Source organism: Pseudomonas sp. LAIL14HWK12:I1, assembly GCF_003202095.1.
GTDB classification, from domain to species: domain Bacteria; phylum Pseudomonadota; class Gammaproteobacteria; order Pseudomonadales; family Pseudomonadaceae; genus Aquipseudomonas; species Aquipseudomonas monteilii.
Map to the genome: position 1 here is coordinate 338,501 of NZ_QJKG01000004.1, position 98,769 is coordinate 437,269.

Sequence of the window (98,769 nt, forward strand, 5' to 3'; positions counted from 1 at the left end):
AGCCGCGTGCCGAGTTTGCCCAGTCAGCGCCAATCGCCAGTACGCTGGCGATGTCGAAGGCGCTGACAATCTTGCCGCTGGCCCCGAGCTTGATCTTGTCGCGCAAGTTAAGGCCCACCAGGGTGTTGTGCACGAACAGCAACCCTTCGCGTAGTGGCACGCCGATATGGTCGGTGAATTCCACCGGCGCCGCGCCGGTGCCGCCTTCCTTGCCATCGATAACAATGAAGTCGGGCAGGATGCCGGTTTCCAGCATGGCTTTGGCAATGCCCATGAACTCCCAAGGGTGGCCAAGGCAGAATTTGAAACCGACGGGTTTGCCACCGGACAATTCACGCAGCTGTGCGATGAACTGCATCATCTCGATTGGCGTAGAGAAAGCGCTGTGGCGCGACGGCGAGATGCAGTCCTCACCCATCAGCACGCCACGGGTCTCGGCGATTTCCTGGGTGACCTTGTGTTTGGGCAGAATGCCGCCATGGCCGGGTTTGGCGCCCTGGCTCATCTTGATCTCGATCATGCGCACCTGCGGGCTGCGCGCCTGGGCGGCGAAGCGTTCGGGGTCGAAGCGCCCGTCTGGCGTGCGGCAACCGAAGTAGCCACTGCCCAGTTCCCAGACCAGGTCGCCACCGTGCTCGCGGTGGTAAGGACTGATGCTGCCCTCCCCGGTGTCATGGTGGAAATTACCCAGCTTGGCACCCTGGTTGAGGGCGCGGATGGCGTTGGCGCTGAGCGAGCCGAAGCTCATTGCCGAAATGTTGAAAATCGACGCCGAGTACGGCTGGCTGCACTGCGGCCCGCCGACAATGACGCGGAAGCTGGACGGGTCGGCCAGCGGCGCCGGGCGCATGGAGTGGCCGATGAACTCGAAGCCGGACTCGTACACATCGATCAGGGTGCCGAATGGCTTGTCCGAGGCTTCGTTCTTCGCCCGGGCATACACCAGCGAACGCTGGGCACGGGAGAACGGCAAGGCGTCGCTGTCCGATTCCAGCAGGTACTGGCGGATTTCCGGGCGAATGGCTTCGACCAGGTAGCGGATGTTGCCCAGGATCGGGTAGTTGCGGCGCACCGCATGGCGTTGCTGCAGCAGGTCGAATATGCCGATCAGGCTGAGGATGCCAGTGGTCAGGGTGAACGGCCACAGCCATTCGTGGTGGGTGAAAGGCAGGCTCGCCAGGGTGAACAGCACACAGGCGGCGAAGAAGGCGTAGCGACTGAGAAGTGACAGGCTCATACGGGTCCTTGCGATGGCGCGGTCAGGCTCAGGGCCTGGGGGCAAACCCCGACCATAGCCAAGTTGCGGGGCGCTGCAAATTAAAATCGGGGTAGCGAAAACCATTCTCGAATCGAGGGTATGACCACAGCCGGAACACATGCCCTGTGGCAGCAGCTGTCTTCTTGTGTGCGCTGGCCTTGTCAGGCCAATGATCCCCATGGGATCCTCCCCGGCCATTATTTCCAGCGAGCCCTCCCATGGCCAACATCATCCGCATCGCCGCTGCCTTGCTGATCGACCCCCAGGGCCGTACCTTGCTGGTGCGCAAGCGTGGCACCGAGGCCTTCATGCAGCCAGGTGGCAAGATCGATGCCGGTGAATCACCGGTGCAGGCGCTGGTGCGTGAACTGCATGAAGAGCTGGGGCTGAACATCAACGCGGACCAGGCCGTGCACCTGGGCCGGTTCAGTGCCCCGGCCGCGAACGAACCAGGCTTCGAGGTGCAAGCCGAACTGTTCCGTGTCGACAGCGCCGCGCCGGTAACGCCGGCTGCGGAGATCGAAGAGGTGGTGTGGCTGGCTGCCGATCAGGCACCAGCCCTGCCGCTGGCGCCTTTGACCCGCGACCTGATACTGCCGCTGTACCGCCAGGCAGTCAGCGCACCGCGCTGACGCCGTCGAGCGTGGCGAACGAGGTATCTTTGGCGGTCAACAGGAAGTCGCGCATGTACGGCGCATCGAGCATGTCGGTGCGCACGGCAGCATATAGGGTGGCGAACAGGCCTTTTTCACCCAGGCGCTTGCCCTTTACATAGCCGCGCGAGCTGTATTCGTGCAGTGCCCAGTGCGGCATGCCGCAGACCCCACGGCCGCTGGCCACCAGTTGCATCATCATCACCGTCAGCTCCGACGTGCGCACGGCAGCCGGCTCGATGTCGGCCGGCTCCAGGAAGCGGGTGAAGATGTCCAGGCGGTCGCGCTCCACCGGGTAGGTGATCAGCGTCTGGTCGAGCAAGTCTTGCGGCACGATGTAGGGCTTGCTGGCCAGCGCGTGCTGGTTGGCCACGGCCAGCATCGCTTCGTACGTGAACAGCGGCACATACGTGATACCTGCCAGGTCCACCGGGTCGGAAGTCACCACCAGGTCCAGGTCGCCGCGTGCCAGTGCCGGCAGCGGGGCGAAGGCAAAGCCGGAGGCCAGGTCCAGCTCCACTTCCGGCCAAGCATCGCGGAACTGGTCGATGGTCGGCATCAGCCACTGGAAGCAGCTGTGGCATTCGATGGCCATGTGCAGGCGCCCGGCGGTGCCACCGGCCAGGCGCGCAATGTCGCGCTCGGCGCCGCGCAGCAGTGGCAGGGTGGCATCGGCCAGTTGCAGCAGGCGCAGCCCGGCACTGGTGAAGCGGATCGGCTTGGTCTTGCGCACGAACAGGGGCAGGCCCAGGCGCTCTTCCAGCTCCTTGAACTGATGCGACAGCGCCGACTGGGTCAGGTGCAGGCGCTCGGCGGCTTCCACCAAGCTGTCGGCTTCGCGCAGGGCATGAAGGGTTTTCAGGTGACGGATCTCCAGCACAGCTGACTCCGGTGTGTGGGATTGAAGAAGCAGGGAATGAGTTGAGTTTCTCTCATGTTGCCGTGCCTGTCGACTGGGCGTTCAGCCGCACCGCCTGGCGGGAGTCATGAAAATGTCACCGAACTGTGGCAGCGCGCCCGAACAGAATTCATCAGACTCGCGCTTTACTGGGGATCTGCATTCTGGTGTTTCTTTCATGCGGGCTTTTTGGCTTTTTCTTATCTTCCTTTTCAGCGTACCTGCCAGCTTCGCCGAACAGCGTTGTGACGCTCACGTACCGGTGCAGCGCGCCGAGCTGGGTGCGGTCAGCCTGGTGTACCAGAGCGTGGGCGCGCCGCGTGATCCGGCCTTGCTACTGGTCATGGGGCTGGGCGGGCAACTGATCCACTGGCCGGACGATGTGGTCGAGGCATTGTGTCGCCAAGGTTTCAGGGTTATCCGCTACGACAACCGCGATGTCGGGCTGTCACGCTGGAACCAGGTGCCGCCGTCGGCAAACCTGACGGTGGAGCTGCTGCGTTACAAGCTGGGCTTGCCAGTGGCGGCGCCTTATACGCTGACCGACATGGCAGACGATGGCTTACGCCTGATGGACGCCTTGGGGGTGCGCCAGTTTCATGTACTGGGCGTGAGCATGGGCGGCATGATCGCCCAGCACCTGGCAGCCATGGCTCCCGAGCGCGTGCGCAGCCTGACGTTGGTCATGTCCAGTTCCGGGGCGGCGGGGTTGCCGGCGCCGGCCCCGGCGCTGGTACAGTTGCTGGCCCGGCGTAGTGCGCCAAACCGCGAGGTGGCCATCGAGCAGCAGGCCGACCTGCTGGCGGCGTTGGGCAGCCCAGAGGTGCGGGACGACCGCGCCGTGTTGCTGCACCAGGCAGCGGTGGCTTACGACCGGGCGTTCAACCCGGACGGGGCCAAGCGCCAGATCATGGCGATCCTGGCCGAGCCAAGCCGCGTCGAGCTATTGAACCAGTTGAGGGTGCCGACCCTGGTGGTGCACGGCACGGCTGACCCGTTGCTGCCGGTGATGCATGGTGTGCACCTGGCGGCGCATATTCAAGGCAGCCAGCTGCGCTTGATACCAGGGCTGGCACACCGCTTCCAGGAGCCGTTCAAAGCGCCGCTGCTGGGGGCTGTGTTGCCTTATCTGCAAGCGCATCGGCAGGATGTCACGCATATCGCAGGGCTCTGAAACCCGCGCCGATATCAATCAGTGCATCCGCACCCACAAGGTCACCAGCACGGTCGCGGCCATCAGCCAGGCCACCGTGGCCAGTGCCAGCGATGCCTCCAGGCGCAGGCGGTCAACCAATACATACAGGGTCGCCAGGTACACGAAATACGGAATGATCGACCACATGCCGAACAGGATGGTGGTCTTCAGGTCGGCAATGCTGCGCCCCTTGCCAACAATGTAATGGGCAATCAGGGCAAAAGTGGGGAACAGCGGCACCAGCCCGGCGATGTAATAGTTACGCGTCTTTGACAGCACCGCCAGCAGCAGTACCACACCAGCGCCCAAGGCCGCTTTGAATACCAGATCCACGTTGTTATTCCAGTTTGGGTTGAGGTCAGCCGAGGCCGTATTTCTTCACTTTGTCGAACAACGTGGTCTTGGCCATGCCCAGCTCCTGGCTGGCTTGGCTCAGGTTGCCCCCGGTGCGTTGCAGGGCGTCGCTGAGCAGGTTGCGTTCAAACGCTTCCACCGCCTCGGCAAAGCCCAAACCTTGGCTGGCGCCACCGCTGGGGCCTTTCTTGAACGCCGGCAGGCCAAGCGCATAGCGTTCGGCCACGTTGCGCAACTCGCGCACATTGCCCGGCCAATCGTGGGCCATCAGGCGCGACAAGGTCTGACTGTCCAGCGTCGGGGTTTCCCGGTCGAAGCGCAAGGCCGACTGCTGGAGGAAGTGTTCGAACAGTTGCAGGATGTCTTCGCGGCGCTCGCGCAGTGGCGGCAGTTCCAGGGTGACCACGTTCAGCCGGTAATACAGGTCGCTGCGGAACTGGCCGCTCTGGCCCATGCTGTCGAGGTCGGCCTTGGTCGCGGCAATTACCCGGCAATCCACCGGGATGCTCTGGTTAGAGCCCAATCGTTCCAGGGTACGTTCCTGCAGCACGCGCAGCAGCTTGATCTGCAGGTTGATCGGCATGCTCTCGACTTCATCGAGGAACAGCGTGCCGCCGTTGGCGTGCTCGATCTTGCCGATGCGGCGTTTGCCGGCGCCGGTGAAGGCGTTGGCCTCATGGCCAAAAATCTCGCTTTCGAACAGGTTTTCCGGCAGGCCGCCACAGTTCAGCGCCACGAACGGTTGGCTCTGGCGGCGGCTGAAGTCGTGCAGGCAGCGTGCGACCAGCTCTTTCCCGGTACCGGTTTCGCCTTCGATCAGCACGTTGGCTGAGGTATCGGCGACGTTGGCGATCAGTTCGCGCAAGTGCTCCATGGCGGGGGAACGGCCAATGATGCGGCCCTCAAGGCTGCTCTGTCCGGCCAGTTGGCGCCGTAGGGCCACCACTTCTCGCGACAGCCCGCGTTGCTCCAGTGCGCGGCGCACCACATCGACCAGGCGCTCGGGGGAGAACGGTTTTTCCATGAAGTCGTAGGCGCCGTTACGCATGGCGCCGACGGCCATGTCGATATCGCCATGGCCGGTGATCAGCACCACCGGCAGGCTGCGATCACGGGCCTTCAGGCGGTTGAGCAGTTCCAGGCCGTCAATGCCCGGTAGGCGGATGTCACTGACGACAATGCCGGCGAAATCGTCGCCGATGCGTTCCAGCGCCTGTTCGGCGCTGCCCACGCCTTCGCAGGCGATATCTTCCAGCGCCAGCGCCTGCTGGCAGCCGAGCAGCACATGCGGGTCGTCTTCGACGATCAGTACGGTAAGAGGCGCTTGGTTCATGGGTGCTCTGCCGATTCGCTAGGGGGAGAAACCAGGGGCAAGGCCAGGACGAAGGCCGTGCCGCCAGTGGCGGGGTGCTCGACGTTGAGGCTGCCCTTGGCGGCGGCGGCAAGGCTCGCCGACAAGGTCAGGCCCAGGCCCAGGCCATGTTCGCCCGGTTTGGTGGTGAAGAAAGGTTCGAACAGGTGCTTGCGCGCCTCGGCATCGATGCCGTGGCCATTGTCGCGCACCTGCAAGCGGTACTTGTCGCCCTGCAGTTCGCCTTCCAGCCATAGCTCGGGCAGCGGTTGCGCGGCCATGGCATCAAGCGCGTTGCCGATCAGGTTGACCAGAATCTGTTCGAGGCGCGTCTGGTCGATAGCCAGCTGCTGGTCGTCGAACTGGTGGTGCAACTGCAAATGGCAGGCGCTGATGCGGTTGGCCAATACTTGCAAGGTCGCCTCCACCGCCTTGGCCAGCGAGGCCTGGCCGCTGTCATCGCCGCGCCGGGCGAAGGAGCGCAGGCTGGCGGTGATGCGGCCCATGCGGTCAATCAGGTCGTTCATGGTGCGCAGGTTGGTGCTGGCGGTTTCCAGTGCCCCACGTTCGAGGAAACGCACCGTGTTGCCAGACAAGGTGCGCAACGCGGCCAGCGGCTGGTTCAGCTCATGGGCGATACTGGTGGACATTTGCCCGATGGCCGCCAGCTTACCGGCCTGCACCAACTCATCCTGGGCGTGGCGCAAGGTTTGCTCGGCATGCCGGCGCTCGCGAATTTGCCCCTTCAGGCGTTCGTTGCTGGCACGCAGGTCGGCGGTGCGCTCGGCAATCCGCCGCTCCAGCTGGCTATTCGCTTCCTCAAGGGCTTCACGGGCTGCCAGGCGGGTGGCGATGACCTTGCGTCGCTCGTTCCAGGCGATGCCGAGGATCGCCAGCAAGGCGAACGCCACGCCCACCAGGATGCCCTGCACCATGGACTCGCGGCGCAGGTCCTGCAGCGGGGTCAGCAGGGTGAAATGCCAGGGTGTATCCACCAGGCGACGGGTCTGCGCCAGGTAGGCAACCTCGTGGGGTTTGCCTTTTGCGGTTTCGCTGTTGGCCGGGAAGGTCAGTTTTTCCACGCCATCGGCCAGGGTTTCCCGGGCCAGTGGCTGCAACTCGTTCAGCGGCCACCAGTAGTATTGCAGGCTGCGCGCCAGGCGCTCCTTGATTTGCGGGGTCAGCGGGCGCACCGATTTCAGGCGTCGGGCCGGGTCGCTGGAAAGGATGATGATGCCGTTCTCGTCACTGACGAACGCCTCCAGACGGGCACGTTGCCAGCGCTCCTCGAGCGTGTCCAGGCGCACCTTGATCACGGCCACGCCGATGATCTTGCCGTGCTCCTCCAGGCCATGAGCCAGGTAGTAGCCAGCCTCGCCGGTGGTGCTGCCGATGCCATAGAAACGCCCAGGCTCACCGCGCACGGCTGTCTGGAAGTAGGCGCGGAACGACAGGTCTTCACCCAGGAACGAGTCGGCGTCGCGCCAGTTGCTGGTGGCCTGTACCCGGCCATTGGTATCGAGAACGAAGATGGCCCGGCTGCGGCTGCGCCGGTTCAGGCCCTCAAGGTATTCGTTTACCGTTTGCCGTGAGCCGCCGTCCGGGTCGGTGAGCAGGTGCGAGACGCTGTCTTCCAGCTCCAGCAGGCTCGGCAGATAGGTGTACTTGCTGATTTCGCTTTCGACCGTGCGCGCGTGCAGCTCCAGCTGGCGCTCACCGTTTTCGCTGAGGGTGCGAATGCCGTTGCTTTCGCTGATCAGGTAGCCAGCCATTCCCAGGCCGACCATCAGCAGGATGATCAGGGGCGGCAACAGCAATTGGCGGAGCAGGCGGGAATTCACGGCAGGCTTGGCAGGGAGAAGAAGCGAAGGGTCGCATTTCATCACAGTGGCCTTGTCACGACCAGCGCCAACTGCCCGAAAGGGCAGCGGCGCCGACCGGTTCTGTGAAGCAAAATCAGTGTTGCAGGATCTTGCTGAGGAAGTGCTGGGTACGCTCGTGGCGGGCCGACGGGTTGCCGAAGAAGTCTTCCTTCTGGCAGTCCTCGATGATGTTGCCCTTGTCCATGAAGATGACGCGGTTGGCCACTTTGCGGGCGAAGCCCATTTCGTGGGTCACGCACATCATGGTCATGCCTTCGTGGGCCAGCTCCACCATGACGTCCAGTACTTCATTGACCATTTCCGGGTCCAGCGCCGAGGTCGGTTCGTCGAACAGCATGACGATCGGGTCCATCGACAGGGCGCGGGCGATGGCCACACGCTGCTGCTGGCCACCGGAAAGCTGGCCGGGGTGTTTCTTGGCGTGGGCACCGAGGCCGACGCGGTCGAGCAGGGCCAGGCCCTTCTTGGTCGCTTCCGCTTCGCTGCGACCGAGCACCTTGCGCTGGGCAATGGTCAGGTTCTCGGTGATGGACAGGTGCGGGAACAGCTCGAAGTGCTGGAACACCATGCCAACCCGGGAGCGCAGCTTGGGCAGGTTGGTCTTCGGGTCGGCAATCGAGGTGCCATCGACCACGATGTCACCTTTCTGGAAGGGTTCCAGGGCGTTTACGCACTTGATCAGGGTGGACTTGCCCGAACCCGACGGGCCACACACCACCACTACTTCACCCTTCTTGACCTCGGTGCTGCAGTCGGTCAGTACCTGGAAGTCCCCGTACCACTTGTTGACGTTCTTGATGGAAATCATACGGTGATCCTTTTTTGCAGGCGCTTGACCAGCCACGAAGCGGAGAAGCTGATGAGGAAGTACACGACACCGGCGAAGATCAGGAACTCATGGGAGCGCCCTATGATGTCGCCGTTGGAACGTGCCGAGTTGAGGAAGTCCACCAGGCCCACGGTGTACACCAGCGAGGTGTCCTGGAACAGAATGATGCTCTGCTGCAGCAGCAGCGGGGTCATCTTGCGGAAGGCCTGGGGCAGGATGATCAGGCGCATGGTCTGGCCGTAGGTCATGCCCAGGGCCTGGGCTGCGCCCATCTGGCCCTTGGAAATCGACTGCACGCCGGCGCGGACGATTTCGCAGAAGTACGCGGCCTCGAACATCATGAACGCCACCACGCACGAGGTGAAGGCACCCACCGGGGTGTCCTCGCCGGTGATCCAGCGCAGCACGAACGGCACCGCCAGATAGAACCAGGTGATCACCAGCAGCAGCGGGATGGAACGGAAGTAGTTGACGTAGGCGCCGGCCACGTTCGACAGCAGCTTGTTCGACGACAGGCGCATCAGCGCCAGCAGGGTGCCCAGCACGATGCCGCCGACCACGCCCATGACCATCAGTTGCAGGGTCATGACCATGCCTTCCCACAGGGCAGGCAGGGCCGGGATGATTTCGCTGAAATCCATGTCCATTTATTTGCCCCCTACGGAAATCAGGCCTGGCACCGAGACTTTCTTCTCGACCATGCGCATCAGCAGCATGAGGCCCATGTTCAGGGTGAAGTAGATCAGCGTGGCCAGGGTAAAGGCCTCGAACAGGTTGGCCGAGAACTCGGCGGTTTGCTTGGTTTGTGCCAGCAGCTCCATCAGGCCGATCAGTGACGCCACCGAGGAGTTCTTGAACACGTTCAAGAATTCTGACGTGAGCGGCGGAATGATGATCCGGTAGGCTTGCGGCAGCAGCACGTTGGTGTAGATCTGCGGCAGGCTGAAGCCCATGGCACGGGCAGCGGCTTCCTGGCCGCGGGGCAGCGCCTGGATACCGGTACGTACCTGTTCACACACGCGGGCGGCGGTGAACAGGCCCAGGCAGATCACCACGCTGATCAGTGCCGAGGTCGTCGGGTTGAGGTCTTGCTTGAACCATTCCTGCAGGCCTTCGGGCAGCAGGTCCGGTACCAGGAAGTACCAGATGAACAGCTGCACCAGCAGCGGCACGTTGCGGAACAGCTCCACATAGGCGGTCGCGATACCGGATACCACGCGGTTCGGCACGGTACGCATCACACCGAGCACCGAGCCCAGCAGCAAGGCGATGATCCAGGCGGAAATGGCGATGGCGATGGTCCAGCCCAGACCGGTGACGTACCAGTCCAGATAAGTCTCGCTGCCCACGCCGGTGGACTTGAAGAACACGCCCCAGTCCCAGTTGTAATTCATCGGGATTTCCCCTCAGACGGTTGTTTCACGGGCACCTTCGAGCATCCGGGGGCGCTGGGCGCCCTCGGATGAAAGGGTAGACACTAATGTTGCGGCCTGTGGGTTCAATCGTGCGCGGAAGCGCATCAGGCCACTAAACGCTGAGGATCAGGACTTCTTCTCGTCCGCTGCCTTGTCGGTCGGCTCGGCGATCAGTTTCTTCAGCTCTTCGCTCATCGGGAACTGCAGATTCAGGCCCTTTGGCGGGATCGGCTGCTGGAACCACTTGTCGTAGCTCTTGTTGACTTCGCCCGACTTGAAGTAACCGACGATGGCGTCATCGACCGCTTTCTTGAAGGCTGCGTCATCCTTGCGCACCATGCAGCCGTAGATTTCGTACGACTGCGGGGTACCGGTGATGACCCAGTCCGACGGTTTGCGGGCCTTGGCCATTTCGCCGGCGAGCAGGGCGTCGTCCATCATGAAAGCCACGGCGCGGCCGCTTTCGAGCATGTTGAAGGCTTCACCGTGGTCCTTGGCGGAAATCACGTTCATCTTCATCTGCTTGTCGGCGTTCATCGCCTTGAGGATGCGTTCGGACGTGGTGCCCGCGGTGGTTACCACGTTCTTGCCGGCCAGGTCCGGGAAGTCTTTGTATGCCGGCTGACCGTCCTTGACCTTGGTCAGCAGGCGGGTACCGACTTCGAAGATGCCGACCGAGAAGCCGACTTGCTGCTGGCGCTCGACGTTGTTGGTGGTGGAACCGCACTCCAGGTCGACGGTGCCGTTCTGCACCAGCGGGATGCGGGTCTGGGAGGTGACCAGGTTGTAACGGACCTTGATGTCCGTACCCAGTTGCTTCTTCAGGGCGTCGACGACAGCCAACTGGATGTCATGCGAGTAGCCCACGGGCTCGGGCTTGCCGGCCAGGTAGGAAAACGGGATGGAGGAGTCGCGGTGGCCCAGGGTGATGGTGCCCGATTCCTTGATCTTCTTCAGGGTGCCGGTCAGTTCTTCGGCCATGGCCGGCGAAGCGATCACAGCGGCCGCGATGGCGGCGCCCAGCAATTGACGAACGATGCGCATCAAATTTTCCTCGACGTGTTTGTTTTTTTTATGGAGCCGTTGGCGGACTCTTTCGTTCAACGAATACCGCAAGAAGCGAGAGCATTCGGCTACCAAGTGTAGAGCATGAGTCGTGCCAAGCTCTGACATCGATCATAACGCCCCGGAAAAAGGCGCAATCGAGTTTTTTCTTACCGATTGTGAGGCGTTTTTCGATCGGCTTTCCGAATGAGTGATCGGTAGTGTGTTCGGTTATCCGAACGGGTGATTTTTTATGGGGCTTGAGAACTAATTACCACTTTGTCGGCTGTCGCTGAGGGACTCTCGCTTTCTTTTTCGAGGCGAGCCAATGAGCGCAGCAAATAGCAAATTGTTTCCACCCGCGTCCGTAGACGCCTTGATCGTCCGGCAGCTGCCGGATTGGGTCAAGACTACAGCCAGCGAGTCCCTCCAGCAGTTTCACCAGGCCTTGAAGCAGGAGCAGAAAGCAGCCGAGCAACTCCGGCAAGTGTTCGCCGGCATTCCGGGGCTTGATGAATTTGCACAACCCTTGCTTGAGGCGCAATTGCGCAAGGAGTTCAACATCAGGGTGGATACCCGCACGGCTTTGCTGTGTACGGTGGTGAAGAGGGAATTCCCAAGCATTTTTCCTCTTCCGCCCATTGTGGCTACGGTTCGCACATCGTCCATTCCGTTGTTATCGGCGGCACTGCACAATTTTGCCTTGGAGGAGCTGGAAGCTCGGCCGAGGGTGCGTCGAAAGCTCGAGCGCGCGTCGGGTACGCCTTTGCAGGTTTCATTTGTTCAGTTCGCCAAGCTTTGTCGGGCGCTGGATATCGGTGCGCGCTACCAGGCGCTGTTGCATCAACATTTGTTCCCTGTTGACGCTAAAGGGGAGGTTGCAGGTCAGCGTCGAAAGCATGTCGAAGCGTTGTTTGAAGAATCGATGCGCGCCGCAATGGAGGCAGCGGTGCGTTATGCAGCCATCAAGGGGCACATCGATGAAAGCAGCTATCTGCGGATGTTGAGGGTTTTCACCCCCAAGCCAATCGTGCCGGCAGATACATCAGTGCTCAAGCATCGGCAACTGTATGTGCTGGGCAAGGCCGCGCAAGGGGTGGTGGCCATTGAAGCCTGGGATGAGAAGCGCTTCACGTTACTCGAAATTGTCGTCTGGATACCCGGTGACCCTGTCCAGGCGGTAAGGCGATTTGCATCATGGGCGTCTTTGTACAAGGCGCTCGGGCTGAACTTACGAAGCCCGGGCTACCGCCAGTTCTTCAGCAGGTTTATCGCGGAGCAGGAACGCGTTGCGTTCATGATGACCCTCGACCGCTTGCAGGCGGCCACCAAAGCAGGCCGGGCGTTGGAGCTTGATGGCCGTCACGTCCAGATCAGCGAGCCCCTGTTTATCTACCTGCGTGCCCGGTGCATCCAGAAAATCATCGATGACGCACAAGCGTTGGCCGTACCGACCGGGGTCGAGGACGCAGCGGCTCGCACAGAACGTTTAAGCAGCTACGAAAATGTCGGGCTGACCTTGTTAGGGCTGGCAGGGCTGTTCGTACCCGTGTTGGGGGAGGTGATGCTTGGAATCACAGCGTTGCAGATTGCTGACGAGGTCTATGAAGGTTATGAAGATTGGCAGATAGGTGATCGTGAAGCGGCGCTGGGGCACCTGTTTTCAGTGGCAGAAACATTGGCAGTAGGTGCAGTTGTGGGCGGCGTTTCCGCTGCCGGGAGCAAGGTGCTTGAACGTATAGCCTTTGTCGATGATCTGACACCCATTGTGGCCAGTGGTCGGGTCAAGCTGTGCTCCAACGATCTGTCGTCTTACAAAACGGTGCATCAGGGCCAATCTTTCGTGGGGAAAATTCACCCGGATGAATCTGGCTGGCATTTGCATAAGCAGGAAGGCACGTACCCGCTGGCCCGTTCAGATGACGGAACGCAATTGTTGATACGTCACCCCTCTCGTGAAAACCGTTATCGCCCTAGGCTTGAGCCCACGGAGGGAGGAACCTGGCGGCACGGGCTAGAGCGTCCAGAGACCTGGGCAGAAGACCTGCTGCTGCTGCGACGGCTGGCTGATGAGTACGCCGGTGTCACTCAGCAACAGGCTACCGCGGTGCTCGATAGCACAGGGTTCGATGAAGCGCGATTGAGGCAACTGAACCTGGAGAATGCACCTGTGCCCGCACGCTTGGCGGATGCCATGGAGCGCTATCGACTTCACGAATTACATCCCGACATGACACCGAGCAACGTTGAGCTGATGGTTGCCAAGGGCCAGGAAGCCGACGACGCACCAGAAACGCTGCTACGGCGGGATTTTCCGGGGCTCACGGCGCGGGGGGCGCAGGAGATATGCAGCCAGGTCAGCAGCCAGGTACTTGAGCAACTCGAGAGTTCGGGCAAAGTACCTTTGGTTATGGCAGAGCGAGTCCGCTGGTTTTTGCGCGACAGCCGCCTGGACCGCGCCTGTGCCGGTCTGCGCCAGTGGCAGGCTGTCTGCGAGGATACGGAGAAGCTGGCGCTCGGCCTGGTGCATGAATTGGCGCCTTGGCCGGCGTCTCATCGTGTAGAGCTGCGCTCAGGATCCATTCAAGGCCCGCTCGTTGGCCGGGCGGGTGCCGAATCTGCGCAGAAGGTGATCTACCTTGTTCGGGACGAAGGTGCTTACACCGTTCATATGCCGGATGCCCCTCAACCCGATACCCCCACCGACCTCACGCTTATGCGCGCATTGTTACTCAGCATGAGCGACGATCAGAAGCTTCGTGTGGGCGGTTCAGCATCAAGTGAGTCGCAATTGAGCGACACATTGGCGACCCATGCGCGAGAGCATCGGGCATTGGCGTCACGGTTGATTGGGCAGGTTGAAATGGTGAGCGGCGTGAGGCCGCCGATCCGCTTCGGTGATGGGCGCATAGGCTACCCACTTAGCGGTCGTGGAGAGAGCTCAGGGCAAGCAGCGAGGCGTGGAATCAGGCAGATATTTCCAACACTTGATGACAATGAGGTACAGCAGTACCTGCTTGATTGCATTGCAGCGGGTAGAGACCCATGGTCGGATTATGAGTTGTTGCATCGCCAATGGTTGGAATTGCGGCGGGCATTACAGTTTTGGCGCGCCGAAGCCTCGGTCAGGGATTACTTGCGTCGGACCCGGGTGATGAACGCGGTGCGCCGTTGCTGGCGGCGCAAGATCGGACGCACAGCGAATGGCACGTACACGTTGGAAATCCGCGGCGAGCGGGTGACAGACTTGCCTGAACTACCGGGTGAGGTCAGCTTTGATCACGTGACCCGGTTGGTGCTGCGGGACATGAATCTGGCTACTGTCGACAGCGATTTTCTGAGGCGTTTCCCAAATCTTGAATACCTGGACCTGCGAGAAAACCGTCTTCCATCCATTCCTGCTGGCGTCTCTGCGCTGCCCCGGTTACGCGAATTGCGGCTGGACCATAATCAGATCGTAATGACAGTGGGGGACGCTTCCAGGCTGAACTTGCTAGTCAATCTGGAGCGACTCGAGCTCAATCATAATCCGCTGGGGCAGGCACCACAGGTAAGGGCTTTGCCCCATTTGCAGCAGCTAGGACTTCGTTCTACAGGGCTAACTACATTCCCGGCCGACATTCAACAATTGCCGTGGCGGGGTAGGGCGGACTTCCGAAATAACCAGCTCCGCCGAATCAACGAAGACCTTGAAGGCCTGCGGGTACGCTTGCAGCAAGTAGCCGTTCACGATAACCCGCTGGACGAAGCGAGCGAACGCCTGTTGCAGCCACAGCCTGAACCTTCGAACAGTGCAGACCACGTTAGCCAGCCTGGCCCGAGCTATCGCCAACATGTACTCGCTCAGGCAGAACTTTCCAGCTGGCTTGCCGGCTCGACCGGTGTGCAGCGACTCACACGTGAAACGTCATGGGACAACTTGCGTGCCGAGCCCGGCTCGGCCGACTTTTTTCGTTTCCTGACCGACTTTTCCCATTCTCCGGATTACCTGAAATATCCGGCATTTTATCGTGCACGTGTATGGGCGATCATCGAGGCATGTGAGCAGAACACGGAACTGCGCGAGTTGCTCTTCGAGCAGGCAGGTGGCATTGCAACGTGTGAGGATCGTCTGCTGTGGGTGTTCAGCCAGATGGAAGTCAGGGCCTTGATCCACTCCCAGACCGCAGGTTCAGCAGAAATGATGAGCGAGCGCTCATTGTTGAGATTGGGCCGTTCGATATACAGGCTGCAGGAAGTCGACCGGGTAGCAGCGCGAAAACTGCAACGGCTAAGGGACCTGTTCAAGGGGCAGCCGGCCCGTCTCGATAGAATCGACGATGTTGAAACCTACCTTGCTTACCGGATCCGGTTGGCATCGCCACTGCAATTGGTGGGTCAACCCGTGCGCATGCATTATGAAGCCGAGTCCTTGGTGACGGCGGCAGACATCAACGCGGCCCGGCTCGAGATACTGGAAGGCGAGACTCAAGCACGCCTGGTCGACTCACTCGTGGTCCAGGACTATTGGCAAGAATACTTACGTGCCACTTACAGCCGTCGTTTCAAAGAGCTGGTCGATGCAAAACAGTCCGACTTGGCGCTTGCTGACGAGCGGCTTGCGCGCGAAGAAATGACTGAGGGGGACTATTTGGTTGTCTGTAAGGAGCTCAAGTCGAATCTGGAAGACGCAGAGCGTGAGCTGATCAGGCGTTTAACCGAAGAGGCTTTCGAGCGCTGGCCACTCTGAACTGCCCCGGCCACGATCGCCCCACTGCTCAGGCGCTGGCGTGTGCAGTGGGGCATTGTCTCATGCGGCCCGTTCGTTTTCGTTACCAGGCGCAGCCTGCTTCAGGAACTCCTGCAACGCTAGTTGCTCGGCGCTGGAGGTGAACAGCCCCAGCTTGGTTCGCCGCCACAGAATGTCGTCGGCAGTCACTGCCCATTCCTCGGCACGCAGGTAATCGACTTCACAGGCGAACAGACCGCCGCCCAATGATTGCCCCAGGCCTTCAGGCCCCGAGAGGCCTTCCAACAAGCGCCAGACACGACTGCCGTACGTGGTAGCCCAGCGTTGCGCGATAGCCACTGACAGCCAAGGGTGGCGTGTTAACACTTCTTCTACTAGCGATTGCACCGATGTCATGTGCTCACCGCCTGGCAAGGGAGCAGTTGCGGTCCAACTGCCGCGCATCTGCGCGAAGAAGGGTTTGAGTTCGCCCATGGCCGACTCTGCCAATTTGCGGTAGGTGGTGAGCTTGCCGCCAAAGACCGACAGCAAGGGTGCCTGCCCTTCGCCGGCAGACAACGCCAGGGTGTAGTCGCGGGTCACGGCCGAAGGGTTGTCCGATTCGTCATTGCACAGCGGGCGAACACCCGAGTAGGTGTGCAGGATGTCGGTACGGCTGAGCTGATGATTGAAGTGCTGGTTGACTACCTTGAGCAGGTAGTCGGTTTCGCCTTCGGTGATTTTCACCTGCGCCGGGTCGCCGCTGTATTCGCGGTCGGTGGTGCCGATCAGGGTGAAACGCTCCAGGTACGGGATGCAGAAGACGATGCGCTGGTCTTCGTTCTGCAGGATGTAAGCATGTTCGCCTTCGTACAGGCGCGGTACGATGAGGTGGCTGCCCTGGATCAGGCGGATACCGTAGGGGGCGTCAAGCTTGAGGTCGTCCTTGATGAAGCTGGCGACCCATGGGCCGGCGGCGTTCACCAGGGCGCGGGCGCGAATGGTCTGCAGGTGGCCGTCGGCATGCTGCAGCTCGACCTGCCACACGCCATCGACACGCTCGGCACGCAGGCAGCGGGTGCGGGTGACGATATCCGCACCGTTTTCTTTAGCCGCCATGGCATTGAGCACCACCAGGCGTGCGTCGTCCACCGCGCAGTCCGCGTATTCGAACCCACGGGTGATTGCCGGCTTGAGCGGGTACCCCGGGCCGAAGCGCAGGCTGCGCGAGGCACCCAGACGCTTGCGCTTGCCCAGGTGGTCATACAGGAACAGGCCTGCACGAATCATCCACGCCGGGCGCAGGTGCGGACGGTGTGGCAACACAAAACGCATCGGTTTGACGATGTGCGGTGCCTTGGCCAGCAGCACTTCGCGTTCAGCCAGCGCTTCACGCACCAGGCGAAACTCGTAGTGCTCCAGGTAGCGCAGGCCGCCGTGGATCAATTTGCTGCTGGCTGACGAGGTGTGTTGGGCCAGGTCGTCCTTCTCGCAAAGAAATACCTTCAGGCCACGCCCAGCGGCGTCGGCAGCGATGCCCACGCCATTAATGCCGCCGCCGATCACGGCGAGGTCATAGCAGTCGGCGAGTGGGGGCTGGGACGAAACGGGCTGGGACACGGGCAAGGCCTCCTGAGGCTGTTCACATCGAATATGAACATTGATGTTCGTTTTCGAAAATACTAGCGCAAGAGAAAGCCGGTCGCCAGTCAGTCTTTATAGAAAAAACTGATCAGATGACAATAAAGTGAACATTTACGAAAATGGCGGGCCGCTTGGCAGCCCGCAGGCGGCTCAAACCACCTCGAGGCGGATCTTGTACTGGTTGAGCAACTGGGTGAGGGTGGTCGTTGGCGCCTGGTCGGTTACCAGGCAATCGACCAGGCTGATCGAACCCAGACGCACCATGGCGTTGCGCCCGAACTTGCTGGAGTCGGCGGCAAGGATCACTTGCCTGGCATTGGCGATGATGGCCTGGGATACCCGCACTTCCTGATAGTCGAAGTCGAGCAGGCTGCCGTCTTCATCGATGCCGCTGATGCCGACCAGGGCGAAGTCGACCTTGAACTGGTTGATGAAGTCGACACTGGCCTGGCCGACCACCCCGCCATCGCGGCGTACCGTGCCACCGGCCACCAGCACTTCGAAGTCATCCTTGGCGGCGAGGATTGCAGCCACATGCAGGTTGTTGGTAATGACCTTCAGGTGGTTGTGATTGAGCAGTGCCCGGGCGATGGATTCGGTGGTGGTGCCAATGTTGATGAACACCGAAGCATGGTCGGGAATCTGCCGGGCTACGGCTTCGGCGATGCGTTGCTTTTCGTCGCGCATCTGGTCGGCACGCATGGCGTAAGCGGTGTTTTCCACGCTCGAGTCGTAGGCCGCGCCACCGTGGTAGCGACGTAGCAAATTGAGTTCGGCCAGCTGGTTGATATCACGGCGGATGGTTTGCGGTGTCACGACGAACAGCTGCGCCATTTCTTCGATACTGACGTAACCGCGCTCACGCACCAGTTCGAGGATTTGTTGTTGGCGGGGGGGCAGATTCATGGGGCGGTCCTTTGGGGCTGCCGGACAAATTCTGCAATGATGCCGTAGGACGCGGATGACGGCCAGTAGACGATTGGGGCCGCGTGGCGGCCCCGATAGGCATTACGCCTCGTGATCTTCCCAGTCACGGGTGCGCTCGACCGCCTTTTTCCAGCCGGCATACAGCTTCTCTTTCTGCGCTTCATCCAGTTGTGGGCTGAATTCGCGCTCGATGATGGCTTTATCGCGCAGCTCGTCCAGGCCACTCCAGAAGCCACAGGCCAGGCCAGCCAGATAGGCGGCGCCCAGCGCTGTGGTTTCGCGCATCTTCGGCCGCTCTACGCAGGTGCCGAGTATGTCGGCCTGGAACTGCATGAGGAAGTTGTTGGCCACCGCACCGCCGTCCACGCGCAGCTCGGACAGGCGCTGGCCGCAATCTTGTTGCATGGCGTCGAGTACATCGCGGGTCTGGTAAGCGATCGACTCCAGTGCGGCGCGGATAATGTGGTCCACCTTCACGCCACGGGTCAGGCCGAACAGCGCGCCACGGGCATACGGGTCCCAGTACGGGGCACCCAGGCCGGTGAAGGCGGGCACCAGATAGACGCCGTTGCTGTCCTTGACCTTGCTGGCGAAGTACTCGGTATCCAAAGCATCGTTGACGATTTTCAGTTCGTCACGCAGCCATTGCACGGTGGAGCCACCGTTGAACACCGCACCCTCCAGCGCATAGGCCACCTCGCCACGCGGGCCGCAGGCGATGGTGGTGAGCAGGCCATGCGACGACGTTACCGCCTTGTCGCCGGTGTTCATCAGCAGGAAGCAGCCGGTGCCGTAGGTGTTCTTGGCCTGGCCTGGCTCCACGCACATCTGGCCAAAGAGTGCCGACTGCTGGTCGCCGGCGATACCGGCGATGGCGATGCCACTCTTGGTGTGGCCGTACACTTCCGAGGACGGGCGCACCTCTGGCAGCATCTGGCGCGGGATGCCGAGGATCTCCAGCAGCTTGTCATCCCACTGCAGGCTGTGGATGTTGAACATCAGTGTGCGCGAGGCATTGGTGTAGTCGGTGACGTGTACCTTGCCGCCGGAGAACTTCCAGATCAGCCAGGTATCGATGGTGCCGAACAGCAGCTCGCCACGCTCGGCGCGTTCGCGGGCGCCCTCGACGTTGTCGAGGATCCACTTCAGCTTGGTGCCAGAGAAGTAGGGGTCGGTGACCAGGCCGGTTGTTTCGCGAATGTAGGCTTCATGCCCGTCACGCTTGAGCTGGGCACAAATTTCGGTACTGCGGCGGCACTGCCAGACGATGGCATTGTACACCGGGCGACCGGTTTCCTTGTCCCATACCACGGTGGTTTCGCGCTGGTTGGTAATGCCCAGTGCGGCGACCTGAGCGTGGCTGATACCGGCCTGGGCCAAGGCTTCGACCATGGTCGCGCTTTGCGTGGCGAAGATCTCCATCGGGTCGTGCTCGACCCAGCCCGCCTGCGGGTAGTGCTGGGCGAACTCGCGCTGGGAGGTACCCACCACATTGGCGTCGCGGTCGAAAATGATCGCCCGCGAACTGGTGGTGCCCTGGTCCAGGGCGATGATGTAGTTCTTATCCTGGGTGTCTGTCATGGTCGTAGGCCTTGCAAAAATAGGGGGTCAGGGCTGGGCGTGATGCCGGCATCAACTGGCTTGAGTATCGCCCTGGCGGATGTCATTTGTCTCAGGGTTCGCGGCAGGTGCCGTTGGCAAGTTGCGGGCGATAAGGCCGCGATAGGTCGCGGCACCCACGCAGGCGCCAAGGATCGGTGCGAACACCGGAACCAGGAAATAAGGAATATCCCGCCCGCCAGTGAAGGCGATTTCGCCCCAGCCGGCCAGGAAAGTCATGAGTTTTGGCCCGAAGTCGCGGGCCGGGTTCATCGCGAAGCCGGTCAAGGGGCCCATGGCACTGCCGATCACGGCAATCAGCAGGCCGATCAGCAGCGGTGCCATGGCTCCGCGTGGCAGGCCGTTGTTGTCGTCGGTCAGGGCCATGATCACGGCCATCAGGATGGCGGTGATCACCACTTCCACCAGAAATGCCTGGCCGGTGGACAGCGACGGGTGTGGGTAGGTGGAGAATACCGAGGCCAGCTCCAGGCTGGCTTCGCTACCGCGCAACATGGTGTGGGCCTGTTCGAAATCGAAGAACAGGTTGCTGTACAGGGTATACACCAGCGCTGCCCCACAGAACGCGCCGCACACCTGGGCCAGCATGTAGAAGGGCAGCTTGCGTTTGTCGAAACCGGCAAACAGGGTGAGGGCGATGCTCACGGCCGGGTTCAGGTGCGCGCCGGAAATGCCGGCGGTGAGGTAGATCGCCATGCTCACGCCGACGCCCCAGATGATACTGATTTCCCATAGGCCGAAGCTGGCGCCGGCGACCTTGAGGGCGGCAACGCAGCCGGTACCGAAAAAGATCAACAGGGCGGTGCCGAGGAACTCGGCCAGGCATTGGCTGGACAGCGTGGGTTGGCGTAGAGCAGTCGTCATGTATGACCTCGTTTTTTTTGTTGTGAGGCGCGTGGCGCTCGACAGCAAAGCCCGGTGTCTATCCCCATTGACCCCGGGCAGATGTAGGAAGTGCACCTTATAAGTGCACCATTTATTCAGAAACGAAAAAATATAGACAAGAAACGCTGATGTCAAAGGTCGAAAGTGAACGACCAGTCACGATATGGCCGCTAAAATCGGCCTCGGATCCCCGTGCTAGAGGTGCCCAATTGCGGTGCGCTGGCTGGGATGTGGGAATTGTCCTAAAGTAGCCGCCGAGCCGTCCAAGACCGGAGCCCCTGCATGACCCCCGCCCTAGACCTGTTGAAGAAGCACCGTGCCGAGCACCGCGTGCACAGTTACGAGCATGACCCCAAGTCGGCATCCTACGGCCTGGAGGCAGCAGAAAAGCTGGGGCTCGACCCGCAGCAGGTGTTCAAGACGTTGCTGGCGAGCAGCGAGAAGGGGGAGTTGCTGGTGGCGGTGGTGCCCGTGGTGGGTACTTTGGACCTGAAGGCCCTGGCCCATGCTGCCGGGGTGAAGAAGTGCGAAATGGCCGACCCTGCGGCGGCGCAACGTGCCACGGGTTATCTGGTCGGCGGGATCAGCCCGTTGGGGCAGAAGAAACGTCTGCGGACGTTCATTGATGATTCAGCGCAAAACTTTGCAACCATCCATGTCAGTGCTGGCCGGCGTGGGCTGGAAGTGGAGTTGGCCGCAGCGGTGCTGGCCGAGCATACCCAGGGCAAGTTTGCCGGGATCGGCAGAGGCTGAGTATCTGGGGCCGCAAAGCGGCCCCAAGGGTCTAAAGTCAGGTCGCCGAACTGTATCGACGCACGCCATTCTCCTGCCGAAGCAATTGCGCCGCCACACTGCCCGGCACCGGGAACAGCACCAGGTGATCGGCCTTCACCGCGATCCCCACATCCCCACCCACCTGATGGTCGGCATGGCTGGGGAAAATCGCCTCCAGCTGGCTGCCAGTCGGCAGTTGCAGGCGATACAAGGTCGATGCCCCCAGGAAACTTTTGCCCACGATAGCCGCCCTCAACGGGCTGTCCGGCGCATACACGATATCGTCCGGGCGCAGCAGCACATCCACCGAGCTGCCTGGCGCCATGATGTAGGCACGGTTGCCGCGCAGTTCACCCAGCTCGGTATTGACGGCCTCGTGGCTGCTCATCTGCCCCCGGATGAAGTACCCCTGGCCGATGAAGCTGGCCACGAACGGTGTTTGTGGCTCGTGGTAAAGGTTGTAGGGCGTGTCCCACTGCTCCAGGCGGCCTTCTTTGAACACGCCCACCTGATCGCTGACGGCAAACGCTTCTTCCTGGTCATGGGTCACCAGGATGGCGCTGGTGCCGCGGCTTTTGAGAATGTCGCGAACCTCGTGGCTCAGGCGCCGACGCAGCTCCACGTCAAGGTTGGAGAACGGTTCGTCGAGCAGCAGCAACTGCGGCTCTGGCGCCAGTGCACGGGCCAAAGCGACCCGTTGCTGCTGGCCACCAGACAGCTCATGCGGGTAACGCCCGCCCAGGCCGCCCAGCTTGACCAGTTCGAGCATCTCTTCGATGACGGCGGCCTGGCGCGGGTGCTTGGCGATGCCAAACGCAATGTTCTGCGCCACGGTCAGGTGCGGGAACAGCGCGTAGTCCTGGAACACCATGCCGATCCGGCGCTTTTCCGGGGCCAGGGTGAAGCCAGCGCGGGAGATGACTTCGCCGGCCAGCTGGATTTCACCGTCATGCACCGGCTCGAAGCCGGCAATGGCGCGCAGGGTGGTGGTTTTGCCACAACCGGATGAACCCAGCAGGCAACCGATGTCGCCTGCATTCAGGTGCAGGTTGAGGTTCTGGACGATGCGCTGGTCGCCATAGCCGCAGGCGAGGTTGCGCAGGTTGAGCAATAGGGGTTGACTCATGCGTGGTGGTAAGCCGGTTCTACAAGGAATTCGAGAAGCGCCTTCTGTGCATGCAGGCGGTTTTCAGCTTCGTCCCAGGCGACCGAACGAGGGTCGTCGAGCAGGTCCTGGCTGATTTCCTCGCCACGGTGGGCGGGCAGGCAGTGCATGAAGAGGACATCGGGTGCCGCCAGGTCGAGCAGTTCGCAGGTGACCTGGTAAGGCGCGAAGTGCGCCAGGCGCCGTGCAGTTTCCTCCTCCTGGCCCATGGAAGTCCAGACATCGGTGACCACAAGGTGTGCGCCACGTACGGCTTCCTTGGCGTCACGGATGATCTGCACGCGGTCACCGCCCAGTGCCATGAAGCGTTCATCCGGCTCGTAGCCTTCGGGGCAGGCGATGCGCAGCTGGAAATCGAACTGCCGGGCGGCCTCGATATAGGAGTTGCACATGTTGAAGCCGTCGCCGATCCAGGTCACGGTCTTGCCCTGGATCGAACCGCGGTGTTCCAGGAACGTTTGCATATCGGCCAGCAGCTGGCACGGGTGCGACTCGTCGGACAGGCCGTTGATAACCGGTACGCGCGATTTGGCGGCGAATTCGGTCAGGGTGCTGTGGGCGTGGGTACGGATCATCACCACGTCGACCATGCTCGACAGCACGATGGCGCTGTCGCCGATCGGCTCGCCACGGCCCAGCTGGGTATCGCGCGGCGACAGGAAGATGGCCTGGCCACCGAGCTGGATCATGCCGGCTTCGAACGACACCCGGGTGCGGGTCGAGGACTTCTCGAAGATCATGCCCAATACGCGGTTCTTCAGGGGCTCGAACAGCACGCCTCGCTTGCGCAGGTCCTTCAGCTCGATGCCGCGGCGGATCACCCCGAGCAATTCGTCGGTGGTGAAGTCCAGCAGGGAGAGAAAGTGCCTAGCGCTCATGATTGACTACCTTATCTGCAACGGTATGCAGGTCGACCGTATGGTTTTTTTTGACAACGGGAGTGACCTGCGGCGTAAGCCGCACGGGGCGGACGAAATAGGGAAAGGCGCAATACTATAAGTAAATGTCGCCTCAAGCCAAGGGGGGAAACAGCGGCCTATTCGAAAGGATGTTGCAAAGGGTGTCTTTACCCGCTGGCCGGTGCTGTTTTTTATTTACTACACAGGGTTGTACACGGCTTGCTGGCGATTTGGCAAATGGCTGTCGCGAATCGTGCGCCTGATGTCGGTGGATTCACACGGCGAAGGGCGCTGGCCCGGGGGCGGGGCCGGGTGCATAGTCACTGTTCGACAACAACAAGGCAGAGGCGGCCATGACCAAGACCCTGCACCACCGTGCCTGTCACCTGTGCGAAGCGATCTGCGGGCTGAACATCGAAGTCAGCCACGAAGACGATGGGCGGGCGCTGATCAGCTCGATCAAAGGCGACCCAGAGGACCCGTTCAGCCGTGGCCATGTCTGCCCCAAGGCCGTGGCCCTGCAAGACATCCAGAACGACCCCGACCGCCTGCGCCAGCCGCACAAGCGGGTGGGGGAGCGCTGGGAGGCCATTGGCTGGGACGAGGCCTTTACCCTGGCCGCCGACAAGCTGTGGGCGATCCAGCAGGCGCACGGGCGCAATGCCGTGGCGGTGTACCAGGGTAACCCGAGCGTGCACAACTATGGCCTGATGACCCACAGCAACTACTTCCTTGGCCTGCTCAAGACGCGCAACCGTTTCTCGGCCACTTCGGTGGACCAGTTGCCACAACATCTGGTCAGCCACCTCATGTATGGCCATGGACTGCTGCTGCCGATCCCGGATATCGACCAGACCGACTTCATGCTGATTCTCGGCGGCAATCCGCTGGCCTCCAACGGCAGCATCATGACCGTGCCAGATGTGGAAAAGCGCCTGAAAGCCTTGCGCGGGCGGGGAGGGCGTCTGGTGGTGGTAGACCCGCGGCGCAGCGAGACGGCGGCCATGGCCGATACCCATCTGTTCATTCGCCCGGGTGGCGATGCGGCCTTTTTGTGTGGCTTGCTCAACACCCTGTTCGAGGAGGGCCTGGCGCAGGGTTCGCACTTGCCGGTCAACGGCCTGCAACAAGTGCGCGAAGCGCTTGCGCCGCTCAGCGCCGAGGCCATGAGCGTGCATTGTGGTATTGCCGCAGCGGATATCCGCCAGCTAGCACGGGATTTCGCCGCTGCAGGCAAGGCCGTGTGTTATGGGCGCATGGGTGTCTCTACCCAAGCCTTCGGTACCCTTTGCCATTGGCTGGTGCAACTGATCAACCTGGTGACCGGCAACCTCGATCGTGAAGGTGGCGCGTTGTGCACGGAGCCTGCCGTCGATCTGGTGGCGACCACCTCGGGTGGCCATTTCAACGCCTGGCAAAGCCGGGTATCGGGTTTGCCCGAGTACGGTGGCGAGCTGCCCGTGGCGGCCCTGGCCGAAGAGATGTTGGCACCAGGCGAAGGGCAGGTTCGCGCGCTGGTGACAGTGGCCGGCAACCCTGTGCTATCCACACCTAACGGTCGCCAGCTGGATGCAGCGCTTGAGGGGCTGGAGTTCATGCTCAGCATCGACCTCTACATCAACGAAACCACCCGGCATGCCGACCTGATCTTGCCGTCCACCAGCGCGCTGGAAAACGACCACTACGACAGCACCTTCAACCTGCTGGCCGTGCGCAACGTCACCCGTTTCAATCGGGCGATCCTGGCCAAGCCGGAAGGCGCGCTGCACGACTGGGAAATCTTCGTCGGCCTGGCGCAGGCGTTTGCCACGCGTGCCGAGCAGGCGTTGAAACCGACCTGGGCCCCGGCGCAGATGATCGACATGGCCCTGCGCAAAGGGCGTTATGGTGAGGCGACGCCATGGAAGCTCTCGCTGGCAACACTGGCCAATCACCCGCACGGGCTCGATCTCGGGCCTTTGCGCAGCAACCTCGCCGGGCGCCTGGCAACTGCCAGCAAGGCTGTCGAAGCAGCCCCCCAAGTGTTGCTGGACGACGTGCAGCGCCTGGCGCAACAGGCGCCTCCGATAGCCGGCGAACTGTTGCTGATTGGCCGCCGACATATACGTAGCAACAACTCCTGGATGCACAATTTCCATCGCCTGGTGAAAGGCAAGCCGCGTCATCAGTTACTGATGCATCCGCAAGACTTGCAGCAGCGGCACCTGCAGGACGGCCAGCGGGTACGTATCCGCTCGCGCACGGGGGCCCTTGAAGTCGAGGTGCAGGCCTGCGATGACATGATGCCGGGTGTGGTCAGCCTGCCCCATGGCTTCGGCCATGGCCGCCAGGGCGTGCACATGCAGATCGCCCAGGCACAACCCGGCGTGAGTGCCAATGACCTGACCGACGAGCGCTTTCGGGACGCGGTTTCCGGTAACGCTGCACTCAATGGCGTGCCCGTGCAGGTAGAGGCTGCATGAGCAATGGTAAGGCCGAGCACGCCGCTCGGCTTTCCGTTACAATGCGTCACCGTGCCGACGACCGCGTCGGAAAGTTCAGCTGAGGTGCTAGATGGATATCATCGATACGATCAAAGAGCAGATTGCCAACAACACCATTCTGCTTTACATGAAAGGCTCGCCGAATGCCCCGCAGTGCGGGTTCTCGGCCAAGGCATCGCAGGCTGTGATGGGTTGTGGCGAGAAGTTCGCCTACGTCGACATCCTGCAGAACCCGGAAATCCGCGCCAACCTGCCAAAGTACGCCAACTGGCCCACCTTCCCACAGCTGTGGGTAGCCGGTGAGCTGGTCGGCGGCAGCGACATCATGCTGGAAATGTTCGAAAAGGGTGAGCTGCAAACCCTGATCAAGGAAGCGGCTGCCAAGGCCAAGGCTTCCGAAGCCTGATTTTCAGGCAAGCATAAAAAAACCCGCTGATCGCGGGTTTTTTATGCGGTGAAGAATTACTCTTCGCCCATCTGCGACTGCAGGTAATTCTCGATAGTGATCTTGTCGATCAGCCCCAGTTGGGTTTCCAGCCAATCGATGTGCTCTTCCTCGGATTCGAGGATGTCTTCGAGCATGTCACGCGAGCCGAAGTCGCCAGCGGTTTCGCAATGGGCGATGGCTGCCTTGAGGTCGACCAGGCCTTTCTTTTCGAGCTTCAGGTCGCACTCGAGCATTTCCTTGGTGTGCTCGCCGATCATCAGCTTGCCCAGGTCCTGAACGTTCGGGATGCCTTCGAGGAACAGAATACGCTTGATCAGTTTGTCAGCGTGCTTCATCTCGTCGATGGATTCCTTGTACTCGTGCTTGCCGAGTTTGTTCAGGCCCCAATCTTCGTACATGCGTGCGTGCAGGAAGTACTGGTTGATCGCGACCAGCTCGTTTCCGAGGATCTTGTTGAGATGCTGGATGACGCTTACGTCGCCTTTCATTTCGGGTTCCTGCCCTGTAGAAGTGTGCCAATACAGCGAAGTTTGATCCCGATACCGAGGAGTGTCAAACCTAAGTTATTGAATAATAAGTGAAAATTAATAGGAATAAGAATGTTTGTGAACCGCGTTGCGGCGCTAACTTATTGAATTACAGGCATAAAAAAACCGGACATAAGGTCCGGTTCTTTGAAATCTGGGCATTCAGGCTGCGGTAAATTCCACAGGGTAGGGCAGGGCTGCCTGGCTGACCTGAAGCTCGGTCAGGGTCTCGCGGACCACCTGTTTGGCCAGGCAGGCACATTTGCCACACTGGCTCGCGACATTGGTCGCGGCTCGCACTTCCTTGTAACTGCAGCATCCTTCATAGATCGCATCGCGGATCTGTCCGTCGGTAACGCCGAGACAAAGACACACATACATAAGGGCTGACCATCGCGAGTTGAGTCGATGGGGTGGAGCTTAATGTTAATGAGAATGCTTGTCAAAGGACTTTCTGAAAGGGCCGTGCTTGAGCGACCGGCGGTTGCCCGCCTGATGGATTCGGCCTGTCACCAGAAGCCGTGTATGATGGTTGGCCTTTGTTGGATGTCGGGCAAGCCCGTCTGGCCCGGCAAACGGTTTTTCACCCTCATCAGGAGATTACAATGAGCGTACTCGTTGGTAAGAAAGCCCCCGATTTCACCGTTCCGGCCGTGCTGGGCAATGGCGAGATCGTCGACAGCTTCAACCTGGCTTCGGCCATCAAGGGCAAGTACGGCCTGGTGTTCTTCTACCCGCTGGACTTCACCTTCGTCTGCCCGTCCGAGCTGATCGCTCTGGACAACCGCATCCCGGACTTCCAGGCCCGCAACGTTGAAGTGATCGGCGTGTCGATCGACTCGCACTTCACCCACAACGCCTGGCGTAACACCCCGGTCAACAACGGCGGCATCGGCCAGGTGAAGTACACCCTGGCTGCCGACATGACCCACGAAATCTGCAAAGCCTACGACGTCGAGTCCGAAGGCGGCGTGGCTTTCCGTGGCGCCTTCCTGATCGACACCAACGGTGTTGTCCGTTCGCAGATCATCAACGACCTGCCACTGGGCCGTAACATGGACGAGCTGCTGCGCCTGGTTGACGCCCTGCAGTTCCACGAAGAGCACGGCGAAGTTTGCCCTGCCAACTGGAAAAAAGGCGACAAAGGCATGAACGCTTCGCCAGAAGGCGTTGCTGCCTACCTGAGCGAGAACGCCGGCAAGCTGTAATTGCCGCTCGCATAAAAAAAACCGGCCTTCATGGCCGGTTTTTTTATGTCTGGACTTCAGCAGGAGTACGCATACCCCTGTAGGAGCGGCCTTGTGCCGCGAAAGGGCCGCAAAGCGGCCCCAGGATTCCAGATCAATCGTTGAAATCGCGCCAGCCGCCCATCTCTTTCCAGCGGTTGACGATGCCGCAGAACAGCTCAGCCGTCTTCTCGGTGTCATAACGCGCCGAATGCGCCTCACGCCCGTCAAAGTCGATGTCGGCGCTCTGGCAAGCCCGTGCCAGCACGGTCTGCCCATAGGCCAAGCCCGCCAAGGTCGCAGTGTCAAAGCTGGAGAACGGGTGGAACGGGTTGCGCTTCAGGTCGTTGCGCGCTACCGCTGCATTGAGGAAGCCCAGGTCGAAGCTGCTGTTATGGCCGACCAGGATCGCCCGCTTGCAGCCATTGGCCTTGAGCGCCTTGCGCACGCCACGGAAGATGTCGGTCAGCGCGCTTTCCTCGCTGACGGCCATGCGCAGCGGGTGGTCCAGCTTGATACCGGTGAACTCCAACGCCGCAGCTTCGATATTGGCACCCTCGAACGGCTCGACCCGGTGGAAGTAGGTGTGCTCGGGGAACAGGAAGCCTTTCTCGTCCATGCCGATGGTGACGGCGGCAATTTCCAGCAGGGCATCGGTGGCGCTGTTGAAACCACCGGTTTCCACATCCACCACGACCGGGAGGTAGCCACGGAAGCGCTCGGCCATCGGGTGGCGAGAGCCGCTGCTGCCCTGGGAGTCCAGGTCGTCTTCGTAGAGGTCTTCGCTCACGCGTTGTCCTCCAGCAGGCGCCAGCGCAGTTTTTCGCCAGCGCGCAGCGGGATTATCGTCTGCTCGCCAAACGGCAGGCTGTCCGGGGCGGTCCATTCTTCGCGGACCAGGGTAATGGTGTCGGTGTTTGCCGGCAGGCCATAGAAAGCCGGGCCGTGCAGGCTGGCAAAGCCTTCAAGCTTGTCCAGTGCGTTACGTTGTTCGAACGCTTCGGCGTACATCTCGATGGCCGCATAGGCAGTGTAGCAACCGGCGCAACCGCAGGCGGCTTCCTTCGCGTGACGGGCGTGAGGTGCCGAATCTGTGCCGAGGAAGAACTTCGGGTTGCCGCTGGTGGCCGCATCCAGCAGCGCCACCTGGTGGGTGTTGCGCTTGAGTATCGGCAGGCAGTAGAAGTGCGGGCGAATGCCGCCAACCAGCATGTGGTTGCGGTTGTACAGCAGGTGCTGAGCGGTGATGGTCGCGCCAACGTTGGCCGGGGCCTCGGTGACGAACTGCGCGGCATCGCCGGTGGTGATGTGTTCGAACACCACTTTCAACGTAGGGAAGCGCTCGACCAGACGGCGCATGTGCTCGTCGATGAAGCGCTTCTCGCGGTCGAACACGTCGATTTCGCTACGGGTCACTTCGCCATGCACCAGCAGGGGCATGCCAACTTCCGCCAGTGCTTCGATGGCCGGGAAGATGTTGTCGATGCTGGTCACGCCCGAGTCGGAGTTGGTGGTGGCGCCGGCCGGGTACAGTTTGGCAGCGTACACGATCCCGCTGGCCTTGGCCGCGCGGACGTCCTCGGGGCTGGTACGGTCGGTGAGGTACAGCACCATCAGCGGCTCGAAGCGGCTACCGGCCGGGCGCGCGGCAAGGATGCGCTCACGGTAGGCACCAGCCTCGGCGGCATTGCGCACCGGAGGAACCAGGTTTGGCATGATGATGGCACGGGCGAAAGTACGCGCCACGTCGCCAACGGTGTGGGGCAGGACGGCACCATCGCGCAGATGGATGTGCCAGTCGTCGGGGCGCAGGAGGGTCAGGCGATCGGACATTGGGGATTCCAGGCGGGTCGAACTCAAGCCCCAATGCTACCGGAAAACCCTGGGTCGAGCACGGCTATCAAGTTTTCCAGCCAGCGTCCGATAGCCTGCAGGTAAGCCGTCAGAATTTGTGGAGCCGCCCGTGCGCCAGCGTTACCTAGCCCTGTTGACCCTGTTCGCCTGTCTGCCGGCCGGTGCACTGACTTTCCAGACGCGCATGGAGAACATCGCCTGGAAGGTCGAGGGTGACCAGTTCGAGTGCCGCCTGATCCAGCCGATCGAAGGTTTCGGCAGCGGGGAGTTCGTGCGCCGGGCGGGTGAGCAGCCGGTGTTCCAGTTGCGCTCGGACAGCAACGTACTGGGTGCAGGCACCGCCAGCCTGCTGGCAGCGGCGGCCCCATGGCAACCCGGGCGCGGTGACATCAACCTGGGCAGTGTGCGCATGGCCCGCACCGGTGTGTTGTTCAGCTCGTCCCAAGGCCAGGCCAGCCGCCTGATCAATGGCCTGCTCGACGGGCGCAGCACGGTGGTGCGCAACTATGCCGGTGAGGCGGGCAGGCCGATGGAGGTGCGGGTGTTGCCGGTCAGCTTTGCCAAGGCTTACAGCGACTATCAGGCCTGCGCGGGCAAGCTGCTTGCGATGAACTATGACCAGGTGCGTCAGACCCAGGTGGGCTTCCCGGGGGGCGGCATTGAACTGGATGAAGCCGCCAAGGCGCGTCTGGACCTGATCCTTGACTACATGAAAGCCGACCCGACGGTTAACCACATCGAGCTCGACGGCCATTCGGACAATAGCGGCAACCGCCTGACCAACCGCGACCTGTCGCGCCGTCGGGCATTGTCGGTGGCTGATTACTTCAAGGCCCATGGCTTGAAGGAAGAGCAGATCATCGTGCGCTTCCATGGTGAGCAGTACCCGGTGGCGAAAAACAATAGCCCTGCCAACCGGGCGCGCAACCGGCGAGTGAATATCGAACTGGGTCGGGTTGCGGTGGTTGAGAAGCCGGTGGAGAAGCGGGTTGAGAAACCCGCCGAAACAGCCCCTGAGCCAACGGCCCCTGCGTCAGCGGCCAAGTAAACCGCGCGTTTCCTGGGCATAAGAGTGGGCTCGATCTCCAGAGTTTGCGCGGCCTCTGTGGGAGCGGGTTCGGTGTCATGCTCAGTTGCGCCGTCGCCCTTCCGACAGTTCCTGTCGCTTTGTCGTCAGAAGCTGTCGCGCCACTGTAATTTTATCTGCAAGGCCGTTAGAATCGATCCCTTTCCGTACAACCCCGTGGAGTGATGGCATGGCGGACGTAAAAAAGGTCGTACTGGCGTATTCCGGCGGCCTTGATACTTCGGTGATTCTCAAGTGGCTGCAGGATACCTACAACTGCGAAGTGGTGACCTTCACCGCTGACCTGGGTCAGGGCGAAGAGGTCGAGCCGGCCCGTGCCAAGGCTCAGGCAATGGGCGTTAAAGAGATCTACATCGACGACCTGCGCGAAGAGTTCGTGCGTGATTTCGTGTTCCCGATGTTCCGCGCCAACACCGTCTACGAAGGCGAGTACCTGCTGGGTACTTCCATCGCCCGTCCGCTGATCGCCAAGCGCCTGATCGAAATCGCCAACGAAACCGGTGCTGACGCCATTTCCCACGGCGCCACCGGCAAAGGCAACGACCAGGTTCGTTTCGAGCTGGGTGCCTATGCCCTCAAGCCTGGTGTCAAGGTCATCGCCCCGTGGCGTGAGTGGGACCTGCTGTCCCGCGAGAAGCTGATGGACTACGCCGAAAAGCACGGCATCCCGATCGAGCGCCACGGCAAGAAGAAGTCGCCGTACTCGATGGACGCCAACCTGCTGCACATCTCCTACGAAGGCGGTGTCCTGGAAGATACCTGGACCGAGCACGAAGAAGACATGTGGCGCTGGAGCGTCTCGCCTGAGAACGCCCCGGACCAGGCGACCTACATCGAGCTGACCTACCGCAACGGCGACATCGTTGCCATTGACGGCGTCGAGAAAACCCCGGCCACCGTCCTGGCCGACCTGAACCGTATCGGTGGTGCCAACGGCATCGGCCGCCTCGACATCGTGGAAAACCGTTACGTCGGCATGAAGTCGCGTGGCTGCTACGAGACCCCAGGCGGCACCATCATGCTCAAGGCCCACCGTGCCATCGAGTCGATCACCCTGGACCGCGAAGTCGCTCACCTGAAAGATGAGCTGATGCCGAAGTACGCCAGCCTGATCTACACCGGCTACTGGTGGAGCCCGGAGCGTCTGATGCTGCAGCAGATGATCGACGCTTCCCAGGTCAACGTGAACGGTGTCGTGCGCCTGAAGCTGTACAAGGGCAACGTTACCGTGGTTGGCCGCAAGTCGGACGATTCGCTGTTCGATGCCAACATCGCGACCTTCGAGGAAGATGGCGGCGCCTACAACCAGGCCGATGCTGCAGGCTTCATCAAGTTGAACGCACTGCGCATGCGCATTGCCGCCAACAAGGGCCGTTCGATGCTCTGACTGCGCGCTTGTGCAATGAAAACCCCGGCTTAAGCCGGGGTTTTTTTTGGGGGTGCAGAAAGTCAGGGTATTCAACTGTGTTGGCTCAAAATATCGGCCTCGAGTGCACTGATCGACAGCTGCGCACATTGACGTTTGTCCAGGTTGCAAAAGCGCCATATTCGGGGCGGCACGGGCGGTTGGGCAAGTACATGCAGGAGTTGTTGTTCCATCATGCGATAGGCGTCGGGGCCGGAAAACATGAACGTGACAGGCTCGCCTTGCGCCGCCTCAGGGGCATCACTGATGACACTGTTCACAGCTGGCGTTTTGTCGTGTGCCATCTTGTTCGGTGGCGGGCTGTAGAATGACTTGTAATTAAAGTTGAGCGTGAGAAAAAAAAGTGCCGTCAGAAAGAACGGAAAGCCTACCAGGAACCAGGTGTAGAGCTTCTGGCTGGACTCGCTGAGAAAAGGCAGTGTGGCAAGGGCGGAGGCTTCGATAATCCCCGCGAAGATGGCAATGATCGTCAGCGGGGCAACAGGTTGTGCTTGGGTCATGTGGGCCATCTCCAGCGGTTTTGCCCATCATTACCTTACTGCGGTACTCAACTAAAGACTGGATTGTTTTCCAGGTGAGGAATAATCGACATAAAGCCACTCGGCTTAGTTTTTTCAGCGCGTTTGAGTTGGACGTTTCGCCAGCAGATGTTCAGTTTTCAGCTGGTGCGTTTTTGCAGGCGGGTGATACCGTTGTTTTGGGACTAAGGAACGCGTTTGTTACAACCTTGGTCATGAAGTGTAGGAAATTTCTGTAAGTGTTGTAAGTTTTGTCTGTCCATGAGTTTCGTCAGTAAATCGCCGCGCCAGCAAGCGTCCTGTCGGTTATCGTGGCGTGCCAAAGCAAAACAATGAATGAATGGATATCGCATGAATAAAGTGCTTATCGTGGATGATCATCCGGTCATACGCCTGGCCGTACGCATGCTGATGGAGCGGCATGGGTATGACGTCGTGGCAGAGACCGATAATGGGGTGGCTGCGCTGCAGCTTACTCGGCAACACCTGCCGGATATCGTGGTGCTGGATATCGGGATCCCGAAACTGGATGGCCTGGATGTGATCGCCCGCATGACGACGTTCAGCCCGGCTAGCAAGGTGCTGGTGCTGACATCGCAGGCCCCTGGCAACTTCTCGATGCGTTGCATGCAGGCGGGCGCGGCGGGTTACGTGTGCAAGCAGCAGGAACTTACCGAGTTGTTGAGCGCCATCAAGGCGGTGTTGTCGGGTTACAGCTACTTTCCCAATCAGGCCTTGCACGCGTCACGTGGCAGGGGGGCGGGAAGCGAGGTGGACATGGTCAACCGCCTCTCCGCGCGTGAAATGACGGTGCTGCAACAACTGGCGCGAGGGCGTTCGAACAAGGAGATTGCCGACAGCATGTACCTCAGCAACAAGACGGTCAGTACCTACAAGTCGCGGCTGCTGCTCAAGCTCAATGCACGGTCGCTGGTCGACCTGATCGAGTTGGCGCAGCGGCAAGGACTGAACTGACCGCCAAGCCTTGAAGCCTCCAGTCAGGAGGCTTCGCCAAGGCTACAGGTCCGGCTTTACAAGTCGTAGTCGAAATCGGCCAACTGCTTTTGCAGGCGCCGTTCTTCCAGCATGTTATCGATGGTGCGGCGTTTGCTCAGGTTGGTCTTTGCAGGTTCCACATGGGGCTCCGCGTCATCGTCTGCGGCAACAAAATCATCTTCGATCGACAGGTCGTCTTTATCGGTACTCATGAGTCGCTCCAAGCCAAGGGGCCATTGGCCGTCCTTATAACCAGAAAGCAGGCGCCGGTAAAAAAGATTTTTTCAATCGTGGTGACGGGTTTCCAGCTATCGCCTCAATCGTCGGAGGTTTTGTGCTTGTACTCGCACAAATCTTCGATCCTGCAACTGCCGCACCTTGGCTTGCGCGCCTGGCACACGTAGCGCCCGTGCAGGATCAGCCAGTGGTGGGCATCGAGCAGGTAATCTTTTGGCACGAACTTGACCAGTTTCTTTTCCACTTCCAGCACCGTTTTGCCAGGGGCAATACCCGTGCGGTTGCTCACCCGGAAAATGTGGGTGTCCACCGCCATGGTCGGCTGGCGGAACGCTGTGTTGAGCACCACGTTGGCGGTCTTGCGGCCCACGCCGGGCAGCGCCTCCAAGGCTTCGCGGGTTTGTGGCACCTGGCTGCCGTGACGTTCGATCAGCAGCCGGCAGGCCTCTATGACATTCTTGGCCTTGCTGTTGTATAGCCCGATGGTCTTGATGTACTCGCTAAGGCCTTCAACGCCCAAGGCATAGATGGCCTCGGGCGTATTGGCGACGGGGAACAGGCGGGCAGTGGCCTTGTTGACGCCGACGTCGGTGGATTGCGCGGACAGTGTCACGGCGACCAGCAGCTCGAACGGGGTGGTGTAGGCCAGTTCTGTCTTCGGGTCTGGATTGTCTTCGTGCAGCCTGCGAAAAATCTCCAGGCGTTTGGCGGCATTCATGAATTCAGAGCTTTCCTTGACGACGTGGGTGGGCAGGGCCCGGACGCAAGCGATTGTACAAGGCCAGCAGCAGTCCGAGCAGTAGCAGGGCGCCCGGGGCCAGGCTGGCCACGTGCAGGTCGGCAACGTTGGCCAGCCATTGGCGGCTGGCGCCGAGCACCAGGCAGAGGGCAAATACCGCACTGAAATACCTGGCGAGCATGCGCCAGCGGCCTTGATCGGGCAGCAGATGATCGCTGGCCAGGCACTGCAGGCAAAGCAGGGCGGGATAATGGCCCAGGGCAAGTGCCAAAGGCAGCGACCCTGCGCGCAGGGCCATTTGCAGGCAACTGGCCAAGGCTGCCAGCATCAGCAAGCTGGCTAGCACATAGGCCCAGCTGGCCAGGCGCTGGCGCAGCGGCGTCAGCAAAAGCTGATGCAGGCTGCCCATCACTACTGCGCACAGGCCAATGGCGATGCCCTCATGCAGTGTTCGGGTAGCGCCCAGCAGGGGCGTCAGGCTTACGGCCAGCAGGCAGAACCTATTCATGTGCTGCACCCTCCAGCAGTACGCTGCGCTGCTCATCGAAATAGCTCAGCGCCTCTTGCAGCGCGGTGATCACCGCCCGTGAGGTCACGGTCGCGCCGGCCAGTTGGTCAAAGTCACCCTGGTCTCGCTTCAGCGCCCAATGGTCGCCCTGATGGCGGTTGTCGAATTGCCCCAGCCAGTGCAACTGCGGGTCGCCCAGGCGTGCGCCCAGACCGGGGCTTTCCTGTTGCTCCATGACCTGGCTGCCGATCAGGCGGCCGTCTGTGGCGATGGCCACGCTCAGTACGATTGGCCCGGCATAACCTTGAGTTTGAGTGACCAGCACGATCGCGCTTGGTTTGCCCGCCATCGTGGCACGGTAAGCCGCGAGGATGCGGCTGTTGGGCCGCTGCGCCTCGGGCTTCGCGAGCGGGCTGTCCAACGGTTGGTTGTCATAACTGCCCTCGGGCAGCACGGCCAGCCGTTGACGGCTTTGCAGTTGCTTCTCGGCACCGGTGATGGCTGGGCCGGTCAAGTGCCGCCATGCCAGCGTGGCAGACACTGCCAATACCCCAATCAGCACCAGCAAGCTCACATCATGCGTCAGGCGTTTCATCGGGCGGCCTGTTGGGGCTGTGCCGTAAGGCGTTCAAGCGTTGGAGCCATGAGGTTCATCAGCAGGACGGCGAACGCGGTGCCATCCGGGTAGCTGCCCCAGGTGCGAATCAGGTAGATGAGTAGGCCGGCACCCAGGCCGAAGTACAGCCTGGCCCGTTCGTTCCTGGGCCCCGACACCGGCTCGGTGGCGATGAAAAAGGCCGCCAGCATGGTCGAGCCGGAGAACAGGTGCAGCAAGGGCGAGCCGTTGGAGTCCGACCCAGAGCCGTTCCAGCCCAGCAGGCTGAACACGAACAGCCCTGTCAGCAGGCCCAGTGGTGCATGCCAGCTGATCACGTTGCGCTGCAATAGGAACAGGCCGCCGAGCAGGAATGCCAGGTTGACCCATTCGCTGCCGCGCCCGCCGATGTTGCCGAAGCCTGGATGGCTGGCAAACAGCTCCTCGATGGTCAGGCTGCGGTTGTGGCGCAGGCCGTCGAGCAACGTTGGCCGGGCCCAGGCGTCGATCTGTTCGCCTCCGGTGAATACCTGCTGCAAACTGTCGAGCAGGCCTGGGGGTTGCCCCGGCCAATGGTTCATCTGCAACGGGAAGCTCAGCAGCACGAAGGCATAACCGACCATGGCCGGGTTGAACGGGTTGCGTCCGACGCCGCCAAAAGCCTGTTTACCGAAACCGATGGCAACGCTTGCCGCGACCACCGGCAACCACCACGGGGCCAGGGTGGGCAGGGCGGCCGCCAGCAGCACGGCGGTTACCAGTGCGCTGCCGTCGCCTAGCGCTGTGCTCAGCGTTTGGCCGCGCAACGCCAGCAGCACAGCTTCGCACAGCAATGCGGCGGTGGCACTTAGCAACAGGTTCAGCAGCATGCCCCAGCCATGCAACCACAACAACGCCAGCAGTCCAGGCAAACAGGCCAGCAGGACCAGGCCCATACTGGTGCGCAGTCGCGGATCGGGCTGGCTGATCATTGTCCGAACATGCCGTTAAAGCCGGAAAATGCCATGGCCATCACCCCGGCGCCGATCAACTCGAGTGGCAGGCCGCGCAGTGCGCCGGGGATATCGGCATGGGCAATGCGCTGGCGCAAATCGGCGAACAATACCAGAGCCAGCCAGAAGCCGCCGCCCGCCAGTAAACCTTGCAGCAGCGTCGAGGGCCAGGTGCTGTCATCGCCTGCCTGCTGCAGGGCGAGCCCCAGCACTGTGGCATTGCTCGACAGCAGCGCTGGCAACCCGACTACGGGCCAGGCCGGGCGCCACTTGGTCATTAGCCAAGGCAAGCCCCAGGCGAGCAGTGCCAGCCAGGGCAATAACAGGAACAGGGCAAGGTCGGGGATGTGCAGCGGGGCAAGTACCCCCCGCATCAGCAATTGCGCGCCGATCGTGCCCAATGCAATGCACACGGCGCAGGCCAGGCCATGCACATGCAGGTTCAGCCGGGGGATTGGCTGCTGCGACAGGCACAGGTGATTGATCAGCGCGGCGCCGATCAGGACCAGAAGGTAATCGCTCATGAGATGACGATAGCCGGGAATGCGGGTGATTGTCCGGTAATCAAGGCGCAGAAGAAACTGCCCCGGCACGAGGGCCGGGGCAGGGGGTGTTACTTGATGCGCTGGCCTGGCTTGGCGCCGCTGTCCGGGCTCAGCAGGTAGATTTCTTCACCACCAGGGCCGGCAGCCATGACCATGCCCTCGGATACGCCAAAACGCATCTTCCGGGGCTTGAGGTTGGCGACCATCATGGTCAGGCGGCCTTCCAGTTTGGACGGGTCGGGGTAGGCCGACTTGATACCGGAGAACACGTTGCGGCGCTCGTCACCGATGTCCAGGGTGAGTTGCAGCAGTTTGTCGGCACCCGGCACGGCTTCGGCTTTGACGATCAGCGCCACGCGCAGGTCGACGGCAGCGAAGGTGTCGAACTCGATTTCTGCCGACAGCGGGTCCTTGGTCAGTTCGCCGTTGCCGGCCGGGGCCTTGGCTTCGGCGGCCAGCAGGTCTTCCTTGCTGGCGGCGACCATGGCTTCGACCTTGGCCGGTTCGATGCGGCTCATCAGGGCCTTGAACGGGTTCAGTTTATGGTTTTCCAGGCGCGACAGGTGGTCGTTCCAGGCCAGCGGGGCAACGTTGAGGAAAGCCTCGGCGTCTGCTGCCAGCACCGGCAGTACCGGCTTGAGGAAAATCACCAGCTGGCGGAACAGGTTGATGCCCTGGGCACAAATGGCCTGCACTTCATCCTGTTTGCCTTCCTGCTTGGCCAGCGACCACGGTGCCTTGTCGGCGATCCAGGCGTTGGCGCGGTCGGCCAGTGCCATGATTTCACGCATGGCGCGGCCAAAGTCACGGGCTTCATAGGCTTCAGCGATGGACGGAGCGGCAGCCAGGAAGGCGTCGGTCAGCTCAGGCGCGGCATCACCGCTTACCATCACGCCTTCGTTGCCTTTGTGGATGAAGCCGGCGCAGCGGCTGGCAATGTTCACGACCTTGCCCACCAGGTCGGAGTTGACCTTCTGCACGAAGTCTTCCAGGTTCAGGTCCAGGTCGTCGACGCCACGCCCCAGCTTGGCTGCGTAGTAGTAACGCAGGTATTCCGGCTGCAGGTGATCGAGGTAGGTACGGGCCTTGATGAAGGTGCCGCGTGATTTGGACATCTTCGCGCCGTTGACGGTCAGGTAGCCATGCACGTTGACGGCAGTCGGCTTGCGGAAGCCGGCACCTTCGAGCATGGCTGGCCAGAACAGGGCGTGGAAGTTGACGATGTCCTTGCCGATGAAGTGGTACAGCTCGGCCTTGGAGCCTTCGTTCCAGAACGCATCGAAGTCCAGTTCCGGGCGGCGTGCGCAGAGGTTCTTGAAGCTGGCCATGTAGCCGATTGGCGCGTCCAGCCACACGTAGAAGTATTTACCCGGTTCACCCGGGATTTCGAAGCCGAAGTACGGTGCATCGCGGGAGATATCCCACTCCTGCAAGCCGGAATCCAGCCATTCGGCCAGTTTGTTGGCTACCGCGTCCTGCAGGGTGCCGCTGCGGGTCCACTGCTGCAGCATGGCCTGGAAGTCTGGCAGCTTGAAGAAGAAGTGCTGGGAGTCACGCAGCACCGGGGTAGCGCCGGAGATCGCCGACTTGGGGTTCTTCAGCTCGGTAGGCGCGTAGGTGGCACCGCATTTTTCGCAGTTGTCGCCGTACTGGTCTTCCGCCGCGCACTTGGGGCAGGTGCCCTTGATGAAGCGGTCGGCCAGGAACATGCCCTTTTCCGGGTCGAAGTACTGGGTTACCGAACGGGTAGCGATGTGCCCGGCTTCACGCAGGCGCGTGTAGATCAGGCCCGACAGCTCGCGGTTCTCTTCGCTGTGGGTAGAGTGGAAGTTGTCGAAATCCACCAGGAAGTCGGCGAAGTCGCTGCTGTGCTCGGCCTGGACGTTGGCGATCAGTTGCTCCGGGGTGATGCCTTCCTTTTCGGCGCGCAGCATGATGGCCGAGCCGTGGGCGTCGTCGGCGCAGACATAGATGCACTGGTTGCCACGCATTTTCTGGAAGCGGACCCACATGTCTGTCTGGATGTACTCGAGCATATGGCCTAGATGGATGGAACCATTGGCATAGGGCAGGGCGCTGGTGACGAGAATCTGACGTGGCTCGGACATGGTGGCTCGGCTACTTATCTGGCGACGGGGTAAAAATTAAGGGTGATCGGCCACTATAAAGGGCTGGCGAAGATATTTCACCCCGCATGCGCATCTACTGACGATTGACGGGTTAGGATAGGCGCCTGTTTTACATTCAGTTTGCCAATGGGAGTCTCCATGAGTGCCGTCACCCGTGCCGCCGTCGAAGGCGTGCTTCGCCAGTACACCGACCCCTACCTGAACCAGGATCCGGTCAGCGCCGGTTGCGTGCGCGCCATCGACATCCAGGGCGGGCAGGTCAGCGTGCAATTGCAGCTGGGCTATGCCGCCGGTTTGTTCAAGAACGGTTGGGCCCAGGTGTTGCAGACGGCCATCGGCAACCTTGAGGGCGTCAGCAGCGCCCAGGTATCGATCGACTGCGTGGTCGCCGCTCACAAGGCCCAGGCCCAGGTGCCGGCCATGGCCAACGTCAAGAACATCATTGCCGTGGCCTCGGGCAAGGGCGGTGTGGGCAAGTCGACCACTGCGGCCAACCTGGCGCTGGCGCTCGCCCGCGAAGGCGCACGGGTGGGTATTCTCGATGCCGATATCTACGGCCCTAGCCAAGGCGTGATGTTCGGTATTGCCGAAGGCACCCGCCCGCAGATTCGCGAGCAGAAGTGGTTCGTGCCGATCAAGGCCCATGGCGTGGAGGTCATGTCCATGGCCTTCCTCACCGACGACAACACACCGATGGTCTGGCGCGGCCCGATGGTTTCCGGTGCGCTGCTGCAACTGGTCACCCAGACCGCCTGGGATGACCTGGACTACCTGGTGATCGACATGCCGCCGGGTACTGGCGACATTCAGCTGACCTTGGCGCAGAAAGTGCCGGTGGCGGGCTCGGTGATCGTCACCACGCCGCAGGACCTGGCGTTGCTGGATGCCAAGAAGGGTGTGGAGATGTTCCGCAAGGTCAATATCCCGGTGCTGGGTGTGGTCGAGAACATGGCCGTGCATATCTGTTCGAATTGCGGCCATGCCGAGCATCTGTTCGGCGAAGGCGGTGGTGAGAAGCTGGCCAGCCAGTATGGCGTTGACCTGCTGGCGTCGTTGCCATTGTCGATGTTGATCCGCGAGCAGGCCGACAGCGGCAAGCCGACGGCGATAGCCGAGCCTGAAAGCCAGATTGCCCTGGTCTATCAGGAACTGGCCCGCCAGGTAGGCGCGCGGATTGTGCTGCAAGAGGCGGCGGCGCCGGCGATGCCGAGCATTACCATCAGCGAAGACTGACCGCAGACCAAGTCACCTGCTTCGCGGGATTGCCCGCGAACAGGCGACTCGGTCTTTCAGGGAGGCATAAAAAAACCCGCCAGAAGGCGGGTTTTTTTGAAAGCCAGGAAGCTAGATCGACTTAGGCGATCTGAACTTCTTCAGCCTGCATGCCTTTCTGGCCGCGGGTAGCGACGAAAGTAACAGCCTGGCCTTCTTTCAGGGTTTTGAAGCCGTCAGCTTGGATGGCTTTGAAGTGCACGAACAGGTCGTCGCCCGACTGAGGGGTGATGAAGCCGTAGCCTTTCTCATCGTTGAACCACTTAACAACACCGGATTGACGGTTGGACATTTTTCTGTCTCCTTGGACAATTTGATAACGGTCAGGAAAAACCCTGCCCGGGACTGAGCGCAAAGAGAGCAGAAAATTCAGCGATGGGCCGATCAGGATCGTGCATCAAACTAGAGATTCTCGGTGTCACGTGCAGCACAGTGGCGCCACCTTACCCCACTTTCCGCAACCTGCCAATGGTCAGAAGGCGCTTTACGCAAATTCGGATCGACGGCGGCTCCAGCCCCCGCCCGGCGCGGGATGAGGCATAGAACTTTAACCTGGGCGCCGGGACCGGTAAGATGCGCGTCACGATTTTCACCACGCAACTCTTCAGGACACCCCCGCCATGAGCATCAAATCGGACAAGTGGATTCGCCGCATGGCGCAGGAACACGGCATGATCGAACCGTTCGTCGAGCGCCAGGTGCGCGGCGAACAAGACAGCCGGGTGATCTCCTTTGGCGTCTCCAGCTATGGCTACGACGTACGCTGCGCTGACGAATTCAAGGTGTTCACCAACATCAACTCGGCTACCGTCGACCCGAAAAACTTCGATGCCGGCAGCTTCGTCGACATCAAGAGCGACGTGTGCATCATCCCGCCAAACTCTTTCGCCTTGGCGCGCACCGTCGAATACTTCCGCATTCCGCGTGACGTGCTGACCATCTGCCTGGGCAAGAGCACCTACGCTCGTTGCGGTATCATCGTCAACGTCACCCCGCTGGAACCCGAGTGGGAAGGCCACGTGACGCTGGAGTTCTCCAACACCACCACGCTGCCGGCGAAGATCTACGCCAACGAAGGCGTGGCGCAGATGCTGTTCTTGCAGTCTGACGAAGAGTGCGAAGTGTCCTACAAGGACCGTGGCGGCAAATACCAGGGCCAGCGCGGCGTCACCCTGCCGCGCACCTGAGCCGACAAGCGCGGGGAATTACCCGCGCCTTTGGCACTCCAACGATGTAATGCCGGTGCGCATGATGCGCATCGGCTTTCGTCAGGAGCAGCCAATGAAACTCCATCCCGCAATCAGTGCCAAGCTGGCAGGCCTGCAGCCCAACCACGTGGGGTTGTTGCCCTGGTCATTGCTGGCGCATCCGCTGCCCATGCAGGCGGGGGGCGTGCCCCATCAGCCTGACCCCGATACCCCGCAGCCACCAGAGCCTGGCGAGACGCCACCCATGGAGCCGGGCGAGCCGACCTTACCGGATGAGCCGCCGCCAGCACCTGTCGCCTGAACGCCGTTACAGCGGCCAGACCCGTCCTGCGCCAGCCAGGTATACCCGGCTGGTGCTGGATGGCGCGATCTTCCAGCCGCCGGTGAACTCACCGAAAGCCGGCAGCAGGCTGACGTGAGCGTCGATCAGGAAGCATGGCAGTCGCAGGCGCTGGCGAGCCGTGCCGCGCAGCACAAAAACCGGGTGCACATGGCCGGCCAGCACTGGGTAAGCCGGGTGAGGCGTTGGGTCGTGTTGTAGCGCGAAAGGTTCCAGTATCCAAGGCTCATCCTTGACTTCAATGCGAAGCGATGCAGGTGGATCGCCGGCGTTGCGATCATGATTGCCGCGTATCAGCACAATATTCATCTGCGCGTGGCGCTGCCGCCACGCATGCAGCCTGGCCAGCGTTGCAGGCGCCCGGGCAGTGCGTGCATGGAGGAAATCCCCGAGAACGATCAACTGGTCGCAGTCATGGGCTGCCAGCAAGGCATCCAGCCGGGCGAGCGTCGCGTCTGTGGTACCACGCGGTACAGGTTGGTGCAGGGCACGATAGCTGGCAGCCTTGCCGATGTGTACGTCGGCCACCAGCAATGCTCGGCGCCTGGGCCAATAGATGGCCTTGTCGGCAAGCAGCCAGAGCACCTGGCCTGCGTGTTCGATGGGCTGGACATTCATGCCTTACCTGCCGCTTGTTCCAGTTCTGCAACCATTCGCGCAATCCGGTCTGCAAGCTTCTCGGTGCTCAGCGTCTCGCGCATGCCCTCTACCAGTAAAGCGAACGCCAGCGGTCCCGGTCGCTTCAATACCTGCAGGTCCAGCTTCAGGCTGGCCATTTTCAGCAATTGCCGACGCAGCCGCTCGATCTCCAGCTCCTCGCCCAGCACTTCGTCCCGTGCCTGGCCGAGTAGCAGGTTACCGGCGTCATGCTTGCGAAACACCTCATAGAACAGCCCGCTGGATGCCTGGATCTGTCGAGTGCTCTTCTGTGCCGCCGGGTAGCCGCCAAACACCAGCCCGGCAATCTGGGCAATTTCGCGAAAACGCCGCAGTGCCATTTCCCCTGCATTCAGGCTGGCCAGCACATCTTCCAGCAAGTGCTCGGTACCCAGCGCCTTTGGCAGGTGCGTTGTCCAGTCCACCGGCGCAGGGCTGAGCAGTTCGAACCCGTAGTCGTTGACGGCAATCGATACCGACAGCGGTTGTACGCGGCTGACCCGCCAGGCAATCAGGTTGGCCAGGCCCAGGTTGGCCAGGCGCCCGGCAAAGGGGTACAAGAACACGTGCCAGCCCTGGCGCGACTTGAAGGTCTCGGCCAGCAGCGTGCCGGTGGTTGGCAACGCCGACCACTGTGCCTGCAACGCCAGCAGCGGCCGCACGGTTCGCATCTCCGGGCCGTCAAAGCGGCCATGGGCCGCAGAATCGAGTTGCTCGACCAACGCGTCGGCCAGTTCGCTCGATAGCGGCATGCGCCCACCGTTCCAGCGTGCCACCGCAGCCTTGCGCGCGGTGCTGCGGCGCACATAGGCGGTCATGTTTTCCACGCGTACCAGTTCCAGCACCCGCCCGGCAAACACTAGCGTGTCGCCGGGACGCAGGCGGGCGATGAACGCTTCTTCGACACTGCCCAGCGTCTTGCCCCCGCCGCCCTTGCTCCAGTATTTCAGTTGCAGGTTGGCGTCGCTGACGATGGTGCCGATGCTCATGCGGTGGCGCCGTGCCAGGCGTTCGCTGGCAACCCGGTAAACGCCGTCGGGCCTGGGCTCGACGCGCTGGTAATCCGGGTAGGCGGAAAGTGAACTGCCACCGTGGCAGACGAAGTCCAGCGCCCACTGCCACTGGCTGTCGCGCAACGCGCGGAAGGCCCAGGTGCTGCGAACTTCGGCCAGTAGCTGCTTGGGTCGAAAACCACTGCCCAAGGCCATGCTGACCAGGTGCTGCACCAGCACGTCCATGCACAGTTGCGGCGAGTAGCGGGCTTCGATGTGCCCGGCTATCAGTGCCTGTCGGGCTGCAGCTGCCTCCACCAGTTCCAGGCTGTGGGTAGGCACCAGGGTGATCCGCGAGCGCCGCCCCGGTGCGTGCCCGGAGCGCCCGGCGCGTTGCATCAGGCGGGCGATGCCTTTGGCCGAGCCGATTTGCAACACCCGTTCCACGGGTAGAAAGTCCACGCCAAGGTCAAGGCTGGACGTGCAGATCACCGCTTTCAGGCTGCCCTGTTTGAGGCTACGTTCCACCCAGTCGCGGGTATCGCGGGCCAGCGAGGCATGGTGCAGGGCAATCAGTCCGGCCCAGTCAGGGCGGGCTTCAAGCAGGGCCTGGTACCAGAGCTCGGCCTGGGCACGCGTGTTGGTGAACACCAGGCAACTGGCACTGGCCTCGATTTCCTGGCTGACCTGGTCGAGCATCTTCAGGCCCATGTGCCCGGCCCAAGGGAAGCGTTCGATCGCTGTTGGCAGCAGGGTATCGACTTGCAGCGCCTTGTCCTGTCGGCCCTGTACCAGCAGGCCGCCTTGCGGCAGCAGAACGTCCAGCGCATGTTGCAGGTTGCCCAGGGTGGCGGAGAGGCCCCAAGTCGGCAGGCCTGGATGCCAGTGGCGCAGGTGGGCCAGGGCCAGCTGCAGTTGTACCCCACGCTTGTTACCCAGCAGTTCGTGCCATTCATCCACCACTACGAGCCGCAGGGTGGCGAAATCTTCGCGGGCCTGTGCGCGCGTCAGCAGCAGCGTCAGGCTCTCGGGTGTGGTGACCAGCACACTTGGCAGGCGCCGAGCTTGTCGGGCTCGTTCTGCGCTGCCTGTGTCACCGCTGCGTACCCCAACGCTCCACGGCAGCGCCAGTTCATCCACGGGCACCTGCAGGGCGCGTGCGGTGTCGGCGGCCAAGGCACGCATGGGCGTCACCCACACCACCTGCAATGGCACCGGTTGGCTGCCTTGGGGCTGGGTCTTGAACGCACGAAGCGCGGCGAGCCACACGGCGTAGGTCTTGCCGGCCCCGGTACTGGCGTGCAGCAGGCCGGACTCGCCGCGCGCCACAGCTGCCCAAACGCGGCGCTGGAAAGCGAATGGCTTCCAGCCACGCCTGGCAAACCAGGCATTGGCGAGGTCGGTGGCGGGCATGAGGCAAGTGGTCCTTTGAAGGCTGTGCTTCTACAGACCGCCCGCCACGTGCAATGGTTTTACCGAATCAGTTGCCCAGCAGGTAGCCACTGCGACATACCTGCTCGCCAGCAACATGAGCGATGACCATGCCAGAAGTGGCCATGCGCCTTACGCTGCGGGCATACAGCAGGCCCGGTTGGCTGTTGCGCACTGCCGTTACCCGGTCACTGAGCGGGTCGATGACTTCGGCAATCAAGTGCCCAGCTTCCAGGTGCTGTCCGGGTATGGCGTGATACACCAGCAACCCGCCCAGCGGCGTCACTACCGGTTCCACTGCAGCCAGCGGCGTGGCCGGGCTGGGCAAGGGCGGCAGGGCAGGGCTGGCGCCTTCGATAACGCCTGCGTGGGTAAGGAAGTCGAGTATCGCCTGGCAGTCTTTGCTGGCCAGGTCATGGCTGACATCGGCCTGGCCGCGCAGTTCGACAGTTACCGAGCAGCAGCCCAGCGGGATCGGGAAGCGCTTGCCGAAGCGTTGCTGCAACTGCCACCAGACCAGGCTGAAACATTCGTCGAACGATTGCCCGCCCGAGTCGGTGGCCAGCAGGCTGGCCTGGGCGCCCAGGTAGCGGGCCAGCGGCTCGATGTGTGGCCAGGCATCGGGTGTGGTGTACAGGTGTTCAACGGCTTCGAAGTCGCAGTGCAGGTCCAGCACCATGTCGGCATCGCAGGCCAGGCGCTGCAGGATCAGGCGCTGGGCTTGCAGCGGTGTGCGGGCCGGGTGCGCGTCCAGCCCACGCCGCAGGTATTCGCGGATCAGCTCGACGTTGTGCGCCGGGTTCTGGGTCAGGTGCTCTTCGATCTGATCGCCGATGCTGTCCGACAGGTCGACGAAGTTGCGGTTGAAGTTCTCGCCACTTTGCAGTTCGAAGCGCCCCAGCGGCGCATCCAGCAGCACTTGCTCCAGGCCGACCGGGTTGGCCACCGGCACCAGTATGATCTCGCGCTGCAGGCGGCCTTGTTCTTCCAGCGCTATCAGGCGGCGCTTGAGGTGCCATGCCACCAGCATGCCGGGCAGTTCGTCGGCATGCAGGGAGGCCTGGATATAGACTTTGCCGCCACTGCGAGGGCCGAAGTGGAAGCTGTGCAACTGGCGGGTGATGCCCGGAACGGGAGAGAGCAGGTCGTGGGTTGAATGGTGCATGGTGGTCCTGGATGCGTGGCGAATACGGTCTGCGACACAGGTCGGCACACTGATAGAAGCATAGTTTTCAGCGTTGCGCCTCAATGGGGGCGCGACCTTTCAGGCCAGCAGTGCCTGCAAGGAGGCCAGGTCATCCGCCTCTTCCACCGGCTTGTCCAGCCGCCAGCGCAGCATGCGCGGAAAGCGCACGGCAATACCGCTCTTGTGGCGCCTGGACAAGGCAATGCCTTCGAAGCCCAGTTCGAACACCAGCGTAGGCGTTACGCTGCGTACCGGGCCGAAGGTTTCCACCGTGGTCTTGCGGATAATGGCATCGACCTTGCGCATTTCTTCGTCACTGAGCCCCGAATAGGCCTTGGCAAAGGGTACCAGTGCTCGCCCCGGAGTGCCGGCCGGTGCGTCCCACACGGCGAAGGTGTAGTCGCTGTACAGGCTTGCACGCCGACCGTGGCCGCGTTGGGCATAGATCAGTACGGCATCGACGCTGAACGGGTCGATCTTCCACTTCCACCAGGTACCCATATCCTTGGTGCGCCCCACACCGTAAAGGGCCTCGCGCTGCTTGAGCATCAGGCCCTCGACACCCAGGCTGCGCGACTGTTCGCGCTGGTGGGCAAGGTCGGCCCAGTCCGGACCTGTCAGCAGCGGCGACAGCAGCACGGGGGCAAGCGGGTGCGCATCGACCAAGCGTTCCAGTTGGCTGCGGCGCTCGTGCTGCGGCCGGTTGCGCCAGTCTTCGCCTTGCCACTCCAGCAGGTCGTAGGCCTGCAACACCACCGGTGCGTCGGTCAGCAATTTCTTGCCCAGCGTTTTGCGCCCCAGGCGCTGCTGTAGCAGGGAAAAAGGCTGCACGGCCAGTTCAGCCCCTGTATCACCTGGTTTCCAGACCAGAATCTCGCCGTCGAGCACCACACCATCGGGTAGCGTCTGCGCCAGGCTGTGCAGTTCGGGGAAGCGCTCGGTCACCAGCTCTTCGCCGCGCGACCACACCCAGAGCTGGCCCTCGCGCTTGACCACCTGGGCGCGAATGCCGTCCCACTTCCACTCGATTTGCCAGTTGCTTGGCGGCCCGAGCAAAGTATCGAACTGGTCGGTAGAGGCTTGTAGCGGGTGGGCCAGGAAGAATGGGTAGGGCTGGCCGCCACGCTGGCGATGCTCATCGGCGGACTCCGGGGCGATCAGCTTCTGGTAGCTGGCTGCGGTAGGGCGATGGCCAATATCGGTGTAACCGACCAGGCGTTGGGCCACGCGCTTGGCGTCCAGCCCGGCCAGTTGCGCCAAGGCGCGGGTGACAAGCAACTTCGATACGCCCACGCGAAAACTGCCGGTGATCAGCTTCAGGCACAGCATCAGGCTGGGGCGATCCAGCTGCGCCCAGAGCGGCTGCAGGCGCTGCTGAACCTGCTCAGGCGGTAGTCCGCGCAGGGGCAGCAAATGCTGCTCCACCCAGATGGCAAGGCCTTCATCGCTGCCATCGGCGTGTATGGGTAGCAATAGCGAAATGGTTTCGGCCAGGTCACCCACTGCCTGATAGCTTTCTTCGAAGAGCCAGTCTGGCAACCCGGCCTGAGCCGTTGCCTGTGCGCGCAACACGCGAGTGGGCACCAGCTGGCGCGGGCGCCCGCCGGCCAGAAAGTACACGGCCCAGGCGGCATCCTCGGCGGGGGCATTGGCGAAATAGTCGCGCAGTGCCTCAAGCTTGGCGTTGCTGGATGTGGTCGCATCCAGGCGCAGGTACAACGTGGCGAAGGCTTTCATGGTGTGGGTTCGGCAGTGACGACGTCGTCTTCGTCGCCGTATTCGGTGACGAAGGCGCGGGCATCGAGGCCTTGTTCGTTGAGGTAGCGCACCAGCACGTTGACCGAGCCGTGCGTGACCATCACCCGTTCGGCGCCGGTCTGGCCAATTGCCCACAGCAGCCCGGGCCAGTCGGCATGGTCCGAGAGGACGAAGCCCCGATCCACACCGCGCCGCCGGCGGGTGCCGCGCAGTAGCATCCAGCCACTGGCGAAGGCATCGCTGTACTCGCCGAAGCGGCGCATCCAGCTACTGCCGCTGGCTGACGGGGGCGCCAGGATCAGCGCTTGGCGCAGCAGTGGGTCGTTGCGCGGTATGTCGCCGGCATAGAGGGTTTTCGGCAGGTGGATACCGGCGTCCCGGTACACCCGGTTGAGCGGCTCGACGGCGCCGTGCACGAGGATCGGGCCGATGCTGGCGTCCAGCCCATGCAAAATCCGCTGAGCCTTGCCGAAGGCATAGCAGAACAGCACGCTGGCCTTGCCCTGTGTGCTGTTGGCCCGCCACCAGGTATTGATGTCGGCGAACACCTCAGCCTGGCTGGGCCAGCGATAAATGGGCAGGCCGAACGTCGATTCGGTGATGAAGGTGTGGCACTGCACGGGTTCGAAGGGCGTACAGGTGCCATCGGGCTCCACCTTGTAGTCACCGGACGCGACCCAGACTTCACCCTGGTACTCCAGGCGCACTTGTGCCGAACCCAGCACGTGCCCGGCCGGGTGCAGGCTCAGGGTCACCCCATGGTGAAGCAGGCGCTCACCGTAGGGCAGGGTCTGCAAATCGATGCCCTGGCCCAACCGGCTACGCAGAATGCCAGCACCGGGGCTGGCGGTCAGATAATGGCCATTGCCGGTCCGTGCATGGTCACCGTGGCCATGGGTGATCACGGCGCGGTCCACGGGCCGCCAAGGGTCGATGTAGAAATCACCGGGTGGGCAGTAGAGGCCTTCGGGGCGGGCGATGACAAGGTCCATGGCGCGGGCGCTGGTTTGGAGTTACCAGTTAGGAGCCATGCAGGAGAAAGGAAGTTCGACTGGAAATGGCTGGGGCTGCAATGCAGCCCCAAAACAGGCGATGCCCGTTATTTGCCAGGCACCAGCGTGAGTCGTTGGTTGCCATACGCCCGCCCGAAGTTCTGTTGCTGCAGCGGCAGGCTCATGAACCGGCCTTTCAACCAGGCATCCAGCCCGTCGCTGTAGTGCGCGCTTGCCGGGTTACCGGACTGGCCGCTGCTGGTCAGCACCTGCAACGGTTCGGCCTGGCCGAAGTCTACGATCATCCGCGCCGAGGCCGGCAGGCGGGTGTCGAAGTCGCTGCCCCAGGCGTATGGCGTCAGGGCGAGGGTGGTGAAGTCGCCACCTGCAGCCAGCGGTGAGCGGCTGATGGCTTCGCCCAGGCCATGGTAGGCCGGTGCTGGCCAGCGGTACTGGTGCAGCTTGCCCCATTGCCAGGCGCGGCGGTCGGCGCCCAGTTGCGCGATCCCGGCGTCCATTGCTCCCGCCAGGCTGCGGGCGAGAATGGCAGGCTTGTCTTCTTTTTGTGGGGTGTTGCGGTCATCCCAGAACGGGCTGTCGTCGCGGCCCAGCAGGTGATCGGCCTGGGCCGAGAACGACAAGCGGGCATTGCTGACGAACGCCTGCCAGGCAGGGCCGGATTCCGGGCCCAGGTCGTCGAGGAAGGTCTGCCGCGTTACCTCCTGCAAGAACAGCTCGTACAGCGCGGCATCCGCTGACACCGGGCTCAGTCGGCCATCGAAGGCCTTGAGCCGGGCCAGTGTGTCGCGGGCCTTGTCGCGTTGTGCGGCAGGCAGGGCGTCGATCGCCTGCTTCAGTGGCTGGGCCATGCCGGGGGCGTCGAACATCTGCTTGAGCTTGTCGGCCAGCAGGGTTACCTGGTCGTTCTGCAGGGCCATCAGGCTGCGGCTGTCGTGGCGGCCATTGCCGGCCAACTGGGCCAGGCGTTCGGCGCGTTCGGGGTAGTACCAGGTGCTGGACAGCTGCATGCCGTAGCCACGCGGCAGGCTGCGCTGGTTGGCGTGGCCGATCCAGCCAGCAGGCGGGTCCTGGTCATACGGGTGCAGCATCGGGTCGGCATAGCCGTCCCAGTCGTAGCGCCCGTCCCAGCCCGGCGAGGGCAGCAGGCCCTGGCCTTCGCGGCGGTTGGGGTAGTGGCCACTGACTTGCCAGCCGATGTGCTCCGGCTCGGCGAAGACAAAGTTGAGGGCCGCGGCGGTCACTTCGCGGGTACTGTCGAAGGCGCGTTCCACGTTCCTGGCCCGGGTCAGGTCGAACAGTGCATCCAGGCTGCGGTCGCCCTTGAACTGCGGCAAGTTCAGCGCCAGGCCCAGGCTGGCGTTGTCTGGCTGGGCCAGCAGGGTGCCGTGGCGGGTGTCATACATCACCTCGCGCAGCGGGCGCTGGCCTCGGACGAAGAACGTTTCGCTACGGGCGCGGGCCGGCAGCCATTTGCCGTCGGCCAGGTAGCTCAGCTGGCTGCCTTGACGACGCAGTTGTTCCAGGAACAGGTCCTGGTTGTCGGCCATCACGGCGCTGCTGCTCCAGGCCAGTTTGCCGTTGTAACCGGCCAGCACGATCGGCAAACCCGGCAACGACAGGCCGGCAACCTGGTACTTGCCGGTGTGAATCTGTACCGGGCTCAGGGCCCAGGTAGCGCGGCTGTCGCTGGCCAGCAGACTCTTGCCACTGCGGCTGCGCTGCGGGGCCAGGGCCAGGTTGGCCGAGCCCGGGCTGCCGAGCAGGTCGAGGTCGGCCAGTTTCTGGCTGGCGGCCGCCAGCGCTGGCAGGCCCGGCAGCTGGCTGGCCAGGTTCAGGCCCTTGAGCTTGTCCACCTCGCCTTCGGCCAATGGCTCGTCCGGGGCGCCAGGCAGCAGCCAGGCCAGTTTGTCGCTGCCGGCTTTCTGCGCCAGGGTCAGGGCACTCAATTCTTCCTGCAGGTTCACCGATTGGCGGAACGCATACAGGTTGAAGATCAGTGCCGAGTCTTCGGGCTTCCAGTATTCCGGGCGATAGCCACTGCTGGCCAGGCCGGCCGGCAGCTTGTCGCGGTAGCGGAACAGGTAGGCGTTGACCCCGCGTGCGTACACTTCGAAAAAGCGCTTGAGCCGTGGCGATGCGTCGGCGTACTGCTGGGCGGCGCTTTGCTTGAGGTTGGCCGCGCGCATCAAGCGGTCGATGTCCAGCGCTTCGCTGCCGGCCAGTTCGGCCAGACGGCCTTGGGCCAGCAGGCGCATGGCGACCATCTGCTCGATGCGGTCACCGGCATGCACATAGCCCAGGCTGAACAGCGCATCATGGAAGCTGCTGCTTTCGATCAGTGGCGCACCCATGGCATTGCGGCGTACTGAAACATTCTGCGCCAGGCCCTTGAGCGGCTGCACGCCACTGGTCGGTGGCACGCTGTCCTGGTAGCCGCCCGTCTGGCAGCCGGCCAGCCCGAGCATGCCGAGCAGCGTGGCAGCGGTTGCGAACCGCGGGCGGAAGGGAGGAAAGGCGGGGGCGGCCATGACAAGGGCTCCTGCAAGGCGTGGCGGGTTTCGAAAGGCGCTAAGGTAGTAAGCGCGCAGGCGCCATGCAAGGTCCCAGGTCGGTTTATTTGCCAGCGCTGCCTCAAACGTTGAAGTGGTCTGCCAACGTCTCGGAAAAGTGCGTGCAATTGATGCGCGCATAGCGCCGGTAGTCACGGGTGACGGCGAACGCCGAGCCGGGCATCAGCAGAATCTTGTTTTGTTCCAGTTTGCGCACCAGGGGTTGCAGGTCTGGCAGGTCCGGGTGGTAGACCCAGAGGAACATCCCCCCTTGCGGTGCGATTTCAAACTGCCAGCCTCGCTCGATCAGAAGCCGCTGGGTCTGGACCTGCTGCCTGATCAGGCGCTGCTGCACATCATTCATGTGCCGGGCATAGGTGCCATCCGACAATATGGTGTTGACGAAGCGTTCGCAAAACGCCGGGACGGCAACACAGGTCAGCAGTTTCAGGCGTGTCAGCGGTTCGATCAGGTCGTGTGAGCAGGCGATGAAACCCACGCGTAGCGATGCGGACAGGCATTTGGAGAAACTGCCGATGTAGATAACCCGGTCAAGGTTGTCCAGCTCGGCAAAGGTCTGGCGTACGGCCGGGCTGAAGTCGCCATACACATCGTCCTCGACCACGAAGAACTCGTGCTCTACCGCCAGGCGCAGGACACTGAAGGCGTTGTGCGGGCTGATGTTGCTGCCGGTCGGGTTGTGGAAGGTGCTGTTACAGAAAAATGCCTTGACCTTGTGCCCGGCCAGGTAGGTTTTCATCTCTTCCACGTCTGGCCCGTCCTGGGTTCGCCGTATGCCGACAACGTGCCCGCCCGCCAGCTGGATCAGCTTGATCAGGTTGCCGTTACCCGGCTCGTCGACGAAAACGTGGTCGCCTGGCTTGATCAGCAGCCGCGCAACCAGGTCAAGGCCTTGTGTGGCGCCCAGCGTGGTCAGCAACTGGTTGGGGCGGACATCGACACGGGTCAGCCGTTTCATGTGTACGCACAGCTGTTTGCGCATGGGCAGGTAGCCCTGGATGTCGCCGTATTCGGCCAGCGAGCTTTGCTCCAGCCGCGCCGTGCGGCGAATGGCCTTGGCCAGCAGCTCGGTGTCACGCCAGGCGGGGGGGAGCCAGCCGCTGCCCAGCTTGGTGTAGTGCTGGCCGCCTTGCAGCAGCTTGAAAAGCGGGTCGCCCGCCATGCATTCGGGCTCGTGGATCACACTGGTTTGCCGTGACCGGGTCGCGACGAAGTAGCCCCTGCCCGGCGAAGCGGTCAACACACCTTCGCTGACCAGCTGGGCGTAGGCCGAAACAACGTCGTGGTAGCTGAAGTCGACTGCAGCTGTCAGTTTGCGGATGGAGGGCATGCGCTGCCCGGGCAGCCACTCCCCTGCATCCAGGCGTTGTCTTAACTGGTGATGAAGGCTGCGGGTGTTCATGGCAGGTCTCAAACCGTTAGAAAAAAAAGCCTAACAGTTAACGGAAATGCTTGTCGACTGTTCGTTTTCAACTGGCCAGTACATGCCACTATTCCCTGGTCGGAAGTGTTGGTTGCCCGCAAAGGCAGCACCTTAAGCGTCTGTTCAACCAGACAACTGGATATTGAGCCCATGCACTCTATGGATATGCAATCAGCCGTCATTGCCAGGCTACCTGTGCCTGATGAACCGGAAACTTTCAAGGTTGTAAGGAACCTTGTTACATCGGCGCTATTGGAGTGTTGTTCAGTTGATGAATTCGAAGCGTTTAAAGAAACTTCGGTTATTCAGTGTGTCACCGAACAAGCCCATGCCGATTTGCAGGCCTTTGCCCTGAAAGATCCGGCAGCTGGCCGCGACCTGGTATTCATTGCAAGAACGTACACCTCTTATTCTGCCGTTCTGCATTATCGGCTCGCCCATTGGATCTACAACAATACCGCTGCTGCCTATGGTGCCGGCGGTCAATGCCTGGCGGCCATGATCTCCAGGCGCGGCAAAATGCTCTCCGGCGCGGAAATCCACTTCCGCAGCCGTATTGGCGCACGCTTCATCATCGATCACGGCATGGGCACCGTCATAGGCGAAACCTCGACCATTGGTGACGATTGCTACGTGCTGGGCGGCGTCACCCTTGGCGCCCGCGGTATCAGCGGCAACCCTTCAAGCCCCAGGCACCCGACCTTGGGCAACCGGGTACAAATCGGCGCGTTCGCCAGTGTGCTGGGCGCTATCCACGTCGGTGACGGCGCATTTATCGGGCCGGGCTGCATTATTACCAAAGATGTTCCAGCGGCTGCCCGGGTACAGGTTAAAACATCATTGCAGGTGGTACTGGAACCATGAACACTCTGAACTATGAAGTGTTACGCAATACCGAAAAGCTGTATTACAAAGACCAGTATCTGGCCGGCGTTGATACGCAAGTAACACGCGTGCACAGTGATGGCATTGAATTGCAGAGTACCGTGGCTTACCCGGAGGGCGGCGGCCAGGAAGCAGACTTCGGCACCATTGAATTACCGGTGGGAACTGTGCGCTTTGTCTGGGTGAAAAAACTGTATGGCAGCCCGATTCGCCTAGAAGGTTTCAAAGGTGGAAAACTGGGCGGCATCATTATTCACAGCCTGCACCCTGATGACCTGCACCTGCTGGATGACGTCACGCCAGGCATGCCGGCTCGCATCACCATCGATATTGAACGGCGCGAACGGCTGACGCTGTCTCACAGTGCCAGTCACTTTCTGTATGCCGCTGCGATCGGGCTGCGTGAAGAGCTGCAGCAATGGACCATCGGCTGCCACATCAAAGAGGATTCGGCACGTTTCGACTTCCTGGTCGAGGACGCTTTCACGGCCGAAGAGGTGGTTGAAATAGAACGGCGGGCCAACGAACTGATCGGCTTCGATGCACCCATCGAGCACTACGCGGTCGAGGGCCTGGAAGACGCACGTTTGTGGACCTACAACGGCATCGAAATTCCGTGCGGTGGCACACACCTCGATTCACCGGGGCGTATAGGGCGCCTGAGCGTCAGGCGCAAACGCCTGGGCAAAGGTAAGGAACGGCTGATCTGCGCGTTTCCCGATGCCGAAATCGACCTGTCCACCTACCACGGGCACGCACTATGAACAGCACGTTACCGCGGCGCACGTACCTGTATTTCACCGCACAGTCGATCAACCTGACCACAGCGGTCATGTCCGTGACCATGGCCGCCATTGTCGGCGCGGCGCTGGCGCCTGATGCCGCGTGGTCCACGGTGCCGTACGGGTTTCAGTTTCTGAGCCTGATGCTGGCAACCTACCCGGTCTCCAGGCTGATGAGCCGCATCGGCCGCAAGAAGGCCTTCATGCTGGGCGCAATTCCGTTGGCATTGTCGGGTGTCAGCGGCTTTCTGGCGGTGGAGCACCAGCATTTTGCAACGCTGGTACTTAGCCATTCTGCGTTGGGTGTGTATATCGCCTTCGCCAACTTCAACCGCTTCGCGGCCACCGACAATCTGTCTCAGGCCCTGAAACCCAAAGCCCTTTCGCTGGTTGTGGCGGGGGGCGTCATCGCCGCGGTGGTCGGGCCGACGCTTACCGAGTGGCTGCGTGATGTGGGCGGCTATCCACTGTTTTCGCTGTGTTATGCCGCGTTTGTCGGCCTGGCGCTGCTGTCACTGCTGATTGCCCTTTGCCTGCCAGACGATGGCGGTGTGACCAGCACGGTCAACAGCGCCGCCCAGTCGGCCCGCCCACGCACCGAGCCGTTAAGCCCGAGTGTGGTGGTGGCAATGGGCGTTGCTGCACTGAGCTACGGGATCATGAACCTGCTGATGATCCAGGCCTCGATGCACATGAAACACATGCACGAGGACTTCTCGGACGTACGCCTGGCGATCCAGTGGCATGTGATTGCCATGTTTGCCCCGTCGTTCTTCACCGGTGCGATCATCCAGCGGTTGGGTATCAGGACCACCATTTGCGCGGGCCTGGCCCTGCTGATCGGCTGCTCGGCCCTGAATATCTGGTCGCACAGCTACGCCATGATGACCTTGGCACTGATTGCCCTCGGGCTGGGTTGGAACCTGACGTATGTAGGCGGCGGCGCCTTGCTGGCCCAGTCGCTGCAGAACAGCCCGGCAGCGATGCAGATGCAGGGCAAGAACGACCTGGCCATTGCCATCTTCGCCACCCTCGGCGCGTTCAGCCCTTCGCTGTTGCTGAGCACGGTCGGCTGGGATGGCACCAACGCCATCTGCATGGCCCTGTGCATCGGGCTGCTGGTTGCCACTGCCGGCCTGCTGCAGAACAAGACCTGCCTGCATACTTCAATGGAAGGTAGCCGCAAATGAGCGAGCTCATCAGTGTCAGCGATCGCATCTATACCAAGCTGGAAATGAACAACCCTGGGGGAAGCCACAAATACCGAGCGGCCCGGCGCATCGTCGAGCATGCCGTACGCAATGGCGACATCATTCCCGGTGTGACAACCGTCATCGAGAAAACCGGTGGCAGTTTCGGCTTCGGCTTGCTGGCGGCCTGTCACAAGTACCAGGTCGCCGTGGAGCTGGCGGTCGGGCTGAGCTTCAGCCAGACCAAGCGGGATTTGCTCGAGTGTTTCGGTGCGCGGCTGATCGGCAAGGAAATGTTGATGGCCGGTGCCACCCCCAAGGATGTGGTCATGCACCACCTGGATAACCAGGCCGCGTTGGGCAAGTCATACTTCTATACCGACCAGTTCAACAACCCGATGGGTATCGACGCCCATCGTTACCAGACGGCCAGCGAGCTGGCCGTGCAACTGACCAACGCCGGGGCAGGGCGGGATGTCCTGTTTGTTGGCTGTGCGGGTACGGGGGCAAGCTTCACGGGCATTACGCTGGGGCTGAAGGATCACGGTTTCGAGGTGTCGACGGTGTTGGTCGACCCCAGCGGGTGCGACTCAAGGGCGGGTGTGTTTGCCGACCACCGCTTCGAAGGCATGGCAGTGGGGGTTTGCCCGCCTTTCATGGACTGGTCGCTGGTGGACGAGCGGGCCCAGGTGCAACACGCAGAGATGCTGGCTGCGCAGCGCTGGTTCTACATGCAAAGTGGCATTTTCGTGGGCAATACCGCTGCCGCCTGCCTGGCCGTTGCTCAGCGCATGGCCCAGCACCCGCGGTATGCCGGGACCACTGTGGTGACCATCGCCTATGACGCCGGCCTGTGGTACCAGGACCTGCTGGGGGCGACACGGCGCAAGGCCGCCTAGGCCAAGGCCCTCAGCAGGGAGGCAACGTCAGATCAGGCGCCGTGGCACTTCTTGAACTTCTTCTCGCTACCGCATGGGCACGGGTCGTTACGGCCAACGTCCTTCAGGGCGTTGCGTACCGGCTCTTGGTGGCCGTGGTTGCAGTGCGGGCCGTGAACATGGCCATGGTCATGGTGGTGATCATGGTCGTGGTTGCAGTCAGGGCCATGAACGTGGGGTTGCTGGGACATTGCAGGGTTACTCCGGGATGTGATCGCCGGGGATTATCTCACCACTGCGCGATAAGTGCAGGTCCCGATGGATAAGCAGCCCGGTCGCCAGTTCGCCCTGCAGGGTGTAGTGCAGCGGTTGCTTGCTTCTGAGCAGCTTGGCCAGCGGCTTGAGGTGCTGCCACAGGTTGGTACGCGCGGTGATCTTGAAGGTACGCCGGGCATGCCCGCCCACGCTGCGCCATACGCTGGTTTCATCCTGCACCAGCAGCAGATCGTTCAGGCGCACGGCATACGAGAGGTTGCGGATGAACAGGCGGCTGTCATTGGGGTTGTCGACTTGCAGGTGCAGCACGAATTCCTGATCCAGCAACCTGGCCTTGACCGTTTCGACTTCGACCAGGCGCACCTCGGGTTCGCGCCAGTCTTCACCGCCCCAACTGCTGCAGCCCGCCAGCCATGCCATCAGTGTACCGAGCAGGAGCAGGCGGGCGCGGGCGTTCATGTTCAGCTCCCGACGTAACTGGCGCAGCATTTCTTGAACTTCTGCCCGCTGGCGCAGGGGCAGGGGTCGTTGCGCCCGGCCTTCAACCCGACCGTAGGGTCGATGAAGTACCAGCGCCCGGCATGCTGGACGAACGCCGAGCGTTCACGGTGCTGGTGGTCGCCCTCCTGGTCGTGCCAGCGTGCGGTAAAGGTGACAAAGCCGTGTTCCGGTTGGCCGCCGAGTACTTCAGCGCTTTCTACCTCCAGGCCCAGCCAGGTGCTCTGGGCGCTCCAGGCGGCCATGGCGGCGCGGTCCAGGTCGGCTTGTTGGGCGGGCAAAGTGGTGGCCACCAGGTAGTCGACCAGGCCCAGCACGTAGGCACTGTAGCGTGAGCGCATCAGCGCCTGGGCATCGGGTGCCGGGGTGCCGGCATGGTAATGCCCACAGCAGGCATCAAGCAGGTTGCCACTGCCACAGGGGCAGACCGAGACACTCATCATCACCACCAGTACTTGCCGAAGTTTTCAGGGTTGGCCCAGAACCTGGCATTGAGCCAGTCCGGGACCTGCTTGTAGTCATGTAGATCATAGGTGAACAGGCTCAATACCTGCTGGTCACGGCAGAATTTCTCGCTGGCCGACAGGGCCAGGGCGAAAAAGTCGGTGTCTTGCCAGCCGCAGGCGGCCAGATCGGCCAGCACGGCAACCCGGCTGGCATTGAGGTTGCGGATGCCGCCGAGCAGCTCCAGGCCCGTGCGTTTGGGCAGGTGCTCCAGGCAGTCCACCAGCACCGCCAGGTCAAAACGCTGGGCCGCAAGCTCGGCCGGAAGCGGGCCAGGGGCCGCTGTGGCGATGGTCACCTGCGGGTGTGCTTCGGCGAAGGCGTCGAGCGCCGGGAAACGTGTGCCCACCAGCAGCAGGCGTTGCGGGGTGAAGCGCTCCAGCAGGGCTGCCAAAGCCTGCTGCGGCGTACGTTGGGAGAAACCTTCGGTCATTGCCAATCCTCGTTCAAGTCGTCCAAGACTAGCGGGCCGCAGCCTGCGGGCAAAGAGGCATGTGACCGCGTCGTGGCTGATTGCTGGCAGGGTTGGAATGCGCGGTCTTTACTCCCAGAGATCGGCCTTATGCCGATTCCCCCTAGGAGAAGCAATGAAATGAGCATAGTACGCACAGCGATACCCCTGGTACTGCTCACCAGTGTGTTGACTGGTTGTGCAGGTTTGCAAAAAACCGACTGGCCGAAATGTGCCGCCGTCGGGGGTGTAGGCGGCGCCGCATTGGGCGCTATTGAAAGTTCCAGCTGGGCTGGCTGGGGCGCGTTGCTGGGCGGTGGCCTGGCGGCGGGTTACTGCTGGGCCCATGGAGATGGCGACGAGGATGGCGACGGCGTGCCGGACAGCCGTGACAAGTGCCCTGGCACCCCGCGTGGGGTGCAGGTCGATGCCAACGGGTGCCCGCCTGAGCCGGCAGCCGTGGTCGAGGAAGTGGTGGTGCAGAAAGAAGAGGTCATCGTCATTCGCGATGTGCACTTCGAATTCGACTCTGCGAAGCTGACCGCCCGCGATAAAGAGCGCCTCAACACCATTGCCACGCGCCTCAAGCAGGAAGCACCATCCGCCCGCCTGAGTGTCAGCGGCCACACCGACAGTGTCGGTTCCGACAGCTACAACCAGAAACTGTCCGAACGTCGTGCCCACTCGGTGACCGATTACCTGGTCGAGAGCGGCGTACCGCGCAGCAGCTTCGTTTCGGTGGTCGGTGCCGGTGAAACCCAACCGGTGGCTGACAATGCCACGGCCGAAGGGCGTGCGATGAACCGTCGTACCGAGATCAAGATCCAGCGGTAACACGGCATGCGCCCGTGCCTTGAGCAGTGGCACGGGCGCGTCTTGATGCCGGCCAGCCGTTTGTGGCCAAAGACACAGGAGCATTCAGCATGAGTGTGACGTCGAAGGCGGCACTGCCGCTGTTGGTGGCTGCCAGCCTGCTCGCAGGCTGCGCTACCCATAGCGATGGCAGCGCGCCCCTCAACCAAAGGACCTGGCCCATCTGCAGCCTGTTGGGCGGCTTGGTCGGTGGCGGCCTGGGCGCTATCGAAAGTTCTGCCTGGGCCGCAGGTGGCGGCGCCCTGGGCGCCATTACCGGGGGGCTGATCTGCTATGCCCAGGACGGTGACGAAGATGGCGACGGTATTTTCGACCGCCGCGATCGTTGCCCCGACACCCCAGCCAACACGGCGGTCGACCACATGGGTTGCCCGTTGAAGGTGTATCCGGCAGCCCCCCCTGCTACCGCACCCGAACCTGCACCTGAGGTGATCATCCTGGATGACAACGGCGCGGTGATGTTCGCCTTCGATTCCGCCGACCTGACCCCGGCGGCCCAGCAACGGCTGCAAGGCCTGGTGGCTAAGCTCAATTCCCCGACGGTAGCCAAGGTCGCCGTGGTCGGGCACACCGACAGCGTGGGCTCCGACACCTACAATCAGGCGCTTTCCGAGCGCCGTGCCAGCAGTGTTGCCGAATACCTTATCAGCCAGGGCCTGGAGCCCGGCAAGGTCACCAGCCAGGGGCGTGGGGAAAGCGAGCCGGTCACCGACAACGAAACCGAGGAGTGCCGCGCGCGCAACCGACGGGTGGAGCTGCACCTCAACTGAGCGGCGCTGGCGCCTGCCTTGGCATTGCAGTTAATGTGGGGTGCACGGCCCGCTCGATCGGGCCGTCTCGACATAACAACAATCGATAGGGGCGGGGTATGAAGTTCATCCTGGGCCTGGGCAAGGTCCTGACGGTCGCTTTCTGGGGTGTGGTGTTGTTCAATCAGTTGTTGCCACAACCTTTGCCCTTCAATCTGCTGATCAATGCCGCTGGTATTTTCCTGTTCGGCCTGCACCTGCTCGAAGTGCTGTTCTTCAATGGCAGCCTGCGTGGGCGCAGCCATCGCTGGTTCGACCGATTGCAGATCCTGTTGACGGGCATCTTCCATGTCATGTCCATTCCCCGTGCGCAGGAGGCGCCGCGAAATGCGTAATCTGATGTTGCTGGCCATGTTGGCCACTCCCCTGGCTCAGGCCGAAAGCCTGGAAGTCGCCGCCAATTCCATGCTGCGCCTGCCCGACAAGTCGGCCAGCGTGCACCTCACGCACTTGCGTGTCGCTGATTCGGCAACCCTGCTGCTGCCTGCCTCGCTTGCGGAATTGAAGGTCGACCAGCTGGAGCTGGGGCGTGATGCGCGTATCGCCATTGCACCTTCCGATAGCCCGTTGCTGATCGAGGCGCGCAGCGCCAGGTTGGGCGAAGGCAGTGAATTCAGTGCTCCAGGGGCTGCCGGGAGCTACCAGCGGGCAGCCCGCTCGGGCCGCAGTCTGGACCTGAAACTGGCTGAACTGGATGCCGAACGGGTGGCGATCGATGCCCGTGGCGGCGCCGGTGCGCCGGGGTACGTGGGGCTTGATGGTGCCAATGGCCAGGCAGGTGGTTGCACATGGGGCCAGGCCAGTCGCGGTGCCAATGGCGATAATGGCGGCAACGGGCACGACGGCGCCCCGGGTGGGCGCATTCGTCTGAGCCTGCCGCAAGGGTTCCCGCAGGAGCACATTGTGGCGCGTCTGGATGGCGGCGCCCCGGGGAAGGCCGGGGCGGCAGGCAAGGCGGGTAAAGGCGGGGCGAGTAAAGGTTGCCTGGTGTACAGCACCGACGCTGGGGCCAATGGCCGGCCGGGACAGCCGGGCCAACCTGGGTTGGCGGGGGCCGCTGGTGAGCTGATCCTGCAGCGCCTCTGAGCCACACCGCTCCTACAAGGGGCCGCGCAGGTCGTTAGATAATCAGCTGTCAGAGCATCAGTCGCGAACTGGCAACTGCAACGACCGCCAGGCCCAGCAGGAGGTTGATCCCCACCATGCGCCGAATCCGCCCCAGCACTGCCGCACCCGTCGGCCAGTCCTCGGCTTGCACCGCCGTCTTCAGCTCGGGCAACAGCAATGCCTGAATGCGCATGAACAAGGCAAACATGGCGATCCCTCCACCGATCATCACCTGCACATACTTCGGCGCAGTCTCGAAGCCGCTGAAGCGCATGTGCAACATGCCGATACCACTTATCGCCAAAATCGCTACAGCCACCCAGACCCAGCCGAAGAAGCGTCGGAAAACTTCCACCCACAGGCGCAGGCGCGCAGGCCCTTCAAGGGCTGCAACCGTTGCCGGGCGCAGCACCAGCCAGGCGAAGAACATGCCGCCGACCCATATCAGGGCAGCCAGGACATGCAGTGTGTAGGGCAGGGCAAAGGCAAGCATCCGGATCTCCATGCGGCATAATGGGCAATAGCGGGGTATGATAGCCGCCCCGTGTGAAACACTGAAAATATATCCAGCCCTTCGGGCGCCTGCAGACCATGATCAGCAACGAACTCAAAGCCACCATCCAGGGCGCCTATTCGCGTTTTCTCGAAGCCAAGAGCCTCAAGCCGCGCTATGGCCAGCGCCTGATGATCGCCGAAGTGGCCAAGGTGCTTGGCGACATCGCCTGCGACGATGAAGGCCGCCGTGCCGGGGAGCCTGCCGTGGTGGCAGTCGAGGCGGGCACCGGTACCGGCAAGACCGTGGCCTACAGCCTGGCAGCCATCCCGGCCGCCAAGGCCGCCGGCAAGCGCTTGGTAATCGCCACCGCGACCGTGGCCCTGCAGGAGCAGATCGTTTTCAAGGACCTGCCCGACCTGATGCGCAACAGCGGGCTCAACTTCAGCTTCGCCCTGGCCAAGGGCCGTGGCCGTTACCTGTGCCTGTCCAAGCTCGACATCCTGCTGCAGGAAGGCCATGCCCAGTCGGCCACCGCCCAGCTGTTCGAGGAAGAAGGCTTCCGCATCGAAGTCGACGAGCGCAGCCAGAAGCTGTTCAACAGCATGATCGAGAAGCTCGCTGGCAACCGCTGGGACGGTGACCGTGACAGCTGGCCCGAGGCCCTGGAAGACCAGGACTGGGCACGGCTGACCACCGACCACAGCCAGTGCACGGGCCGCCACTGCCCGAACTTCCAGCAGTGCGTGTTCTACAAGGCCCGCGAAGGCATGGGCAAGGTCGACGTGATCGTCACCAACCACGACATGGTGCTGGCCGACCTGGCCCTGGGCGGTGGCGCGGTGTTGCCCGACCCGCGCGATACCCTGTACGTGTTCGACGAAGGCCATCACCTGCCAGACAAGGCCATCGGCCATTTCGCCCATTATTCGCGCCTGCGTTCCACCGCCGACTGGCTGGAACAGACCGCCAAGAACCTGACCAAACTGTTGGCTCAGCACCCGTTGCCCGGTGACCTTGGCAAGTACATCGAGCAGGTGCCGGAGCTGGCGCGGGAAGTGCGTACCCAACAGCAGTTCATGTTCACCCTGTGCGAGCAGGTGGCAGACTTCCGCCCCAGCGAGGATACCGAAGGCCGCGAACGCCCGCGTTACCGCTTCGAGGGCGGTGTGGTGCCAGAGCAGATCCGCGAAGTGGGCATCGAACTGAAAAAGGGCTTTGCCCGCCTCAACGACCTGTTCACCCGCCTGGCCGACCTGCTCAAGGAGGGCATGGACGGCGAGGTCAATATCGGCATCGCCAGCCATCAGGCCGAGGAGTGGTACCCGCTGTTTGGCAGCCTGGTCACCCGTGCCCAAGGCAACTGGGAACTGTGGACGGCCTTTACCGCCGAGGACCCGGAAGACAGCCCGCCCATGGCTCGCTGGCTGACGCTGGCCGAGAGTGGCGCTCTGTTCGACATCGAAGTCAACGCCAGCCCCATCCTCGCTGCCGAAATGCTTCGCCGCAGCCTGTGGAGTGTTGCCCACGGCGCACTGGTCACGTCGGCGACGTTGACCGCGCTGGGCAAGTTCGACCGTTTCCGCATGCGCTCGGGGTTGCCGCGCGATGCCGTCACCTGCGTGGTGCCCAGCCCGTTCGTACATGGCGATGCCGGTCTGCTGCGGGTCCCCGACCTGCAGGCCGACCCCCGCGATGCGGCGGCGCATACGGCGGCGATCATTCGTGAGCTGCCAAACATCGTCGAGGATGCCCGTGGCGCGCTGGTGCTGTTCTCGTCACGCAAGCAAATGCAGGATGTGTTCGACGGCCTGGACCGTGACTGGCGCAAGCTGGTGCTGATCCAGGGCAACCTGTCCAAGCAGGAAACCCTGAACAAGCACAAGGCGCGGGTCGATGATGGCCAGCACAGCGTGTTGTTCGGCCTGGCCAGCTTTGCTGAAGGTGTCGACCTGCCAGGTGCGTACTGCGAGCATGTGGTCATCGCCAAAATACCTTTCTCCGTGCCCGACGACCCGGTGGAAGCCGCTTTGTCGGAGTGGATCGAGGCTCGCGGGGGCAACCCGTTCATGGAAATTGCCGTGCCCGACGCCTCGTTGAAGTTGATCCAGGCCTGTGGCCGCCTGCTGCGTACCGAGCAGGATCGCGGCGTCATCACCTTGCTCGACCGGCGCCTGGTCACCCAGCGCTACGGCAAGGCTATTCTCAATGCGCTGCCGCCGTTCCGGCGGGAGATTTCCTGACCGCCGGAGCACTTGCTCCGGCGCGTTGTCCATTACTCAGTCTTGGGCCATGACGGCCCTGAAGGAGAGCCCCAGCCTTATGGTCCGCCGTACCCTGCCCGCCGTTTTCGCCCTGTTGTTCAGCTCGCCCTTGCTGGCCGGGCAGCAGACGCTGTTCAGCTTCGTGCGCCCGGCCTCGGTGGTCAACGTGGCGACCGAAGATGCAGGCATGCCGCAGTACAACGCGGAGCAAACGGCCGAGGGCGAGGTGCTGCGACGTGTGGTGTTCAACCCGGCCCCGCGACCGACTTTGCGCCTGAGCCCGCAAGGCGGGGTGTGGGACTGGTCTGCCGGGCAGTTCCTCACCTTGCGTCTGCAAAGTGCCATGGACTGGGCGCTGACGGTTGATGTTACGGTGCAAGGCAGCGATGGCCGCACCTTGACCAGCCGCATCGACCTGCCAGCCGGCCCTGCGCAAACCGTGATGGTGCCACTGACAGCCAGCTCGCCGTTGAGCCAGGGCATGCGCGCCGGCCCTCCCATGCCCTGGAACCATGGCGGCCAGCGCCTGCTACTGACCAGCAGCGCTGGTGCGGTTGACCTCAAGCAGGTGACCGCGGTCAGCCTGAGCATCCCCAACCCCAAGGTGGCGCAGAACCTGCTGATCGAACGGGTGGGCATCCAGGATGACGACCAGGCCTACCAGGCGGCTTACCGCGAGCTGATCGATGCCTACGGCCAGTCCACCCGCGCCAACTGGCCAGAGAAGGTCGCCAATGACGATCAACTCAAGGCGGCCGATAAGCGCGAGCAGCAACAGCTCAAGGGCTGGCTGGCTGAGCGTGACAAGCAGCAACTGGACAGCTACGGCGGGCTTGTTGCCGGGCCGGCGTTCGAGGCCAAAGGGTTCTTCCGTACCGAAAAGCGTGATGGCCGCTGGTACCTGGTAACGCCCGAGGGGCACCCGTTCTACTCCCTGGGGGTGAATGCGGTAGCTGCAGACGGCGGGCGTACTTACGTCGCCGGCCGTGAAGGCATGTTCAAGGCATTGCCGGGTGAGGGCGAGGCATTGGCGGCATTCTATGGCGAAGGCAACAACGACGATGGCAATGCCTCGTCGCAAGGGCGCAGTTTCAAGCAAGGGCGCTGGTTCGACTTCTATGCTGCCAACCTGCAGCGTACCTACGGTAAACCCTGCTCGCCGGCCTTGGAAGGGCAGCCAGCCAGCTGCCCGCCGCTGGTACTGGATGCTGCCCGCTGGCAGGCGCATGCGCTCGACCGGTTGCAGGCCTGGGGGTTCAACACGATCGGCAACTGGAGCGAGCCTGCCCTGGGCCAGGCCAAGCGGATGCCCTACACCTTGCCGCTGTCGATCGTGGGAGACTACGCCAGTATCAGCACCGGCATGGACTGGTGGGGCAGTATGCCCGACCCGTTCGACCCACGTTTTGCCATGGCTACAGAGCGCGCCGTGGCCATTGCCGCCCGCGATCACCGCGACGACCCTTGGCTGATCGGCTATTTTGCCGACAACGAGTTGGCCTGGGCTGCCCCCGGTAACGACCCCAAAGCCCGCTATGGCCTGGCCTATGGCACCTTGCGCCTGACCACCGACGTACCGGCCAAGCGCGCCTTCCTCAAGCAGTTGCGCGACAAGTACCGTAACCAGGAGGGGCTGTCCAGGGCCTGGGGCATCGAACTGACCGCCTGGGAGCTGATGGAAGACCCTGGCTTCGAGGCACCGTTGCCCAACCCGGAACACCCGGAAATCGAGCGCGACTACCAGCACTTCCAGCAGGTGTTCGCCGAGACTTACTTCAAGACCATTGCCGACTCATTGAAATGGCATGCCCCCAATCACCTGCTGCTGGGGGGCCGCTATGCGGTCAGCACGCCGGAGGCGGTCAAGGCCTGTGCCGAGTTCTGCGATGTGCTCAGCTTCAACTTCTATACCCTCAAGCCGCAGGACGGCTATGACTTCGCGCGCCTGGCCGAGCTGGACAAGCCGGTGCTGGTGTCCGAGTTCCAGTTCGGTTCGCGCGATCGCGGGCCGTTCTGGCCTGGGCCGCTGGAGGTGGCGCGGGAAGAAGACCGTGGCCCGGCTTATGGCAACTTCCTCAAGGCGGCCCTGGCGCAGCCGATGATCGTGGGTGCTCACTGGTTCCAGTACCTCGATCAGCCAGCTAGCGGCCGCCTGCTCGACGGCGAGAATGGGCACCTGGGGCTGGTCGCGATTACGGATATGCCCTACCCAGGGTTTGTCGACGCTGTGCGCAAGAGCAACCTGCAGGCCGTGAGCCAACTGCGTACCCAGCTGGAAAAGCCGGCGCCTTGAGTGAGGTTACCGTTCGTCGCGACCATTTGGCCCAAGCCAGTTTGCAAAACACTTAACTACTGAAACAATGCACACCTTTTTTGAACATGGTCGTACGGGGTACAGCGGGTGCAGATCCAGGGTCACTATGAGCTGAAGTTCGAAGCCGTGCGCGAAGCCTTTGCCGCGCTGTTCGATGATCCCCAGGAGCGTGGCGCCGCGCTGTGCATCCAGGTTGGTGGCGAAACCGTCATCGATCTGTGGGCCGGCAGCGCCGACAAGGATGGGCAGCACGCTTGGCATAGCGACACCATCGCCAACCTGTTCTCCTGTACCAAGACCTTCACTGCCGTCACTGCCCTGCAACTGGTGGGGGAGGGTAAGCTGGCCCTCGATGCGCCAGTGGCCAAATACTGGCCAGAGTTTGCCCAAGCGGGTAAACAGTCGATCACCCTGCGCCAACTGCTTAGCCACCGTGCCGGCCTGCCGGCCATCCGTGAACTGCTGCCAGCCGAAGCCCTGTATGACTGGCAGATCATGGTGGATGCCCTGGCGGCCGAGAAACCTTGGTGGGCTCCAGGTACGGAACACGGCTATGCAGCCATCACCTACGGCTGGCTGATCGGTGAACTGATCCGTCGAGCCGATGGCCGTGGCCCTGGCGACTCGATCGTGGCCCGTACCGCCCGCCCGCTTGGGCTGGACTTCCATGTTGGCCTGGCAGATGAAGAGTTCCACCGCGTCGCGCATATCGCCCGTGGCAAGGGCAACCCCGGGGATGCCGCCGCGCAGCGCCTGTTGCAGGTGACCATGCGTGAGCCCGAGGCGTTGTCGACCCGTGCCTTCACCAACCCGCCAGCCATCCTGACCAGCACCAACAAGCCGGAATGGCGGCGCATGCAGCAGCCAGCGGCCAATGGCCATGGCAATGCACGCAGCCTGGCGGGTTTCTATGCCGGGCTGCTGGACGGCAGCCTGCTAGAGTCCGAACTGCTCGATGAACTGACCCGTGAACACAGCCTGGGCCAGGACCGTACCTTGCTCACCCAGACCCGTTTCGGCCTCGGCTGTATGCTCGACCAGCCCGATGTGGCCAATGCCACATTCGGCCTCGGCGCACGTGCCTTTGGCCACCCCGGTGCCGGTGGCTCGGTCGGTTTTGCCGACCCGGAGCATGATGTGGCGTTCGGCTTCGTGGTCAATACCCTCGGCCCTTATGTGCTGATGGACCCACGAGCCCAGAAGCTGGTGCGTGTCCTTGCCAGTTGCCTTTGATCGGGTAATGCGGGTATTGCCCCAGCCCTTTGACTATCCTCAATGCCAACGCCTTATGTGTATAGGCAAAATTTCTTTTAATTTCATGGTGTATCGCTGATGTCTTCACATAAAACCTTAGCACTCGCCCTGTGCCTGACCGCTGTTACCGGCTGTGCCAGCCACTCTCCGGAAGGCTCCAAGGCAGGTGGCTCCAGCTGGTGGCCTTTCGGTTCGGACAAGGTTGCCGAGCAGGAAGTGAAGGCAGCCGTCACTGAAAACGTGGCCAAAGCCGATGCCAAGTCTGAAAGCGCCAGCCGCTGGTGGTGGCCGTTCGGTGGTGATGACAAGCAAGCCAAAGGGCCTGTGGTGCCGAAGATCGACCAGAAGGCCACCCAGGCCTGGCTGGACGAGTACGAGCCCAAGCTGCGCGAAGCCATCAAGGACAGCAAGCTGGAGCTGGAGCGTCGCGACAACGTGCTGGCGGTAACCCTGCCGGTAGACAGCTCGTACAACCCTGACCGCCCGAACATGCTGCTGCCCATGACGCTCGGCCCGATCACCCGAGTGGCCAAGGCCGTCGAAGGTGACCCGAAAACTGCCGTGCTGGTGCTCGGCCACGCCGACAGCAGCGGTGTTGCAGCTGCCAACCAGAAGCTCAGCCTGGAGCGCGCCGCGTCGGTATCGGCCATTTTCCGCCTCAGCGGCCTGCAGCGTGACCGCCTGACCCTCAAGGGCATGGGCTCGGTGATGCCGCGTGCCGCCAACGACAGCGCCGAAGGCCGTTCCCTGAACCGCCGTGTTGAAATGTTGCTGACCCCTCAGAACACCATGGTCGCACTGCTGGCCAAATATCAGCAGGCCGGCCCGGCACCTGCGCCGGCTTCGATGGTTGCGGTTCAGGATGCCAAGGCACCAGCTGCCAAGGCCGCCGACAGCAAGCCAGCAGCGAAGAAGCCAGTGGCGAAAAAACCAGCAGCGAAGGCCAAGGCTCCAGCCAAGACCACCGCCAAGAAAAAAGCCGCGCCGGCCAAGCCTGCCGCCAAGAAAGCTACCACTGACAAGAAAGTAGCTGCCAACAGCCCTGCGAAGACCAACTGATCGTCAAGGAACGCAGCAATGACCCAATCCCTGGCCGATATGCGCCGCGACTACACCCGTGATGGCTTGGCCGAAGCCCAGGCTCCGGGTGAGCCGTTCGCCCTGTTTCACCAGTGGTTTGCCGATGCGGTGAAAACCGAGCAGGTACCGGTGGAAGCCAACGCCATGACCCTGGCCACTGTCGATGGCGAAGGCCGCCCGCATTGCCGTGTGCTGCTGCTGAAGGGGCTCGACACGCGTGGTTTTACCTTCTTCACCAACTACGAAAGCGCCAAGGGCCAGCAGCTGCAGGCCAACCCCTTCGCAGCCATGACCTTCTTCTGGCCGGCGCTGGAGCGCCAGGTGCGTATTGAGGGGCTGGTGGAAAAGGTCTCGGCCAAGGAGTCGGACGACTACTACCAGGTGCGCCCGCTGGGCAGCCGCCTGGGGGCCTGGGCTTCGCCGCAGAGCCGGGTGATTGCTGGGCGTGAAGAACTGGAGGGGCTGGTCAAGGCGACTGAGGCGCGCTTCTCGGACACCCAGCCACATTGCCCTGAGCATTGGGGTGGGTACCGTTTGCTGCCTGAGCGCATCGAGTTCTGGCAGGGCCGGGCGAGCCGCTTGCATGACCGGCTGAACTATCGGCTGGTTGATGGGCAATGGCAGCGCGAGCGTCTGGCACCCTGAAAACGTTGGGGCCGCAAAGCGGCCCCAATATTCGACCAGAGGCTACCCCACATACCCCGCAGCCTCCCGCTCCAACCACCCTGCCAACTGCTTGCGCCCCACCTTTTCCACCCGTGCTTGCTCCAGCCGCTGCAGCATATACGCGCGCTTCCCCGCATCCGTCCCCGCCAATGACAACGCCAGGTCACGGTCCATCCAGCGGCGCATGCGCACATACAACCACCCGTGAAAATACAGCCCTGCAACGGTGGTGACCACGACGATGAAGTAATCCATGGCTATCCTTGGTCTCACTTGAAAGGCCTTCGACACAGCCTGGCAGGCTGTACCCCGGCTGAATGAAAACAATTTTATTACGTTTGTACCGTGACAGCCGTCAATGTGCAGCGTCTAATGAGCACCTGACTTATGGAGACTTTACCCATGCGTAAATCCGCTTTGCTGGTGGCGACTTTTACCACCTTGTCGCTGCTGCTGGGGGGCTGTGCCTCGAGCCTGACCGGTGATAGCTACTCCCGTGACGAAGCCCGCCGCGTGCAAACCGTGCGCATGGGCACCATCGAATCCCTGCGCCCGGTCAAGATCGAGGGTACCAAGACCCCGATCGGTGGCGGCGCTGGCGCCATCGTGGGTGGCGTTGCCGGTAGTGCCGTAGGCGGTGGCCGTGGCAGCATCGTGGCAGCTGTTATCGGTGCTGTTGCCGGCGGCCTGGCCGGGTCCGCTGCCGAGGAAGGGCTGACGCGCACCCAAGGCGTCGAGATCACCGTACGTGAGGACGATGGCAGCATGCGCGCCTACGTTCAGGCCGTGCAGGAGAACGAAATCTTCCGCGTGGGCGACCGTGTACGCATCATGACCGTTGACGGTACCAGCCGCGTTTCGCACTGATCGCCGTACGGTAAAACAAAACCCCGACATGGCACCTGCCAGTCGGGGTTTTTTCATGCGTCAGCCAACTCAGCCTGCGTGGGTTTTGCGGCTGGCCATGGCGGTGACGGCATAGCCGATCACTGCGGCGAAGAACGAGCCGGTAAGAATACCCATGCGGTCCATGCCGGCGTATTCGCTGCTACCCGGCACAAAGGCGAGCGAGCCAACGAACAGGCTCATGGTAAAGCCAATGCCGCAGAGTATCGCAACCCCCAGCAATTGCCCCCAGCCGGCCCCTGCAGGCAGCGCGGCCAGTCTTAGCTTGACGGCCACCCATGTCAGGCCGAAAACCCCCACGGTCTTGCCCAGCAGCAGGCCGACCGCGATGCCCATCGGCACGGGGTGAGTGAAGCTTTCTAGGGTCATGCCTGCCAGCGAGACACCGGCGTTGGCGAAGGCGAACAGCGGCAGGATGGCGTAGGCTACCCACGGGTGCAGGGCATGTTCGAGGGCCAGCAGCGGCGAAGTTTCGGCGTTACGTGTGCGCAATGGAATGCACAAGGCCAGGGCGACACCCGCCAGCGTGGCATGCACGCCACTTTTGAGCACACAGACCCACAGGATCAGGCCAACGACCATGTACGGCCCAAGTTTGACCACGCCAAGCCGGTTCATCGCCACCAGCACCACCAGGCAGGCCGCAGCCAGCAGCAGCGACACGCTCGACAGGGTGCCGGAATAGAACAGGGCGATGACGATGATTGCACCCAGGTCGTCGATGATCGCCAGGGTCATCAGGAACAGCTTCAGCGACACCGGCACGCGCTTGCCCAGCAAGGCCAGTACGCCGAGGGCAAAGGCGATGTCGGTAGCGGTGGGGATCGCCCATCCGGCAACGGCGGCAGGGTCTTCGCGGTTGATGAACCAGTAGATTAGCGCGGGTACCACCATGCCGCCGATAGCGGCCGTGGCAGGAAGCACGATCTGCGAAGGTTTGGACAGATGGCCGTTGACCACCTCGCGTTTGACCTCAAGGCCGATCAGCAGGAAGAACAGCGCCATCAGGCCATCGTTGATCCACAGCAGCAACGGCTTGGCGATGTTCAGCGCGCCGACCTGAACGGCGACGGGAACGTCGAGCAGGCCGCTGTACAGGTAGGATAGCGGTGAGTTGTTGATGATCAGTGCCAGTACGGCGGCGGCGATCAGCAGCAGGCCGCTGGCGGCTTCAAGCTGGAAGAAACGGGTGAACAGGCTACGCACGGGCTATAGGCTCTCCATGAGCAGTTTACGAATGGAACGGGCGTACACCCTAGCCTGTGGCTATATACTTTAAAACAAAAACAATATTCGTTTTTGTTATATGGTGCTGCTGACAGGCCTGGGGGAAGCCTAGATGGAAGTGAGGAAGGAGGGGGGAGGGGAAGCCTGATGTTGAGGGTGGATTATTCTGATGCCTGCCAGCGCCTTTTCGCGGGTAACCCGCGAAAGGGCGCTGGCAGGCAAACCAGCATCAGAGGCCGAGCATATCCCGCGCCACCGCCTCGGCAATGCGAATGCCATCGACACCCGCCGACAGAATCCCGCCCGCATACCCGGCCCCTTCACCCGCCGGGAACAGCCCCTTCAGGTTCAGGCTCTGGTAATCCTCACCCCGGGTAATCCGCAGTGGCGACGAAGTGCGCGTCTCGATCCCGGTCAATACGGCATCGTGCAGGTTGTAGCCTTTGATCTGCCGATCGAACGCCGGCAACGCTTCACGAATTGCTTCGATGGCAAAGTCCGGCAGGCTTGGCGCCAGGTCGCCCAGGGTCACGCCCGGCTTGTAGGACGGCTCGACACTGCCCAGCGCGGTCGAGGGCCGGCCAGCTACAAAGTCGCCTACCAATTGCGCAGGCGCCTGGTAGTTGCTGCCCCCCATCACATAGGCATGGGCTTCCAGGCGCTCTTGCAGCTCGATACCGGCCAGCGGGCCACCCGGATAATCTCGCTCCGGGTCGATGCCGACGACGATGCCGGAGTTGGCGTTGCGCTCGTTACGCGAGTACTGGCTCATGCCGTTGGTCACCACCCGGCCCGGTTCGCTGGTAGCCGCAACCACGGTGCCGCCCGGGCACATGCAGAAGCTGTACACCGAACGGCCGTTCTTGGCGTGGTACACCAGCTTGTAGTCGGCAGCGCCCAGTTTCGGGTGGCCGGCGTACTTGCCCAGGCGCGCCTTGTCGATCAGCGTTTGCGGGTGCTCGATACGGAAACCGACCGAGAATGGCTTGGCTTCCATGTACACGCCTTTGGCGTGCAGCATGCGGAAGGTGTCGCGGGCGCTGTGGCCCAACGCCAGGACCACATGGCGCGAATGCAGCTGCTCGCCGCTCTCCAGGACCACGCCGGTCAGCTGGCCGTCTTCGACCAACAGGTCGGTCACCTTCTGCTGGAAGCGTACTTCGGCACCCAGGGCGATCATGTCCTGACGCATCTGCTCGACCATGCCGGTGAGGCGGAAGGTACCGATGTGCGGTTTGTTGATGTACAGGATCTCGTCGGGCGCACCGGCCTTGACGAACTCCTCCAGCACTTTGCGGCCGTGGTGCTGCGGGTCCTTGATCTGGCTGTACAGCTTGCCGTCAGAGAAGGTGCCGGCGCCGCCTTCGCCGAACTGCACATTGGACTCGGGGTTGAGTACGCTTTTGCGCCACAGGCCCCAGGTATCCTTGGTGCGCTGGCGTACTTCCTTGCCACGTTCAAGGATGATCGGCTTGAAGCCCATCTGTGCCAGCAGCAGGCCGGCGAAGATGCCGCAGGGGCCGAAACCGACCACGATCGGGCGTTCCTGCAGGCCTGCCGGGGCCTGGCCGACGAACTTGTAGGTGATGTCCGGCGCTGGGCCGATGTTGCGATCGTCGGCGAACTTGCTGAGCAGTTCGGCTTCGTTGCTGGCTTCCAGGTCGATGGTGTAGATGAACAGCAGTTCGCTGTTCTTCTTGCGCGCATCGTAGCTGCGCTTGAACAGGTTGAAGCTGAGCAGTTGCTCGTCGCGGATGCCCAGGCGCTGGACGATGGCTTCACGCAGGGCTTCGTCGGGATGGTCCAGGGGCAGCTTCAGTTCGGTGATTCGTAGCATGGCAGGGTCCAGTATCCCGGCCATGGGCGGCCGGCGGCTTTACACAAACCGCCAAGTATAAGCTGTTAGCCGCCCCGAACGGCAGGATAAAAGCGCCCGGCGATCAGTTGTCGCGTGCGCCGCCGTAGTAACCGCAGCCCTGCAGGGTCTTGCCGTCGATGCGCAGCTCGGCACGCAGGTGGTGGATGGCACCGGTGGCGTTGTCTACACAGCGCTGCGGTGCGACCCACAGTTCCACATGCTGGTTGTTGGCTTCGCTGGTCAGGGTCAGGCCGCCGCCGGGTACTTCTTCTTCGAGGAAGGGCAGGGGTAGGGGCTCCTGGCCGACACGGTTGAGCACCATGCCCTTGCCACTGGCCTTGATGTCCCACTCCGGTTCGTGGCCATTGGCGCGCAGGGTCAGCTGCTTGAAGTTGGGGTCGTCACAAGCGCGGGTGGAAGGTTCCAGGCGGTACAGGCGGCGCACTTCCAGCTGACCATCATTGTTGGCCTGCTTGCTCCCGGTAAGGCGCCCACGCACGTCGGCGAACAGCTTGTCGTTGGCGTCCTTGGCGAGGTTGGCGGCCTCTTGCAGGATGCCCGTCGCACCGACGTCGTTGATCACGAAGGTGCGGTTTTCGCTGCATGGCTTGAACAGCAACTGGCCACCGGCGGCACGCAGTTCGCCCTGCATGCGCGTGGTGCCGATGTTCGGGTCGGTTGGCGGGCTCGCCATCAGTTGGCAGCCGGCGAACAGGGGCAGCAGGGCGGTGAGCAGCAGGGTGGGGGTGAGGCGCATGGGGCGGGCTCCGGGGAATCTTTGCCGTGAAAGCTGGCCACGTTACTCAGGCTGGCGCGGGATCACAAGTTAATGGTTGCCCGTACCGGCCCTATCGCCGGCACAGGCATTACATTTCTGGCAGGCAAAAAAAAGGGCCAGTAGTTGGCCCTTTATCTATCAACCGCCGAGGTATGCGTCGCGCACCTTCGGGTCAGTCAACAAGGCTTCACCCGTGCCCTGCATCACCACCCGGCCGTTCTCCAGCACATACGCCCGGTCAGCAATCTTCAGCGCCTGGTTGGCGTTCTGCTCCACCAGGAACACCGTCACACCATCACGGCGCAGCTGTTCGATGATGTCGAAGATCTGCTGGATGATGATCGGTGCCAGGCCCAGCGAAGGCTCGTCGAGCAGCAGCAGCTTGGGCTTGCTCATCAGTGCCCGGCCAATGGCGAGCATCTGCTGCTCGCCACCGGACATGGTGCCGCCACGCTGGATGTAGCGTTCCTTCAGGCGCGGGAACAGCTGCAGCACCTTGTCCAGTTGCTCCTGGTAGTCGCCTTTGTCGGTGAAGAAACCACCCATCGCCAGGTTTTCCTCTACGGTCAGGCGGGCGAACACGCGGCGGCCTTCCGGCACGACGGCGATGCTCTTGCGCATGATGTGGGAGGACGGCTGGCCGACCAGTTCTTCACCCAGGTACTTGATGCTGCCACTGTGCGCCTGCGGCGAGCCGCACAGGGTCATCAGCAAGGTCGACTTGCCAGCGCCGTTGGCGCCGATCAGGGTAACGATCTCGCCCTGGTTGATCTCCACGTTGACGCTGTGCAGCGCCTGAATCTTGCCGTAGAAGGTGGAAACGTTTTCGAACTTCAGCATTTACGCTTCCCCCAGGTAGGCTTTGATCACATCAGGGTTGTCGCGGATCTCTTCCGGCGTGCCGTGGGCCAGGGGGGTGCCCTGGTTGATCACCACGATATGGTCGGAGATGCTCATCACCAGCTTCATGTCGTGCTCGATCAGCAGCACGGTGACGTTGTGCGACTCACGCAGGTAGGCGATCAGTGCCTTGAGGTCTTCGGTTTCTTTCGGGTTCAGGCCCGCAGCCGGTTCGTCGAGCATGATGATGCGCGGCTGGGTCATCATGCAGCGGGCGATTTCCAGGCGGCGCTGCTGGCCGTAGGCGAGGGTGCCGGCGGTACGGTTGGCGAACTCGGTCAGGTTGACCTTCTCCAGCCAGTACTGCGCGCGCTCCATGGCCTCTTTCTCGCTGCGGCGGAAGCTCGGGGTCTTGAACAGGCCGGCGAAGAAGTTGGTATTGAGGTGACGGTGCTGGGCGATCAGCAGGTTTTCCAGCGCGGTCATTTCCTTGAACAGGCGCACGTTCTGGAAGGTCCGCACCACGCCCTTGCGGGCAATCTGGTGGCCGGCCAGGCCCTGGATCGGCTGGCCATCGAGCAGGATCGTGCCACCGCTGGGCTTGTAGAAGCCGGTCAGGCAGTTGAACACGGTGGTCTTGCCGGCGCCGTTCGGGCCGATCAACGCCACCACCTGTTTTTCCTTGACGGTCAGGCCCACGCCGTTCACCGCCAACAAGCCGCCGAAGCGCATGCTCAGGCCGCTGACTTGCAGAATTTCGCGGCTCATCGACGCAGCTCCATGTGTGGACGTTGCATAGGCAGCAGGCCTTGCGGACGCCAGATCATCATCAACACCATCAGCGCACCGAACATCAGCATCCGGTATTCGCTGAACTCACGCATCAGCTCGGGCAGCAGGATCATCACGATGGCCGCGAGGATCACGCCCAGTTGTGAACCCATGCCGCCGAGCACGACGATGGCGAGGATGATCGCCGACTCGATGAAGGTGAACGACTCCGGCGTCACCAGGCCTTGGCGCGCAGCGAAGAAGCTGCCGGCGAAACCGGCGAAGCAGGCACCCAGGGTGAATGCCGAGAGCTTGATCACGGTCGGGTTCAGACCCAGCGCACGGCAGGCAATCTCGTCTTCACGCAGGGCTTCCCAGGCGCGGCCGATCGGCATGCGCAGCAGGCGGTTGATGACGAACAGCGCCAGCAGGGCCAGCAACAGCGCGACCAGGTACAGGAAGATCACCTTGTTGATCGAGTTGTATTCCAGCCCGAAGAACTCGTGGAAGGTCTGCATGCCCTCGGCGGCGCGGCGTTCGAAGGTGAGGCCGAAGAACTCCGGCTTGGGGATGTTGCTGATACCGTTGGGGCCGCCAGTCCAGTCGGTGAGGTTACGCAGGAACAGGCGGATGATCTCGCCGAAGCCGAGGGTCACGATCGCCAGGTAGTCCCCACGCAGGCGCAGCACCGGGAAGCCAAGCAGGAAGCCGAAGGTGGCGGCCATCAGGCCGGCGATCGGCAGGCACACCCAGAAGCTCCAGCCCAGGTAGTGCGAGAGCATGGCGTAGCTGTAGGCGCCGACGGCGTAGAAGCCCACGTAACCCAGGTCGAGCAGGCCCGCCAGGCCGACCACGATGTTCAGGCCCAGGCCCAGCAACACGTAGATCAGGATCAGCGTGGCAATGTCGACTGCACCGCGCGAGCCGAAGAACGGCCATACCAGTGCCGCGACGATCAGGCCAATGATCACGTAGCGCTGGGTCTTGGGCAGGGTCAGGTAGTTGCTGACGGCCGGCGGGATCAGCTTGCGATCCGAACGGCTGCCCATTACCGCACTCCACTGCTTGTCGAACAGCACGCGCAGGAACATCAGCACCGAACACACGGCGATGATGCTGATGGTGAACGACCCTTGGCTGTGCACGGCCAGGCTGATGCCGTCGATGCTCAGTTTCAGGCCCAGCACCGGGAAGGCCACGGCCCATACCAGCAAGGCGCTGAAGAACGCCTGTTTGAGATTTCTGTTCATACTTTTTCAACCTCCGGGCGGCCCAGGATGCCGGTCGGCCGGAATAGCAGGACAAGAACCAACAAGCCGAATGCCACCACGTCCTTGTACTGGTCGCCGAAGATGTCGGCGCCGAACGCTTCGGCCACACCCAGCACCAGCCCGCCGAGCATGGCGCCCGGGATGCTGCCGATGCCACCCAGTACCGCCGCGGTGAAGGCTTTCAGGCCCACCAGGAAACCGGCGTTGGGGTTGATCACCCCGTACTGCATGCTCAGCAGCACGGCCGCCACGGCGGCCAGGGCGGCACCGATGACGAAGGTGAGGGCGATGATGTTGTTGGTGTTGATGCCCAGCAGGTTGGCCATCTTGATGTCCTCGGCGCAGGCACGGCAGGCGCGGCCCAGGCGGGAACGGGAGATGAACAGGGTGAGGCAGGTCATGGCCACCAGGGTGACCACGAACACCAGGACCTGCATGTAGCTGATCAGTACTTCTTCAGCACCACCTGGCCCGAAGGAGAAGCTGCCGGGGATCAGGTTGGGGATGGACTTGTCCTTGGAGTCTTGCGACAGCAAGACGGTGTTCTGCAGGAAGATCGACATGCCGATGGCGGAAATCAGCGGGATCAGACGGTTGCTGTTGCGCAGGGGGCGGTAGGCAACGCGCTCGATACTGTAGCCATAGGCACTGGTGACGAAGATCGTCGCGACGAAGGCGACGGTCATCAGGATAGGCAGCGAATGGATACCCATCATGGCCAGGCCCGCCAGGGCGATGAAGGCCACATAGGAACCGATCATGTACACCTCGCCGTGGGCGAAGTTGATCATGCCAATGATGCCGTACACCATCGTGTAGCCGATGGCGATCAAGGCATAGGTGCTGCCGATGGTCAATCCATTAACCAGTTGTTGGAAGAAATGGTAGATCTCAGGCATTACAGCGCTCCTAAAAACCTGATTTGCATTTCGCTGGCGGGGGTAGGCCAGGAAACCGCGGGTGACGGTTTTAAGATTTTCAGGTGAGCCTGCCCCCGGATCGCGGGGATCGGGCCCATGAACCTCGTAAAACAAAGCCCACTGCTCGCACAGTGGGCTTCTTCGGTCAGCTATTAGTCACGCAGTTACTGAGGGGAGACTTCGGTCTTCGGCTTGCCGAAGTGCCATTCGTAGACCACGAATTTGAAGTCTTTCAGGTCGCCCTTGTCGTCGTACGACAGGGTGCCGGTCGGGGTCTTGAAGGAGCCGGCGTGGATGGCGGCTGCCACCTTGTCGGTGTCTTCGGACTTGGCGGCCTTGATGCCCTGGGCGATCAGCTCGACAGCCGAGTAGGCAGGGAACACGAACGGGCCGCTTGGGTCCTTGCCGTCAGCCTTGATGGCGTCGACGATCTTCTTGTTCTCCGGGTCGGCATCGAACGACTTCGGCAGGGTGACCAGCAGGCCTTCGGAGGCGTTCTGGGCGATTTGCGAGATCGAATCGTTACCCACGCCCTCTGGGCCCATGAACTTGGCTTTCAGGCCCTTTTCCTGCGCCTGGCGCAGGATCAGGCCCAGCTCTGGGTGGTAGCCGCCGTAGTAGACGAAGTCGACGTTGTTCTGCTTGAGCTTCTGGATGATCGAGGAGAAGTCCTTGTCGCCGGCGTTCAGGCCTTCGAATACGGCAACCTTGGTGCCTTTGCTCTCGAGGGTTTGCTTGACCGCGGTGGCGATACCTTCACCGTACTGCTGCTTGTCGTGCAGCACTGCAACCACTTTCGGCTTGACGTGGTCGGCGATGTAGTTGCCGGCAGCCGGGCCCTGGGCGCTGTCCAGGCCGATGGTGCGGAAGATCAGCTTGTAGCCACGGGCGGTGATTTCCGGCGAGGTGGCGGCCGGTGTGATCATGATCACGCCTTCGTCTTCGTAGATGTCGGACGCTGGCTGGGTGGAGCTGGAGCACAGGTGGCCGATGACGAACTTGACGCCGTCGTTGACCACTTTGTTGGCGACTGCCACGGCCTGTTTAGGGTCGCAGGCGTCGTCGTATTCCTTGGCTTCGAGCATCTTGCCATCGACGCCGCCCGCGGCGTTGATATCCTCGATGGCTTGCTTGGCGCCGATGAACTGCATGTCGCCGTACTGGGTCACAGGGCCGGTTTTAGGGCCAGCAATCCCGATCTTGATGGTATCGGCGGCAAACGAATGGCTGGCTACCCCGGCCAGTACCATTGCGGCGAACAGCTTGGAAATCTTGATCATAGTGCTCCACTCATTCTGTTGTAATTCTTATAGTCCTGGCGGCCAGGGCTACAGACCGGGCGGGATTTGCGGCGTGGCCATGCCAACGCGCAAGCCCACCTTCCCCCGGAACATGTCCCGGAACTGTACCGGTACAGTGTAGAGCGCTGTTCGAGCGCTTGAAAAGCGGTCGAAAAGTGCCTGTTTCCTGGGTTGTCGCTTGATCGACAGAAAGATACAGAAAGGCGCCATCAAACTGCCTGTATCTGTGACCCCACCCCACAACTTCGGGGTCAATCGACCAAATTACATATTTGAAACCGGGTTTTTCTGCAAAAATGCCGGCCTTTTTTATTGGCCGATTTTTGCGGATACCACCCATGACTGATCAAACAAGCACCCTCTATGCCAAATTGCTTGGCGAGACGGCAATCATCGAGTGGAAAGCGCTGGAGCGTTTCTGGGCCAAGGGTGACCTGATTTGGGTCGACCCCAGCCTGGACCTGATCACCGTTGCCGAGGCGATGGCCGAGAATCGCAGCGAGATCTTCGCCAAGTGGCGTAGTGATGGCACTGTTGGGCCGGTGTCGGCCGAACAAGCGCTGGACCTGCAAAGCCGCGATCCAGAGATCTGGGCGGTAGTGGTTTCGCCGTTCATCGTGATTCAGGTGAAGGGCCCCGGAGTGGCGTGATCGTTTTTGGTGCGCAAAAATGCGCAGCAGCCCCTTATTGGTGCTTGAAAGCATTCAAGGCGGGTAGAGGGAAGTAACAATTCGGCGTGGCGGTAACAGTTTACGGGATGCGTAATGTGTCTACCCCGCTGCCAACCTGTAAAACAATTCGAACAGTCGGGAGTCATTGATGAGCACTGCACTACCTTCGCTTGGATTTGCCGGCATCGGTCTGATGGGCCTGCCCATGTGCCGACGCCTGCTGGCGGCGGGGTATCCGCTGACCGTGTGGAACCGCAGCCCGGACAAGTGCGCTGCACTTGTCGCCGCCGGTGCGCGCTTGGCCCACAGCCCCGCCGAACTGAGCCAGGGCAGCGACATGGTGCTGCTGTGCCTGGCCGATACGGCTGTGGTGCGCGAGGTAGTGTTCGGCGAACACGGCATTGCCCAGGGCGGAAGCAGTGGCCAGTTGCTGATCGATTTCTCCAGCCTGGAGCCCACCGCCACCCGTGAAATGGCTGCCGAACTGGCCGCACTGTGTGGCATGGCCTGGCTGGATGCCCCGGTGTCCGGCGGCACGCCCGGTGCCGAAGCCGGTACCCTGGCGATCATGGTCGGTGGCGAGGCGGTTGACCTTGAGCGTGCCCGGCCGGTGCTGCAGGTACTTGGCCAGCGGGTGACGCATATGGGGGCGGTGGGCGCAGGCCAGGTGACCAAGGCCTGTAACCAGATGATCGTGGCATGCAACGCCTTGGTCATTGCCGAAGTCGTGGCGTTGGCCGAGCAGTCCGGGGTGGATGCGACGTTGATCGCCGAAGCGTTGGCCGGTGGCTTTGCCGACTCCAAGCCCCTGCAGATCCTGGCGCCGCAAATGGCCGAAAGCCGCTTCGAACCGATCAAGTGGCATGTGCGCACGCTACTCAAGGACCTTGATGGCGCGGTCAAATTCTCCCGCGAGCAGGGTTCGGCGACGCCGCTCAGTGGCCTCGCCGCGCAATTGATGCGCCTGCACGGTAGCCAGGGTTACCTGCAAAAAGATCCGGCGACCCTGGTAGAACTTTACCGTAACAAGGGTTGAGCACGCCGTCCTGATGCTGCAACCGCTCCAGCAGTGGTCGCAGCTCGGCCAGTGGTACCGGGCGACCCAGCAGGTAACCCTGCAGATAGTCGCAGCCGTGGGTTTTGAGGAACGCCTGTTGTTCCGTAGTCTCTACGCCCTCACTGACCACCTGCAAGTGCAGCGTGTGTGCCATGACGATGATCGCCTGGACGATTTCCCGATCCTTTTGGCTACCCGGTACATCCTGCAGGAACGTGCGGTCGATCTTCAGTACATCCAGCGGCAGGCGTTTGAGGTAGGCCAGAGACGAGTAACCGGTGCCGAAGTCGTCGATCGACAGCGCCACACCCAGGGCGCGAACGCGCTTGAGCAGGTTCACCGTGCGCTGGAGATCCCCCATGAGGGCGTTTTCGGTCACTTCCAGCTCAAGTTGCCGGGCGCAGAGCCCGGCGTGAAACAGTGCTTTCTCCACTTCGTTGGGTAGCTCGTCATGGCTGAGGGTCACCGCCGAGCAGTTGACCGTGACCTTGAAGTCGCCGTAGCCATAGCGCTGCAGGTGGGCCAGATCGTTGCAGGCGTGGCGCAGTACCCACAGGTCGAGGTCGATGATCAGGCCGTTGGCTTCGGCAATGCCGATAAAGCGTTCGGGGCCGAGCAGGCCATGTTGCGGGTGCTGCCAGCGCACCAAGGCTTCCAGCTTGGCCAGCTGCCCGCTGCGCATATCGAAGATGGGCTGGTAATGGACGCAGAGCCCGCGTTCTTCGAGCAGTGCCATGCGCAGTTCTTCTTCCAGTTGCAATGCCATCGTGGCCTGGGTCTTCAAGTTGTCGTTGAAGAAGTTCAGGCTGTTGCGCCCGTTGTCCTTTGACTGATACAGGGCCAGGTCGGCATGTTTGAGCAGCTCTTCGACGCTGGTGCCGTCGTCAGGGAAGATGCTGATGCCGATGCTGGTGGTCATGACCATGCGCCGTCCACCCAGGTCGATGGGCTCTTTCATTCGTTGCATGATGCGCTGGGCCAGATGTCGGGCTTCGTCGCGGTTATTCAGGCTGGTCACGATGCAGAACTCGTCGCCCCCGAAGCGCGCGACCAGGTCCTGGCTGCGGGTGGCGGCCTTGATGTGGTTGGCGATCACCTTGAGCAGCTCGTCACCGGCGTCATGGCCGAGGCTGTCGTTGATGCGCTTGAAATGGTCGATGTCGAGGAACATCACCGCCAGACGGCTTTCACTGGCCTGGTGTTCGGCCAGCCGCTCGGCGAACACCTGGTTGAAGCCACGGCGGTTGACCAGATTGGTGAGCGCGTCGTAATGCGCCGCTTGTTGCAGCGAGGCGCGGGCCTGGTCCAGCTGGCTGAGTAGCACGCTGACCCGGCGCAAGTCATGCTCTTTACTCTGCAACTTTTTGTCGGCCAATGCGGCACTGATACTGGCACCGCTGATGAGCAGTGTGATGAAGCCGATGCCCAGCCCAAGTTGCAGGCTGTTGTCGCCAGAAGGCAGGCGCAGGGCGGTATCGGCCGGGATGACCAGCGTCATGGCCGACATCGCGGTGAAATGGGTAGCGACGATACCGGCAGCCATCAGCAGGCTGGCGCCGTACTTCATGGCCTGATAAAGAGTGCCACTGCCATTACGGAAGTAGCGGGCCAGGCACAACGCGGCCAGGCTGGTGAGCAGGGCAATGGCGCCAGAGGCCAGCAGCAGGCCGGTCTGGTAATACTGCACGGCGCCGGTTTCCAAGGCGGCCATGCCGACAAAGTGCATGAGGATGATGCCCAGGCCAATCAACACTGCGCTTTGCACAAAATGATGCATGCGCATTTGTGTGCGTTCCAGGCTGTACATGGCCAGCCAGGCTACGCCCAGGGCGATGAGCAGCGAAAGAATGGTCAGGGAAACGTCGTAGTGCACTTCCACCGGTGCCTGGAAGGCCAGCATGCTGATGAAGTGCATGGCCCAGATGCCACCGGCCAGGCAGCAAGCGCCGAGCATGTTCCATTGGCGGTGGGCAGTGGGTTCGGGGCTGTGGGATTGTCGCTCGGCCATGTCGAGCGTGGCGAAGCAGGCTGCGCAGGCAACGAAGTAGGCGAGCAGAACCAGAAACGGTTCATGACGGCAATCAATGACGATACGCCCGGTTGCCGGCAAGTCGGCGAACAGTTGCAGCCCTAGCCACTCCATGGAATGCCTCTTGATCGAGTTTTCACTCGTCTGCGCTACAACCCTGTGCAGACTGTCCAGAGGCAGTATAGGAAGGAGTATTTAAGCCTTCCTGACTAATGGCACATTGATTCCTACGATTTGGTAATCAGTGTGATTGCGGCCAGGAATAAAGAGTTTGGACCGGAATAGAGGCTCGTGAGATCAGGGCTGCTGTGCCGGCTATGGGGCCGCAAAGCGGCCCCATAGCTCCGGTATTTAGCCCGCCACCAGCACGCGAATGGCTTCCAGGCGCAGGGCGGCCTTTTCCAGCATTGCCAGGCCATCTTCACGCTGCTTGCGCAGGGCGTTGATTTCGCTGTCACGCACACTCGGGTTGACCGCTTGCAGTGCCACCAGGCGGGCCAGCTCCTCGTCGGCCTCTGCCGCCAGGCGGCGCTGGGCTTCGGCCACGCGCTCGATGTGGGTCGGCAAGATTTTCTCCTCACCACCACTGATACGCTTGGCCAGCACATCGCGCTGCGCCTGGACGAACTTGTTGGCGCTGGCGCGCGGCACGCTTTCGAGCTGGTCGTTGAGGGTTTCGAAGGCTACGCGCGATGCCAGGTCGTTGCCGTTGGCGTCGAGCAGGCAGCGCAGTGCCGCCGGCGGCAGGTAGCGGCCCAGTTGCAGGCTGCGCGGTGCTACTACTTCGCTGACGAACAGCAGTTCGAGTAGCACGGTGCCCGGTTTGAGCGCCTTGTTCTTGATCAGCGCCACTGCGGTGTTGCCCATCGAGCCGGACAGCACCAGGTCCATGCCGCCCTGCACCATCGGGTGCTCCCAGGTGAGGAACTGCATGTCCTCGCGCGACAGCGCCTGGCCACGGTCGTAGGTAATGGTCACGCCTTCGTCGTCGCCCAGCGGGAAGCTGGCGTCGAGCATCTTCTCGCTTGGCTTGAGGATCAGGGCATTCTCGGAATGGTCTTCGCTGTCGATGCCAAAGGCGTCGAACAGGGTTTCCATGTAGATCGGCAGGGCGAACTGGTCGTCCTGTTCAAGAATGGCCTCGACCAGCGCCTGGCCCTCGCCAGCGCCGCCAGAGTTGAGCTCCAGCAGGCGGTCGCGGCCAGTATGCAGTTCGGCCTCCAGGCGTTCGCGCTCGCTGCGGGCGTCGGCCACCAGTGTATCCCAGGCCTTGCTCTGGCCACCTTCGAGCAGCGGCAACAGGCGCGGGCCAAACTGGTGTTGCAGGGCGTTGCCGGTCGGGCAGGTGTTGAGGAAGGCGTTGAGGCCTTCGTGGTACCACTGGAACAGGCGCTCTTGCGGGCTGTCCTGCAGGTACGGGATGTGCAGCTGGATGGTGTGCTTCTGGCCGATCCGGTCCAGGCGGCCGATGCGCTGTTCGAGCAGGTCGGGGTGCGCGGGCAGGTCGAACATCACCAGATGGTGGGCGAACTGGAAGTTACGGCCTTCGCTGCCAATCTCGGAGCAGATCAGCACCTGCGCGCCGAATTCTTCGTCGGCGAAGTAGGCGGCGGCACGGTCGCGTTCGAGAATGCTCATGCCTTCATGGAACACCGACGCCGGGATGCCGGAGCGCACGCGCAGGGCGTCTTCCAAGTCCATTGCGGTTTCGGCGTGGGCGCAGATCACCAGCACTTTGGTGCGCTTGAGCATCTTCAGGGTATCGATCAGCCAGTCGACGCGTGGATCGAAACGCCACCAGCGTTCGTCGTCGGCTGCCTCACCCTGGGCCTGGAAGGCCACTTCCGGGTACAGCTCAGCGTGTTCGCCAGCCGGCAGGTCGCGGTACTGCTCGGGCGTGGCCAGCGGGTAGGGGTGCAACTGGCGCTCAGGGAAGCCCTGAATTGCGGCACGTGTGTTGCGGAACAGCACGCGGCCGGTGCCGTGGCGGTCAAGCAGTTCGCGAATCAGGCGCGCACTGGCCTGGGTGTCGCCATCGTTGACCGCGGCCAGCAGGGCTTCGCCTTCGGCACCCAGGAAGCCCTGGATGGTGGCGTGCGCCTTGGGCGACAAGCGGCCCTCGTCGAGCAGTTCCTGTACGGCTTCGGCGACCGGGCGATAGTGCTCGCTCTCGGCACGGAAGGCGGCCAGGTCGTGGAAACGGTTGGGGTCGAGCAGGCGCAAGCGGGCAAAGTGGCTGTCCTGGCCAAGCTGCTCTGGGGTGGCGGTGAGCAGCAGCACACCCGGGATCACCTGGGCCAGTTGCTCGACCAGGCCATATTCGGCGCTGACCTGATCTTCGTGCCAGACCAGGTGGTGAGCTTCGTCGACCACCATCAGGTCCCAGCCGGCAGCAAACAGCGCATCCTGGGCCTTTTCGTCGTCGACCAGCCACTCCAGGGCAACCAGCGCCAGCTGGGCGTCCTCGAACGGGTTGCTGGCGTCGCTCTCGATGAAGCGTTCAGCGTCGAACAGGGCTACCTGCAGGTTGAAGCGGCGGCGCATTTCCACCAGCCACTGGTGCTGGAGGTTTTCCGGCACCAGGATCAGTACGCGGCTGGCACGGCCCGACAGCAACTGGCGGTGAATCACCAGGCCAGCCTCGATGGTTTTGCCCAGGCCCACTTCGTCGGCCAGCAATACGCGCGGGGCGCTGCGGTCGGCGACTTCGCGGGCGATGTGCAACTGGTGGGCGATCGGTTGCGCGCGGCAGCCACCCAGGCCCCACAGTGCCGACTGCATCTGCTTGCTGGTGTGCTGCAGGGTGTTGTAACGCAGGCTGAACCACGACAGTGGGTCGATCTGCCCGGCGAACAGGCGGTCGCTGGCCAGGCGGAACTGGATGAAGTTCGACAGCTGGGTTTCTGGCAGGGTACGCGGCTGGTTCTGCGCGTCCAGGCCGTGGTACACCATGAGCCCGTCGATGTCCTCGACTTCGCGCACGGTCAGCTTCCAGCCCTCGAAGTGGGTGATCTGGTCGCCGGGCGAGAAACGCACGCGGGTCAGCGGCGCATTGCGCAGGGAATACTGGCGGGTGTCGCCAGTGGCCGGGTAAAGCACGGTCAACAGGCGGCCATCCTGCGCCAGGATGGTACCCAGGCCGAGCTCGGCTTCGCTGTCGCTGATCCAGCGTTGCCCCGGTTGATACTGCTGCGCCATACTGCCTGAACTCCCGCGATGAAAAAGCCGATTATGTTAACGGATCGGCCGGTCAGACCAAAGTGCGAACGCACCGAAAGGTGCCGAACGACAACAGGAAGTAAGTCAGTCTAGCTGTTTCATCGCCTCGCACTGTGCAGCCGACGAGGGCACCGCTTCTATATGTCTGCCAAGCACCGCTGGATGAGCGCTTCCATGGCCGTGGGCAGCCTGCTGCTGCTCAGTGCCTGCGAGCAGAAGAATTTCGAGACCTTGCCCCCCATTCCGATGGAACAGCTTGAAGTGCTGGGCGTCCAGACACCGATCAAGAGCGTGCACTACCGCGACCGCGACGGTGAAGGCCTGCTGGTACTGAGCCGCAGCGATGGCCAGGCCAGTGACCCGGAAAGCGAACAGGAAGTGGACAAGGTGGTACTCAAGGCCACCTTGTACGGGCGCACAGCCGAAGGTGATGCATTCAAGGCGCGTTGGCAGATCGAGCAGGAAACCACCTGCCCAGGGCTGGACCTGGACGTGGACTTCTACACCGACGTCAGTGATGCCAGCGACTTGAACAAGGACGGTGTCGCCGAGATGACGGTAGCCAGTCATGCCTTCTGTGGCGGCGGTATCGACCCGCACGACATCGCCATCGAGATGCGCGAAGGGCAGGCCAGCTACACCATTACCGGCCAGTCGCTGATCACCCCGGCGGGCGAAGAACCGATCGGTGGCGAGCGCGAGGACAGTGCCTCGCTGAAAACCGCGCCGCAGGTATTGCGCGACCATATGGACGCGGTCTGGCAGCAGGTTTACAAGCGGCCCTGGAGCGAAGCCAGCCCGCCAGATGACGACGAGCCTGACGACGAAACCGAGTAAATGTTGTCCATGACATCAAGGTAAACCCGCACCTGCCGATACAGGGGCACAGGAGAACGTCCATGCTGCCGCCGATCATTCCGCTCAGTGCCGCCCCGGTGACCTCGCAACAGGACCCGGTCAAACCCACCCCCGACATCAAACCGGTGGTGCCGACGCAGCCTGCGTCCGGCGAAAGAGCCATCGACCTCAAGCACCAGCGTGACCCGCAAGAGCAAGCACTGTTGCTGCGCGATGAACAACGTCGCCAGCAGCAACGCAGGCAGAAGGGCGATCAGGAGCGCTACAGTGCCATGCCTGGTGATGAGGTCAACGCCGACAACACCGTGCCGGTGGCCCCGTTGATGGGCGAACACGTACGCCAGGGGCTGCTGGTGGATATCGAAGTCTGACAGGGGCTGGTCAGCACCTGCGGCTGGCCTCATCATGCAAGTCTCTGTAGATCGTCGAGCCCACCCATGAGCCAAGACAACCTCATCGATTTCGATGCCGAACGCGCCAAGCGCGTCCACGACCTCAAGGAAAAGCGCCTGAACGACATGCGCAACGCGTTCGAGCAGGCCCTGCCGTTGAACAGCAGCAAGAAAAAGAAACCCAAGAGCAAGCCGAAGAAGCGCTGAAATTTGACGCAGGTCAACCCTGCACCCCCCTCGCGTGCCCGGCCTCGGGCACCATTGATCCCGATCAATTTTCCCCCACGCCACATTGGTTACCTTGCACCCATCGGACAACGGCAAACGAATGGGGAGGCCAGCATGTTCTTCGACAACGTGGTTATCGCCGGTGTGGTAACGGTCGGGTTGATGTTTGCCTTCTTTGCCGGTCTGGGCATTTTCATCTGGAAGGACTCGAAAAAGCGCAAGCCGCGTTGACCTTCCGGGTACACGAGCACGCAAGGCATTTAGGGCGACTTCGGTCGCCCATTTTTTTTGCCTGGAATTTGTGCTTGGTTGCACGCCGATAAAGATGATTAGCTAGCTAATTATTCATTTCCACTTTATCCTGCTCCCCATTGTCTATCTTTTCTACAAGACCATCCCCGCAAGGTCCGCTTCGTGCCCATTACCTTCCAGGCCCTGTTCGCCCCCAGCAGCCTCGCCCTCAAGTTCGCCATCAAGACTCTGCTCGGTGGCGGCCTGGCATTGTGGCTGGCGATGCGTTGGGGGCTGGAGCAACCGTCATGGGCACTGATGACCGCTTTCATCGTCGCCCAGCCGCTGTCCGGCATGGTGGTGCAGAAGGGCCTGGCGCGGCTGGCGGGTACCTTGGTCGGCACCGTCATGTCGGTGCTGTTCATTGGCCTGTTTGCACAGACCCCAGGTTTGTTTCTGCTCACCCTGGCCTTTTGGCTGGCCCTGTGCACCGCCGCCTCCACCCAGCTGCGTAGCGCCTGGGCCTATGCCTTCGTGCTGGCCGGCTACACCGCTGCGATCATCGCCTTGCCGGCCATCGACCACCCGCTGCAGGTTTTTGACCAGGCGGTGGCGCGCTGCACCGAGATCTGCCTGGGCCTTTTCTGCGCCACTGCCAGCAGTGCCTTGCTCTGGCCCATGCGCGTGGAACAGCAACTGGGCGGGCAGGCCCGACAGGCCTGGCAGAACGGTCTGCAAGCTGCCAGTGCCATGCTGGGTGGCGAGGACGAGGCGCGCAAAGGCTTGCTGGAGAGCTTGGGGCGCATCGTGGCCATCGACAGCCAGCGCGAACATGCCTGGTTCGAAGGCAACCGTGGCCGGCAGCGTGCCCGCGCCATTCGTGGGCTCAGCCAGAAATTGATGGTGCTGTTGCGCATCTCCCGTTCGGTGCGCCGTCAGTGGCGGCAACTGGATGAGCGGGAGGCTGAGCACCTGGCGCCCTGGTTGCACGAAGTGCGCACACTGTTGGGCAAACCCGACAAGCCCGGCTTGTTGCTGTTGCGCCAACGTATCTGGGATGCCGCCCACGACGAGCAGATCAGTTCGGCGGAGCACTTCTGCCTGGCGCGCATGGCCCTGCTGCTGGATTACGCCATGGCTGCCGGCCAGGCGCTGGAGGATGTGGAGGCGGGCAGGGCGCCCAAGGATGTGTCCCAAGGCCTGGCTGCGCACCGCGACTGGTCACTGGCCTTGCTGTTTGGTTCGCGTAGTGCGCTGGCCTTTCTGGTTATGAGCGGGTTCTGGCTGGCCACGGCCTGGCCTTCGGCGCCGGGTGGCCTGGTGCTGACCTGCGTAGTCTGTAGCCTGTTCGCCAGCCGTGAGAACGGCGCGCAAATTGGCTTGAGTTTTTTGCGCGGGATTTTCCTGGCCATACCTGCTGCGTTTCTGGTCGGGCAAATTGTGCTGCCGCAGTGGAGCAGCTTCGCCATGCTGTGCCTTGCCATGGGTGTGCCGCTGTTTCTTGGGGCGCTGGGCATGGCCCACCCCCGTACCGGGGCCACGGCCACCTCCTATTGCCTGCACTTCATTGTGCTGGTATCGCCGCTCAACGCCATGCAGTTTGGCGTGGCGACCATGCTGAACAGTGCCTTGGCCATGCTGGTGGGTGTATCTGCAGCAGTCATGGCCTTTCGTTTATTGGTGTTCCGTCACCCGGCCTGGCTGGGCCGGCGACTGCGCGCAGCCACCCAGAGCGACCTGGTGCGCCTGACCCGGCGCGACCTGCGTGGGGCCGACAGCTGGTTTGGCGGGCGGATGGCGGACCGCCTGATGCAACTGGCGCGGCATGCCAGTGAATTACCGGAAGACGAGCGTAAGCGCTGGGACGACGGCCTGCATGGGCTGGACATTGGTGATGAACTGGTACACCTGCGCATGTGTCTGGCGGTCGCCCAGGCCCCCTTGGGGCGTGCCGAGCGCGAGTACCTGCAACAGGTGGAGGCGGTACTGGCAAAAGGGCCTGCCGCCGGGCGCGGGCAGCGCCTGGACCCCGCCAGTGAGCAATTTATCGCGGCCCTGCGCCAGCTGCCTGCCAGCGACCCATTGCGGCTGGCTGAAGGTGCGGTGCTGCAATTGCAAAAAAGCTGGGGCAAGTGGTGCCGCTGGCAGGAGGAAACCCATGGGGTTGCGTGAATGGGAAGTGGGCGGCGTGCTGCTCAGCCCGTTTCTGATTTATGTGTTGCTGGCGCTGCTGTTCACCGGCCTGTTACGCCTGGTGGTGCAGGCCACGCCGCTGGGGCGCTGGATCTGGCATGAGGCGCTGTTCGATGCGGCGCTGTTCGTTTGTGTGTTGTTCCTGGTGGTACGCCTACTGGGGCCTTTATGAAGGAGTGTTTCGATGCGTGCGGCCGTACGTACCTTGGTGACGCTGTGTGTGGTGGCCTTGGCCGTGTTGGCCGGCTACCGGTTGTGGCAGTACTACATGCTTACCCCCTGGACCCGCGACGCCCGTGTGCGTGCCGATGTGGTGGTGATTGCGCCTGACGTGTCCGGCTGGGTACGCGGGCTCAAGGTCCATGACAACCAGCAGGTCAAGGCGGGCGACCTGTTGATGACTATCGACCGCGAGCGCTTCCAGGCCGCGTTCGACCAGGCCAGCGCCGTGACCGAGACCCGCGCCCAGCAATTGCGCCTGCGCGAACGCGAAGCCGCCCGGCGCACGGCCTTGGGGCCCGAGGCGATCAGTGCCGAGTTGCGTGAAAACGCCCAGATCAATGCGGCCATCGCGCGTGGCGAGTTGCACGAAGCCGAGGCGCAGTTGCAGGTGGCCAGGATCAACCTTGCGCGCAGTGAAGTGCGGGCGCCGCGCAGCGGGCATATCACCAACCTGCGTCTGGCCGAAGGCAACTATGTGAACACCGGGGAAGCGGTCATGGCCCTGGTGGATGATTCAACCTTCTATATCCAGGCGTACTTCGAGGAAACCAAGCTGCCCCGTATTCGTGTGGGGGATACCGTGAAAGTCTGGCTGATGGGGGCGGGTGAGCCGATGCAAGGGCATGTGGAGAGCATCAGCCGCGGTATTACCGACCGCAACAGCAACCCGGACAGCCAATTGCTGCCGGAAGTGGAACCTACCTTCAACTGGGTGCGTCTGGCCCAGCGCATACCGGTAAGGATTCGCCTGGACCAGGTGCCGGAAGGGGTGACGCTGAGTGCGGGGATGACGGCCAGTGTGCAGGTGCACGAGGACCGGGATCGGCAGTAGCTCCAACCCTACACCCTGAGCGGTGAGCGCTGAAAACCATGGCGCGTTCATGCGCACCTGCGTTAGGCTGCGGCTTGCGAGTTGCCCGGTAGAGGCGACCCATCCCCCGCCAGGCGTGCGTATCTTCCGATATCATTGCGAGGTTACGTCATGGCCATCACTTCCCAGGACATCTGCAACGCTGCCGACCAGCTCAAGGGCTTTGTCGGTTTTCATGGCAAGCGCGGTGTCCATATTGTGCGTTTTTCCGAGGATTCGTTCGGCATGGACGTGGCCGACGACAGCATTACCCCGTGCAACGAGTTTGTCTGGCGGCCTGAGCAAGGGCAGCGCATGGCGTTGTGCCGTGAGCGGCTGGCGCTGTTGCTGGAGCAGCATGTGGATGACCGCTTGAATATTGGTGAGCCGCTGCGTGCTTACCTGCGCCGCCAGGACCTGCCAGAGATCGTGGCCGAGCGCAGCCTGCAACAACCCTGATGCCCCCTGCAGGAGCTGACTTGCCCACGAAGAATTCCCCGCGGTGCATGGCACCGGCGTTGCCGGTGTTCGCGGGTAAACCCGCGCCTACAGAGGTTGTTTGCTGCTTTGGGATGTTTGGTGCAACAACGCCTCCAGCCCGGCACTGTCCAGCGGTCGGCTCATGAAATAGCCCTGTACTTCGTGGCAGCGGTCCTTCTCCAGTGCTTTGAGCTGCTGTTCGCTTTCGACGCCTTCGGCAGTCACCGTCAACCCCATCGCTTCGCCCAGGTTGATGATGGCCTGAACCACCGCACGGTCGCTGCCGCCGTTGTTGTTCAGGCCACTGATGAAGCGCTTGTCTATCTTGATGCTGTCGAACGGGTAGGTACGCAGGTAGCCCAGCGATGAGTAACCCGTGCCGAAATCATCCATGTTCAGGCGCACGCCCAGCTCCTTGAGCGAGAGCATGGTGCCCAGCGCGCCTTCGATGTCGTTGAGCATCACGTTCTCGGTAATTTCCAGCTCCAGGCGCTGGGCCGGGAAGGCGGTTTCCAGCAGGATTTCACGCACATCGGCTACCACGTCGCTGCGCAGGAACTGCGCGGGCGACAGATTCACCGAAACCAGAATGTCGGCTGGCCAGTCATGGGCTGTGCGGCAAGCCTCGCGCAGCACCCAGCGGCCCAGCGCGACGATGATGTCGCTTTGCTCGGCCAGCGGGATGAAAATGTCCGGCCCTAGCAACCCTTCCTGCGGGTGCTGCCAGCGCAGCAAGGCTTCGACCGCTACGATGCGTCGGTCGCTGAGGCGGTAGCGCGGCTGATAATGCAGTTCGAACTCCTGGTTGCGCAGGGCCCTGCGCAGGTCGTTTTCCAACTGGCGGCGGTACTGGATCTGCTGGTTCATCTCGGCAGCGAAGTAACGCCAGGTATTCTTGCCATCGGCTTTGGCCTGGTACAGGGCAATGTCGGCGCAGCGGATCAATTCGCCCGCATCGAAACCCTGGGTGCGGGTTTGGGCGACGCCAATACTGGCACCGACGTGCAGGGGTTGGTTGTCGAAGGTGATGGGTTGTTGCAGCAGGCTGATCAGGCGCGCGCAGAAACGGTCGATTTCGTTGCGGTTGTCCATGCCGCTTAGCACCAGGATGAACTCGTCGCCACCCAGACGCGCTACCAGGTCACCGTCGCGGGTGGTATCGCGCAGACGCGTCGCCACCTCTTGCAGCACGGCATCCCCGGCAGCATGGCCGAGCGAGTCGTTGATCGGTTTGAAGTTGTCGAGGTCCAGCAGCAGCAGGCTCAAGGGTGGCGAGTCGGTGCCACGCAGCAGGGCTTGCTCCAGGTGCCTGGCGAGCTTGTTGCGGTTGGCCAGGCCGGTCAGTGGGTCGTGCAACGACAGGTGCTGAATGCGCGCGTGGGCGTCGACTTCGTCGGTGATGTCGCTGGCGGTGCCGCGAAAACCGCTGGGCTTGTCGTCATACCAGATGGCTCGGGCCGAAATCCTGCAGTAGCGGTTTTGGCCATTCTGGTCGCGGTAGGTGCAGCGCAAATTGGCCAACTGTTGTGGATCGGCGCTGGTCAGGGCGTCCAGCCAAGGCGAGAGCGGGGTGGTATCGCAGGCCAGCAACAGGTTGAGCGGTTGGCCCAGCCAGTCGTCCACGGGGTAGCCGGTGACGTTGGCAAAGCGTTGCGACAGGTAGGTCAGGCGTTGTTGCCGGTCGGTTTCCCAGATCCAGTCGGATGCCGATTCGGCCACCGCGCGAAAACGCTGCTCGCTGGCTTCCAGCGCCTGGTTGCTCTGTTGCAGGTGAGTGAGTGTAAGGCCGATTGCCCGCGAGCTGCGCAAGGTGAGGCGGAACAGGTACAGCATGATCAAGCCAAGCATCAGCAGCGCGCCTACCAGTGGCGGCAAAACGGCCCACAGCAGCTGGCGCCCCGGCAGCGGGCTGTTCCAGGCCAGGTGGTAGCCGGTATCGCCCAGCTCGATGCGCAAGTGGCCGTGCTCACCCCTGTTGTCCTTGTCTACATGCATGCCGGTAAGGCCGGCTCCGGTGCCCAGCCGTGTCAGCTTGTCTTCGGTGAGCTGGTCGATGAACAGCATCACCGGGGCGTGGCGTACCTCAGTGTCGGTGACATCGCGATCCGGTCGAACAGCGGCGGCAGTCAGCACGGCCGGCCAGCCGTTGAACAGCACGTACCGGGTGATCTGTTCCCGTGGTATGGCCGCGGCGCGGGCCTGGTCGATGATCGGCTGCAGGGGCGCGTCTATATAAGTGTTAGCGCCTGCCTGGCTGGGCTGTCCCTTGAACAGCGCGTAGGTGGTGCGGCTGTCCTCTACAACGAACACCCCTTCGTAGCCGTTGGCGCTGTACAGCGACTCGCCCACGTTCTTTTCTTCATAAGCCCATTTCCAGTCTACCTGGCCCGCCAGGTGTTCGAAGGCAGCATCCCATACGGCATAGCTGGACAAGAACTGGCGCGAGGCGATCAGTCGCTGCTCAAGGGCCTGGTTCGCATGGAAGGCGCTACGCTGACGCTCCTGGTGATCAAGGGTGGCGGCGATGTTTAACAGTGCGCCCAGCGTAACCAGGCAGGCCAGGCCGAAAACTGCACTGAAACCGGCAATCAGGTGGCGCACCTGAAAGCGCGGTGTAGGGCTGGCTGGGCGGTGTTTGGCAGTCCTGGCCATGCGTGAGCGGCTCCTTCAAGCAGCCTCCCGCCAGGCAGTCAGGAAGGAGGTTCAATCAGGATAGGCCAGCTTGAGCGTAGAAGCGTCGCCGCGGGCAAAATTGACCTGGTCGCGGCCGGCGTGCTTGGCGGTGTAAAGCGCCTTGTCAGCCTGGTCGAGCCAGTGCTCGGGTGACTCCACGGTGGCTTCGAAGGGTGACAGGCCGATGCTCAGGCTGATGCGCAGGTGCGGCAACTGTGGGTTGCGGTAGTTGGCGACCCGTTCGCGCAGGCGCTCCATGGCCTGACAAGCCTGGGCCTCACTGGTGTTCGGCAGCATCACACAAAACTCGTCGCCGCCATAACGCCCTGCCTGGTCGCCTTCGCGCAGGTTACGGCGCAGCTCGGCGCTCAGCTGGCGCAGCACACAGTCGCCGACCACGTGGCCGAAGGTATCGTTGATGGTCTTGAAATGGTCGATGTCGATCAGGGCGATGACCGCGTGCCCCTGCTGTTGTTTACAGGCCTGGAACTTCAGCAGTAGCAGGTCTTTCCACGCGCCATGGTTGAGCAGCCCGGTCAGGCTGTCGGTGAGGCTCAGGGCGCTCAGCCGGCGCTTGTGGTCAGCCAGTTTGATCGCCAGCTGGTAGCACACCCAGCCCAGTGCCAGCGGGTACAGCGTCAGCATTGGCAGGCAGGCGTACACCTGCAGGGGGGTGGCGGTCAGCTGCAGGCCGGGGCCAAGCAGCAGGATGGAGACAAGCATGCCTGCCACCTGGGCCAGCAGCCCACGAAAGACCATGCGCTTGCCGCCGGCTGCGACGTTGTTCATGGTCATCATGGAAAGTACCGTCACGCTGGGGAGCGGGTTGAAATGCATGGCGGCAGTCCAGAACCCGCCCATCAGCGAGTCCAGCAGCAGGTTGCGCTGTTCTGCCTGGTAGGGCATCGCCGAGCGGCTTGCCCACAAGTAGGCCATGTGCGGCCACAGCAACCCGTTGAGCAGCACCAGCAGCCATGCCCAAGTGGGTGGAGACAGCGGCGCAATGGCCGCCATGACGCTGAACAGACCGATACCCAGGCCAATGACGCGCGGCAGGTAGATGCGCTTGACGAATGAAAGGCCTTTGCCGCTGCGGTTGTCCATCGTGGTCATCGCTTCTGCCGGGGTACCGTTTATCGCATAACTCGCATGAATATTGTTGAACATTGTTTCAACGGCGAAAAATGACCTTACAAGCCAATTCACGGTTGATCTGATCACTGTGGGGTAACATGAAGGCTTTCCTGTTGCTTGGAGTGTTGCTGATGGTCCCTTTGGCCAACGCTGCCGGCGAGCCGGCGCCACATCGGGATGGGCGTTTTCACAACCAGGCATCGTTGCCGCAGGATGGGGTGCTGAAAAAGCTGCGCATCGGGCTCAAGTACCTGTTCCTGCGCAAGCCCCCGCAAACCCGGCCGGCTACCCCGATCAGCCTCCAGCCCATGACCCGCGAGCAGGTGCTCGACGCCCCTGATCACAGCATGTGGCGCCTGGGCCATTCCACAGTATTGCTCAAGCTGCGCGGGCGCTTCTTTATCACCGACCCGGTGTTCGCCGAGCGCGCCTCGCCGGTGCAGTGGGCGGGGCCGCTGCGCTTCCATGCGCCACCGCTGGCGCTTGACCAGTTGCCGCCACTGGCCGCGGTTGTACTGTCGCACGATCATTTCGACCACCTCGACGAGCAGGCGATTCGCCATTTGGCGCCACGCACCGGGGTATTCCTTACCCCACTGGGCGTGGGCGACCTACTTATGAGCTGGGGCGTGGCTCCGGCGAAGGTGCGCCAACTGGACTGGTGGCAAGAAAGCGAGGTGGAGGGCGTGCGCTTTGTCGCCACCCCGGCACAGCACTTTTCCGGGCGCGGGCTGCTGGACAGCAATCGGACGCTGTGGGCGTCCTGGGTGATCATCGATGGCGATGTGCGGGTGTTCTTCAGTGGCGATACCGGGTACTTCGACGGTTTCAAGCAGATAGGCGAGCGTTTCGGGCCGTTCGACCTGACCTTGATCGAAACCGGCGCCTACAACGTCGCCTGGCCCAACGTACACATGCAGCCGGAGCAGAGCCTGCAGGCCCACCTGGATTTGCGCGGGCGCTGGATGCTGCCGATTCACAACGGTACGTTCGACCTGTCTACCCACGGCTGGCAGGAGCCTTTCGAACGCATACTGACGCTGGCCAACCAGGCTCAGGTGCGCTTGAGCACGCCGCAGATGGGCGAGCGGGTCAGCCTTGACTCACCGCATGCCGGGCAGAACTGGTGGCAGCCACGGCCTGTGCGTCAGCGGGGCCACGCCAAAGAGCGCACGATGGCGGCACGCTGAGATTCAGCTGTGGTCATCCTTGCTGCGCCGGCGCGGGGCTTGGTCGTCTTTCAGCAGTTGCGAGGGTGGCTTGCCACTGTCGCTGCGTACCTGGGCATGGCTGATCAGGGCAAAAATGAAGCTGCCACCAATAATGTTGCCTGTCAGGGTCGGCAAGGCGAATTCCAGCCAAAAGCTGCGCCAGGTTTCATCGCCGGCCCACACCAGATAGGACACCTCGACGGAGCCCACTACTATATGGGTGAAATCGCCGAGGGCCATCAGGTAGGTGATCATCAGGATGATCCAGACCTTGGCGTGCTCCATGGACGGGATCATCCAGACCATGGTGGCGATCATCCAGCCCGACACGATGCCTTTGGCGAACATCTGGCTCAGGTCGTTCTTCATGACCTTGCGGCCAACCTCCAGAAACGCCACGTCCGTCTTGCTGTCGAATATCGGCAGCTCCAGCATGACCCAAGCCACTAGCAGGGTGCCCGCCAGGTTGCCGAGCAACACCACGCCCCACAGGCGCAGCAGGCGAACGAAGTTGGCCAGGGTGGGGGTCGTCATGACGGGCAGCACGGCGGTGAGGGTGTTTTCGGTAAACAGTTGCTGGCGTGCCAGGATCACCGCGAGGAAGCCGGCGCTGTAGCCGATGCTTGCGACCACCTGGGCACTCTCTCCTTCCGGCAGGCGTGCGTAGAACAGCCCCATGGCCATCAGCGACAGCCCCATGGACAGGCCGGCGGCCAGTGCCGACCACCACAACGCCGCGAGGGTACGTTCCAGTTCCTGATCGCCCTGGTAGCGGATCATCTCGTGCAGCACTGCCGCCCGCGGCGGCTGGTTGTGGCTGACCTCCTGTTCTTCATCTGCAGACAGGCCCGGGGTTTTCTCGCTTTGCGCATCGCTCATGGCCGCTACGCTCCGTGGTGGTGTTTCTCTACAGATCCATGGCGCTTTCATTAGTTGCCAGGTGGGGTTAAAACACGCGCGGAAAGTTTTTTCAGATCAAGGTGTTGACTCTGATTTCAAAGCGCGTATTATTCGCTTCCTCGCAGCGATGAACGCTTCGGGGCAAGCGGTAAGTGTTTGAAGTTGTTAGCTTTCAAAAGAAAGCGGTAGTAAAAACTTCAAAATAAACGCTTGACAGTGAATGAGGAAAGCGTAGAATGCGCGCCTCGGTTGAGACGAAAAGCTCTTAACCAAACGCTCTTTAACAAATCGAATCAAGCAATTCGTGTGGGTGCTTGTGAGTACGGACTGATAGTCAAAAAGATTATCAGCATCACAAGTGGCCATGCGAGAAATCACATAGTCATTTGAGATTGCTGAGCCAAGTTTAGGGTTTCTTAAAAACCCAAGCAGTATTGAACTGAAGAGTTTGATCATGGCTCAGATTGAACGCTGGCGGCAGGCCTAACACATGCAAGTCGAGCGGATGACGGGAGCTTGCTCCTTGATTCAGCGGCGGACGGGTGAGTAATGCCTAGGAATCT

92 protein-coding genes and 1 rRNA gene (1 of these 93 running past the window's edge) are annotated in these 98,769 nt (G+C 62.1%); 39 read left to right on the forward strand and 54 right to left on the reverse strand.

The annotated features are described in order from the left end of the window. A protein-coding gene (locus D906_RS13530) for an FMN-binding glutamate synthase family protein (RefSeq protein ID WP_027609165.1) crosses the window boundary here: on the reverse strand, positions 1-1,237 show its 5' portion. The gene continues 383 nt to the left of window position 1, outside the view; only the first 1,237 of its 1,620 coding nucleotides appear in the window; it begins with the start codon at positions 1,235-1,237; its stop codon lies beyond the left edge, outside the window. A 239-nt stretch (positions 1,238-1,476) separates the two neighbouring features. Here D906_RS13530 and D906_RS13535 point away from each other — a divergent pair, with 239 nt between their 5' ends. Next, positions 1,477-1,890, forward strand: coding sequence for an NUDIX domain-containing protein (locus tag D906_RS13535; protein WP_019097213.1), 414 nt, complete (start codon positions 1,477-1,479; stop codon positions 1,888-1,890). Here the strand turns inward: D906_RS13535 and metR are convergent. Beyond that, positions 1,874-2,791 carry a transcriptional regulator MetR gene (metR, locus tag D906_RS13540; RefSeq protein WP_019097212.1) on the reverse strand — a complete coding sequence of 306 codons (918 nt, stop codon included), beginning with the start codon at positions 2,789-2,791 and terminating at the stop codon, positions 1,874-1,876. The two genes, D906_RS13535 and metR, sit on opposite strands and share 17 nt — an antisense overlap. Before the next feature lie 196 nt (positions 2,792-2,987). Between metR and D906_RS13545 the strand changes: the two genes are divergently transcribed. Further along, a complete protein-coding gene (locus D906_RS13545) occupies positions 2,988-3,983 on the forward strand; it encodes an alpha/beta fold hydrolase (RefSeq protein WP_025754579.1) in 996 nt (331 codons plus the stop codon). Between the two features lie 18 nt (positions 3,984-4,001). On the opposite strand, the gene D906_RS13550 is transcribed toward D906_RS13545, so the two are convergent. The 7 genes from D906_RS13550 to D906_RS13580 form a co-directional block, all read right to left on the reverse strand. After that, positions 4,002-4,337, reverse strand: a complete 336-nt coding sequence (locus D906_RS13550; protein ID WP_025754578.1) for a GlpM family protein — start codon at positions 4,335-4,337, stop codon at positions 4,002-4,004. A gap of 25 nt (positions 4,338-4,362) precedes the next feature. Next, complete coding sequence (locus D906_RS13555; protein WP_019096547.1) at positions 4,363-5,691, reverse strand: sigma-54 dependent transcriptional regulator; 1,329 nt, start codon at positions 5,689-5,691, stop codon at positions 4,363-4,365. Next, positions 5,688-7,592: an ATP-binding protein gene (locus D906_RS13560; protein WP_025754577.1), complete on the reverse strand. Its 1,905-nt coding sequence runs from the start codon at positions 7,590-7,592 to the stop codon at positions 5,688-5,690. Before D906_RS13560 ends, D906_RS13555 begins: the two co-directional genes overlap by 4 nt. A gap of 73 nt (positions 7,593-7,665) precedes the next feature. Next, on the reverse strand, positions 7,666-8,400 hold the full coding sequence (locus D906_RS13565) for an amino acid ABC transporter ATP-binding protein (RefSeq protein WP_003258023.1): 735 nt from the start codon (positions 8,398-8,400) through the stop codon (positions 7,666-7,668). Then, positions 8,397-9,068, reverse strand: a complete 672-nt coding sequence (locus D906_RS13570) for an amino acid ABC transporter permease (protein ID WP_019096549.1) — start codon at positions 9,066-9,068, stop codon at positions 8,397-8,399. The genes D906_RS13565 and D906_RS13570 overlap by 4 nt, the downstream gene beginning before the upstream one ends. Then, positions 9,069-9,815: an amino acid ABC transporter permease gene (locus D906_RS13575; protein ID WP_019096550.1), complete on the reverse strand. Its 747-nt coding sequence runs from the start codon at positions 9,813-9,815 to the stop codon at positions 9,069-9,071. It lies immediately after the preceding gene. Between the two features lie 147 nt (positions 9,816-9,962). Then, the gene (locus tag D906_RS13580; protein ID WP_016713730.1) at positions 9,963-10,880 is read right to left on the reverse strand and encodes a glutamate/aspartate ABC transporter substrate-binding protein; all 918 of its coding nucleotides are present in this window, start codon (positions 10,878-10,880) and stop codon (positions 9,963-9,965) included. Between the two features lie 328 nt (positions 10,881-11,208). Here D906_RS13580 and D906_RS13585 point away from each other — a divergent pair, with 328 nt between their 5' ends. Continuing rightward, entirely contained in the window at positions 11,209-15,609 is a 4,401-nt protein-coding gene (locus D906_RS13585) for an NEL-type E3 ubiquitin ligase domain-containing protein (RefSeq protein ID WP_033694652.1), read from the forward strand. Positions 15,610-15,669: 60 nt separating this feature from the next. Here the strand turns inward: D906_RS13585 and glpD are convergent, their stop codons facing one another. The 4 genes from glpD to D906_RS13605 all read right to left on the reverse strand — a co-directional run bounded on the left by glpD (position 15,670) and on the right by D906_RS13605 (position 20,643). Next, the gene (gene glpD / locus D906_RS13590) at positions 15,670-17,208 is read right to left on the reverse strand and encodes a glycerol-3-phosphate dehydrogenase (RefSeq protein WP_019096552.1); all 1,539 of its coding nucleotides are present in this window, start codon (positions 17,206-17,208) and stop codon (positions 15,670-15,672) included. Between the two features lie 174 nt (positions 17,209-17,382). Beyond that, the gene (glpR, locus tag D906_RS13595) at positions 17,383-18,138 is read right to left on the reverse strand and encodes a DNA-binding transcriptional repressor GlpR (RefSeq protein ID WP_016713733.1); all 756 of its coding nucleotides are present in this window, start codon (positions 18,136-18,138) and stop codon (positions 17,383-17,385) included. 102 nt (positions 18,139-18,240) lie between these two features. Further along, on the reverse strand, positions 18,241-19,740 hold the full coding sequence (gene glpK / locus D906_RS13600) for a glycerol kinase GlpK (RefSeq protein WP_016713734.1): 1,500 nt from the start codon (positions 19,738-19,740) through the stop codon (positions 18,241-18,243). Positions 19,741-19,791: 51 nt separating this feature from the next. Next, positions 19,792-20,643 carry an MIP/aquaporin family protein gene (locus D906_RS13605; RefSeq protein WP_019096553.1) on the reverse strand — a complete coding sequence of 284 codons (852 nt, stop codon included), beginning with the start codon at positions 20,641-20,643 and terminating at the stop codon, positions 19,792-19,794. Positions 20,644-20,946: 303 nt separating this feature from the next. Here D906_RS13605 and ybaK point away from each other — a divergent pair, with 303 nt between their 5' ends. Then, positions 20,947-21,417, forward strand: a complete 471-nt coding sequence (ybaK, locus tag D906_RS13610) for a Cys-tRNA(Pro) deacylase (protein WP_016488787.1) — start codon at positions 20,947-20,949, stop codon at positions 21,415-21,417. 37 nt (positions 21,418-21,454) lie between these two features. Here the strand turns inward: ybaK and D906_RS13615 are convergent, their stop codons facing one another. After that, positions 21,455-22,564: an ABC transporter ATP-binding protein gene (locus D906_RS13615; RefSeq protein ID WP_025754573.1), complete on the reverse strand. Its 1,110-nt coding sequence runs from the start codon at positions 22,562-22,564 to the stop codon at positions 21,455-21,457. Further along, positions 22,561-23,481, reverse strand: coding sequence for an ornithine carbamoyltransferase (argF, locus tag D906_RS13620; protein WP_027615417.1), 921 nt, complete (start codon positions 23,479-23,481; stop codon positions 22,561-22,563). The genes D906_RS13615 and argF overlap by 4 nt, the downstream gene beginning before the upstream one ends. A gap of 374 nt (positions 23,482-23,855) precedes the next feature. Here argF and D906_RS13625 point away from each other — a divergent pair, with 374 nt between their 5' ends. Together D906_RS13625 and grxD are read left to right on the forward strand one after the other, a co-directional pair. Continuing rightward, positions 23,856-25,964: a molybdopterin oxidoreductase family protein gene (locus D906_RS13625; protein WP_019096554.1), complete on the forward strand. Its 2,109-nt coding sequence runs from the start codon at positions 23,856-23,858 to the stop codon at positions 25,962-25,964. Positions 25,965-26,055: 91 nt separating this feature from the next. Further along, positions 26,056-26,391 (forward strand): Grx4 family monothiol glutaredoxin, encoded by a 336-nt coding sequence (grxD, locus tag D906_RS13630; protein ID WP_016713741.1) that lies wholly within the window; start codon positions 26,056-26,058, stop codon positions 26,389-26,391. Between the two features lie 56 nt (positions 26,392-26,447). On the opposite strand, the gene bfr is transcribed toward grxD, so the two are convergent. Both bfr and D906_RS13640 read right to left on the reverse strand, forming a co-directional pair. Beyond that, positions 26,448-26,921, reverse strand: a complete 474-nt coding sequence (bfr, locus tag D906_RS13635) for a bacterioferritin (protein WP_019096555.1) — start codon at positions 26,919-26,921, stop codon at positions 26,448-26,450. A gap of 201 nt (positions 26,922-27,122) precedes the next feature. Next, positions 27,123-27,341 carry a bacterioferritin-associated ferredoxin gene (locus tag D906_RS13640; protein WP_016713743.1) on the reverse strand — a complete coding sequence of 73 codons (219 nt, stop codon included), beginning with the start codon at positions 27,339-27,341 and terminating at the stop codon, positions 27,123-27,125. Between the two features lie 224 nt (positions 27,342-27,565). Between D906_RS13640 and D906_RS13650 the strand changes: the two genes are divergently transcribed. Next, positions 27,566-28,168: a peroxiredoxin gene (locus D906_RS13650; protein ID WP_012273884.1), complete on the forward strand. Its 603-nt coding sequence runs from the start codon at positions 27,566-27,568 to the stop codon at positions 28,166-28,168. A 133-nt stretch (positions 28,169-28,301) separates the two neighbouring features. On the opposite strand, the gene rnt is transcribed toward D906_RS13650, so the two are convergent. Both rnt and pyrC read right to left on the reverse strand, forming a co-directional pair. Continuing rightward, positions 28,302-28,913, reverse strand: coding sequence for a ribonuclease T (rnt, locus tag D906_RS13655; RefSeq protein WP_225917480.1), 612 nt, complete (start codon positions 28,911-28,913; stop codon positions 28,302-28,304). A 59-nt stretch (positions 28,914-28,972) separates the two neighbouring features. Further along, on the reverse strand, positions 28,973-30,019 hold the full coding sequence (gene pyrC, locus D906_RS13660) for a dihydroorotase (RefSeq protein WP_019096556.1): 1,047 nt from the start codon (positions 30,017-30,019) through the stop codon (positions 28,973-28,975). Positions 30,020-30,149: 130 nt separating this feature from the next. Between pyrC and D906_RS13665 the strand changes: the two genes are divergently transcribed. Further along, the gene (locus D906_RS13665; protein WP_025754570.1) at positions 30,150-31,088 is read left to right on the forward strand and encodes an OmpA family protein; all 939 of its coding nucleotides are present in this window, start codon (positions 30,150-30,152) and stop codon (positions 31,086-31,088) included. A gap of 208 nt (positions 31,089-31,296) precedes the next feature. Further along, on the forward strand, positions 31,297-32,514 hold the full coding sequence (locus tag D906_RS13670) for an argininosuccinate synthase (RefSeq protein WP_016713748.1): 1,218 nt from the start codon (positions 31,297-31,299) through the stop codon (positions 32,512-32,514). A gap of 71 nt (positions 32,515-32,585) precedes the next feature. Here D906_RS13670 and D906_RS13675 read toward each other — a convergent pair whose 3' ends face one another. Continuing rightward, the gene (locus D906_RS13675) at positions 32,586-33,053 is read right to left on the reverse strand and encodes a hypothetical protein (protein ID WP_025754568.1); all 468 of its coding nucleotides are present in this window, start codon (positions 33,051-33,053) and stop codon (positions 32,586-32,588) included. 369 nt (positions 33,054-33,422) lie between these two features. Between D906_RS13675 and D906_RS13680 the strand changes: the two genes are divergently transcribed. Then, positions 33,423-34,046, forward strand: a complete 624-nt coding sequence (locus tag D906_RS13680; RefSeq protein ID WP_027615418.1) for a response regulator transcription factor — start codon at positions 33,423-33,425, stop codon at positions 34,044-34,046. Positions 34,047-34,102: 56 nt separating this feature from the next. Here D906_RS13680 and D906_RS26610 read toward each other — a convergent pair whose 3' ends face one another. From D906_RS26610 to metG, 7 genes are all read right to left on the reverse strand, one after another. Then, positions 34,103-34,279 (reverse strand): PA3496 family putative envelope integrity protein, encoded by a 177-nt coding sequence (locus D906_RS26610; protein WP_019096560.1) that lies wholly within the window; start codon positions 34,277-34,279, stop codon positions 34,103-34,105. A gap of 104 nt (positions 34,280-34,383) precedes the next feature. After that, entirely contained in the window at positions 34,384-35,022 is a 639-nt protein-coding gene (nth, locus tag D906_RS13685; RefSeq protein WP_009684568.1) for an endonuclease III, read from the reverse strand. Positions 35,023-35,026: 4 nt separating this feature from the next. Next, complete coding sequence (locus D906_RS13690) at positions 35,027-35,551, reverse strand: Rnf-Nqr domain containing protein (RefSeq protein ID WP_019096561.1); 525 nt, start codon at positions 35,549-35,551, stop codon at positions 35,027-35,029. Continuing rightward, positions 35,544-36,146 carry an RnfABCDGE type electron transport complex subunit G gene (locus D906_RS13695; RefSeq protein ID WP_016713753.1) on the reverse strand — a complete coding sequence of 201 codons (603 nt, stop codon included), beginning with the start codon at positions 36,144-36,146 and terminating at the stop codon, positions 35,544-35,546. Before D906_RS13695 ends, D906_RS13690 begins: the two co-directional genes overlap by 8 nt. Continuing rightward, positions 36,143-37,117, reverse strand: coding sequence for an RnfABCDGE type electron transport complex subunit D (locus D906_RS13700; RefSeq protein WP_019096562.1), 975 nt, complete (start codon positions 37,115-37,117; stop codon positions 36,143-36,145). The genes D906_RS13695 and D906_RS13700 overlap by 4 nt, the downstream gene beginning before the upstream one ends. Then, positions 37,114-37,662, reverse strand: a complete 549-nt coding sequence (locus D906_RS13705; protein WP_019096563.1) for an Rnf-Nqr domain containing protein — start codon at positions 37,660-37,662, stop codon at positions 37,114-37,116. Before D906_RS13705 ends, D906_RS13700 begins: the two co-directional genes overlap by 4 nt. Positions 37,663-37,751: 89 nt before the next feature. Then, a complete protein-coding gene (gene metG / locus D906_RS13710) occupies positions 37,752-39,791 on the reverse strand; it encodes a methionine--tRNA ligase (protein ID WP_019096564.1) in 2,040 nt (679 codons plus the stop codon). A gap of 159 nt (positions 39,792-39,950) precedes the next feature. Here metG and apbC point away from each other — a divergent pair, with 159 nt between their 5' ends. After that, positions 39,951-41,045 (forward strand): iron-sulfur cluster carrier protein ApbC, encoded by a 1,095-nt coding sequence (apbC, locus tag D906_RS13715; RefSeq protein WP_027615420.1) that lies wholly within the window; start codon positions 39,951-39,953, stop codon positions 41,043-41,045. A 121-nt stretch (positions 41,046-41,166) separates the two neighbouring features. Here apbC and D906_RS13720 read toward each other — a convergent pair whose 3' ends face one another. After that, entirely contained in the window at positions 41,167-41,376 is a 210-nt protein-coding gene (locus D906_RS13720; RefSeq protein ID WP_003254922.1) for a cold-shock protein, read from the reverse strand. A 328-nt stretch (positions 41,377-41,704) separates the two neighbouring features. Between D906_RS13720 and dcd the strand changes: the two genes are divergently transcribed. Then, a complete protein-coding gene (dcd, locus tag D906_RS13725) occupies positions 41,705-42,271 on the forward strand; it encodes a dCTP deaminase (RefSeq protein ID WP_003258001.1) in 567 nt (188 codons plus the stop codon). A 94-nt stretch (positions 42,272-42,365) separates the two neighbouring features. Continuing rightward, positions 42,366-42,593 (forward strand): hypothetical protein, encoded by a 228-nt coding sequence (locus D906_RS13730; RefSeq protein ID WP_003254918.1) that lies wholly within the window; start codon positions 42,366-42,368, stop codon positions 42,591-42,593. 6 nt (positions 42,594-42,599) lie between these two features. Here the strand turns inward: D906_RS13730 and pdeM are convergent, their stop codons facing one another. From pdeM to D906_RS13765, 7 genes are all read right to left on the reverse strand, one after another. Further along, complete coding sequence (gene pdeM / locus D906_RS13735; RefSeq protein ID WP_025754565.1) at positions 42,600-43,250, reverse strand: ligase-associated DNA damage response endonuclease PdeM; 651 nt, start codon at positions 43,248-43,250, stop codon at positions 42,600-42,602. Then, positions 43,247-45,694: a ligase-associated DNA damage response DEXH box helicase gene (locus D906_RS13740; RefSeq protein ID WP_027615421.1), complete on the reverse strand. Its 2,448-nt coding sequence runs from the start codon at positions 45,692-45,694 to the stop codon at positions 43,247-43,249. Before D906_RS13740 ends, pdeM begins: the two co-directional genes overlap by 4 nt. A gap of 67 nt (positions 45,695-45,761) precedes the next feature. Further along, positions 45,762-46,877 carry a succinylglutamate desuccinylase/aspartoacylase family protein gene (locus tag D906_RS13745; RefSeq protein WP_019096567.1) on the reverse strand — a complete coding sequence of 372 codons (1,116 nt, stop codon included), beginning with the start codon at positions 46,875-46,877 and terminating at the stop codon, positions 45,762-45,764. Between the two features lie 99 nt (positions 46,878-46,976). Next, a complete protein-coding gene (locus D906_RS13750) occupies positions 46,977-48,635 on the reverse strand; it encodes an ATP-dependent DNA ligase (RefSeq protein ID WP_025754563.1) in 1,659 nt (552 codons plus the stop codon). Beyond that, positions 48,632-49,648: a ligase-associated DNA damage response exonuclease gene (locus D906_RS13755; protein ID WP_025754562.1), complete on the reverse strand. Its 1,017-nt coding sequence runs from the start codon at positions 49,646-49,648 to the stop codon at positions 48,632-48,634. Before D906_RS13755 ends, D906_RS13750 begins: the two co-directional genes overlap by 4 nt. Positions 49,649-49,755: 107 nt before the next feature. Continuing rightward, the gene (locus D906_RS13760) at positions 49,756-52,197 is read right to left on the reverse strand and encodes a penicillin acylase family protein (protein WP_025754561.1); all 2,442 of its coding nucleotides are present in this window, start codon (positions 52,195-52,197) and stop codon (positions 49,756-49,758) included. A 103-nt stretch (positions 52,198-52,300) separates the two neighbouring features. After that, positions 52,301-53,641 (reverse strand): PLP-dependent aminotransferase family protein, encoded by a 1,341-nt coding sequence (locus D906_RS13765; protein WP_025754560.1) that lies wholly within the window; start codon positions 53,639-53,641, stop codon positions 52,301-52,303. 171 nt (positions 53,642-53,812) lie between these two features. Between D906_RS13765 and D906_RS13770 the strand changes: the two genes are divergently transcribed. Genes D906_RS13770 through D906_RS13785 form a run of 4 tightly spaced genes read left to right on the forward strand, consistent with a single transcriptional unit; the run spans position 53,813 to position 57,418 of the window. Further along, a complete protein-coding gene (locus D906_RS13770) occupies positions 53,813-54,526 on the forward strand; it encodes a serine O-acetyltransferase (RefSeq protein ID WP_025754559.1) in 714 nt (237 codons plus the stop codon). Beyond that, complete coding sequence (locus D906_RS13775) at positions 54,523-55,311, forward strand: alanyl-tRNA editing protein (RefSeq protein WP_019096571.1); 789 nt, start codon at positions 54,523-54,525, stop codon at positions 55,309-55,311. The genes D906_RS13770 and D906_RS13775 overlap by 4 nt, the downstream gene beginning before the upstream one ends. After that, positions 55,308-56,519, forward strand: a complete 1,212-nt coding sequence (locus tag D906_RS13780) for an MFS transporter (RefSeq protein ID WP_016713768.1) — start codon at positions 55,308-55,310, stop codon at positions 56,517-56,519. Before D906_RS13775 ends, D906_RS13780 begins: the two co-directional genes overlap by 4 nt. Further along, the gene (locus D906_RS13785; protein ID WP_025754558.1) at positions 56,516-57,418 is read left to right on the forward strand and encodes a pyridoxal-phosphate dependent enzyme; all 903 of its coding nucleotides are present in this window, start codon (positions 56,516-56,518) and stop codon (positions 57,416-57,418) included. Before D906_RS13780 ends, D906_RS13785 begins: the two co-directional genes overlap by 4 nt. A gap of 32 nt (positions 57,419-57,450) precedes the next feature. Here the strand turns inward: D906_RS13785 and D906_RS13790 are convergent, their stop codons facing one another. Genes D906_RS13790 through D906_RS13805 form a run of 4 tightly spaced genes read right to left on the reverse strand, consistent with a single transcriptional unit; the run spans position 57,451 to position 59,108 of the window. Further along, positions 57,451-57,648, reverse strand: coding sequence for an SEC-C metal-binding domain-containing protein (locus D906_RS13790; RefSeq protein ID WP_009684590.1), 198 nt, complete (start codon positions 57,646-57,648; stop codon positions 57,451-57,453). A gap of 7 nt (positions 57,649-57,655) precedes the next feature. Beyond that, positions 57,656-58,132, reverse strand: a complete 477-nt coding sequence (locus tag D906_RS13795) for an LEA type 2 family protein (protein ID WP_027615422.1) — start codon at positions 58,130-58,132, stop codon at positions 57,656-57,658. A 2-nt stretch (positions 58,133-58,134) separates the two neighbouring features. Beyond that, positions 58,135-58,611 carry a YchJ family protein gene (locus tag D906_RS13800; protein ID WP_025754557.1) on the reverse strand — a complete coding sequence of 159 codons (477 nt, stop codon included), beginning with the start codon at positions 58,609-58,611 and terminating at the stop codon, positions 58,135-58,137. A 2-nt stretch (positions 58,612-58,613) separates the two neighbouring features. Further along, complete coding sequence (locus D906_RS13805; protein WP_016713780.1) at positions 58,614-59,108, reverse strand: DUF6231 family protein; 495 nt, start codon at positions 59,106-59,108, stop codon at positions 58,614-58,616. 159 nt (positions 59,109-59,267) lie between these two features. Here D906_RS13805 and D906_RS13810 point away from each other — a divergent pair, with 159 nt between their 5' ends. The 4 genes from D906_RS13810 to D906_RS13825 all read left to right on the forward strand — a co-directional run bounded on the left by D906_RS13810 (position 59,268) and on the right by D906_RS13825 (position 61,894). Beyond that, positions 59,268-59,960 (forward strand): OmpA family protein, encoded by a 693-nt coding sequence (locus D906_RS13810; RefSeq protein ID WP_016713781.1) that lies wholly within the window; start codon positions 59,268-59,270, stop codon positions 59,958-59,960. Between the two features lie 89 nt (positions 59,961-60,049). Further along, positions 60,050-60,769 carry an OmpA family protein gene (locus D906_RS13815; RefSeq protein WP_027615423.1) on the forward strand — a complete coding sequence of 240 codons (720 nt, stop codon included), beginning with the start codon at positions 60,050-60,052 and terminating at the stop codon, positions 60,767-60,769. 98 nt (positions 60,770-60,867) lie between these two features. Beyond that, positions 60,868-61,143 (forward strand): DUF1145 domain-containing protein, encoded by a 276-nt coding sequence (locus D906_RS13820; RefSeq protein WP_016713783.1) that lies wholly within the window; start codon positions 60,868-60,870, stop codon positions 61,141-61,143. Next, a complete protein-coding gene (locus tag D906_RS13825) occupies positions 61,136-61,894 on the forward strand; it encodes a hypothetical protein (RefSeq protein ID WP_019096577.1) in 759 nt (252 codons plus the stop codon). The genes D906_RS13820 and D906_RS13825 overlap by 8 nt, the downstream gene beginning before the upstream one ends. A gap of 49 nt (positions 61,895-61,943) precedes the next feature. Here the strand turns inward: D906_RS13825 and D906_RS13830 are convergent, their stop codons facing one another. Beyond that, positions 61,944-62,408: a CopD family protein gene (locus D906_RS13830; RefSeq protein WP_016713785.1), complete on the reverse strand. Its 465-nt coding sequence runs from the start codon at positions 62,406-62,408 to the stop codon at positions 61,944-61,946. A gap of 98 nt (positions 62,409-62,506) precedes the next feature. On the opposite strand from D906_RS13830, the gene dinG reads away from it, so the two are divergent. The 5 genes from dinG (at position 62,507) to pdxH (ending at position 69,965) form a co-directional block, all read left to right on the forward strand. Continuing rightward, positions 62,507-64,651 (forward strand): ATP-dependent DNA helicase DinG, encoded by a 2,145-nt coding sequence (dinG, locus tag D906_RS13835; protein WP_019096578.1) that lies wholly within the window; start codon positions 62,507-62,509, stop codon positions 64,649-64,651. Between the two features lie 79 nt (positions 64,652-64,730). Beyond that, entirely contained in the window at positions 64,731-66,965 is a 2,235-nt protein-coding gene (locus D906_RS13840) for a beta-galactosidase (protein WP_027615424.1), read from the forward strand. A gap of 108 nt (positions 66,966-67,073) precedes the next feature. Next, complete coding sequence (locus D906_RS13845) at positions 67,074-68,219, forward strand: EstA family serine hydrolase (RefSeq protein WP_027615425.1); 1,146 nt, start codon at positions 67,074-67,076, stop codon at positions 68,217-68,219. Positions 68,220-68,318: 99 nt separating this feature from the next. Continuing rightward, a complete protein-coding gene (locus tag D906_RS13850; RefSeq protein WP_016713789.1) occupies positions 68,319-69,299 on the forward strand; it encodes an OmpA family protein in 981 nt (326 codons plus the stop codon). Positions 69,300-69,317: 18 nt separating this feature from the next. Next, positions 69,318-69,965 (forward strand): pyridoxamine 5'-phosphate oxidase, encoded by a 648-nt coding sequence (pdxH, locus tag D906_RS13855; protein ID WP_019096581.1) that lies wholly within the window; start codon positions 69,318-69,320, stop codon positions 69,963-69,965. A gap of 42 nt (positions 69,966-70,007) precedes the next feature. Here pdxH and D906_RS13860 read toward each other — a convergent pair whose 3' ends face one another. Beyond that, positions 70,008-70,241: a hypothetical protein gene (locus tag D906_RS13860; RefSeq protein WP_019096582.1), complete on the reverse strand. Its 234-nt coding sequence runs from the start codon at positions 70,239-70,241 to the stop codon at positions 70,008-70,010. A 147-nt stretch (positions 70,242-70,388) separates the two neighbouring features. Between D906_RS13860 and D906_RS13865 the strand changes: the two genes are divergently transcribed. Beyond that, positions 70,389-70,853, forward strand: a complete 465-nt coding sequence (locus D906_RS13865) for a glycine zipper 2TM domain-containing protein (protein WP_019096583.1) — start codon at positions 70,389-70,391, stop codon at positions 70,851-70,853. A gap of 69 nt (positions 70,854-70,922) precedes the next feature. Here the strand turns inward: D906_RS13865 and nhaA are convergent, their stop codons facing one another. The 8 genes from nhaA to D906_RS13905 all read right to left on the reverse strand — a co-directional run bounded on the left by nhaA (position 70,923) and on the right by D906_RS13905 (position 79,837). Next, entirely contained in the window at positions 70,923-72,098 is a 1,176-nt protein-coding gene (nhaA, locus tag D906_RS13870) for a Na+/H+ antiporter NhaA (protein WP_019096584.1), read from the reverse strand. A 250-nt stretch (positions 72,099-72,348) separates the two neighbouring features. Next, positions 72,349-73,956, reverse strand: coding sequence for an NAD(P)/FAD-dependent oxidoreductase (locus tag D906_RS13875; RefSeq protein ID WP_019096585.1), 1,608 nt, complete (start codon positions 73,954-73,956; stop codon positions 72,349-72,351). 103 nt (positions 73,957-74,059) lie between these two features. Then, a complete protein-coding gene (locus D906_RS13880) occupies positions 74,060-74,734 on the reverse strand; it encodes a COG3650 family protein (RefSeq protein WP_016713794.1) in 675 nt (224 codons plus the stop codon). Positions 74,735-74,893: 159 nt separating this feature from the next. Further along, positions 74,894-75,595 (reverse strand): ABC transporter ATP-binding protein, encoded by a 702-nt coding sequence (locus tag D906_RS13885; protein WP_003254879.1) that lies wholly within the window; start codon positions 75,593-75,595, stop codon positions 74,894-74,896. Next, a complete protein-coding gene (gene livG / locus D906_RS13890; protein ID WP_013973920.1) occupies positions 75,596-76,363 on the reverse strand; it encodes a high-affinity branched-chain amino acid ABC transporter ATP-binding protein LivG in 768 nt (255 codons plus the stop codon). Continuing rightward, the gene (locus D906_RS13895) at positions 76,360-77,616 is read right to left on the reverse strand and encodes a high-affinity branched-chain amino acid ABC transporter permease LivM (RefSeq protein ID WP_016713795.1); all 1,257 of its coding nucleotides are present in this window, start codon (positions 77,614-77,616) and stop codon (positions 76,360-76,362) included. Before D906_RS13895 ends, livG begins: the two co-directional genes overlap by 4 nt. After that, positions 77,613-78,536: a high-affinity branched-chain amino acid ABC transporter permease LivH gene (livH, locus tag D906_RS13900; protein WP_016713796.1), complete on the reverse strand. Its 924-nt coding sequence runs from the start codon at positions 78,534-78,536 to the stop codon at positions 77,613-77,615. The genes D906_RS13895 and livH overlap by 4 nt, the downstream gene beginning before the upstream one ends. Positions 78,537-78,721: 185 nt before the next feature. After that, on the reverse strand, positions 78,722-79,837 hold the full coding sequence (locus D906_RS13905; RefSeq protein WP_025754556.1) for a branched-chain amino acid ABC transporter substrate-binding protein: 1,116 nt from the start codon (positions 79,835-79,837) through the stop codon (positions 78,722-78,724). A 359-nt stretch (positions 79,838-80,196) separates the two neighbouring features. On the opposite strand from D906_RS13905, the gene D906_RS13915 reads away from it, so the two are divergent. Both D906_RS13915 and D906_RS13920 read left to right on the forward strand, forming a co-directional pair. Then, the gene (locus tag D906_RS13915) at positions 80,197-80,508 is read left to right on the forward strand and encodes a DUF2288 domain-containing protein (RefSeq protein ID WP_027615426.1); all 312 of its coding nucleotides are present in this window, start codon (positions 80,197-80,199) and stop codon (positions 80,506-80,508) included. A 169-nt stretch (positions 80,509-80,677) separates the two neighbouring features. Then, complete coding sequence (locus D906_RS13920; protein ID WP_019096587.1) at positions 80,678-81,565, forward strand: NAD(P)-dependent oxidoreductase; 888 nt, start codon at positions 80,678-80,680, stop codon at positions 81,563-81,565. Here D906_RS13920 and D906_RS13925 read toward each other — a convergent pair. Next, a complete protein-coding gene (locus D906_RS13925) occupies positions 81,465-83,729 on the reverse strand; it encodes a bifunctional diguanylate cyclase/phosphodiesterase (protein WP_025754554.1) in 2,265 nt (754 codons plus the stop codon). The genes D906_RS13920 and D906_RS13925 overlap by 101 nt on opposite strands. Positions 83,730-83,966: 237 nt before the next feature. Further along, positions 83,967-86,813: an RNA polymerase-associated protein RapA gene (gene rapA, locus D906_RS13930; protein WP_019096589.1), complete on the reverse strand. Its 2,847-nt coding sequence runs from the start codon at positions 86,811-86,813 to the stop codon at positions 83,967-83,969. A gap of 162 nt (positions 86,814-86,975) precedes the next feature. Here rapA and D906_RS13935 point away from each other — a divergent pair, with 162 nt between their 5' ends. From D906_RS13935 to D906_RS13960, 8 genes are all read left to right on the forward strand, one after another. After that, positions 86,976-87,671, forward strand: coding sequence for a M949_RS01915 family surface polysaccharide biosynthesis protein (locus D906_RS13935; RefSeq protein ID WP_027615427.1), 696 nt, complete (start codon positions 86,976-86,978; stop codon positions 87,669-87,671). Between the two features lie 62 nt (positions 87,672-87,733). Further along, on the forward strand, positions 87,734-88,063 hold the full coding sequence (locus D906_RS13940) for a hypothetical protein (protein ID WP_027615428.1): 330 nt from the start codon (positions 87,734-87,736) through the stop codon (positions 88,061-88,063). Positions 88,064-88,129: 66 nt separating this feature from the next. Continuing rightward, positions 88,130-88,291, forward strand: a complete 162-nt coding sequence (locus D906_RS26615; protein WP_016713805.1) for a hypothetical protein — start codon at positions 88,130-88,132, stop codon at positions 88,289-88,291. Between the two features lie 135 nt (positions 88,292-88,426). Then, a complete protein-coding gene (gene ccoM / locus D906_RS26945; RefSeq protein ID WP_012273831.1) occupies positions 88,427-88,543 on the forward strand; it encodes a cytochrome c oxidase subunit CcoM in 117 nt (38 codons plus the stop codon). A gap of 183 nt (positions 88,544-88,726) precedes the next feature. Beyond that, positions 88,727-90,715 carry an FUSC family protein gene (locus D906_RS13945; protein ID WP_027615429.1) on the forward strand — a complete coding sequence of 663 codons (1,989 nt, stop codon included), beginning with the start codon at positions 88,727-88,729 and terminating at the stop codon, positions 90,713-90,715. Continuing rightward, complete coding sequence (locus tag D906_RS13950) at positions 90,702-90,908, forward strand: DUF1656 domain-containing protein (protein ID WP_019098629.1); 207 nt, start codon at positions 90,702-90,704, stop codon at positions 90,906-90,908. The genes D906_RS13945 and D906_RS13950 overlap by 14 nt, the downstream gene beginning before the upstream one ends. 12 nt (positions 90,909-90,920) lie before the next feature. Further along, positions 90,921-91,790 (forward strand): HlyD family secretion protein, encoded by an 870-nt coding sequence (locus tag D906_RS13955; RefSeq protein WP_019098628.1) that lies wholly within the window; start codon positions 90,921-90,923, stop codon positions 91,788-91,790. A 150-nt stretch (positions 91,791-91,940) separates the two neighbouring features. After that, entirely contained in the window at positions 91,941-92,267 is a 327-nt protein-coding gene (locus D906_RS13960) for a DUF2025 family protein (RefSeq protein ID WP_016713809.1), read from the forward strand. Between the two features lie 87 nt (positions 92,268-92,354). Here the strand turns inward: D906_RS13960 and D906_RS13965 are convergent, their stop codons facing one another. Both D906_RS13965 and D906_RS13970 read right to left on the reverse strand, forming a co-directional pair. Beyond that, a complete protein-coding gene (locus D906_RS13965) occupies positions 92,355-94,940 on the reverse strand; it encodes an EAL domain-containing protein (RefSeq protein WP_027615430.1) in 2,586 nt (861 codons plus the stop codon). A 51-nt stretch (positions 94,941-94,991) separates the two neighbouring features. Beyond that, positions 94,992-96,065, reverse strand: coding sequence for a diguanylate cyclase (locus tag D906_RS13970; RefSeq protein ID WP_025754550.1), 1,074 nt, complete (start codon positions 96,063-96,065; stop codon positions 94,992-94,994). Positions 96,066-96,193: 128 nt separating this feature from the next. Here D906_RS13970 and D906_RS13975 point away from each other — a divergent pair, with 128 nt between their 5' ends. Next, positions 96,194-97,285 carry an MBL fold metallo-hydrolase gene (locus tag D906_RS13975; protein WP_019098625.1) on the forward strand — a complete coding sequence of 364 codons (1,092 nt, stop codon included), beginning with the start codon at positions 96,194-96,196 and terminating at the stop codon, positions 97,283-97,285. 3 nt (positions 97,286-97,288) lie between these two features. Here D906_RS13975 and D906_RS13980 read toward each other — a convergent pair whose 3' ends face one another. Then, on the reverse strand, positions 97,289-98,185 hold the full coding sequence (locus D906_RS13980; protein ID WP_019098624.1) for a formate/nitrite transporter family protein: 897 nt from the start codon (positions 98,183-98,185) through the stop codon (positions 97,289-97,291). Positions 98,186-98,642: 457 nt separating this feature from the next. On the opposite strand from D906_RS13980, the gene D906_RS13985 reads away from it, so the two are divergent. Further along, positions 98,643-98,769: ribosomal RNA gene (locus tag D906_RS13985) — 16S ribosomal RNA — on the forward strand; the annotation flags it as partial.

What these genes read in the sequence shown, in the direction of transcription:
- D906_RS13805 (WP_016713780.1), bottom strand. Translation starts at nt 59,108, where the DNA reads ATGACCGAAGGTTTCTCCCAACGTACGCCGCAGCAGGCTTTGGCAGCC.
- D906_RS13810 (WP_016713781.1), top strand. Translation starts at nt 59,268, where the DNA reads ATGAGCATAGTACGCACAGCGATACCCCTGGTACTGCTCACCAGTGTG.
- D906_RS13840 (WP_027615424.1), top strand. Translation starts at nt 64,731, where the DNA reads ATGGTCCGCCGTACCCTGCCCGCCGTTTTCGCCCTGTTGTTCAGCTCG.
- D906_RS13580 (WP_016713730.1), bottom strand. Translation starts at nt 10,880, where the DNA reads ATGCGCATCGTTCGTCAATTGCTGGGCGCCGCCATCGCGGCCGCTGTG.
- D906_RS13885 (WP_003254879.1), bottom strand. Translation starts at nt 75,595, where the DNA reads ATGCTGAAGTTCGAAAACGTTTCCACCTTCTACGGCAAGATTCAGGCG.
- D906_RS13585 (WP_033694652.1), top strand. Translation starts at nt 11,209, where the DNA reads ATGAGCGCAGCAAATAGCAAATTGTTTCCACCCGCGTCCGTAGACGCC.
- D906_RS13950 (WP_019098629.1), top strand. Translation starts at nt 90,702, where the DNA reads ATGGGGTTGCGTGAATGGGAAGTGGGCGGCGTGCTGCTCAGCCCGTTT.
- pdeM (WP_025754565.1), bottom strand. Translation starts at nt 43,250, where the DNA reads ATGAATGTCCAGCCCATCGAACACGCAGGCCAGGTGCTCTGGCTGCTT.
- D906_RS13570 (WP_019096549.1), bottom strand. Translation starts at nt 9,068, where the DNA reads ATGGACATGGATTTCAGCGAAATCATCCCGGCCCTGCCTGCCCTGTGG.
- glpK (WP_016713734.1), bottom strand. Translation starts at nt 19,740, where the DNA reads ATGACAGACACCCAGGATAAGAACTACATCATCGCCCTGGACCAGGGC.
- rapA (WP_019096589.1), bottom strand. Translation starts at nt 86,813, where the DNA reads ATGGCGCAGCAGTATCAACCGGGGCAACGCTGGATCAGCGACAGCGAA.
- D906_RS13860 (WP_019096582.1), bottom strand. Translation starts at nt 70,241, where the DNA reads ATGGATTACTTCATCGTCGTGGTCACCACCGTTGCAGGGCTGTATTTT.
- D906_RS13825 (WP_019096577.1), top strand. Translation starts at nt 61,136, where the DNA reads ATGCGTAATCTGATGTTGCTGGCCATGTTGGCCACTCCCCTGGCTCAG.
- D906_RS13615 (WP_025754573.1), bottom strand. Translation starts at nt 22,564, where the DNA reads ATGAGTCAACCCCTATTGCTCAACCTGCGCAACCTCGCCTGCGGCTAT.
- D906_RS13545 (WP_025754579.1), top strand. Translation starts at nt 2,988, where the DNA reads ATGCGGGCTTTTTGGCTTTTTCTTATCTTCCTTTTCAGCGTACCTGCC.
- D906_RS13895 (WP_016713795.1), bottom strand. Translation starts at nt 77,616, where the DNA reads ATGAACAGAAATCTCAAACAGGCGTTCTTCAGCGCCTTGCTGGTATGG.
- bfr (WP_019096555.1), bottom strand. Translation starts at nt 26,921, where the DNA reads ATGAAAGGCGACGTAAGCGTCATCCAGCATCTCAACAAGATCCTCGGA.
- D906_RS13820 (WP_016713783.1), top strand. Translation starts at nt 60,868, where the DNA reads ATGAAGTTCATCCTGGGCCTGGGCAAGGTCCTGACGGTCGCTTTCTGG.
- D906_RS13705 (WP_019096563.1), bottom strand. Translation starts at nt 37,662, where the DNA reads ATGAGCGATTACCTTCTGGTCCTGATCGGCGCCGCGCTGATCAATCAC.
- D906_RS13920 (WP_019096587.1), top strand. Translation starts at nt 80,678, where the DNA reads ATGAGCACTGCACTACCTTCGCTTGGATTTGCCGGCATCGGTCTGATG.
- apbC (WP_027615420.1), top strand. Translation starts at nt 39,951, where the DNA reads ATGAGTGCCGTCACCCGTGCCGCCGTCGAAGGCGTGCTTCGCCAGTAC.
- D906_RS13535 (WP_019097213.1), top strand. Translation starts at nt 1,477, where the DNA reads ATGGCCAACATCATCCGCATCGCCGCTGCCTTGCTGATCGACCCCCAG.
- D906_RS13755 (WP_025754562.1), bottom strand. Translation starts at nt 49,648, where the DNA reads ATGGACCTTGTCATCGCCCGCCCCGAAGGCCTCTACTGCCCACCCGGT.
- D906_RS13795 (WP_027615422.1), bottom strand. Translation starts at nt 58,132, where the DNA reads ATGAACGCCCGCGCCCGCCTGCTCCTGCTCGGTACACTGATGGCATGG.
- D906_RS13625 (WP_019096554.1), top strand. Translation starts at nt 23,856, where the DNA reads ATGACCAAGACCCTGCACCACCGTGCCTGTCACCTGTGCGAAGCGATC.
- D906_RS13975 (WP_019098625.1), top strand. Translation starts at nt 96,194, where the DNA reads ATGAAGGCTTTCCTGTTGCTTGGAGTGTTGCTGATGGTCCCTTTGGCC.
- D906_RS13785 (WP_025754558.1), top strand. Translation starts at nt 56,516, where the DNA reads ATGAGCGAGCTCATCAGTGTCAGCGATCGCATCTATACCAAGCTGGAA.
- D906_RS13575 (WP_019096550.1), bottom strand. Translation starts at nt 9,815, where the DNA reads ATGAATTACAACTGGGACTGGGGCGTGTTCTTCAAGTCCACCGGCGTG.
- D906_RS13750 (WP_025754563.1), bottom strand. Translation starts at nt 48,635, where the DNA reads ATGAAAGCCTTCGCCACGTTGTACCTGCGCCTGGATGCGACCACATCC.
- dcd (WP_003258001.1), top strand. Translation starts at nt 41,705, where the DNA reads ATGAGCATCAAATCGGACAAGTGGATTCGCCGCATGGCGCAGGAACAC.
- livH (WP_016713796.1), bottom strand. Translation starts at nt 78,536, where the DNA reads ATGCCTGAGATCTACCATTTCTTCCAACAACTGGTTAATGGATTGACC.
- grxD (WP_016713741.1), top strand. Translation starts at nt 26,056, where the DNA reads ATGGATATCATCGATACGATCAAAGAGCAGATTGCCAACAACACCATT.
- argF (WP_027615417.1), bottom strand. Translation starts at nt 23,481, where the DNA reads ATGAGCGCTAGGCACTTTCTCTCCCTGCTGGACTTCACCACCGACGAA.
- dinG (WP_019096578.1), top strand. Translation starts at nt 62,507, where the DNA reads ATGATCAGCAACGAACTCAAAGCCACCATCCAGGGCGCCTATTCGCGT.
- D906_RS13700 (WP_019096562.1), bottom strand. Translation starts at nt 37,117, where the DNA reads ATGATCAGCCAGCCCGATCCGCGACTGCGCACCAGTATGGGCCTGGTC.
- D906_RS13865 (WP_019096583.1), top strand. Translation starts at nt 70,389, where the DNA reads ATGCGTAAATCCGCTTTGCTGGTGGCGACTTTTACCACCTTGTCGCTG.
- D906_RS13915 (WP_027615426.1), top strand. Translation starts at nt 80,197, where the DNA reads ATGACTGATCAAACAAGCACCCTCTATGCCAAATTGCTTGGCGAGACG.
- D906_RS13675 (WP_025754568.1), bottom strand. Translation starts at nt 33,053, where the DNA reads ATGACCCAAGCACAACCTGTTGCCCCGCTGACGATCATTGCCATCTTC.
- pdxH (WP_019096581.1), top strand. Translation starts at nt 69,318, where the DNA reads ATGACCCAATCCCTGGCCGATATGCGCCGCGACTACACCCGTGATGGC.
- nth (WP_009684568.1), bottom strand. Translation starts at nt 35,022, where the DNA reads ATGAATGCCGCCAAACGCCTGGAGATTTTTCGCAGGCTGCACGAAGAC.
- D906_RS13955 (WP_019098628.1), top strand. Translation starts at nt 90,921, where the DNA reads ATGCGTGCGGCCGTACGTACCTTGGTGACGCTGTGTGTGGTGGCCTTG.
- pyrC (WP_019096556.1), bottom strand. Translation starts at nt 30,019, where the DNA reads ATGTCCGATCGCCTGACCCTCCTGCGCCCCGACGACTGGCACATCCAT.
- D906_RS13730 (WP_003254918.1), top strand. Translation starts at nt 42,366, where the DNA reads ATGAAACTCCATCCCGCAATCAGTGCCAAGCTGGCAGGCCTGCAGCCC.
- rnt (WP_225917480.1), bottom strand. Translation starts at nt 28,913, where the DNA reads ATGGCCGAGCGCTTCCGTGGCTACCTCCCGGTCGTGGTGGATGTGGAA.
- D906_RS13790 (WP_009684590.1), bottom strand. Translation starts at nt 57,648, where the DNA reads ATGTCCCAGCAACCCCACGTTCATGGCCCTGACTGCAACCACGACCAT.
- metG (WP_019096564.1), bottom strand. Translation starts at nt 39,791, where the DNA reads ATGTCCGAGCCACGTCAGATTCTCGTCACCAGCGCCCTGCCCTATGCC.
- D906_RS13695 (WP_016713753.1), bottom strand. Translation starts at nt 36,146, where the DNA reads ATGAAACGCCTGACGCATGATGTGAGCTTGCTGGTGCTGATTGGGGTA.
- D906_RS13770 (WP_025754559.1), top strand. Translation starts at nt 53,813, where the DNA reads ATGCACTCTATGGATATGCAATCAGCCGTCATTGCCAGGCTACCTGTG.
- D906_RS13745 (WP_019096567.1), bottom strand. Translation starts at nt 46,877, where the DNA reads ATGCACCATTCAACCCACGACCTGCTCTCTCCCGTTCCGGGCATCACC.
- D906_RS13940 (WP_027615428.1), top strand. Translation starts at nt 87,734, where the DNA reads ATGCTGCCGCCGATCATTCCGCTCAGTGCCGCCCCGGTGACCTCGCAA.
- D906_RS13965 (WP_027615430.1), bottom strand. Translation starts at nt 94,940, where the DNA reads ATGGCCAGGACTGCCAAACACCGCCCAGCCAGCCCTACACCGCGCTTT.
- glpR (WP_016713733.1), bottom strand. Translation starts at nt 18,138, where the DNA reads ATGAATCTGCCCCCCCGCCAACAACAAATCCTCGAACTGGTGCGTGAG.
- D906_RS13555 (WP_019096547.1), bottom strand. Translation starts at nt 5,691, where the DNA reads ATGAACCAAGCGCCTCTTACCGTACTGATCGTCGAAGACGACCCGCAT.
- D906_RS13740 (WP_027615421.1), bottom strand. Translation starts at nt 45,694, where the DNA reads ATGCCCGCCACCGACCTCGCCAATGCCTGGTTTGCCAGGCGTGGCTGG.
- D906_RS13720 (WP_003254922.1), bottom strand. Translation starts at nt 41,376, where the DNA reads ATGTCCAACCGTCAATCCGGTGTTGTTAAGTGGTTCAACGATGAGAAA.
- D906_RS13815 (WP_027615423.1), top strand. Translation starts at nt 60,050, where the DNA reads ATGAGTGTGACGTCGAAGGCGGCACTGCCGCTGTTGGTGGCTGCCAGC.
- D906_RS13780 (WP_016713768.1), top strand. Translation starts at nt 55,308, where the DNA reads ATGAACAGCACGTTACCGCGGCGCACGTACCTGTATTTCACCGCACAG.
- D906_RS13670 (WP_016713748.1), top strand. Translation starts at nt 31,297, where the DNA reads ATGGCGGACGTAAAAAAGGTCGTACTGGCGTATTCCGGCGGCCTTGAT.
- D906_RS13960 (WP_016713809.1), top strand. Translation starts at nt 91,941, where the DNA reads ATGGCCATCACTTCCCAGGACATCTGCAACGCTGCCGACCAGCTCAAG.
- D906_RS26615 (WP_016713805.1), top strand. Translation starts at nt 88,130, where the DNA reads ATGAGCCAAGACAACCTCATCGATTTCGATGCCGAACGCGCCAAGCGC.
- D906_RS13935 (WP_027615427.1), top strand. Translation starts at nt 86,976, where the DNA reads ATGTCTGCCAAGCACCGCTGGATGAGCGCTTCCATGGCCGTGGGCAGC.
- D906_RS13800 (WP_025754557.1), bottom strand. Translation starts at nt 58,611, where the DNA reads ATGAGTGTCTCGGTCTGCCCCTGTGGCAGTGGCAACCTGCTTGATGCC.
- D906_RS13775 (WP_019096571.1), top strand. Translation starts at nt 54,523, where the DNA reads ATGAACACTCTGAACTATGAAGTGTTACGCAATACCGAAAAGCTGTAT.
- D906_RS13905 (WP_025754556.1), bottom strand. Translation starts at nt 79,837, where the DNA reads ATGATCAAGATTTCCAAGCTGTTCGCCGCAATGGTACTGGCCGGGGTA.
- D906_RS13680 (WP_027615418.1), top strand. Translation starts at nt 33,423, where the DNA reads ATGAATAAAGTGCTTATCGTGGATGATCATCCGGTCATACGCCTGGCC.
- D906_RS13980 (WP_019098624.1), bottom strand. Translation starts at nt 98,185, where the DNA reads ATGAGCGATGCGCAAAGCGAGAAAACCCCGGGCCTGTCTGCAGATGAA.
- D906_RS13605 (WP_019096553.1), bottom strand. Translation starts at nt 20,643, where the DNA reads ATGACGACTGCTCTACGCCAACCCACGCTGTCCAGCCAATGCCTGGCC.
- D906_RS13560 (WP_025754577.1), bottom strand. Translation starts at nt 7,592, where the DNA reads ATGAAATGCGACCCTTCGCTTCTTCTCCCTGCCAAGCCTGCCGTGAAT.
- D906_RS13925 (WP_025754554.1), bottom strand. Translation starts at nt 83,729, where the DNA reads ATGGAGTGGCTAGGGCTGCAACTGTTCGCCGACTTGCCGGCAACCGGG.
- ybaK (WP_016488787.1), top strand. Translation starts at nt 20,947, where the DNA reads ATGACCCCCGCCCTAGACCTGTTGAAGAAGCACCGTGCCGAGCACCGC.
- D906_RS13650 (WP_012273884.1), top strand. Translation starts at nt 27,566, where the DNA reads ATGAGCGTACTCGTTGGTAAGAAAGCCCCCGATTTCACCGTTCCGGCC.
- D906_RS13970 (WP_025754550.1), bottom strand. Translation starts at nt 96,065, where the DNA reads ATGGACAACCGCAGCGGCAAAGGCCTTTCATTCGTCAAGCGCATCTAC.
- ccoM (WP_012273831.1), top strand. Translation starts at nt 88,427, where the DNA reads ATGTTCTTCGACAACGTGGTTATCGCCGGTGTGGTAACGGTCGGGTTG.
- D906_RS13830 (WP_016713785.1), bottom strand. Translation starts at nt 62,408, where the DNA reads ATGCTTGCCTTTGCCCTGCCCTACACACTGCATGTCCTGGCTGCCCTG.
- D906_RS13565 (WP_003258023.1), bottom strand. Translation starts at nt 8,400, where the DNA reads ATGATTTCCATCAAGAACGTCAACAAGTGGTACGGGGACTTCCAGGTA.
- livG (WP_013973920.1), bottom strand. Translation starts at nt 76,363, where the DNA reads ATGAGCCGCGAAATTCTGCAAGTCAGCGGCCTGAGCATGCGCTTCGGC.
- D906_RS13875 (WP_019096585.1), bottom strand. Translation starts at nt 73,956, where the DNA reads ATGCTACGAATCACCGAACTGAAGCTGCCCCTGGACCATCCCGACGAA.
- D906_RS13690 (WP_019096561.1), bottom strand. Translation starts at nt 35,551, where the DNA reads ATGAATAGGTTCTGCCTGCTGGCCGTAAGCCTGACGCCCCTGCTGGGC.
- D906_RS13640 (WP_016713743.1), bottom strand. Translation starts at nt 27,341, where the DNA reads ATGTATGTGTGTCTTTGTCTCGGCGTTACCGACGGACAGATCCGCGAT.
- D906_RS13765 (WP_025754560.1), bottom strand. Translation starts at nt 53,641, where the DNA reads ATGAACACCCGCAGCCTTCATCACCAGTTAAGACAACGCCTGGATGCA.
- D906_RS13850 (WP_016713789.1), top strand. Translation starts at nt 68,319, where the DNA reads ATGTCTTCACATAAAACCTTAGCACTCGCCCTGTGCCTGACCGCTGTT.
- D906_RS13760 (WP_025754561.1), bottom strand. Translation starts at nt 52,197, where the DNA reads ATGGCCGCCCCCGCCTTTCCTCCCTTCCGCCCGCGGTTCGCAACCGCT.
- D906_RS13880 (WP_016713794.1), bottom strand. Translation starts at nt 74,734, where the DNA reads ATGCGCCTCACCCCCACCCTGCTGCTCACCGCCCTGCTGCCCCTGTTC.
- D906_RS26610 (WP_019096560.1), bottom strand. Translation starts at nt 34,279, where the DNA reads ATGAGTACCGATAAAGACGACCTGTCGATCGAAGATGATTTTGTTGCC.